Raw genomic sequence first — 113,677 nt, forward strand, 5'->3', positions numbered from 1 at the left:
CAAGCGCCCACACTTATCGGTTGTTTCGTTGTTAAAGAGCGGTACTGCCTACTGCGGTGCTGTTCTTGCAGCACAGAAACGAGATTATGAGGCCTTTCCTGCAACCTGTCAAATCAACCGCGCCTGATTTGCTGCCTGCCTGCCGCCTTCCCGCCGCCCCGGCAGCACCGCCGCCCGAACCGCGAAAGAGCGAGACTATACACGAATTCCTGGGCCGCTGCGCGCACTGCAAATAGCAGGCCTGCCATGCGTGCAGCGCTACGCGCAGGCGCTTGCCAGGCGTGCGTCACCGTTTACTATGCGAGCTGGACCACGACGCGCCAACCATGCCCATGAGCGAAGACATCCTGATCAATATCACCCCTTTTGAAACGCGGGTCGCGCTGGTCGAACAAGGCGCGGTTCAGGAGCTTCATGTCGAACGCAGCATTCAGCGCGGCCACGTCGGAAACATCTACCTGGGACGCGTGGTACGGGTACTGCCCGGCATGCAGAGCGCCTTCATCGATGTGGGGCTGGAGCGCGCCGCCTTCATCCATATTGCCGACCTGCGCGAGAACCGTAGCGAGCGCAGCCAGGGATTGACGCCTACCGCCATCGAGAAGCTGCTGTTCGAGGGCCAGACGCTGATGGTGCAAGTGATCAAGGATCCGCTGGGCACCAAGGGCGCACGACTATCGACCCAGATCAGTATCGCCGGACGCATGCTGGTTTACTTGCCGCATGATCCCCATATCGGGATCTCGCAGAAAATCGATTCGGAGTCCGAGCGTATTCAATTGCGCGAACGCCTGCAGGCGCTGATTCCGGAAGAGGAAAAAGGCGGCCTGATCGTACGTACGCAGGCCGAAGGCGCCACCGATGAAGAGCTGAGCGCCGACCTGGAATATCTGCGCAAGCTGTGGAATCGCGTACAGACGGCCGCGCGCAGCCAACCCGCGCCGGCGCTGCTGCACCAGGACCTGACCCTGGCGCAGCGCGTACTGCGCGACATGGTGGGCCTGAATACCGGCGTGATCCAGGTCGACTCGCGCACGACCACGACGGCCCTGACCGACTGGGCGCGGGTCTATACGCCCTCGGTGGCCGACCGTATCCAGCACTACAGCGGCGAACGGCCGCTGTTCGACACAGCCAATGTCGACGAAGAGATCGCGCGCGCCTTGTCGCGGCGGGTGGACCTGAAATCGGGAGGCTACCTGATCATCGACCAGACCGAGGCGCTGACTACGGTGGACGTCAACACTGGCGGGTTCGTAGGCGGCCGCAACTTCGACGACACGATTTTCAAGACCAACCTGGAAGCGGCGCAGGCGATTGCGCGGCAGCTCAGGCTGCGCAACCTGGGCGGCATCGTGATCCTGGATTTCATCGACATGGAAGACACGGAGCATCGCGATACCGTGCTGGCCGAGCTGAAGAAAGCCCTGTCGCGCGACCGCACCCGCATGACGGTCAACGGCTTCACGCAGTTGGGCCTGGTGGAAATGACGCGCAAGCGTACCCGCGATTCGCTGGCGCATCAGTTGTGCGAGCCCTGCCCCATGTGCGAGGCGCGTGGCACGGTGCGCACGGCACGCACCGTGTGCTATGAGATTTTGCGCGAGATCCTGCGCGAGGCACGCCAGTTCAATCCGCGCGAATTTCGCATTCTGGCCTCGCAGAACGTGGTTGACCTGTTCCTGGAAGAAGAAAGCCAGCATTTGGCCATGCTGGGCGATTTCGTCGGCAAGACGGTATCGCTGGAAGTAGAAACCGCTTATTCGCAGGAACAGTACGACATCATCCTGACCTGATCGCCAGGGGCCGGCCTGCCGCCGCCGGCCCCTGGCCCGCGAAGCAGAGTCAAAGAATCACAGATCGGTGTCGTCCAGCTTCCCGCGGCCCGACTGCTGGTATGCCGCCAGCCGCTTGCCGACGGCAACAACCACGAACGCGCCCGCCAGCCCCGCGGCAAGCTTGGCCACGGTATGGGGTTCGCCCAGGCGCTCGACGAAAAAGGCGTCCGTGATCAGCATGTTTCCGGCGATCCATCCCAGCAGGCCTGCGCCGAATGCGATCAGCAGCGGGAACCGGTCCATCAGCTTGAGCACCAGCGTGCTGCCCCACACGATGATGGGCACGCTGACCAGCAAGCCGAATACGACGTAGAAGACCTGGTGCCCGGCGGGGGTGTTGCCGGCCGCGCCCGCAATGGCGATGACATTGTCCAGGCTCATGGCGAAATCCGCCACGACGATGGTCTTGACTGCGCCCAGCACCGAGGCGCTGCTTTTGATGTTGCCGCGCGGGTCGTGGCCATGCTGTGGAACGAACAGCTTGATGCCGATCCACAGCAGCAGCAGGCAGCCGCCGATTTTCAGGAACGGCACATCGAGCACCGTCAGCGCAAAACTGATCAGCGCGACGCGCATCACGACTGCGCCTACCGTCCCCCAGAGTATCCCCTGCATGCGCCGGTTCGGCGGCAAGCCGCGGCAGGCCAGGGCGATGACAACCGCGTTATCGCCACCCAGCAGGATGTCGATCAGGATGATTTGAATCACGGCGCCCAGGTCGAGCGCATCGAAGAATGCAAGCATTCGCGTGTCCTGAACACGGGGGCTTTGCGCGGCCAGGCTGCGGATGCCTAGCAATGCCCTCGAGAGCCGACTGAGATATGTCGATTCTAGTTCAGCTTTTCGTCAGGTAGGCCGCCATGACCCACGGCCCTGCCTCGGCCCCGGCAAGGGCGGGCAGGCATGGGGCGGATGGGCGGTCAGTCTTCGCGGAACTGCATGTTGTACAGCGATGCGTACAGGCCTTGCGCCGCCAGCAGTTCGGTGTGCGGCCCCTGTTCGACGATCTGGCCCGCGTCGAGCACGATGATGCGGTCGGCATTCTGGACCGTGGACAGGCGATGCGCAATGACCAGGGTGGTGCGGCCGCGCATCAGTTGCTCGAGCGAGGCTTGCACTTGACGCTCGGACTCGTTGTCGAGCGCCGAGGTGGCTTCGTCCAGGATGAGGATGGGGGCATTCTTGATGAGTGCGCGGGCGATGGCCAGACGCTGCCGCTGGCCGCCCGACAAGCGTGCTGCGTTTTCGCCCACGTGGGTGTGCATGCCCTTGGGCAGCGCGTTGACGAAATCAAGCAGGTTGGCGGCAGCCAGAGCTTCGCGCACCTGGTCGTCGCTGGCCTGGCCCAGCGCGCCATAGCCGACGTTGGCGGCGATGGTGTCATCGAACAGTACGACGTCCTGGCTGACCAGCGACAGGTGCGAACGCAGGCTGCGCAATTTGAGTTCGTTGATGGGTACGTCGTCGACCAGGATGGTGCCGGAATCGGGTAGCACAAAGCGCGGCAGCATATTGACCAGGGTGGTCTTGCCGCTGCCGGAGCGGCCCACCAGAGCCACCGTCTGGCCGGGCTCCACGTGCAGTGAAATATTGCTGACGGTATCGTGCTCGGCGTCGTGGAAGCGGTGCGTGACCTGGCGGAATTCGATCTTGCCCCGCACGGGCTCGGGCAGCGTACGGGTGCCCGTATCGACCTCGGGTTCCTGGTCGACCAGCGTGAACACGCTTTCGGCGGCCACCAGCATTCTCTGCATTTTGCCCGCCAGGTTGGTCAGGCGCTTGATGGGGTCGAAGATCTGCGCCAGAGCGGCCATGAACGATGCGAAGCTGCCCACCGTGAGCGTCCCGCTATTGGCCTGGCTCAGGGCGACAGCGATGATCGCGCCCACCGAGATCGAGATGCAGACCTGCGTGAGCGGGGTCATGGCGGCGTCGGCCGTGGCGGTGCGCATGGCGAAACGCCGCAGGCGCGCATTGACGAAGGCGAAACGGCCGCGTTCGGCTTCGTAGCCGTCGAACAGCTTGATGACGCGCTGGCCATTGATGCCTTCGCTGGCCACGCGGGTCAGCTCGGCATTCATGTTGACGGTGTCGCGGTTGATGCGGCGCAGCCGCCGGATGAATACCCGGGCGATCAGGATGGACACCGGCAGCATGATCAGGATGATGAGCGTCAGCATCCAGGACATGTAGAACAGCACGCAGATCAGCGCGATGACCACCAGGGTTTCGCGCACCAGCACGGTAATGACGTCGGTCGCGTAACCGGTGACGTTGCCGGCGTCGATGGTGAAGCGGTTGAGCAGGCGCCCGGTGTCGCCGCGCTTGAAGTCGGAATCGGGCAGGCCCAGCAGGCGATCGAACATGTCGCGGCGGATGCCGAGCAGCACATTGTTGGCCACCCACGCCAGCAGATAGTCGCTGAAGAAGTTGCACACGCCGCGCAGGAAGATCAGGCCGACCACCGCCAGGGGCAGCGCCCACACGAAGTAGGGTTTGGCCCCCGTGAAGCCGTCGTCGAGCAGGGGCTTCATGATGATGGCCAGGGTGGGCTGGGTGGCGGCCGCGCCGGCCATCAGCAGGATGGCCAGCAGCAGGCCCTTCCAGTAAGAACCCACGCGGCTGTAGACGCGCTTCCAGAGATCGGCCTTGACCGGATGGGACCCGGCGGGTGCATTGCGTGCGGCAGAATTCAAGGGGCGACTCGCTTTAATACAATTGTGCTCGGAATTGTACCGTTCACTGTCCAAGAGCCCGTTACTGCCCATGCCCCAAATTTCGTGCCTGTATGTCAGATTACCCAACTGGGTGGGCGATGTCTGCATGAGCCTGCCCAGCCTGGCCTTGCTGGGAGACACTGGCTTGCCGCTGGTGGTGTGCGCCCGCCCCTGGGCGCGCGACCTGCTCGATGGCGTGGCCAAGCACGGGTTCATTCCCATGCGCGGCCGACTGTGGGACGACGCCCGCGCCGTGCGCGAGCACCGCCGTGCGCCGGGGGTCGCCGCGGGACACCCGCATGGCCTGACCCTGCCCGACTCGCTGTCGAGCGCTGCGGTGTTCCGCCTGGCGGGCGTGCCCAGCGCCGGGTACCGGGACGATGGCCGCAGCCTGCTGCTACGCTGGCCGATTGCCAAGCCTGACCCCAGCCTGCATGCCGTGCAGTCCTGGTATTACCTGACCCGCACCGCCCTGGGGCGCTGGGGCCTGCCGTGCGGGCCCGATCAACCGGGCCCCTTGCTGAACCTGCCGATGACGCCGGCGCACCGCGAAGCGGCCGAGGCCCTGCTGCGCGACGCGGGGCTGGCGGGCCAGCGCTTCGTGCTGATCGCCCCCACGGCCACCGGCCTGCACAAGGGCAGGATCAAGGTCTGGCCCGGGTTCGATGCCCTGACCCGGGCCCTGCAGGCACGAGGCCATATCGTGGTAATGTGCCCTCCTCCGGCCGAAGCCGACGAAGCCGCGCGCAACGCCCCCACTGCCCGCTTGCTGCCCGCCGTGCCGCTGGGCGCGTTCGCCGCGTTGACGGCGCGCGCCGCACTGGTGGTGTGCAATGATTCGGGGGTGTCGCACGTGGCCGCCGCCGCTGGCGCGCGACAATTGACGCTGTTCGGCGTCACGAACCCCGGCCGCACGGGGCCCTGGTCGCCCCGCGCGGTATGCGTAGGCTCGGGCCGGAACTGGCCGGACGCCGAAGAGGTCGAACGCGAAGCGTACGCCCTGCTGGAAACGGCACCGTGACCGCATTGTTTACATGACCATGACGAACTACTTGGCCAACTTGATCATTCCCCTGAATCTTTGCGTGACCCTGGTCGTACTGGGACTGGTGCTGGGCTTGTTTCGCCTGCGCCGCACCGGCGCGGCCCTGGCCGCTTTCGGGCTGGCCTGGATGCTGGCCTGGTCGCTGCCGGCCACGTCCGTATGGCTGGGCGGTTCGCTGGAGGCGCGCTACCCGCACCAGCCGGCGGCCCAACTGCCCACGGCGGATGCGATCGTGGTGCTGGGCGGCAACACTGCCAACGGCCGCGCCAACTGGTTCCTGCCCTATGACAAGGAAACCGCCATTGTGCGGGTCGATACCGCGGTGAAGCTATACCAGGCGCACCGGGCCCCCCGGGTGGTGTTGTCGGGCGGCGCGCTGGAAGGCGACATCAGCGAAGCGCGCGGCATGGCCTTCCTGATGAAGCAGCAAGGCGTGCCCGACGAGGCCCTGCTGCTTGAGAATTCCAGCCGCACGACCTACGAAAACGCCATGCTGACCGAAGAAGAGCTCAAAGAGCATGGCTACGGGAAGATTTTGCTGGTGACCTCGGCACTGCACATGCCGCGTGCCATGGCTGCATTTTCCAAACAAGGGGTGGCAGCCATTCCTGCGTCGACACCGCCTCAGATCGTGTTGCCACCCGATGGCTCGGTGTCGCCCTGGATACCGCATCGGCGCACGCTGGATGCCAGCCGCTCGATCATCAAGGAATACGCCGGCCTGCTGGTGTATTGGCTGCGGGGTTGGGTGTAGACATGGACGGCTACACTGCGCTGGCATGCCGGCCCGGATGCGGGGCCTGTTGCATCGCGCCGTCGATTACCCGGCCCCTGCCGGGCATGCCGAATGGCAAGCCTGCTGGCGTGCCCTGCGTGCAATTGATGCCCGACATGCGCTGCGCGATCTTTGGCGACCCCTCGCGGCCGGATTTTTGCGGGGGCCTGCAGCCGCAAAAGGACATGTGCGCGGGCAACCGTGACGAAGCCATCGCCTGGCTGGCCCGGCTGGAAGCCGAGACGGCGCCGGCATCCTGATGCCCATGCCGCGCACGGCCAAATTCAGGTGGCTGTCAACAGGCCAGGCACGGCCAGCAATCCCGCCAGCCTGGCCACGGCCACGTGCTCGGGCGTGACTGTCTTGGCAGTCATCAGGAAATTCACCGTACCCAGGCAGACCCCGCGCGCCACCACCGGCACGTTGATCACCGACTGCAAGCCCAGCGCCGCAATAGCGGCGTGGTCGTCGAACGCCTGGCGTATGGCCTCGGTGCCCTGCCCGATGAACAAGCGCTGCTCGAGCAAAACCTGGCGGCCCCAGGCAGTACCGGCCTTGTGTTTCATGCCCCCGGGCGGATAGGCATCGGCGTTCGAGCTGTACTGACGCACGACGGTCATGGGGCCAGGGTCATAGCGATTGATCGTGCACAGGCGCTGCCCCAGCGTCTGCTGCGCGAATGCGTCGATGGCACCGAACAACGCCTGGGGATCGTGGCTGGCGCAGCCTTGCGCCAGCGGATCGATGTGTGCCGCCAAGGCATCGGCGAATTGGCGTTGCGTCATTGCAGCGTGATCCCCAGGTCGCGTACCAGCTTGCCATACTTGTCTGCGTCGCGGGCCAGCGTGTCGGCGAACTGGGCCGGGGTGGTCTGCATGACCTCGACCCCCATATCTCCCATTTTCTTGATGACTTCGGGCTTGGCCAGCACCTGGTTGATCTCTTTGTTCAGGCGCTGGACCAGGGCCGGATCCATGCCGGCCGGGCCGAAGGCGCCATACCAGACAGCCAGCTCGTAACCCGGCAAGGTCTCGGCTACGGTGGGAACGTCGGGCAACAACGGCGAACGGCGGCTTTCGGTCACGGCCAGCAGCTTGAGCTTGCCCACCTGCACATGCGGCAAGGTCTGGGTACCGGCGCTGAACAGCAACTGGGTGCGATCGGCCACGGTATCCATGACGGCCGGCGCCCCGCCCCGGTACGGCACGTGCAGCATGCGGATGCCGGTGGCTTTTTCAAACAGCGCGGCGCTGAGATGGTTGGTAGAGCCGGCCCCCGCCGAGGCGTAGGCTATTTTCTCGGGCCGCGCCTTGGCGTATTCGATGAATTCGGCCACGTTCTTGACCGGTAGCGAAGGGTTGATGACCATGGTGTTGGTCACCAGCGCCAGCTCGGCAATGGGCGTGAAGTCTTTCACGCCATCGAAGGGCATGTTGGAGTACATGGCCTGGTTCATTGTGTGCGTGCTCATGGAGCCCACCAACAAGGTGTAGCCATCGGGTTCGGCACGCGCCACCTGGGCCGAGCCGATATTGCCCGACGCGCCGGACCGATTCTCGACCACGACGGGCTGGCCCAGCGACTGCGTCATGTGCTCGGACAGCAAGCGCGCCAGGATATCGGTAGACCCGCCCGCGGCCCAGGGAACGATGATGGTGACGGGCTTCTCGGGCCAGCCGGCATGGGCGGCTGCGGGCAGCACGGAGGCGGCCAGCGCCAATGGCGCCAGGAACTTGCGTACGGAAAATATCATGGCTTACCCCTTGTCGTGTCTTGTGCAGACTGTGGTGTGGAAAATGGTGATGCCCGAGGGCGCTCAACGCCCAACGGCGTAGCCTTGCATGCCGCGCGGGTTGGCGGCGGCGCGCAACAGCAGCCCGCCGGCGGCCGGTTCGCGGGTGCAGGCGCTGATACGGCCTTCCGACCATGCCGGGCCGACACGCGCGTCGTGACCTGCGGCCCGCAAGGCATCGACCGTTTCAACCGGAAAACGCGATTCGAGCGTCAGGCGATTCAAGATGGTGGTGCGCGGCCAGAATGAGCCCGGAAAATGGTCGATGTGCCAGGCCGGGGCGTCGATGGCTTCTTGCAGATTCATGCCCAGCGCCGCGTGGCGCATGAAGAATGCCACCGTCCACTGGTCCTGCTGGTCGCCGCCGGGTGTGCCGAACACCATGTACGGTTCGCCATCGCGCAAGGCCAGGCCGGGCGACAGCGTGGTGCATGGACGCTTGCCCGGCTGCAGGGTGCCGGGCAGGCCCTCGTCCAGCCAAGTCATTTGCAGGCGCGTGGTGATCGAAAAGCCCAGCTCGGGAACCACCGGGCTGGACGACAGCCAACCGCCGGATGGCGTGGCGGCCACCATGTTGCCGTGACGGTCGATGACATCCAGGTGGCAGGTATCGCCCACGAAAATCTCGCGGGCCGCCCATTCGTGTATGGGCGGCAATGACGCGAACGTCGGCTCGCCCACACCGTAGCGCGTGTCGGCGGCGGCCAGAGCGCGATCGGCGGCTTGCAGGTCAGGCAGCCGCGGCATGCGGCCCGCCGGGCTGCCGGGCTGCAGTTGCGTCTGGGCACCGGCACCGACAGCAACGGCGCGGGCGCGCGCATAGTCATCGCTCAGCAGTGCGGCCAGCGGCACGTCGGTATGGGCAGGGTCGCCATACCAGGCCAGGCGGTCGGCAAAAGCCAGCTTGGCGACCTCGGCCAGGCGGTGCACGAACTGTGGAGAATCGGCCTGCAGGCCCTCGATGTCCAGGTGGCGCAGCATGGCCAGTTGCTGCAGGAACACCGGTCCCTGCGACCATGGGCCGCACTTCGCAACCGTATAGCGGCCGTAGTCCAGGGTGGCCGGCTGGCCGTAAGTGGCCCGCCAATCAGCCATGTCTTCGCAGCGCAGCAGCCCGGCATTGCGCTCGCCACTGCAGTCGCGGATGCGCTGATTGCGGTAGAAGTCGTCGATCGCGTGTGCCACGAAGCCCCGGTACCAAATGTCGTGCGCGGCCTGGATGCGGCCTTCCCGGCCACCAGCGGCATCCGCCGATTCCGCCAGGATACGCCGATAGGTTTGCGCGATGGCCGGCGTACGCATGACCGATTCGGGATGCGGCAGGCGGCCATCGGGCAGCCACACGGCGGCCGACGAAGTCCATTCCGTGCGGAACAGCGACTCGACCGCGGCAATGGCCTGGACGATGCGCGGCACAAGCGGAAAGCCGTTCTCGGCGTAGGCGATGGCCGGCGCCAGCACATCTTGCAGGTCCCAGGTGCCGTAGTCGCGCAGCAGCGCCAGCCAGGCCCCGAAAGCGCCTGGCACCGTGGCGGGCAAGAGGCCGATGCCGGGTACCAGCTCGAAACCCTGCTGGCGGAAATAAGCCGGCGTGGCCAAGGCGGGCGCCGGGCCTTGCCCGCACAGTTCGCGCATGCGCCGTTCCGGTTCGCTCCAGAACAGGATGGGCACCTCGCCGCCGGGGCCATTGAGATGCGGCTCGACAACCTGCAGCATGAAGCCGCCCGCCACGGCGGCGTCAAAAGCGTTGCCGCCACGCTCAAGCACGCCCATGGCGACCTGCGATGCCAGCCAATGCGTGGATGACACGACACCGAAGGTGCCGCGGATTTCTGGGCGGGTGGTGAAAGCAGGCGTGGACACAGCGGATCGGTGGCTGCAAGTGAGGAATGATCCGAGCAGTATAGGTCCGTGAAATAACGCAATTGATTGTTTTGATAATCAATCAATAACCGTTTAGTTATAGTTCAGCATTCTTTCCCCAACGGCTCGAGCCACCATGTCGACACTGATCCGCCTGACCTCTCGCCTGAAAAGCCGCCACTTGACGCTGCTGCTGGCCATGGAACGGCATCGATCGCTGACGCGCGTGGCGCAGGAAGCCGGTGTCAGCCAACCCGCGGCCACCAAGACACTGGCCGAGATCGAAAGCATTTTCGGCGGCCCCCTGTTCGTGCGCTCGCGCCATGGGCTGCAGCCCACGCCGCTGGGGCAATTGGCATTGGTACGCGCACAGCACATGCTGCAGGATCTGGAACACTGGGCGGGTGAGATCGATGCACTGCACAGCGGGCATGCCACCCACCTGAACATCGGCGCGGTGCCGTTCGTATCGGGGCCATTGCTGACGCGCGCGATCGAATGGCTGGGCAGCCGCCACCGCATCACTGTGACGCTGCAGCGCGCCACCACCGACCACTTGTTGCGGGACCTGCGCAGCCATGAACTGGATTGCGTAATAGGCCGCGCATCGGCCATCGCCGGGGCGCGCGACGTGTGGCATGAACTGTTGTACGCGCAGCACCCTGCCCTGATCGCCAACCCGCGCCTGGCGCAGCGCATGGCCCGCCGCCAACCGGATTGGCGTGAGTTGGCCTCGATGAACTGGATCTTGCCATCGCCGGCCACGCCTATCGGCAATATGGTGACCGAGTTATTCGTGCGCGCCCAGGCCCAGCCCCCGCTGCCTATCGTGGAAACCTATTCGCTGGAAGTGATCGAGGGCCTGTTGGCCGGCAACGACGACTTGCTGTCGATCGTGCCTGAGGATATCGCTATGGAACTGTGCAAGAACCGGCGCGTGGCCCTGATTCCATGGAATTTCGACTGGGAACTGCCACCGATCAGCCTGATCCGGCGTGTACGCGACGTACCCTTGCAGGCCGAGGAACGCTTTGCCGAAATACTGCGCGAACTGTGTACGGTGCCGCGCAGCGAATAACCGGCCATGGCCGGCGCGGCCAGTTCAGGCCGCCAGTGCCTGCCGATACGCATTCAGCGTAGCCTGGGCAAAACACGCCAGGCCGAAGTGCCCGACCGCGGTGCGACGGGCCGCGGCACCCATGGCAGCCAGGCGGTCGGGGTCTTGCAGCATGCTTTGCAATACCGTGGCGATGGCTGGCACATCGCGCACCGGCATGATCCAGCCGTCGACGCCATCGGTGACATTTTCGGGCAAACCACCGGCATTGCTGACCAGCGCGGGCAAACCCAGAGACATCATTTCGCGGCAGGCATAAGACAGGGCTTCGCGATACGACAACACGAAGCCCGCGTGGCAGCATGCCAGCGCGTCGCGCACATCGTCGAGCAGCCCTGGGAACACCACTTGGCCCCGCATGCCTGCGGCGTGCACGCGCGCCAGCTTGGCCTCATTGGGCGGATCGCCCGCAACCAGGATCAGAATGCGTTCACGCTGGTTGGCAGGCAGGCTGCCGGCAGCCTCGACCAGGTCGAGCCAACCCTTATCGTAATCGGTACCCCCCGCACTGCCCAGCAGCAGCTTTCCGCGCCAGTCCACGCCAAAGTGGCGATCGCGTAAGGCATCCACGGCCTGCGGCTGCAAGGGCGCGAAGTGGGCGGTGTCGATACCGTGCCGAATCGTATCGACGGCACAGTGCCGATATGCCGAATGTTCAAGCAGCCTGCGCACATAGTCGCTGACGGCGATGACGCGGTCGGTGGCCAGGTGCGCGCGCAGCCAATGGCCCGGTGTGTCCAGGCGGAGGTCGTTATGCTTGGTGAAAACGACGCGCGGCCGCTGGCGCTGGCCGGCCAGCGCCAGCATGACCTGCTTGTGATCGGCAGAGCCATTGACGTGGATGATGTCGTAGCGCTCGCGAGCTATCAACCGACTGAGCGCGGCCCGTTCATTCAACCATGACGAGAGGCGGGTGGAAAAGCGCATGTGCACCGCCCGCACGCCAGGTACCGCGGCGGCATAGCGGAACAGCCGGCTGGTACCCGGGGAAGCCACCGTGATTTGCTGCGTATCGGCCAGCGAACGGGCCAGGCTGGTGACATACGTAGTATGCCCTCCACCGTTACGCGGATGGAAATTGGTGTAAAGAATCTTCACTTGCGAACATCGGACAGGAAACTGAGCTTGGCGTAGCGAAAGAAGCTGCCTGCCGCCGCTGTCACGGCCAGCACCAGGCCATGGCGGCCATCGAGAAAACCGCGGCGGATCAGGTAGATGCGTATGAAGGTCCAGAACCCATGGCCCAACGCGCTGAAAACAGTGGCGCGCTTGCCGCGTGCATGCATCATCGCGGCCGCATCGGAGGAATAGCGGTTGGCCTTGTTGATCAGCGCATCCAGGTCGGGATAGGGATAGTGCAGGAAATGACCTTCCAGGCGCAGCGGCTGGGCATCGGGTACGACGCGTTCGTGTACGGCGGCGTCGGTGAAACGGGCGGAGCCGCGCTTGAACAAGCGCAGCACGTAGTCGGGCCACCAGCCGCTGTGGCGGATCAGGCGGCCGCAGAAGTCGGACAACCGGGCGATCTCGTAGGCGTCAGCCTTCGGCGCGGCCAGCACGGCCTGGATCTCGCGCGCCAATTCGGGAGTAACGCGTTCGTCGGCGTCGATAGACAGGACCCAGTCGCCGGTGGCCAGGTCCAAGGCACGGTTTTTCTGCGGCCCGAACCCGGGCCAGTCGGACGTGACGTGAACCTGCGCGCCGAAGTCGCGCGCCAGCGCCACGGTGTTGTCGGTGCTGCCGGAATCGACCACGATGAACTCGTCGGCAAACGCCACGGATTCGAGGCAACCGACGATATGGGCCGCTTCGTTCTTGGCGATGATAATGACCGAAAGTGTCATGCGCGGTTCCTCATGCGCTTTTTCCAGGCTTTCCAAGCGTGATAGCGCGGCCCCCATACGGGATGGCGCGACATCCAGATGCGGCGGTTCAGCCACGAGCCACCCAGGTTGCGCACGGCGAAGCGGTAGATATGCCCGGGATCGGTGCCTGGCAAATTTTGCCCCAGCGGGTCGGTGGTATACAAATGCCGGAAACCGGCCTCGCGTGCCGCCTGCACGTAGTCGTCGTCGAAATAGCCCTGCGGCCAGCAGAGGTGGTCGCTGGCCGGCCCCAGCTGTTCTGTGAGCGCGGCCCGGGAATCGGCCAGCTCGCGCGCGATATGTTCGCGCTTGGCGGCGACGTCGGACCCGCACTGCTTGTCCCAGCGGGTGTGCGTGTGGGTATGCGAGTGGATCTCGAACGTGCCCGCGGCCAGCATGGCCTGGGCCTCGCTCCAGCGCAGGATGACCTCGTCGGTGCGGCCCGCAGCCACCAGGCGCTTGGTCTCGTGGTGGTCGGGCGATGCCGGCAAGGGCACCCCCTGGCCGGCGCACGGACGCACATCGCCCTGCCCCACCCAGCCGGTAACCAGGAACAGCACGGCCTTCATGCCGTAGCGCTGCAGTACGGGGTGGGCGTAGGTCCAGTTGTTCAGATAGCCGTCGTCGAACGTGATCAACACTGATTTTTCGGGAACGCGGCCACCGGCCAGATAGCTGGCCAGCTGGGCCGTGCCCAGCGAGGTGTAGCCGGCACGTGCCAGGCCGGCGATCTGCTGCTCGAAGACCTCGGGCGTCACGGCGATCATGCCGCCCGACGGCGTGACGTGGTGGTACATCAGCACTGGAACGTTGGGCGCGTTGTTCATGCTTGCCTTTCCGCCAGCCATTTGCGGTAGACGGCCTCGGTGTTCTCGGCAAGCCGGGCCGGCGAGAATACGCCCTCGTCCCAGACCATGCGGCGACCGGCGGCCCCCATGTCGCGGCGCAACGGCGCGTCGTCGATCAGGCGCTGCAAGGCGGCAGCTAGCGCGGGCTGGTCTTTGACCGGTACCAGGATGCCGGTGACGCCGTCGCGCATCATTTCGGGCACGCCACCTACGTTGGTGCCGATGACCGGCAGCCCGGCTGCCTGCGCCTCGACGTAGACCGTGCCGGACGCTTCCTGCTGGGTGGCCAGCGCGAAGATATCGAAGCCCGCCAGCAGGTTGGGCACGTCACGCCGGGTGCCCATCAGGTGAATGCGATCTTGCAGGCCGAGTTCTTGCACGTAGGCCTGGGTCTGCTCGAACGTGGGCGAGCCGGAACCCACGAACACCATGTGCAGCTTGGGCCGTTCGGCCATCAGCGGCCGGATGGCGTCGATGAGGTCTTTATGGCCCTTGGCGGCCCGCATCACGGCAACGCAGCCCACCACGATGTCGTCGTCGGCCAGCCCCAGCTCGCCGCGCAGCGTGGAATGCTCGACGGGCGGCGGCAACACTACCGGCGAATACAGCGCGGCGATGTGCGCGGCCGGCACGCCGCGGCTGATCAGGTAGCGGCGCACGTAGTCGCTGACGGTGGTGACCCGATGCGGCAGCCAGGTGTACGACAGCATCGAGCCCACTTTGCTGGCCAAATGGCGAGTACGCACGATCAGCGGCGTACCCGACAGGCGTCCGGCGGAGCCGGCGATCAGGGTATCGATGCGACTGTGGGTATTGACGACGTCGTAGCGGCCCTCATGCAGAATGCGCCTGACGGCGGCCACGCCTTTCAGGTAGTTGAGCAGCCCACCCATGGGCACGGTATGAACCGTGAAGCCCGCATCGCGCAACCGGGGCACCAATTGCGCCTGCGGCTGGCAAACAGCCTCGAGGTGATGGCCGCGCGCCCGCATGGCATGCATTTCTTTGAAGATGCGATGCTCTTGCCCGCCGAACGCGACGGCGGCTTCCGAATGAAGAATGCGCAAGGGCTGCATCAGTAGGTAACCTCAACGCCGTCGGGCTTGGCCCAGGCAGCCAGGTTCTCGAGCAAGGTATCGGCCATGCGCACGCGCCATTCTTCTCCGAGGCGCACGGTGCACAGGAAGTTGTCGCGCCCGTACACGATGTCGACCGGCACGCCGGGCACGCCGTTCTCGGGTTCGGCGCGAAACGGATTGAGCATCTGGCGCAGCCGGCCGGCATCGGCCTGTCCGTTGAGCCGCACGCGCAGCGACTTGGCGCGCGCTTCGCGCGCCAACTGCAAGTCGTAGAGCTGGTCGGCGACGATGCGCATGCCGCCGGAATAATCGTCGTTGCTGACCTTGCCCTGCACGATGATCAACTGGTCTTCGCGCAGGCGCGTACGGTGCTTTTCATACAGTTCATTGAAGACCGAGATTTCGAGCTGGGCGGTGCCGTCGTCGAGCACGGCGAACACCATCTTGCCGCGCCGGGTCATCATGGTGCGCACGCCGGCCAGCACGCCGCACATCCATTGCAGGTCGCGCTGCGGCTCGATGCGCGCCAGCGGCATCGGCACGATGCGGCGCACTTCGTCGCGCCAGTGATCGAACAAGTGGCCGCTGAAGTAATAGCCCAGCGCCGCCTTTTCTTCGGTAAGCCTGGTATGCAGGTTCCAGGGGGCCACCTTGCTGAGTTCGCCGGCCACCACATCGCTGCTGTCGTCGCCGAACAAGGAAACCTGGTTGGCGCTGCGGGCCGCCTGTTCGGCCGCTTCCATGGCTGTGCCTACCGAAGCCAGCATGGCCGCGCGGTTGGGCTCGATGGTATCGAAAGCGCCCGCCTTGATCAGGGCTTCGATGGTGCGTCGGTTGACGGCATGCTTGTTGATGCGCCGGCAGAAGTCGAACAGGTTGGCAAACGGGCCGTCGGCCTGGCGCGAGCGCAGGATTTCTTCGACGGCGCCCTGCCCCGTGCCCTTGACCGCGCCCAGCCCGTAGCGCATGGTGCGTGGCGGCTTGCCCTTCTGGGTGTGCTCGTCGGCCACGGGCTCGAAGCGATAGCCCGAGGCATTGACGTCGGGCGGCAGCACCAGCACGCCGTTGTCTTGCGCATCGCGGCAGAACACCTGCACCTTGTCGGTGTCGTCCATGTCCGAGGACATGGTGGCAGCCAGGAATTCGGTGGGGTGATACGCCTTCAGCCAGGCGGTCTGGTACGCGATGAGCGCATAGGCGGCCGAGTGCGACTTGTTGAAGCCGTAGCCCGCGAACTTTTCCATCAGGTCGAACAGCTTGACCGCCAGGTTGGGATCGTGGCCCTTTTCTTTGGCGCCCTGTTCGAACAGTTCGCGGTGCTTGGCCATTTCTTCGGGCTTTTTCTTGCCCATGGCGCGGCGCAGCAGGTCGGCGCCACCCAGCGAGTAGCCGCCGATGATCTGCGAGATCAGCATCACCTGTTCTTGGTAGACGATGACCCCATAGGTGCTTTTCAGGGTGCCTTCCAGGTCGGAATGGAAATAATCGACCGAGGCGCGCCCATGCTTGCGGTTGACGAAGTCGTCGACCATGCCGGATTCGAGCGGCCCCGGGCGATACAGGGCCAGCATGGCGATGATGTCTTCGAAGGTGCTGGGCCGAAGTTTCTTCAGCAGTTCTTTCATGCCGCGCGATTCAAGCTGGAACACCGCCGTGGTGTTCGCGTCGCACAGCACCTTGTAGGCGGCCTGGTCGTCCAGCGACAGCGCCATGATGTCGAAATCGCGCTTGGACTCGTTGAACTGGCGCACATAGCGCACGGCCCAATCCAGGATGGTCAGGTTGCGCAGGCCCAGGAAGTCGAACTTGACCAGGCCGGCGGCCTCGACGTCGTCTTTGTCGAACTGCGATACCGCGCTGTTTTCCTGGCCGGGCTGGCAATACAAGGGGCAGAAGTCGGTAAGCTTGCCCGGCGCGATCAGCACGCCGCCCGCGTGCATGCCGATGTTGCGGGTCAGGCCCTCGAGCGGGCGCGCCAGGTCGACCAGGGCGCGGACTTCTTCTTCTTGCTCGTAGCGTTCTTTGAAGGCCGGCTCGTCTTTCAGGGTGCGGTCGAGCGACCAGGGATCGGCCGGGTTGAACGGAATCAGCTTGGACAGCCCGTCGCAGAACAGGTAGGGCATGTCGAGCACCCGCCCGGCGTCGCGCACCACCGCCTTGGCGCCCAAGGTACCGAACGTGGCGATCTGGCTGACGGCCTCGCGGCCGTATTTCATCTTGACGTAGTCGATGACGCGTTCGCGGTTGTCCTGGCAGAAATCGATATCGAAGTCGGGCATGGAGACCCGCTCGGGATTCAGGAAGCGCTCGAACAGCAGGTCGTAGCGAATGGGATCGAGGTCGGTGATGCCCAGCGCGTACGCCACCAGAGAACCGGCCCCCGAGCCGCGCCCGGGGCCGACCGGCACGCCGTTGTTCTTGCCCCAGTTGATGAAGTCTTGAACGATGAGGAAGTAGCCGGGAAAGCCCATCTGGATGATGGTCTTGCATTCCCAGCGCAAGCGCTCGTAGTACTGCGCGCGCTTGGATTCGCGTTCGGCGGCGTCGGGAAACAGGAATTCCAGGCGCTTTTCCAGGCCTTCTTCGGACAACTGGACCAGGTAGTCGTCCAGCGATATGCCGTCCGGCGTAGGGAAGTTGGGCAGGCGCGGCTTGCCCAGCACCAGCGTCAGGTTGCAGCGCTTGGCGATTTCCAGCGTGTTGGCCAGGGCCGACGGCACGTCGGCAAAGCGCCGGGCCATTTCTTCGGTGCTGAGCAGGTATTGGTCTTTGGTGAAACGGCGTACCCGGCGCGGATCTGCCAGGATTTCGCCCTGGGCAATACATACGCGCGCTTCGTGGGCCTGGAATTCGGACTCGTCCAGGAACTGCACGGGATGGGTGGCCACGACCGGCAGGCCGGCCTCGGCGGCCAGGCGCATGGCGGCCTGGGTGTAGGCCTCGTCGCCATCGGCGCCGGTGCGCTGCAGTTCGATGTAGAACGCCCCGGGAAGCAATTGTGCCCACTGACGCGCCAGCGAGAGCGCGCTGACGGCATTGCCGGCATCGAGCGCATGGCCGATGTCGCCGGCGCGGCCACCCGACAGCACGATCAGGCCTTGCCGGCCCTGCAGCCATTCGCGGCGGATTTCCGCGCGCCCCCGGCCCTGGTTTTCCAGGAACGACTGGGTCAACAATTCACACAGGTTCAGGTAGCCCTGTTGGTTGCGTACCAGCAACAGCAATCGAAATGGCTTGTCGGGGTCGTCGTCGTTGGTCAGCCAGACATCGCAGCCGGCCAGGGGCTTCACCCCGGCCCCGCGCGCGCTTTTGTAGAACTTGATCAGGCCAAAGATATTGGAGAGATCGGTCAGCGCCACGGCGGGCTGGCCCAGCTTGGCGACGCGCTTGATCAGGTCGGAAATGCGCACAATGCCGTCCACCACCGAGAACTCGGAATGGACGCGCAAATGGACGAAGGCAGGTGTGGCTGTAACGGCTTCAGGCATGATCCGAATTGTACCCAGTCGGCCGCCCCGCCGGCGGCTTGTTCCCCCGGGCGGCAGCATTTGGCGACCAGCTATGTAACAATAGCGATTTACGCTTCAGGGCCCGCACGGGCCAGATCGGTACGATGAAATGGCTGATTCCGGGCATATGGCTGGCCTCCATACTGTTCGCGCACTTCAGAGGCCACGTCCGGCTGCGACTGTCGCGCCAACTGCTGGACCAGTCCGCCCTGCTGGCACCGGTGAACGCCCTGATGGTGCTCTGCTCACGCGTGCCCACCACGGCCTATCTGCCGACTCGCGAGATTCCCGAACTGCAGGTACTGGACGACAACTGGGAAGTGATCCGCGATGAAGCCTTGAAGATGGCCGAGCTGCGCCGCATCAAGGCGGCCGAGCGGCACGACGACATCGGCTTCAATTCGTTCTTCAAATATGGCTGGAAGCGCTTCTACCTGAAGTGGTATGACGCTCGCCACCCGTCGGCCGAAGAACTGTGCCCGCGCACCGTGGCCTTGTTGAAAGGCGTGCCCAAAGTGAAGGCCGCGATGTTCGCCGAACTGCCGCCCGGCGGCAAGCTGAACCGCCATCGCGACCCGTTTGCCGGCTCGTTGCGCTACCACCTGGGCCTGACCACACCCAACGACGATGGCTGCCACATCATCGTGGACGGCGAATCGTACAGCTGGCGCAATGGCGAAAGCGTGGTGTTCGATGAAACCTACGTGCACGAGGCCTACAACAAGACCGATGTGAATCGCATCATCTTGTTCTGCGACGTGGAACGCCCCATGAAATGGCGCTGGGTCGAGGCCTTCAACCGCTGGTTCGGCCGGGTGGTGATGTCGGCGGCCAGTTCGCCCAACGACGGCGGCGACCAGACCGGCGCCATCAACAAGCTGACGCATGCGCATTGGGTCATCGACCAGAAGCGCAAGCAGTTCAAGGCCTGGAACCGCACGGTATACAAAGCCACCAAGTGGGGGCTGATCGTGCTGGTGGTGCTGGCTTTCCTGGCCTGGTAGGCACCGCCCTGCTCCCACACCTGGCTGTCCACCAGCTATGGCCGGGGAATGAAACAGGTACGGTCAGAGCGGGGATGCCGCGGAGCCGGCTTTGCCGGTCCGCTGGCGCCCCCCCCCTTGAGGGGGATTCGCCAGCCGCGAGGTGGAAGCACGCAGCGCTTCGAGGGGTGGGCCTCACTCAGCATTCGACGATATTCACCGCCAGGCCGCCGCGGGCCGTTTCCTTGTACTTGGTCTTCATGTCGGCGCCGGTTTCGCGCATCGTCTTGATGACGGAATCCAGCGACACATAATGATGGCCGTCGCCGCGCAAAGCCATGCGGGCGGCATTGACGGCCTTGATCGAGGCCATGGCGTTGCGCTCGATACAGGGAATCTGCACCAATCCGCCCACCGGGTCGCAGGTCAGGCCCAGGTTGTGCTCCATGCCGATCTCGGCGGCGTTTTCCGCCTGCTCGATCGAGCCCCCCAGCACGGCCGCCAGTGCCCCGGCGGCCATGGAACAGGCCACCCCGACTTCGCCCTGGCAGCCGACTTCCGCGCCCGACAGCGAGGCGTTGTACTTGTACAGTAGCCCGATAGCGGCAGCGGTCAGCAGGAAGTCGCGCACGCCCGAACGGTTGGCGCCGGGCACGAAACGATCGTAGTAATGCAGCACCGCCGGTATGATGCCGGCCGCGCCATTGGTGGGCGCGGTCACCACGCGGCCGCCGGCGGCGTTTTCTTCGTTGACGGCCATGGCGTACAGGTTCACCCAATCCATCACTGACAATGGGTCGGACAGTGTCCGTTCGGCCCGTTGTGTGAGGCTGCGATACAGTTCGGGCGCGCGGCGGCGTACTTTCAGCGGGCCCGGCAGGTCGCCATCGGCTTCGGGATAGTTGATGCCGCAGCCGCGGCTGACGCAGTCTTGCATGACCTGCCAGATGCGATCCAGCGCGGCCTCGACTTCGGCCTGGCTGCGCCAGGTGAGTTCGTTCTGCATCATGAGCTGGGCCACCGTGTGCCCCCCCGCACGACACATGTCGAGCAATTCGCGGCTGGTGCGAAAAGGAAATGGCAATTGGTCGTGTGCGGCAATGACCTGGCTGTTGGACGCGCCGGCAGTCACCACAAAACCGCCCCCCACCGACAAGTAGCGGGATTCGCGCAGGCTCTGTCCCTGGGCGTCGAAGGCGTGGAATTTCATGCCGTTGGGGTGTTCGGCCAGGGCCTCGCGCCGATAGAACAAGATGTGCTCTTTTTCAATGAAGGGCACGGCGAAATGGCCCAGCAGCGGCAGCGACTTGCTGGTGCGCACGCCTTGCAGCAAGCCGGCGATGGCCGCGGGGTCGACGGTATCGGGGGCCTGGCCCATCAGGCCCAGCAGCACGCCCTTGTCGGTGCCATGGCCTTTGCCGGTAGCGCCCAGCGAACCGTAGAGCTCGACCCGCACGCCTGCCACCCGGGGCAGCAGCGCATCGCGTTCGAGACCCTGCGCGAACAGCAGGGCCGCGCGCATGGGCCCGACGGTGTGCGAACTGGACGGCCCGATGCCGATTTTGAACAGATCGAATGCAGATACAGCCACGGCCAGCCCCACGGATTCAACAACGGTCGAAACATCATACGCGGGCGCCATAGTGCTTCCAAGCCGGCCGATTTCCCCATCGGGCGCGGCCGTGCGATGATTGCTTCGTGACATGTCACTTTTTATCCTGTTGCCGGCCAAGCCGGCTAATTTGATTTCTGCCAGGCCAGTCATGTCGGGATTGATTCCTTTGCTCGATTTCGCCGGATACGTCGCCCTGCTGCTGTGGGGCGTGCACATGGTGCAGACCGGTGTGCAGCGCGCTTTCGGGGCCGCGCTGGGCGCCGCCCTGGGCCGCGCGCTGGGTACCCGGCTGCGCGCCTTCGCCACCGGCCTGGGAATTACTGCCGCGCTGCAAAGCAGCACCGCCACCGGGCTGATGATCACCGGCTTCGCCGCCGGCGGCGTGGTGGCCCTGGCCCCCGCGCTGGCCGCCATGCTGGGCGCCAACGTGGGCACCACGCTGATCGTGCAGGTGCTGTCTTTCGACCTGACATCGCTGGCCCCGATACTGATCCTGGCGGGCGTCTGGATGTTCCGCCGTTATCCGCCCGGTCGCACCCGCGACCTGGGCCGCGTGTTCATCGGCCTGGGACTGCTGCTGCTGTCGCTGCACCAACTGGTGGACCTGTTCGCGCCGCTGCAGGACGCCCCGCTGCTGGGCCTGGTGCTGACGGCCCTGGCCACCCAGCCCGTGGCGGCCGTGCTGCTGGCGGGGGCACTGACCTGGGCGGCGCATTCCAGCGTGGCCATCGTAGTGCTGGTGATGTCGCTGGCCGCCCACCATATGGTGAGCCCGGAACTGGCTTTTGCGCTGGTACTGGGCGCAAACCTGGGCACGGCGGTGAACCCCATGATCGAAGGCGTCAGCGGCGATGATCCGGCGGCACGGCGCCTGCCGCTGGGCAACTTGCTGACACGGGTCGTCGGCGTGCTGGCCGGATTGGTGCTGCTGCCCTGGCTGCCCGGCTGGATGAGCCTGCTGGGCGCCGACAGCGCGCGCACCGTCGCGAACTTCCACACCGTGTTCAATGCCGCCATTGCACTGCTGTTCCTGCCCCTGCTGGCCCCTTACGCCGCCCTGCTGACGCGCTGGCTGCCCAAGCGGACCGACCCCAACGATCCGGCTCGCCCGCAATACCTGGACGAAGCGGCCCATGACGTGCCGGCCGTGGCACTGGGAAATGCCGCGCGCGAGGCCCTGCGCATGGCCGACATGCTGCAGACGCTGTTGCTGTACGCACGCGCCGGCCTCAAGCGCGACAATCGCCATCGCCTGGTGCAGGCCCGCCAGCTCGACAACGCGCTGGACAAGATCGAAAACGCCATCACCACCTACCTGGCCTTGCTCGACCGCGAGGACATGACCCGCGCCGACATACAGCGGCTGGACGATATCCTGGCATTCGCCAGCAACATGGGCCATGCCGCCGACATCGCCCATCACGGCCTGCTGAATCATGTGGGACGCCTGCGCAAGCAGGGCTGGACGTTTTCGCCCGAGCAGCGCCAGCGCCTGGATGAAACGCTGGCGCGCCTGATCGCCAATCAACGCGAAGCGGCTGCCCTGTTCGTCAATGACGACGTGCGGCAGGCGCGCGAACTGGCCGGCGAAAAAGCACGCTTTCGCGCACTGGAAGCCGATGAAGCCGAAGCGCACCTGCACAAGATCAAGGCCGGCGAAGTCGACGCCGCCGAAGTCGGCGCGCTGTACCTGGACATCCTGCGCGACATGAAAGGCATCAACTCGCACCTGGTGGGTGCGTCGGCCTACCCCCTGCTGGCGCGCCATGGCGAACTGCTGCCCAGCCGGCTGCGCGAATCGGGCAACTAGGGCGTTTCACCCAGAATGTCCAGGCGCACTTCAGGCGGCCGGAAGGCCGGCTTAGGCAATAAAAAATAGGCGATCGTGCCGGCCACCCAGCACACTACGCCCATAACGAAACCGACGCAGCGAAACCGACGCAGCAACAGGCCGCGAACGCGCCCCTCTTCCACCGGCAGGAGACAACCATGCCATCGATCCGCTGTGCCGCATTCGCGGCCGGTATGCTGCTGTGCGCCTCGGCGCCGGCCCTGGCCGCCTGGCCCGAACGGCCGGTCACCATCATCGTGCCGGCTGCGCCCGGCGGCACCACCGATATTGCCACCCGCATCATCGCCGACAAACTGTCGAGCCGGCTGGGGCAATCCGTGGTGGTCGAGAACCGGGCCGGCGCAGCCGGCATCATCGGCTCGCAACAACTGGTACGGGCGGCCCCCGACGGCTACACGCTGATCATGGGCAATATCGGGCCCAATGCCATCAACTACAGCATGTACCCCGACCTGCCCTACAAAGCGTCGGATTTCGCGCCCATCACGCTGGTGATCTCGGTGCCCAATGTGCTGGTCGTGAACGCGCAATCGCCCGCCCATAGCGCCGGCGAACTGATCGACATGCTGCGCAAGGATGCCGGCAAGTATTCGTTCGGCTCGTCGGGCACCGGGCAGTCGCCGCACCTGTCGGGCGAACTGTTCAAGCAGCGCGCCGGCGTGCAGGCCACGCACGTGCCATACAAGGGCGCGGGGCCCGCGGTGGCCGCCCTGCTGGCCGACCAATTCACATTCATGATCGACAATCTGCCCAGTTCGATGCCGCACATCCAGGCCGGCAAGTTCCGCGCCCTGGCGGTGACCAGCGCCGAACGCGTGCCGGAATTGCCCGATGTACCCACCATGCGCGAAGCCGGTATCGACGACATGGTGGTCACTGCCTGGTTCGGCTTGATGGCGCCGGCCGGTACGCCCGCCCCGGTGATCGACCGCCTGGCGGCGGCTGCCCGCGAAGTGGTGGCCATGCCCGAAGTGCAACGGCGCTTCCGTGCCATGGGAGGCCAGGCCGGCGGCAATTCGCCCGCCGAATTCGGCGCGTTCATCGACCAGGAACGCAACCGCTGGCACGACACGGTCCAGGGCGCCGGGCTGGCGCAGAAATAAACGCACCATCCGCAGGCAGTGCCGCAAGGCGAGCCAACCGGGCGCCGCGTGGCCTGCATCACCAGGAGTAGCGTCATGCAGAAAAGCTTGTTCCGTTGGATCGCGGTGCTGTCGGGCTGCGCCGGGTTGCTGGCAGGCGTTGCAACGGCGGCAGAATCCACCTATCCCGATCGGCCCATCACCCTGCTGATTCCGTATCCGCCCGGCGGCAGTGCCGACATGCTGGGCAGGCCACTGTCGGCCGCCCTGCAAGAACGGCTGGGGCAGCCTGTGGTGCTGGAGTACAAACCCGGTGCGGGCGGCTCGATCGCCACCGCGCAACTGGCGCGCGCCAAGCCGGATGGCCACACCGTGCTGATGGTGCTGGCAGCGCATGCCATCAACCCCAGCCTGTACAAATCGCTGCCCTACGACACGCGCAAGGATTTCGCGCCCGTGTCGCTGGCGGCAACCTTGCCGATGCTGGTGGCTGCTCCCTTGTCGACCCCGGCCAACAACATTCCCGAACTGATAGCCTATGCCCGCAAGAACCCGGGCAAGCTGACGTTCGCCTCGGCCGGCCCGGGCAACACCAGCCACCTGTCGGCCGAAATGTTCAAGAAAGCCACCGGCATCGACATGCTGCACGTGCCCTACAAAGGCAGCGGCCCGGCCGTGGTGGCCCTGCTGGCCGGCGAAGTCTCGCTGATGTTCGACAGCATTTCCACATCGCTGCCTCAGGTGCAGGCGGGCAAGCTGAAAGCCCTGGCAGTGACCGGCGACACGCGCTCGCCACTGCTGCCAGACGTACCGACTGTTCAGGAATCGGGCGTGCCCGGCTTCGTGGTGAACGGCTGGTACGGCATCCTGGCGCCAGCGGGCACGCCGCCCGCGATAGTGGACAAGCTGAGCCAGGCCATTGCCGAATCGCTGCGCGAGCCGGCGCTGCAACAGCAATTGATCGGCTACGGCTATGCGCCGGTGGGCAGCACGCCAGAGGCTTTCGGCCAGCTTATCGACAGCGAGCTGCGGCGCTGGAGCCAGGCAGTGCAAGACTCGGGCGCTTCGGTGCAATAACCCCAAGGCCGGCGGCCCGTTGCCTGCTATAGCAGCGTCTGCATGTCATCGAAGATGGCATCCCATTCGGCCTGGCCGATATCCATGAAGCCGAAGAAACGCAGCATGAAAGCGCCCTCGGTGGCCAGGAAGGCCAGGCGCGCGCGCCGGCCGCCCGGGGTGGACACGTCGAGCCCGGCGATGCGCTGCCGGTACCACTGCCTGGTGCTGGCCAGATGCTCGGGCGTTTGCGCCAGGGCCGCCAGCAGGCTGGCCGATTTGGCGCTGACCTCGTCGGTGCGCCGGGTGGCCGCCACATGGGCGCGCACGGCGTCCAGCGGGTCGGTGCTGCCGGCGGCGACCTCGGCGAAGATCCGGTCGTAGGCTGCCCCCCAACGCTCGAACAGGGCATCGATCAGGGCGTCTTTATTGCCGAAACAGTACTGCACGCCGCCCTTGGTGATACCCACCGCCTTGGCCACGGCGTCGATCGTCAGCCCGGCCGCGCCCGAGGCCTCGATGATGGCTTCGGCGGCGTCCAGCAATTGCTCGCGGTCCACGGTACGGCGACGGCCCATTGTTACCTCTTTTTCAATACATACGTATGGAATGGAATTATAATCGCGGCTGCATCCTGGCACCAGGCTGGATGTCGGCCCGTCCCGCCGAGGTCGCCTTAGTGCCCGCAAGAATTTCCATGACTTTCCGGTTCCATCGCTGGCTTATCCTGGCCATTGTGTCGATCGCTCTATTCCTGATCGTGATCGATATGTCCGTACTCTACACGGCGCTGCCTCATCTTACCCAGGCCCTGGGCGCCTCGGCGTCCGAGAAGCTGTGGATAGTCAACGCATACCCGCTGGCAGTGGCCGGCCTGTTGCCCGGCATGGGCACGCTGACGGACCGATACGGCCCCAAGCGCTTGTTCACCAGCGGCCTGGCCGTGTTCGGCGTGGCCTCGCTGGCGGCGGCCTATGCAATCAGCCCGGCCTGGCTGATCGCCGCGCGCGTACTGCTGGCCGTGGGTGCGGCCATGATGATGCCGGCGACGCTGGCCATCATCCGCCACACCTTCGACGATGCGCGCGAGCGCGCGCTGGCCATCGGCATCTGGGCGGCCGTTGCCTCGGGCGGTGCCGCTTTCGGCCCCGTCGTGGGCGGCGCCTTGCTGGAACACTTCTGGTGGGGTTCGGTGTTCCTGATCAACGTGCCCATCGTGCTGGTGGTGCTGCCGTTGGCCCTGTGGATCGTGCGGCAGCACCGGGGTTCGGTTGCACGCCGCTGGGACTTGCTCGGTTCATTGCAGATCCTGGTGGGGCTGGTGGGTGTGGTGTATGCCGTCAAAGAAATCAGCCAGCGCGACCCATCGTATCTCTTGGCTGCAGGCACCGGCCTGGCGGGTGCCGCGGTGCTGGTGGTCTTTGTGCGGCGACAGTTGCACATGCCCGATCCGCTTATCGATTTCCGGCTATTCCGCAACCGCAGGTTCACCGGCGCGGTCACGGTGGCGCTGGTGGCCTCGGTGGCTTTCGCGGGCATCGAACTGATCTTCAGCCAATGGCTGCAATTGGTGCGCGGCCTGTCGCCACTGCAGGCGGGCCTGTTCATTCTGCCGGCACCGCTGGCGGCCTTCGTGGCCGGGCCCGTGGCCGGGCTGCTGCTGCCGCGCCTGGGCGAGATCCGCGGCATGTGGATGGCCACGCTGGCGGCGGGATTGGGCGCCCTGGCCCTGGTGGTGTTGTACCAGGCTGCGCCGGCTTGGCAATTTGCCAGCCTGGCGCTGATGGGATTCGGGCTGGGTGCCGCCATGACGGCCGCGTCCAGTTCTATCCTGACCGGTGCGCCCGCCGACCGAGTCGGCATGGCGGCCTCGGTGGAAGAAATGTCGTACGAAGTCGGTGCGGTGCTGGGCGTGGCGCTGATGGGTAGCCTGGCCACCGCCGCCTACGGCGCCACGCTGGTGTTGCCCGACGGCATGGCCGTACCGGAAACCGTGCGCGACAGCCTGGACGAGGCCCTGGCGGTGGCCGCCACGGCCAGCCCCGACACAGCGGCCTTGCTGGCCGGCCTGGCGCGCGCCGCATTCGACCATGCGTTCGTGGCCGTGCTGTCCGCCACCGCGATCCTGCTGTTGGCCACGTCCTGGGGGCTTAGAAGGCATGGTGCGGGAGGCCGCCCAGACATGGGCCAGCCGCTGCCGCTGGCGGCCAATCAGCCCAGGTAGCGCTGGAACCAGGCCAGCATGCGCCGCCAACCGTCACGCGCTTCGGCTTCGCAGTACATGGGGCGGTAATCCGCCAGGAAACCGTGACCGGCGTCGGGGTAGACCACGATCTCGGACGCGCGTGCCTTCGGATTGCCCTCGGCCAGCCTGGCCTTCAGCGCCTCGACGTCTTCCAGCGGAATGCTGGCGTCCTTTGCGCCGTACAGCCCCAGCACTGGGGCATGCGTCTCGGCCGCCACATCCAGCACTACTTGCTTGATCAACGGCCCATGGCCGGCGCTGAGTTTGCCGTACCAGGCCACCCCGGCCTTGATGGCGGGGTTGTGGGCCGCGTACATCCAGGCCAGGCGGCCACCCCAGCAAAAACCGGTGATGGCGGCCCGCGCGGTATCGCCACCGTGCTGCGCCGCCCAGGCCAGGCTGGCGTCCAGATCGGCATAGACCTGTTCGTCGGACACCTTGGACACGATCTCTTCGACCAGCTTGGGCACATCGGTATACGCGGACGCATCGCCTTGCCGCTGGTAGAGCTCGGCCGCGATCGCCAGGTAGCCGGCCTTGGCCAGGCGGCGGCAGACGTCTTTGATGTGTTCGTGCACACCGAAGATTTCCTGCACCACCAGCACCACCGGCAAGCCCGACTTGCCTTGTGGGGCTGCGTAATAGGCGGCGATGGTGCCATCTTGCACGGGCAGGTCGAAGTCGCCGTGGGCCAGGCCCTCGGTATCGGTGTGGATGGTGCTGGCGGCCGGTTGGCCGGCGGCGGGAGCAAAACTCATGACGGGTCTCCTGAGCGTGCGGGCCCGCGCGCGGGCCCTAGTGCGAATGAATGGCCGGCGCCGTCACCCCATGCGCCGCGTGGTCGTGCGCGGCATCGTGGGCATGATCGTGCGCGTGGCCATGGTGCATGAATGACGTAACGCCGTAGATCACAATAACGCCAGCGCCCACCAGCAGCAACTGGGGGACGGCCTCGGCCAGCGAACCGCGCTCGTGCATCTGCGGGATCAGGTCGGCCACCGATATGTAAAGGAAGCTGCTGGCGGCGATGACCAACACGTAGGGCACCCATTGCTGCGCCTGCTGCAGCACGAAGTAGCCCACCAGCCCGCCCAGCGCGGTGCACAGGCTGGTGAACAGGATCAACATGACGGCCCGGCGGCGTTCCAGCCCGGCATTGATCAGCACGACGAAGTCGCCCAGCTTGTGGGGAACTTCGTGCACGATGATGGAAGCCGCGGTCAAGACGCCCAGAATGGGATCGGCCAGGAAAGCCGCCGCCACCAGCACGCCATCGCACAGGTTGTGCAACGAACTGCCGATCAGAATGAGCACGCCGCCCCGGCCCGCTTCATGCCGATCGTGTCCCTTGTGGTGATGGTGGCCATCGCCTTCGTGATGATGGCTATGGCGCAGCAGCGCGATTTTTTCCAGTATGAAGAACCCCAGCAGCCCCGCCAGCATCAGGGCGAACAGTGTATGCGCATCGGCCGTGGCGTTCTCGAAGGCTTCGGGCAACAAGTGCAGCAGCGCCACCGACAGCAGCACCCCCACCGACAGGCTGACCATGTGGTGCAGGTATTTGCTGAAAACGCGATAAGCCAGCCAACCGGCGATGGATACGGCGATCAGGCCGCCGGCCACCGTAGCCAGCAAGATCCAGAGGAGCAACATGGAGGTACAACAGGAAGGAGCAAGAGCAATATTATATCGTTACAGCGCCAACCCGGCCCCCGGGAGCTCAGTGTGCCTGTTCCCAATTGGGCCCCACCCCCACCTCGGCCACCAGCGGCACCCGTAGCTCGGCCACGCCGCACATCAGCTCGGGCAGGCGCGCACGGACGAGGTCGAGTTCGTCATCAGGGACTTCGAGCACCAATTCATCGTGCACCTGCATGATCATGCGGGTTGCCAGGCGTTCGGCATCGAGCCAGTCTTGCACGGCCACCATGGCCAGCTTGATCAGGTCGGCCGCCGTGCCCTGCATGGGCGCGTTGATGGCAGCGCGCTCGGCGGCCTGCCGGCGCGGCCCCGAGCCGGCGCGGATGTCGGGCATCTGCAGGCGGCGGCCGAATACGGTTTCCACGTACCCTTGCTGGCGCGCCAGTTGCCGGGTGTGTTCCATGTACTGGGCCACGCCGGGATAACGGGCAAAGTAGCGGTCGATATAGGCTTGGGCGGCGTCGCGCGTGATGCCCAGGTTCGACGCCAGGCCGAATACACCCATGCCGTAGATCAGGCCGAAGTTGATGGCCTTGGCCGCACGGCGCTGCTCGCTGCCGACATCGGCCAGCGACACGCCGAAGATCTCGGCAGCCGTGGCGCGGTGGATGTCTTCGCCCGCCGCAAAAGCCTGCTGCAGATTGGCATCATCGGACACGTGCGCCATGATGCGCAGTTCAATCTGGGAATAATCGGCCGACACCAGCATGCCGCGTTCGGCGATGAACGCTTCGCGCACGCGCCGCCCGGCCTCGGTACGCACGGGGATGTTCTGCAGGTTAGGATCGGACGATGCCAGTCGTCCGGTAATGACCGCGGCTTGCGAGTAATGCGTATGGACCCGCCCGGTGCGCGCATTGATCATGCGCGGCAATTTGTCGGTGTAGGTGGATTTCAGCTTGGACAGGCCGCGATATTCGAGCAGCACTTGCGGCAGCGGGTAATCTTGCGCCAGCTTGGTCAGGACTTCTTCATCGGTGGACGGCGCGCCGCCGGCGGTCTTGCGCACCACGGGCAACTGCATGCGTCCGAACAGGATTTCGCCCAGCTGCTTGGGGGAATTCAGGTTGAAGGGCTGGCCGGCAAGCTCGTAGGCGCGCTGTTCGAGCGTGAGCATTTCCTGCCCCAGCTTGTGGCTTTGGCGCCCCAGTTCGGCGGCATCGACCTTGACGCCATTGCGCTCGATCACGGTCAGCACGCGCGACACCTGGATCTCGAGCAGATAGATGCGCTCGAGCCCGGCCTCGGCCGCCACCCGCGGGCGCAGCGCCCGATGCAGCTGCAAGGTGAAATCGGCGTCCTCGCAAGCGTAATGCCCTGCCAGATCGACAGCCACTTCATCGAAGCCGATCTGCTTGGCCCCCTTGCCGCAAAGCTCTTCATAGGTAACGCCGCCGCGCCCCAGATAGCGCTGCGCCAGGTCGTTCAAGCCCACGCCGCGGTGCGACTCCAGCACGTACGCCTGCAGCATGGTGTCTTCCTGGATGCCCGCCAGCGCAATACCTGCGTTGGCGAACACGTGCGCGTCATACTTGGCGTGATGCAGCAGCTTGGCTCGTGCCGGATCCTGCAGCCAGCCACGCATGCGCTCGAGCACTTCGTGCTTGGGCAATTGCTCGGTGCTGTCGGGGCCGCGGTGGGCCAGCGGGATATAGCAGGCCACGCCCGGCGCGATGGCCATCGAGATACCGACCAGGCTGGCCTGCATCTCGTCGAGCGAAGTGGTTTCGGTATCCACTGCCACCAAAGGCGCTTCGGCCACCTGGGCCATCCATTCATCGAAGGCAGGCCAGGTGGCAATGATCTGGTAGCGCAGTTCGGCCGGGGCGGCCGGGGCTTCGGCAATTACCCGGGCATCGCCCTGCGGCACGCGCTGGGCATCGCCGGTAAGTTCGCGCAGCCAGGTACGGAATCCGTAACGCTCGTACAGGCCCTGCAAGGTCTCGGTATCGGGCTGGCGCGGCGCCAGGTCATCGATACTGTCGACATGGCCGGCCAGGTCGCAATCGCACTTCACGGTAAGCAACTGGCGCGTCAGGGGGAACTGGCCGATGGCCTCGCGCAGGTTGCTGCCAGCCACGCCCTTGATGCCCTCGGCCTGCTCGACCAGGGACTCGATGGAGCCGAATTCGGACAGCCATTTGACCGCCGTCTTGGGCCCGACCTTGGCCACGCCGGGCACGTTGTCGACGGTATCGCCCACCAGCATCAGGTAATCGACGATGCGCTCGGGGGGCACGCCGAACTTATTGCGCACGCCGGGCTCGTCGAGCACTTCGCCGCTCATGGTGTTGACCAGCGTGACGTGCGGATCGACGAGCTGGGCGAGGTCTTTGTCGCCGGTGGAGACGATGGTGTGCACGCCTTGTTCCGACGCCTGGCGCGCCAGGGTGCCGATGATGTCGTCGGCCTCGACGCCCTCGATGGCCAATACCGGCCAGCCCAGCGCCCGCACCGCCTGGTGGATGGGCTCGATCTGGGCCGCCAGGTCTTCGGGCATGGGAGGCCGATGCGATTTATAGTCGGGATAGAGATCGTCGCGGAACGTCTTGCCGCGCGCATCGAAAATGCATGCAGCGTAGTCCGCCTTATGATCCGAGACCAGCTTGCGCAGCATGTTGACGACGCCATACAGCGCGCCCGTAGGATCACCTTGCGCATTGCGCAAATCGGGCATAGCGTGGAAGGCGCGGTACAAGTAGCTCGAACCGTCTACCAGCAATAAGGTTTTATTCATGGTTACAAAAGCAGAACTAGAAACGCCCGCCGGCAAGCAAATACCGGTGATTATGTCAGAGATACGGGCGGCGGCAGACAAACTGGCCGACATCGGCCCCGCCGTCAGCGTATTCGGCAGCGCCCGCATCAGCCGCGATTCGCCCCATTACGAAACCTGCGAAGCCATTTCGGCCGCCCTGGCCGAAGCCGGCTTCGCCGTCATCGCCGGCGGCGGGCCAGGCATCATGGAAGCCGCCAACAAAGGCGCCTTCGAGGCCGGCGGCACCAGCGTCGGGTTGAACATCAGCCTGCCCCACGAGGCCCACAATAACGAATACCAGACCATCAGCCTGTCGTTCGAATATTTCTATTCGCGCAAGGCGACGTTCTTCATGCACAGCTTTGCCTACGTGGCCCTGCCCGGCGGTTTCGGCACCATGGACGAACTGTTCGAGGCCCTGACGCTGATCCAGACCGGCAAGGTGCCGCCCGCGCCGATCATCCTGGTGGGCAGCGAATACTGGCATGGCCTGGTCGAATGGCTGGCCGACCAGATGCTGCCCAACGGCATGATTGCCGCCCACGACCTGGAACTGTTCACGGTTGAGGACGACCCTCGCAAAGTCGTGCGGCGAGTGGTGGAATTCCATGCCCAGCGGCGCCCCGAGGCCGAATACGCACCATCGCTGCCGGGCTGAGGCAGGCGGCACGGCAAGCGGCTCAGGCCAGCGCCTGGGCCACCGCCTGGCGCGCGCGCGTGACGAATTCGGTTTCCGCGCCGCGCGCCGGCAACAGGCAGAATTGCGCCTGCGGCAGCGCAGGCAGGCCCGCACCTGCCAGCCGCGCCACGCCCGGCGCCAACGCGGACTCGTTCAGGCAAGCCACGCCCAGCCCGGCAGCCAGGGCCAGTTGCAGGCCCGCCACGCCCGAGGCCACATGCGCCACCAGGTATGGCCGGCCGCGCCGCGCCAGCAAGGCCTCGGTGAACTGCCGCAAGGCGCAGGACTCGGGCAATACCAACAGGGACAGGGGCATGCCACGGGCCGGGCGCATGCCTTCGGCAGCCATCCACCACAGCGGCTCGCGGCGCAGCACGATGCCGGGCTGGCGCGCCGCACCGGGCGTACGGACATGCATGGTCAGGCCCAGGTCGTACTGGCCCCGGACATAAGCCGCTTCGACCTCGCCGCTTTTCAGGATGGCGACATGCAGCCGCACCTGCGGATATTGCTGGTTGAGGCGCCGTAGCAGCCCGGCGATATCGCGTGGGCGGAAATAATCGGTCAGGGCCAGGCGCAGTTCGCCCTGCAACGGCACGCCGTGCAGATCGCGCAACGCCTCGTCGGCAAGCGCCAGGATGCGTGTTGCATGGGCCTGCAAGCGCACCCCCGCCGGCGTGGCATGCACGCCAGCCTTGCCGCGCACCAACAACGCCTGGCCGGCGCGGTCTTCCAGTTTGCGGATCTGTTCGCTGACGGCCGATTGCGACAGATGCACCATCGGCGCCGCGGCGGTCAGGCTGCCGGCATCAAGCACGGCAGCAAAGGTGCGAAGTTGGTCGAGGTCGAACCCAGGCATTGCTTATCTATCGGTTTTTCCGTTGGATATCATCTTAAATTCCCGTTTTTAAGATGTCAAAGCAAAAGCCTAGACTGGCGGCACGGCTGATTTCCAGCCCTCTTGATACCCTACCGGAGCCGCCCTCATGCCCCACATTGTGATCCACCTGTCCGGCCAGCCCAACGTCAACCAGAGCCGCCGCGTCGTCGACAAAATCATGGCGCTGACCCAGTCGGCATTGGGCAAACAACCGGGCGTCATCGCCATTACCTGCAGTACATCGCGCCCGAAACCTGGTTCATTGGCGGACGGCCGCTGTCGGACACTGGCCACAATGCGTTTCACCTGGACATCAGCGTGACCGATGAAACCAATACCAAGCAAGAAAAGGCGCGTTTCATTGCCGCGGTTCATGCGGCGTTTCGGGAACTGCTGGGCAACCTGCACGAATGCTCGTACGTGCATGTGATAGATGCCCGCGCGGCCGCGTACGGCTACGGCGGCGCCACCCAGGAATACCGCCACCAGCAGGCGGGCGTGTAAAGAAGCCGCACGCTCGGCTTGCTGCCCCAAAGCAAAAGGCCGGCAGGCGCTGATGCGCTGCCGGCCTTGCCAGGCTTGCCAGAGGCCCTGTCAGGCGGCGCTATCGCGCGCCGCGCGGCGGCGGTCGTGTTCCTGCAGGTGGCGCTTGCGCAGGCGCATCGACTTGGGCGTGATTTCGACCAATTCATCGTCGTCGATGAATTCGACCGCATACTCGAGCGACAGCTGGATCGGCGGCACCAGGCGCACGGCTTCGTCGGTACCCGAGGCGCGCACGTTGGTCAGTTGCTTGCCCTTGATGGGGTTGACCACCAGGTCGTTGTCGCGGCTGTGGATACCGATGATCATGCCTTCGTACAGCGCTTCGCCGGGGCTGACGAACATGCGCCCACGGTCTTGCAGCTTCCAGAGCGCATAGGCCACGGCATCGCCGTTGTCCTGGCTGATGAGCACGCCGTTGCGGCGCTCGCCGATGGAGCCTTCGCGCATGGGCGCGTACTCGTGGAAAATATGGCTCATCAGGCCGGTGCCGCGCGTCAGCGTCAGGAACTCGTTCTGGAAGCCGATCAGGCCACGCGCCGGAATCAGGTATTCCAGCCGGGTACGGCCGCGGCCGTCGGGCTGCATGTCTTGCAGATCGCCTTTACGGCGGCCCAACTCTTCCATCACGCCGCCCTGATGGGCGTCTTCGACGTCGATGGTCAGGGCCTCGTAGGGCTCGCACTTGACGCCGTCGATATCCTTGAACACCACGCGCGGGCGCGACACGGCCAGTTCGTAGCCTTCGCGGCGCATGGTTTCCAGCAAGATGGTCAGGTGCAATTCACCACGGCCCGAGACTTCGAATATGGTGTCGTCGCCGGTGTCGCGTACGCGCAGCGCCACGTTGGACTTCAGTTCGCGATCCAGGCGATCGCGCAGTTGGCGGCTGGTGACGAACTTGCCTTCGCGGCCGGCCAGCGGCGATGTGTTGACCATGAAGTTCATGGTGAGCGTGGGCTCGTCGATACGCAGCATGGGAAATGGCTCGGGCCGTGCCGGATCCATCACCGTGCAGCCGATACCGAGTTCTTCGATGCCGTTGATCAGCACGATGTCGCCGGCTTCGGCTTCTGCCACCACTTCGCGTTCCAGGCCCTTGAACTTCAGCACCTGGTTGATACGGCCTTTGCCGGACGCGCCCTCAGGACCGAACTGATACGCCACTTCCATACCGGCACGGATTCGCCCGCGATTGATGCGGCCCACCCCGATCTTGCCCACGTAGCTGTTGTAGTCCAACGAGATGACCTGCATCTGCAGCGGGCCGTTGGGATCGTCGTCACGCTGCGGCACGTGCTGCAAAATGGCCTCGAACAGGGGCCGCATGTCGCCTTCGCGCACGTCAGCAGTCAGACCGGCATAACCCGACAGGCCCGAGGCGTACACCACCGGGAAATCCAGCTGCTCTTCGGTGGCGCCCAGTTTGTCGAACAGGTCGAACGTGGCGTTGATGACGAAATCGGGGCGCGCGCCCGGGCGATCGATCTTGTTGACGACCACAATGGGCTTCAAGCCCAGCGCCAGGGCCTTGCGGGTCACGAAAATGGTTTGCGGCATCGGGCCTTCGACCGCGTCGACCAGCAGCAGCACGCCGTCCACCATGGACAGCACCCGCTCGACCTCGCCGCCAAAATCGGCGTGTCCCGGGGTGTCGACGATGTTGATGTGCGTGCCTTCGTATTCGACGGCACAGTTCTTGGCCAGGATGGTAATGCCGCGTTCTTTTTCCAGGTCGTTCGAGTCCATGACCCGTTCGGAGACTGCCTGGTTCTCGCGAAAAGTGCCGGATTGGCGCAGCAGCTGGTCGACCAGGGTGGTTTTGCCGTGGTCGACGTGGGCAATGATGGCGACGTTGCGCAGGGCGCGAGTCATAGCGGGTCCTTTAGGGTCTGTTTGGCGGGCAGCAAGCCCGCCGGCAATTCGGTCAATGCAAGCAGAGCCTGCTTGGGGTCTGTCATGGCCTGCAAGGCCTCTAGCGTGACGGCGCGGTCCAGCGAAAACGGCCCGACGTGCGTGCGCCGCAGCGCCGCCAGGTGGGCATAACAGCCCAGCATCCGCCCGATGTCCTGGGCCAGCGTGCGAATATAGGTGCCCTTGCTGCAGGCCACTTCGATCTCGGCCCGGGTGCCTGCCAACGACAGCAGGTCGATGCGGTGGATCGTGATCTGGCGCGGCGGGCGCTCGAGTTCGATACCCTGGCGCGCGTACTCATACAAGGGCTTGCCGTCGCGCTTGAGCGCCGAATACATCGGCGGCACCTGCTCGATAGTGCCCTGAAAACGTGACAAGGCTGCGCGCAGCGCCGCCTCGGTAATACTGTAACCTTCGGCGGCGCGCGCCACCACATGGCCGGTCAGGTCGCCCGAGTCGGTTTCCTCGCCGAACTGCAAGGTGGCGTGATAGGCCTTGTCGGCGTCCAGCATCGCGCCGGAAATCTTGGTGGCGCGGCCCATGCAGCACACCAGCAAGCCGGTGGCGAACGGATCCAGTGTACCCGTGTGCCCCGCCTTGGCGGCATCCATGCTGCGCCGGGCGCGCTGCAAGGCGTGATTGCTGGACAAGCCCACGGGCTTATCCAGCAACAGGACACCGTCGAGCGCAAGCCCGCGTCGTTTGGCCATCGTCGAATCCGGAAAAAAGTTGCAGCAGCGACGACAGCCGGTCAGCGCTGGTCTTCAGGTTCGTCGGGCTCGTCCGCGGCCGGACCGGATCGGTTGGCGCGGTCGATGAGAGCCGACATTTCGATGCCGTGCGCGATCTGGGCGTCGTGTACGAAGCGCAGCGTGGGCACGGTATGGATGTGCAGCAGCTTGTATAGCTGCGAATGCAGCCACCCTGCCTTTTCGTTGAGCAGCGCCGTGGCGGCGTCGGGCTCGGCGCCCAATACCGTGAAATACACCTTGGCGTGTGCATAATCGGCCGACAGTTCCACGCCGGACAGCGTTATCAATCCGGCGCGAGACATGTCGATCTCGCGCTGGATGAGGCCGGCCAGATCCTTCTGGATCTGGTCGGCCAGCCGCAAATTGCGGCCGGGGATGGATTTGGACTTGTGACGGCTCATGAACAACCTGAGGATACGCCGCGTACCTTACAGGGTACGCGCGATCTCCTTGATTTCGAAGACTTCCAGTTGGTCGCCCACCTGGAGGTCATTGCTGCCGCGCAGGGTCAGGCCGCAATCGAAGCCCGACTTGACTTCCTTGACGTCGTCCTTGAAGCGGCGCAGCGAATCGAGCTGGCCGTTCCAGTGGACCACGTTGTTGCGCAGCAGGCGGACTTGCGAATCGCGGCGCACCAGGCCATCGAGCACCATGCAACCGGCAACGCTGCCGATGCGCGAGATGGAATAGACCTCGCGGACCTCGACCAGGCCAATGATCTCTTCTTTCTTCTCGGGCGCCAGCATGCCGGACATGGCGGCTTTCACTTCATCTACGGCGTCGTAGATGATGTTGTAGTAGCGCACGTCGATACCGTTGGATTCGGCCAGCTTCTTGGCACTTTGTTCGGCACGCACGTTGAAGCCGATGACGACCGCATTCGAGGCGATGGCCAGGTTGATGTCGCTTTCCGAGATACCGCCCACGGCCGCGTGCACCACCTGCACCCGGACTTCGTCGGTGGACAGCTTGGTCAGGGAAGCCACCAGGGCTTCCTGCGAACCTTGCACGTCGGTCTTGACGATGAGCGGCAGTGTCTGCGTACCCTCGCCCAGGTTGTCGAACATGGACTCGAGCTTGGCGGCCTGCTGGCGCGCCAGCTTGACGTCGCGGAACTTGCCTTGGCGGAACAGCGCGATTTCACGTGCCTTGCGTTCGTCGGCCAGGGCGATGAGCTCGTCGCCGGCAGCCGGAACTTCGGTCAGGCCCTGGATTTCGACCGGGATGGACGGGCCGGCTTCCTGGATCTGCTTGCCATTCTCGTCGACCATGGCGCGCACGCGGCCGAAACTGGCGCCTGCCAGCACGACATCGCCACGCTTGAGCGTGCCGCTTTGCACCAGGATGGTCGCCACCGGGCCGCGGCCCTTGTCGAGGCGGGCTTCGATGACCAGGCCCTTGGCCGGCGCATCGACCTGAGCCTTCAGTTCCAGGATTTCGGCCTGCAACAGCACGTTTTCGAGCAGGTCGTCGATGCCGGCGCCGGTCTTGGCGGACACGGGCACGAACGGCACGTCGCCGCCGTATTCTTCAGGCACGACCTCTTCCGCCACCAGTTCCTGCTTGACGCGGTCGGGGTTGGCTTCGGGCTTGTCGATCTTGTTGACGGCCACGACCAGCGGCACGCCGCCGGCCTTGGCATGGTGGATGGCTTCGCGGGTTTGCGGCATGACGCCGTCGTCGGCCGCCACCACCAGAATGACGATGTCGGTGGCCTTGGCACCGCGCGCACGCATGGCGGTGAACGCCTCGTGGCCCGGGGTGTCCAGGAAGGTGACCATGCCACGCCCGGTCTCGACGTGATAGGCGCCGATATGCTGCGTGATGCCGCCGGCTTCACCCGAGGCAACCTTGGCGCGGCGGATGTAGTCCAGCAGCGAGGTCTTGCCGTGGTCGACGTGGCCCATGACGGTAACCACCGGGGCACGCGGCAAGGACTCGGCTTCGCCGACGGCCGGGGACAGGTCCAGGAAGGCTTCCGGGTCGTCGAGCTTGGCGGCAATGGCTACGTGGCCCAGTTCCTCGACCACGATCATGGCGGTTTCCTGGTCCAGCACCTGGTTGATGGTGACCATCTGGCCCAACTTCATCAAGTGCTTGATGACTTCGGCGGCCTTGACGGACATCTTGTGCGCCAGGTCGGCCACGCTGATGGTTTCGGGCACATGCACTTCGCGCGCAATGAATTCTTGCGGCGCAGGCTCGTGACGACGATCAGCCTGCTGGTTGCGATTGTTGCGACCGCCCTTGCCCCCCTTGCCGCCGGCGCGCCAGCCATCGCGACTGGGCGCGGCGGGCTTGTTGTCGGCGGGCTTCTTGCGCGAGGCATCGTCGCTCCAGGTGGAGGCGACCTCAGCGGTCTTGATGGTTTTCTTGGACCCACCCGCACCCGGCTTGGCGTCTTTCTTGGCACCAGGCGCAGCCGGCTTGCCAGCCGGCTTGTGCAGCGTGCCGGACAAGGGGGCAGCCGCTTCGGGCTCGGGCGCGCGCAGCACCTTGCGCGGACGATTCAGCATTTCGCGCAGCGCGGCAGCTTCGGCCTCGGCGGCGCGACGCGCCCCTTCGCGGTCGCCGGAATCGGCGGCAGACGCGGCCAGGACCGGCGCGGCGCGGCGCCCTTCGGCGCGGCCCGACTTGGGCGCGGCGCGTGCAGGTTCGGGCTCGGGTTCGGGAGCAACGGGCTCGGGCTGGGCTGCCGCCTGGGCGGGCTCGGCAATGGGTTCGGCTACGGGCGCGGGAGCAATTTCAGTTTCAGCGTGCACAGCGGGTTCCGGCGGGGCCGATTCGGCCTCGCGCTCGGCAGCGGGCTCGGCGATGGCAGGCTCGGCCGGTTGTTCGACCGGCGACTCTGCCGGCACGGCCGCCGGTTCAGGTTGGGGCTCAGGCTCGGCCTGGGCCACGGGAACAGGCGTCGGCTCGGCGGCCGGCGGCTGGGACGACGGCTCGACGGCCGCAGGCGCCTCGTGGGCTTCGTCGGACACGGACACCGGCACGGACGGTTCGACCGCGGGCGCGGGCTCGACGGGTGCGACGGGTGCGACATCAGGCCCACCGGCCTCGGCACGGGCCTGCTCGAGGGCGATCTCGGAAGGGTCGCGCTTGACGAACACGCGCTTCTTGCGGACTTCGACCTGGATCGTGCGCGAACGGCCGGTGGCATCGGCCTGGCGGATTTCGGAGGTCTGGCGACGCGTCAAGGTGATCTTCTTGCCCTCGGTCGCGCCATGGGCGCGGCGCAGCGAGTCGAGCAGCTTCGCCTTGTCGCTGTCGGTAACCGCGTCGTCTACCGAGTTGAGGTCAACACCGGCCGAACGCAGCTGCTCGAGCAGCACGTTGGCTGGCATTTTCAGCTCGGTAGCGAACTGGGCGACAGTATTACTCGACATTAGGCTATCTTCCCTCTATATGCAGCAATTACAACAACGGTGAACGAGCGGCCTGGCCGTGAATTCACCTGGGTCGGCACCCGCCTGATTATTCTTCATTGAACCAGTGGGCCCGGGCACGCATGATCATTTCGCTGGACTGTTGCTCGTCGAGGCCGGAAATTTCCGCCAACTCGTCGGTGGCCAGCTCGGCCAGATCATCGCGCGTCAGCACTTGCCGTTCGGCCAGCTTGGCGGCCAGTTCGGGCGTCATGCCTTCGAGTTCGAGCAGGTCTTGCGCCGTTTCAAGGCGCTCTTCCTGGGCGATGGCCTCGGTCAGCAGCGCATTGCGGGCGCGGGCACGCAGCTCGTTGATGGTGTCTTCGTCAAAGGCCTCGATTTCCAGCAGTTCCTGCATGGGCACGTAGGCGATTTCCTCGATACCGGTAAACCCTTCATCGATGAGGATATCGGCGACTTCTTCGTCGACATCGAGTTTGCTCATGAACGTGCCGCGCAAGCCAGCCCGTTCGGTTTCCTGGCGGCTGAGGCTTTCTTCCGGCGTCATGATGTTGATCTGCCAGCCGGTAAGCTCGGAAGCCAGGCGCACGTTCTGACCCTTGGCACCGATGGCCTTGGGCAGGTTTTCTTCATCGACCACGACATCCATGGCGTGCTTGTCTTCGTCGACCACGATCGATTCGACATTGGCCGGAGCCAGCGCGCCGATCACGAATTGCGCCGGATCTTCGGACCACAGCACGATATCGACCTGTTCGCCGCCCAATTCGTTGCGCACGGCGGTGACACGCGAACCCCGCATGCCCACGCAGGTGCCGATGGGATCGATGCGCTTGTCATAGGCAATGACAGCGATCTTGGCACGCACGCCCGGATCGCGGGCGGCAGCCTTGATTTCAAGCAGGCCCTGCTCGATCTCGGGAACTTCGTTCTCGAACAACTGGCGGATGAATTCAGGCGACGTGCGCGACAGGATGACCTGCTGGCCGCGCGCGGCATGATCGACCCGCAGCACATACGCGCGCAGGCGGTCGCCGACGCGGAAGTTTTCTTTGGGGATCATTTCCGAACGCGGCAGGCGGGCTTCGATCTTGCCGGTTTCGACGATGATGTCGCCCTTGTCCATGCGCTTGATGGTGCCCGAGATGATGGTTTCACCCCGGTCGAGGAAGTCGTTCAGGACCTGTTCTCGCTCGGCATCGCGGATTTTCTGCAGGATGGCCTGCTTGGCAGCTTGCGCACCGATACGGCCGAACTCGATGGGCTCGAGCGCTTCTTCGATGTATTCGCCCGCCTGGATATTGGGCACCAGCTCGAGCGCGTCGGACAGCATTTCCTGCTTGTCAGGCTCTTGCAGGCCGGCCTCGTCGGGCACCACCAGCCAGCGGCGAAAGCCTTCGTGGCTACCGGTTTCGCGATCGATGGAAACGCGGATTTCGGCGTCTTCCTTGAAACGCTTTTTCATGGCCGAAGCCAGCGCGCTTTCGAGCGCTCCGAAGACCACTTCGCGCGTGACATTCTTTTCGCGCGCCAAGGCATCGACCAACAGAAGAATTTCGCGACTCATCGCTTTTTGCCCTTGAAATCCAGAACGGGATCCAGTTTGGCACGCTCGACATCGCCGAGCGTGAAGTTCAACACCTGGATGTCGTTCTTCTTTGCCTCAAATTCGAGACCGAAAACGGTCTGCTGCGTATCGGCCGCCGCGTCGCCATCGGCCGCGGGCACGGACAAGATGCCCGAGAACACCTTGCGGCCATCCAGCGGCTCGCGCAGCTTGATCTCGATGCGTTCGCCGGTGAAGCGACGCAGCTCGGCCTCGGTACGCAACGGGCGGTCAGTGCCCGGCGAACCGACTTCGAGCCGCTTGTAGTCGATGTTCTCGACTTCGTAGACGCGCGACAACTGACGCGACACCTGCTCGCAGTCTTCGATGCGCACGCCGCCGGCCTTGTCGATGGTGACACGTAACAAGCCGAGCGCGGCACGTTCGACGTCGACGAGTTCGACGTCCATGCCGGCAAGTGCCTGTTGGGTCAATGCGTATAAATCAGCCATACACTCAAAAAAAATGGGCTGCAACCCAGCCCACCGTATTGCCCGGCCCCCGGCTTGTGTTTCTGCGGATGAACCGCCTGGAAACCCAAACACCGGACCCGAGCCCAAATATTGCGACCTTGTATTCCTGCCCTAGGGGTTGGGCCGGCTGCCTGTCGGCAACCCGGGCAACCCATCCGGCCATCCTGGACCACGCGAAGCAACCTGACGGCTACCTCGACGGCCACTTATAGCCGTACCGGATACCACCTGCGCAGCGCCTGGCGCGCCAGCAGACGAATCCGCCATGTAGTGACAACGTATCCGCCAAGACACGCGCGCCATGAAAACCAACAATTTTACCAGATAACCGGGGAAATTACCTGCTATGTCGCGGGTTTACGCCGAGGGCACCGGCACGATGCCCTCGCCCCCTCCTTCCGGTAGCCCTTAGCGGCCGCCTCGCCCCCGGTTGCCGCCCATGACCCCCAGGCGCGACTCGTGAGCCGAAGCGCCCTTGGGTTGCCAATCGTCGCCGCGCGGACCGCTGCGCTGCGTACGGGCCTTGCCGCCCTGCGCCTTGGCGCCAGAACGCGCTGCCTGGCCCCCACGCGCGCCGCCACCGCCGCCACCCGCCCCAACGGGACCCGGCTTGCCGGAACGGCCCGGACCCGCCTTGCGTGGCGCCCCGCCATTGCCGACGGCACCGTCGGCGGCCGCTGCCGGCCCGCCAGCCAGGGCTGCCCCTGGCGCCTTGGGGCGGCGCGGCTTGCCATTCTTGGCGGGTTTCGCACCGCCGCCCTTGGGGCCGGCAACCTTGGGGCCGCCTGTCTTCGGGCCACCCGCCTTCGGGCTTCCTGCCTTGGGCCCGCCCGCCTTGGGACCACCGGCCCTGGCGCCAGGCTTGCCGCCCTTGCCGCGCCCGACGTCCTTGCCCAGCGGGTGGCCATTGGCATAGCCGCCGGTAAACATCAAGCCGGTACCGAAAGGATCGGACGGAGACGAGGCCACCTGCCCCGCGCTGCCCGGACCACCGCCCTGCAGCTTGCCGCGACGGCCGATGCGCGCACCATTCATGCCGTTGCGATCCATGGTGCCGAAGCCGGGAGGCAAGGCGCTGTCATGCGAACGCGGCTGACGGAGATGATGCCCGCCCTCGGCATCATCATCGTCGCGCAGCAAGCCAAGCTGCACCATCAGCGCGGTGACCAGCGTGGGATCGAGTTCGTCCCAGCGGCCGCGGCGCAGGGTGCGCGGCAGGACCACGTCACCAAAACGGGTACGGATCAGCCGGCTGACAGTGACACCCACCGACTCGAACATGCGGCGCACTTCGCGATTGCGCCCTTCTTGCAGCGTGACGCGATACCAGCGATTACTGCCGTCGCCGCCCAGATAGTCCAGCGCGCCGAAAGCGGCCTGGCCGTCTTCGAGCTCGATGCCCTCGACCAGCGACTTGCGGGTAGCCTCGTCCATTTCGCCCAACACGCGCACGGCATATTCACGCTCGGTGCCGTAGCGGGGATGCATGATGCGGTTGGCCATGTCGCCTGATGTGGTGAAAATCAACAGGCCTTCAGTATTGAGGTCGAGGCGTCCCACCGACAGCCACTTGCCGGTGCGCAGCTTGGGCAAGCGGGCAAACACGCTGGCCCGGCCGCCCGGATCGTCGTGACTGACAATCTCGCCGGCAGGCTTGTGATACAGGATGACGCGGGGCGGTTTCTTGGTGTTGGGACGGGTAATGGGCTTGCCATTGACGCGCACCTGGTCCGAAGGCGCCACGCGCTGCCCGATGTGGGCAGGTTCGCCGTTGACCGACACGCGCCCGGCGGTGATCAGTTCTTCCATTTCGCGACGCGAACCGATACCGGCATCGGCCAGCACCTTGTGCAGCTTGGGCATGGCGGCGTCGCTGTTGAGGTACTTGCCCAGACGCTGTTCGCTGCGGTCCGCCTGATCCAGATAAGACAGTGCCTGCTCGGCTTCGCGCTCGGCACTGCGGGCATCGCCTTCGGCGACTGGTGCCGCCACTTCGCCGGCAACCGCCTCGGCAGGGGCGGCCGTACCGGCCGCATCGCCGCGGCGCCGGCGAAACGGGGTGCGCAGCTTTCGGCCGCGGCCCCGGCTATTGCCGGCGTCGGTGCCCTCGCCCGCCGCGCTATCGGCGGCCGGCGCCGCGCCGGCGACCTCATTGACCTCGGGCGCGGCAGGCCCAACAGGCGCGGCCGGGGCTGCCTGATCGGAAACGGGAAAATCTTGTTCTTGCATCTTTGTATTCGTTGTCACGGAGACAGCTCCAGATTTCAAGCTTTCGCCAGCCCGCTCTTGGCGGACTGGTCATCATCGGGGGACGAAGGAACCTCGGGCGCGGGCGGCTCGACATCGGGATCGGGCAACTGCGGCTCGACCTCGGGCTCGGGCACTTGGGGCTCTATCTCGGGTTCCGGGGTGGGCGGCTCGATCTCAGGCTGCGGATCGGCCGGTGTAATTTCAGGTTCGGGTGCTACCGGCTCGATCTCGGGCTGCGTGCCCGGCTGCGGAACATGATCGGGCGGAAGCGGCGGCATATCGGGCTCGGCAGGCACATCGCCTGCCTGCAAAGGTTGGGCCTGGCCTGCAAGCGAGGCCTGGGCGGACGCTTCGGATTCCGCGGCCCCGGACTCGGTTGTTGCGCTATCGGGCGTCAGGGTGACCTCGGATCCGCCCAGGTCCAGGCCTTCGAGCGCGGCAGCAGCCTGGGCGGAATCGAGCGGAGGCAGCTCATCCAGCGCGCGCAAGCCCAGATCATCGAGGAACTGCCGCGTGGTGCCGAACAAGGCAGGCCGCCCGGGGGCATCGCGATGGCCGATGACCTCGATCCAGCCCCGGTCTTCAAGCGTCTTGACGATCTGGGAAGACACCGTCACGCCACGGATGTCTTCGATGTCGCCACGGGTCACGGGCTGGCGCCAGGCCACGATGGCCAGCGTTTCCATGACGGCTCGCGAGTACTTGGGCGGCTTTTCTGGATTGAGGCGTTCTAGATAACGCTGCATTTGCGGGCGGCTTTGGAAGCGCCAGCCGGACGCCAGCTGCACCAGGTCCATGCCGCGCTCGGTCCAGTGCCCCTGCAGTGCCTGCAACAGGGACCGCAGCCTGTCGTTGTCGAATTCCACATCATCGCCGAACAGCTTGCGCATCTCGGCCAGTTGCATTGGCTGGCTCGCGCATAGCAGCGCGGTTTCCAGCACGCATGTTGCCTCGCTATCGTTCATCGATTTTTCTGTCTGTAAAAGAGGGCTAATTTGCGCTAACTCTGAAAAAAGGATAAGATCTTTCTTCTCAGACGCGGGGTGGAGCAGTCTGGCAGCTCGTCGGGCTCATAACCCGAAGGTCGTAGGTTCAAATCCTGCCCCCGCAACCAAATTTCCCGAAGGCCCGACACATCGTCGGGCCTTTTTGCTTGGTGCCACGATTGTTGGTGCCACGGCCGGCACCCACGCAACAGGCGCCGCCCGGCCCAGCGGGCTGGAAGGTCCATGTGGTGATGCGGACTTGCGTAGTGTTCACGGCATTCCTGCAAGCACGGCATCGTGCGATATGAGCCAGCGCGTGGCGCATGGGATTCGCACAGTACCGCGCGTATCAGCGCGCAGCGCCACCAAGGCGGCATTTGCTTAAAAATGAACCTGAACCGCCTGGCACCAGGGCACAGGACGGAGACGCAGGGTACCCCTTGCCCCGGAGCAGCAACCGCTAGCAAACCAGGAACGAGCCAGGCAGGCCATGCGGCAACGCTGAGCCGACGATTCTTAGACGTATGGGACGACATGCTGCCCCCACGAACGGCCGGCGCATAGGCAGCCTGCCAACTCGCACGGCAACCACCTCGGGAAGCCTTGAAACCGCTTAGCGGCACCGGCTGCCGGGAAGCCCGCTGCGGCGATACCCGCTGCGGTGTTGCCCGCGCCCCCGCCTTTTCGGTACGGCGTTTATGCCGTGTACACCGCGACCGCCTATTGGGCAGTACCAGCTGGAGCGACGTTGGTCTTCATGAAGACAGTTCTTCGATTATACCCGCAATGCCCGGGCGGACAAAGCCTCAGGCCCAATTTAGGCAGCAAATCCTGTCACGACCAGGTATCCCAAGGCGCCGGGCCGAACCGCTCGGCCAGAAAATCGAGCATGGCCCGCAGAATCAGCGGCATCTGGCGCCGCGAGACATATACCCCATATATACCCAGCTCTTCGGGAGGCGTGCCAGGCAGCAGTGTGACCAGGCGGCCCGCGGCGATCTCGGGGCCCGCCAGGTAGGTGGGCAGCAGCGCGATCCCCCCGCCCTGCACCGCCGTGCGGGCCAGCAACAAGGCATCGTTGGCGGTGATATTGCCGCTGACCGGCACATCCACCCATGCACCTTCGCGCCGGAAGCGCCACAGGCTTTTTCCATAGTGAGAATGGGTCAGGCAATTGTGCTTGGCCAGGTCTTCGGGCCGCGCCGGCGCGCCGTGCGCATGCAAGTATGCCGGCGCGGCACACACTACCGATCGGCACGGCGCCAGTTTGCGCGCGATCAGGTTGGGGTCCAGTTCATTGGTGATGCGCACCGCCAGATCGACCCGCTCTTCCACCAGGTTGACGGTGCGATCGATCAATTGCAGGTCTACCGAGGCGCCAGGATAGCGGGCAACGAAATCAGCCACCGCACTGCCCAGCTGGGCTGCGCCGAATGACAGGCTGACGGTCAGGCGCAACTCGCCGCGCGGCTCGGACTCGGGGGTGGACACGGCTTCGTGCATGTCGCCCACCAGGTCGAGCATGCGGCGGCAGCGCGGCAGCGTGTCGGCACCGGCCGGCGTCAGGCTCAACCGGCGCGTCGTGCGGTGCAACAGGCGCACCCCCACCCATTCTTCGAGTTCGGCCAGGTAACGCGACACCATGGCGCGGGACATGTCCAGCCGCTGCGCAGCCGCGGACAGGCTGCCGCGGTCGACGACCTCGACGAACACCTGCATGGCTTTCAGGCGGTCCATGATTGTCTCTTTTTCTGGCACCAATCCATGTCTTATACCGTATTTCCCGGCGGGTGCCGACCGTCGCCGCGCCAGTTCAGCCAGGTTGGCGCAAGGCGCTGCGCACGGCGTCGGCCACGACAGCGGGATCCAGGTCGCGCAAAATGCATACCAGGCGTGACTGGCGCTCGCCATCCGGCCAGTTCGCCAGGGGCTCGAAGGGATAGAGATCGCGGTGCACGCCATGAACGGCGCAGGGCACGGTTTCGCCCTGGAACTCGACCAGACCCTTGATGCGCAGGAGCCCGCGGTGATACGTATCCTGCACCTGCGCCATGCCGGTCAGGAACACCGCGCGGCTGATCGGCGCAGGCAGGTCGACCACGGCCTGGCGCACATGCGGATGCCGCCCACCCCGGGGCGAACGGGCATACGCCCCCAGCCATTCGCCCCACGCACCGCCAGCCACGCGTGCCGGCATGGGTTCGCGCATCAGCAGCCGGCTGTCCAGCGGAGCGTCGGGGCGCTGCACGCACACCGCCGCGCCTGGGCTGACCTGCGCAACTGCCTCGAGGGCGTCCGCCAACACGTCGGCGGGTACCAAGTCGGACTTGGCGCAGACGATGATGTCGGCCAACGCGACCTGCTGGACGGCTTCGGGCTGCGCCAGCAACTGTGCCGCGACATGCCCGGCATCGACCACCGTAACCGTGCCGTGATGAACATAGCGCTCGGCGAGGAAACGCTCGTGGCGCAAGGTGAAGAGAATCGCGGCGGGCGTGGCCAGGCCCGTGGTCTCGATCAGGACGCGGCGAAATGGCTTGATCTGCCGCCGCAACGCCATCATGAACAATTCGCGCAACGTGTCGACCAAGCCGCCGTTGACCGTGCAGCAAATGCAGCCGCCTTCCAGCAGCACGATACGGGCATCGGCATGCCGCACCAGGTGGTGATCGACCCCCACCGCGCCGAACTCGTTGATGACGACCGCGGCATCGGAATAGGCCGGATCTTTTACCAGACGGTTCAACAGCGTGGTCTTGCCGCTGCCCAGGAATCCCGTGAGCACGGCGATGGCGATACGGCGATCGGCGGCGCGACCGCCAGGATGGACGGGGTTCTGCATGCGGAGCGCCGCCCGGTTTGCCGGGCAGCCGGGGCGTAATATGGTTATGGAATGCGACGTGCGGTTTTCGCGGTCTTGCTCAAGGAGTGCATATGGCGCTGCATCACGCCCAATCGGGTGAACTGATCGACATTCGCCCACTGGGGCCGGCCCTGAAGGATACGCCTTCGCGCGCGCTGGTGCGGGCCGATCAACTGGAAGTACTGCGCCTGGCCCTGCTGGCCGGACAAACGCTACCCACGCATGATATCGAGCGCAGCGCGATCACGCTGCAATGCCTGGAGGGCGCGGCTGAACTGGAGGCCCATGGCAAGACTCAACGGCTGGAAGCCGGCGTAATGGTGTACCTGGCCCCTGGCGTGCCGCATCGCGTGGTGGCTCTGCAAGACTGTGCGCTGCTGGTAACGCTGTTCCTGGACCGCGCCTAGGCAGGCCTGGCGCAACGGCGAGCACGGGCGGGGCACGCGATACGAACATCGCAGCCGCCCCGTGCATTTTGATACACACTTTCATCCAGCCTGCATCCCACCGTCACAGCGGCGTCAGCAACGGACCCAATACTCGGCAACGTTTCCTTTAACGAAATTAAGGAGTTTCCGATGTCTGTGCGCGCGCCGTTCTTTGATACTCGCCGGTTTGTTCCGCGGGTGATCTTTGCGCTGGTTCTGGCGGGTTCCCTTACGGCTTGCAGCAATAGCGATGATTCCGACGACGGCGTGGCATCGCCAGAACTGCAAGAGCGCGCGACAGCGAACCTGGCCTTGCTGTCCACCACCGACCTGCATTTCAATGTACGCAGCTATGACTACTTCAAGCTGGCCGACGATCCCACCTATGGCTTCGAACGAACCGCCACGCTGATACGCGCCGCGCGCCGGGAGTTTCCCAACACACTGCTGGTGGACAACGGCGATACCATCCAGGGCACAGCGCTGGCCGACTATGAGGCCCAGGTTTCTCCTATCCCCTGCACATCCCAATCGTCCGTGTACAAAGCGATAGCCGTGTTGCAGTACGACGCCGGCACGCTGGGCAATCATGAATTCAATTACGGCCTGCCCTTCCTCAATCAAGTGCTCGGCGGCGGCCTGGATGTCGAGGGCGTAGAGGCCAGCCTGAAGTGCGCGGGCCCGGGCTTCCCGATGACATTGGCCAACGTGACAAGTACCAAGAGCGGCAAAGAGTTGCTGCCGCCCTACGTCATCCTGGAGCGCGAGATCAGCGCCACCCAGGAAGACGGCGACCCAGTCGTCCTGCCCATCAAGATCGGCGTGGTTGGCCTGACCACGCCGGGCATCATGAACTGGGACAAGCGCTACCTGGAAGGCAAGATCACGGTAGGGGGTGGCCGCGAAGCCGCGTCGGACTATGTCGCCCAGGCGCACGCCGAGGGCGCCGACCTGGTCGTGGTGCTGTTGCATGGCGGCATGAGCGACGCCGACTATTCCCCCGACATGGAAAACCCCGGTCTTTATGTCGCACAGGTTCCCGGCATCGACGGGCTGGTGATGGGACACCAGCACAATGTGTTCCCGGATCGCGGCACGGGGCCAGCCTACAGCTATGCAGGCGTGGACAATGCGGCAGGCACGGTACATGGGGTACCCGCGGTCATGGCGAGTTCCTGGGGCAAAGGGCTGGGCGTGATCGATTACGCGCTGCAGTGGGACGGCCAAGCCTGGCATATCGAAGCGTCGCAGACCAAGACCGAGGTGCGCAGCATCCAGGCCACCGATGCCGACGGCAATACCCAGTACGTCGAGGCCGACCCGGCCGTGGCGGCATCGGTGCAATCCCAGCACGAAGCCGCTGTCGACTACGTCAAGACGCCTGTCGGCACATCGGATTTCCGCATGAGCACGCTGTTTGCCGATGTAGGGGATGCCGGCGCGATTCAACTGGTGAATCAGGCCCAGCAAGCTTATGTGAGCGACTATGTCGCGGCCAATTTGCCGCAATACGCCAGCCTGCCGGTGCTGTCCATCAGTGCGCCCTTCAAGGCGGGATTCCAGGGCGGCGGCGATTACACCGATGTGGCCGCAGGCGCCCTGGCCATCTACCACGCCGCGGATCTTTATCTGTACCCCAACACGGTGTATGCGGTGAAGGTCAGCGGCGCGGAACTCAAGCTCTGGCTGGAGAACGCGGCCCTGCGCTTTAACCGGATCGATCCCTCGGCGACGCAGGACCAGTGGCTGATCAAGGACACCAAGACCGGCCAAGTGCCCGCAGGCCAATCCGCCTTCGCCGGGTACAACTTCGACATGTTCACCAGCCCCGATCTGCAGTATGAGATCGATGTGACCCAGCCCCAGGGCAGCCGCATCAAGAACCTGGCCTATCGGGGCGAGCCAGTGGGCGGCCAGGATTTCATCGTCGCCACCAATAACTATCGCGCCGAAAGCAGCGCGCGCTACATCCTGGGCGAGGGCAAAGCCTTTGATATCGTCTATGCCTTGCCCGATGCGAACCGCGACGTGGTGATCAACTACATCAAGGACAACCCGCAGATCACCCGCAGCGCAAATGGCTCGGCCCGCAGTTGGCGCTTCACGCCGGTGAATGTTGCCGGCGCGGTGTTGTTCAAGTCAGGCAAAGGCTCGCTGAGCGTGGCGCAAGCCGCAGGCCTGACCGGAATCACGCTGGCCGCCGAGGATGATGGGTCGGGCGAAGGCCGGGCTGTCTACCGCATCGACCTGTCGCAGACGAACTAGGCTGCGAACCAGGACTGGGTAATTGACGGAAGAAATGCACAAAAAGAAAAACCGCCTTCTAAGGCGGTTTCAACTACTAAGGCGGTTTCAACCACTACGGCTTCAACCACTTGATTTTCGAGCGTTTTTGGCTCCCCGAGCAGGGCTCGAACCTGCGACCTGCGGATTAACAGTCCGTCGCTCTACCGACTGAGCTATCGGGGAACTGCTACAGAAGCGAGATTATGACGCAACTTTTTTTTTGATGCAAGTTGACTAGGCCGACGGTGTTGACACCGCCGCCGCGCGGCACCAAATGCGGGGCCCAAAAAACTCTGATATGATTTCGGTCTTTCGGCGCGGCGCGCTTTTGGCGCGAGGTGCCAGCAGAAGGCGCAATATGCGCTCTATGCAGGCCGGCATAGCTCAGTTGGTAGAGCAGCGCATTCGTAATGCGAAGGTCGGGGGTTCGACTCCTCTTGCCGGCACCAGAAACAAGCAGAAAGGGCAGCCACCGGCTGCCCTTTTCTTTTGCCACAGGGCTGCAAGCCCCCTATTCCGCGTCCGGCTGTTTGTCCGGTTCGGCCAGGTCGAAAGCCGGCAATTCGCGGCAGGCCGCATCGATGCGCAGCACCGTGGGCATGGCGGAAAGATCGCAATCGAAGCGACGTGCGTTGTACACCTGCGGCACCAGGCAAAGATCGGCCAGGCTAGGCGTATCGCCATGGCAGAAGCGGCCGGTGGCGGGTGAATTGGCCAGCATGGATTCCACCGCGGATAGCCCCAGATCGACCCAATGCCTGTACCAGTCATTCTTGGCTTCATCGCTGACCTGCAGGGTGCGCTTCAGGTACTTGAGCACGCGCAGGTTGTTCAGGGGATGCGTGTCGCAGGCGATGGACTGGGCGATGGCGCGCACCCGCGCACGGCCGGCCGGATCGGAGGGCAGCAGTGCCGGCTGCGGATGGGTTTCGTCCAGGTATTCGATGATGGCGAGCGACTGCCCGATAGCGACATCGCCGTCGACCAGCGTGGGCACCAACGCGGCGGGATTGAGCGCGCGGTAGGAATCGGACAACTGCTGCCCGCCATCTTTCAGCAGATGCACCCCCAGGTATTCGTAGGGCACGCCCTTGAAGTTCAGCGCGATGCGCACGCGATAGGCTGCCGAACTGCGGAAGTAGCTGTACAACTGCATGGGGTCTCCTTGGGAAATGACAGCGTGCGCTAGTGCTGCGCGTTGGCGTCGGACGCGGCTTTGCGCGACAGGCCCTTGGGCAGCGGGAACGCCACGTTTTCTTCCAGCCCCGGCATGGTGCGCACCGACACGGCGCCCAGTTCTTTCAGGCGCTGCACGACTTGCTGCACCAGCACTTCGGGCGCGGATGCGCCGGCGGTAATGCCGATGCGCTGGCGGCCCACCAGCCAGGCGGGATCGATGGCATGGGCGCCATCGACCAGATAGGCATCGGTGCCTATGCGCTGGGCGACTTCGCGCAGGCGGTTGGAATTGGAGCTGTTCGGGCTGCCCACGACCAGCACCAGGTCACAAGCGGGCGCCAGCACCTTGACGGCATCCTGGCGATTTTGGGTGGCGTAGCAGATATCGCTTTTCTTGGGTTCGACGATATCGGGAAACCGTGCGCGCAGCGCCGCCGATACGGCGGCCGCGTCATCGACCGACAGCGTGGTCTGGGTCACGAATGCCAGGTTGGACGGATCGCTAACCTGCAGGGTGGCGACGTCACCGGCGGTTTCGACCAGGTACATGCCGCCCTGCGCCTGACCCAGCGTGCCTTCGACTTCGGGGTGGCCCTTGTGGCCGATCATGATGATCTCGCGGCCGGCGGCGCGCATGCGCGCGACTTCGATGTGCACCTTGGTCACCAGCGGACACGTGGCGTCGAATACTTGCAGGCCACGGGATTCGGCTTCGCGGCGCACCGCCTTGGACACCCCATGTGCCGAGAACACGACGATGGCGCCGGCGGGCGCCTGGTCGAGTTCGTCGATGAAGATGGCGCCCTTGCCGCGCAAGTCTTCGACCACGTAGCGGTTGTGGACGATTTCGTGCCGCACGTAAATGGGTGCGCCATGCAGCTCGATGGCGCGCTCGACGATGTCGATGGCCCGGTCGACGCCGGCGCAGAAACCACGCGGCTGGGCCAGCACGACTTCGGCATCGGCGGCGGTGACCGGACGGTTCATTACAACACCCCCAGGATGTGGACATCGACGCGCAGCGCGGTGCCCGCCAGCGGATGATTGAAGTCGAACAGCGCCCATTCGGGTTCGATCTGCTTGAGCACGCCCGAATAGCGGGCGCCGTTGGGCGCGGTGAATTCGACCAGATCGCCGGGCTCGAAGGTGGCGTCGGGGCCGGCATGCTCGGCGAGCATCGTGCGGGTGACCTTCTGGATGAGATCAGGATTGCGGTCGCCATAGGCCTGGGCCGGCTCGAGGGTGACGCTGAAGCGCTCGCCTTCCGCATGGCCTACCAGCGCGGCCTCGAGGCCGGGCGCCCATTGGCCGATGCCCAACTGCAGCGTGCCGGGACGCCCGTCGAAGGTATCGGCAAAGACCGAGGCCCGAGCCGGACCCGAGGCCAGCGCAATGCGATAGTGCAGGGTCAGGTAGGAATTGGCCTGGACGGAAGTGGTCGCCTGGTCGGCGGCGGTGCTGCTCAAGATGGTCACCGTGAAAAAGTGGCGGTAAACCCTGATTTTAGAACGTCTTGGCGTGCGGGGGTCGAAGCCCGCCTCGATCCGCCCCCAGCGCAGACCTACGCATGGGCAAAATTGTTCACTGGCGCAGCGCGGGCGGCCTGCTTGCGGCATCGTGACGATCCGCCGTTTCCGTCACGCGTCATGAGCCTGCCCCAAGCCTTGCCCCCGCACGAACGCCCCCGCGAACGCCTGCTGCGCCACGGCCCTGCCTCGCTGCGCGATGCCGAACTGCTGGCCTTGGCGCTGCGCACCGGCACGCGTGGCCACACCGCCATCGACATGGGCAGCCAGCTTTTGCAGCGTTATGGCGGGCTGCGCGGCCTGTTCGCCGCCTCGCCCCAGGAATTGATGTCGCACCCCGGGCTGGGCGCGGCCAAGGCCGGTTCGCTGGCGGCCATCCTGGAATTGGCGCGCCGTGCCGCCGAAGAGCAACTGATGCGGCAGCAGACGCTGTCCGAGCCCGGCAGCGTCAAGCACTACTTCAGGACCGCGCTGACCCACCGCGCCATCGAGCACTGCCTGGCGCTGTACCTGGACAACCAGCTCAACCTGATCGCCAGCGGCGAACTGGCGCGCGGCACCCTGGCCCAGGCGTCGGTATACCCGCGCGAGGTCGTGCGCGAGGCCTTGCGCCATCATGCGGCCGCGCTGATCCTGGCCCACAACCATCCCTCGGGAACCGCGCAGCCCAGCCAGGCCGACCGCGATTTCAGCCGCCGCATGAAGCAGGCCCTGGCTCTCGTGGACATTCGGCTGGTCGACCACTTGATCGTGGCGGGCGATACCGTGGTGTCGATGGCCGAACTGGGCCTGCTGTAGCGTAATGGCGAGCAGCAAACCGGCGGCAATTTCGTTAGACTGGACGTCCATGCCGATCAACCCCCGCCCGACAGCCCCTCGATGAAGCGCCTGTGGGATATTTCTCCGCCGGTATCGGCCGCATCGCCGGTGTTTCCGGGCGACACGCCGTACCAACAGCACTGGAAATGGTCCCTGACGCCGGACTGTCCGGTCAACGTCAGTGAAATCCGGCTGTCGCCGCATACGGGCGCGCACGCGGACGCGCCGTTGCACTATCGCAACGGCGCGGCAGCCATCGGCGCCGTGCCGCTGGAACCCTTCCTGGGGCCCTGCCGGGTCATCCACGCCCTGGACTGCGGGCCGCTGATCCTGCCCGAACACCTGCAACATGCGGCAGCCGGGCTGCCGCCGCGGGTACTGGTGCGTACCGCCCGGCATGCCGCGCTGGACTGGTGGACCGACGACTTCACCGCCTACGCGCCGCACACCATCGAATGGCTGGCCGAGCGCGGCGTCATGCTGATCGGGCTGGATACGCCCAGCATCGACCCCGCGTCCAGCAAGACCCTGGACAGCCATCACGTCATCCTGCGGCGCGACATGCGCGTACTGGAAAACCTGCTGCTCGACGATGTGGCCGAAGGCGACTACGAACTCATCGCCCTTCCGCTGGCGCTGGCCCAGGCCGATGCCAGCCCGGTGCGCGCCATCTTGCGCGAGCTGGGCTGAACCGCCCATCCAGGGCCGCGCCACCCTAACGGCGCCGGCCCCCTACCAGGCAAGAATGTCGATGAACACCTCCGAACGCCCCGAAGACATTGTCCGCAACGAAAAGGCCCAGCTCGACTACGCCCGGGACATGACCTACAGCGACTACCTGCACCTGGATGAACTGCTGGGCGCGCAGCACCCACTATCGCCCGAGCACAATGAAATGCTGTTCATCGTGCAGCACCAGACCAGCGAACTGTGGATGAAGCTGATGCTGCACGAGCTGCGCGCCGCCATTGCCAACGTGGCGCAAGACCGGCTGCCGCCGGCCTTCAAGATGCTGGCGCGCGTCAGCAAGATCATGGAACAACTGGTGCATGCCTGGGATGTGCTGGCCACCATGACGCCGCCTGAATATTCGGCGCTGCGCCCCTACCTGGCGCACTCCAGCGGCTTCCAAAGCCACCAGTATCGCCAGATCGAGTTCCTGCTGGGCAACAAGAACGCCGCCATGCTCAAGCCGCATGCGCACCGCCCGGACCTGCTGGCGCCCGTGCAGGCCGCCTTCGAGGCGCCCTCGCTCTACGACGAGTCCCTGCGCCTGCTGGCGCGCAACGGCCTGGAACTGCCGGCCAGCCACCTGGACCGCGACTGGACCCAGCCGTACCGGGCCGACGCCGACGTCGAGGCGGCCTGGCTGGCCGTCTACCGCCAGCCCGAGCACTATTGGAACCTGTACCAGTTGGGCGAAAAGCTGACCGACCTGGAGGACGCCTTTCGCCAGTGGCGGTTCCGGCACGTCACCACCGTCGAACGGGTGATCGGCTTCAAGCGAGGCACCGGCGGCACCTCGGGCGTGGCATATCTGCGCAAGATGCTCGACGTGGTGCTGTTTCCGGAAATCTGGGCGCTGCGTACCGACCTGTAACCTGCCCATCACAGTAGAGAATCCATGCTAGAATGCGGGGTTACTTCCTGGATACGTGGCTGTCGATTACCGCCCATGAACCACCCATAAGCAAATGGGGCAAATGGCAAATCGTTCGGCTGGCGACCCGCAAACCCCCGGCCAGACCGGAAGAACCGGAATTCATCATGAAAGAAGGCATTCACCCCGAATACCGCGAAGTGGTGTTCATGGACGTGCAAACGGGCAACAAGTTCGTGACGCGCTCGACCATCCACACTCGCGAAAACGTCGAGATCGACGGCAAGACCTACCCGCTGTTCAAGTGCGACGTCACGTCCGAGTCCCATCCTTTCTACACGGGTGCGCAAACCCGTATCGTGGAAACCGGCCGCGTCGAAAAATTCCGCGCCCGCTTTGCCCGTACGGCCGGTACCGTCAAGTCCGCGTCGTAAACTTGCTCCTCGAAGAGGCGCAGCAAAGAAGCAGCCTTCGGGCTGCTTTTTTTTCCGTATCATCCCCATCCATCCCCGTTTCAGGCCCCCTGGCCCGAGCCGCTCGGTTACATTAGCCCCGTGTCTCCTATAACGCGCTCAACCCCGGCCCGACTGACCATCTCGGCCACCGCCAAATTGCCCCGTCTGGTGCTGCTGGGACTGTCGCTGGCCTATATTCTGGCCGGCCTGTTCATGCGCGACCCCTGGAAGACCGACGACGCGGTCGGCCTGGCCACCATGATCACCGCGGTGCGCGAAGGCGGCGTTACCTGGCTGCTGCCGCAGGTGGGGCAACTGGCTTTTGCCGAGGAAGGCCCGCTGGTCACCTGGGCGGGTGCGGTGTGCATGTGGCTGCTCGGGCCGCTGATCGGCGACATCCCCGCGGGCCGGTTGCCCAACCTGCTTTGGTTCGGCATCGCCACCGTCAGCGTCTGGTACGGCACTTATCTGCTGGGACGGCGTGCCGAGGCACAGCCGCTGGCCTTGCCATTCGGCGGCGAACCGTCGGCGCGCGACTACGGCCGCATGCTGGCCGACGCAGCCCTGCTGCTGCTGCTGGCCACGGTGGGCATCTTGCAGCGCACGCACGAAACCTCGGTCGTGCCGGCCATCATGGCCTGGCAGGCCCTGACGTTCTACTCGCTGGCGCGCATGCTCGACCGCCCGATCACCGGCGCCGCCACCCTGGGCGTTGCCCTGGCGGCCAGCTTCCTGACGCGTGGCTGGGTGGGTGCCCTGCCAATCATGCTGGCGGCCCTGGTGGCATTCCACCCGCGCAGCGCCCTGTGGGTGCGGCGCCGCTGGCTGCCGCTGGCAGTGGGCGTGGCCGCGGTGCTGATGCTGGCCTGGTGGATACCCGCCACGCAACACAGCGATTACTGGGTCAGCAACTGGAAGACCTGGAATGCCGCGTCGTTCGACTGGCCCAGCCTGACGGATTCGGCGCGCACGCTGCGCGACCTGCCCTGGTACTTATGGCCCACCTGGCCGCTGGCCTTGCTGGCTGTGTGGCGCTGGCGCGATTGGCTTTATGCGCCGCACATCTGGCTGCCGCTGGTGCTGGCTGCCTTCGCCGGTGCGCAATTGTTCTTCCTGACGGAACCCACCGATTCCGAGTACATTCTGCTGGTGGTGCCCTGCTCCATCCTGGCCGCATTCTCGCTGCCCACCCTGCGGCGCGGCGTGGTCAACACCCTGGACTGGTTCGCGGTGATGTGTTTTTCGCTGACCGTCGCGACGGCCTGGCTGGGTTGGGTAGCGCTGCATTTCGGCTGGCCGGCGCAAATCTCTCGCAATATCGCCCGCCAGACCGTCGGCTACGAGCCGGCGATTTCATGGATAGCGTTCACGCTGGCCGCAGTGGTTACCGCGGCTTGGGCCGTGCTGGTGGTGTGGCGCCTGCGCTCGCATCCAGCGGCACTGTGGCGCGGCACCGTGCTGTCGGCCAGCGGCCTGACGGCGACCTGGATCCTGCTGGTGCTGCTGTGGCAGCCGGCGGTGGACTACGCGCGCAGCTACCGCGTCATGTCGGGCGAACTGGCGGCCGCGCTCGAGCAATACCGCCAGCCTGGCGAATGCGTGCGCGGATTGAGCGTGGGCAGCGGCCAGCGTGCCTCGCTGCTGATCTTCGACAACCTGACGCTCAGCTACGACTCGAAATGCCCCCTGGTGCTGCAGCAGACCACCCGCGAACGCCTGCGCGCCGACGAGGCCGCCTATAGCGAGGGCGCCAAGGAATTGTGGCGCGGCGGCCGCCGCGCCGACCGCCACGAAGTGTTCCGGCTGCTGCGCATCACGCCCTCTCAATGACCCGGCCCGCTGTTTCCGCTGGCGGCTTCGGCGCCGCGATGCTGGGTATTGTGCGGCAGGCCTGGCCGGTATTGATCAGCCAATGGGCCGGCATCGCCTTCGGCGTGCTCGACACCGCCATGACCGGCCATGCCAGCGCGGCCGACCTGGCGGCGATGTCGCTGTCCATGTCCGTCTACATCACGATCTTCGTGGGACTGATGGGCGTGGTGCATGCCCTGATTCCCATCCTGGCCCAGCACTTCGGGGCCGGCCGCCTGGCCGATGTCGGACGCACCTGGGGCCAGGGTGTATGGCTGGCCCTGGGCCTGGCCGTGCTGGGCGCTGCCCTGATGATGTTTCCGGACGCCTGGCTGTCAATGTCGGGCGACGTGGCCCCCGAAGTCCGCGACCGAGTGACAGGCTACCTGCGCGCGCTGGCGCTGGCGCTGCCGGCCGCGCTGGTATTCCGTACCATCTACGCGCTGGGCACATCGGTGTCGCGGCCCAAGGTGGTCATGACCATCAACCTGGCCGGGGTCGGCTTGAAGGCCTTCTTCAACTGGCTGCTGATCTACGGCCATTTCGGCCTGCCCGCCCTGGGCGCGACGGGCGCCGGGCTGGCCACCGCCATCGTGTCGTGGCTGGGCCTGATGGTGGGCCTGTGGTTCATTACTCATGATCGCTACTTCCGCCGCTTCAACCTGACGCTGGGGCGTCCCAGCTGGCCGGCGCAGAAAGAACTGCTGCGGCTGGGCATCCCGATGGGCGGCTCGTACCTGGTGGAAGTGTCGGCCTTTACCTTCATGGCCTTGCTGGTGGCGCGCGAAGGCACCTATGTCAGCGGCGGGCACCAGATCATGTCGAACCTGGCCGCCCTGTGCTACATGATGCCGATGGCGCTGGGCGTGGCCACCGCCGCGGCCACGGCGCAGGCCATCGGCGCCGGCCAGCCAGCCGTGGCACACCGTACCGGACTGGCCGGCATGGCGCTGGGCCTGCTGGGTGCGCTATTGACGGCAGTCGTACTGCTGGTGGGCCGCCCGGCGATATTGGCGGCCTATACCGACGACGTCCAGGTGGCGGCGGTGGCCGGCGCATTGCTGGCCATGATCCCGCTGTTCCACTTGTGCGACTCGATGCAATGCATCAATTCGTACGTGCTGCGTGCCTACAAGGTGGCGGTGGTACCGCTGCTGCTGCAGATCGTGGCGCTGGCCGGCGTGGGCCTGCTGGGAGGATGGTGGCTGGGCTTTGGCCCCGGGCGCGGCGGGCTGGATTGGCTGCGCCTGCTGGTGATACCCGATTCGCCAGTCGGCGCCGGCACCATGTGGCTGATGGCCATGATGGGCCTGGCGCTATCGACCTTGCTGCTACATGCGTGGTATTGGAGGATCGTGCGCGGCTACCGTTTGCGGGCGGCCTGATCCGCTTGCGCCGCCGCTTCGGCGGGGCGCGCGGTTTCGGCGGCGGACTCATCGGCAACCGGTTCACGATCACGCGTCAGCGTATGCGCTTCGCGCTGGCCGTCGTCGTCGCGCTGGCTTGCGTAAGCCGGGGCGGAGGCCAGGCCCAGGCACAGCGCCGACGTGGAAAGAAAGGCGGCGATACGGGCGGGTGTGGTCATGTGGGTGCTCCTGTAAAACAAACCGGACAGACTGCCCGGTTTTATTGGAAAGCCCCTGGCTGATAAGGTTCACCCGCGCCGGAAAGTTTTGCCTGCGCTAACGGACCGTCATACTGGCCGGATGCGGGTCCGGAGGTCAGGCCTCGAAAATCAGCAATATCACCGTTGCGAACAGCATTGCCGCGAAGCAGGCGCGCAGCTTGCGCTCGGGCAGACGGTAGGCCAGGCGCACGCCCACAGGCACGAACAGCAGGCTGCCGGCCGCCAATGGCAGCCCCACCCACCAGTCGGCCTGGCCCGCCCAGCTATACGTAGCCAGCGCGATCGTGGAGCCCGGAATGACCATGGTAAGGGCCAGGGCCTGCGCGGAGGTCTGGGGCAGCCGGAACACCGAAGTCAGGATGGGCACCGCCATCACGGCCCCGCCGACGCCGAAGAAGCCACCCAGCGTGCCGCTGGCCACGCCCAGCAGTGCCGCGCGTCCACGCGTGAATACCGGCGCGTGGCGTGCATGGGCGGCCTGCCCGGCCGCGGCCGCGCCGGCGGCCGGCCGATGCAGGAGCTTGTAGACGTAGAACGCCGCCACGAAGAACAGGAATACCGCGAAGCTCAATCGCAGCGTGCTCGACGAGATGCCCAGCGCCAGTTGCGCGCCGACCCAGGTAAAGAGCACGGCTCCGACGGCGCCGGCCATTGCCGTAGAGCGGTCGATGCGCGCTTGCTGGTTGTATTTGCGCACCGCCATGACGATGGTGGGCAGCACCATGATCAGGGCGGTGCCTTGGGCCATTTGCTGGGACATGTCCATCAGCAGCACCAGCGCCGGAATGGCGATCATCCCGCCGCCGATGCCCAGCACGCCGCCCAGGAATCCGATCAGCGCGCCGCATGCCAGGCAGATACCCGCGACCATCCACAGGCTCATGCCCGGTGCTCCCCGGTGATGCGCATGTTCTGGAAAAGTGGCGTCGGTGTACGTCCGGCGCCGCTCATCGCAGCTTGTCCAGGGCGGCATCCAGGCGATCCACGGCCCAGATCTCCAGCCCCTCGATGGGTTGGCGCGGCGCATTGGCCTTGGGGATCAGGGCAATGCTGAAACCCAGCTTGGCGGCTTCGCGCAAGCGTTCCTGGCCGCGCGGTGCGGGGCGGATTTCGCCGGCCAGGCCGACTTCGCCGAATGCGATGAGCCCGCGCGGCAAAGGCCTGTCGCGCAGCGACGACATGATGGCCAGCAAGACCGGCAGGTCGGCCGCGGGCTCGGTGATGCGCACCCCGCCCACTGCGTTGACGAACACGTCCTGATCATAGGTGGAGACCCCGGCATGCCGGTGCAGCACGGCCAGCAGCATGGCCAGGCGGTTGCCTTCCAGGCCGACCGTCAGGCGCTTGGGATTGGGGGCATGCGAACTGTCGACCAGCGCCTGGATCTCGACCAGCAGCGGCCGCGTGCCTTCCTGGGTGGCCATGACGCACGAGCCGGACACCTGCTGCTCGTGCTGCGACAGGAACAGCGCCGACGGGTTGGCCACGCCGCGCAGGCCGCGGTCGGTCATGGCGAACACGCCCAGCTCGTTGACGGCGCCGAAGCGGTTCTTGAAGGCCCGCACCAGGCGGAACGACGAATGGGTGTCGCCCTCGAAGTACAGCACCGTGTCGACGATATGTTCGAGCACGCGCGGCCCGGCCAGCGCGCCGTCTTTGGTGACGTGGCCGATCAGCACGATGGCAATGCCGGTCTGCTTGGCCAGCCGCGTAAGCTGGGCCGCGCATTCGCGCACTTGCGAGACCGAGCCAGGCGCGGCGGTGAGTTCGCCGCTATACAGCGTCTGGATGGAATCGATGACCGCCACGGCCGGCTGCTGTTCAGACACGGCCGCCTGGATGGCTTCGAGGCGGATCTCGGCCAGCAGGTTCACGCTGCCGGTCTGCAGGCCCAGGCGGCGGGCGCGCAGCGCTACTTGTTCGGCCGATTCTTCGCCGGTGACATACAGCACGCGGCTATTGGCCGACATGGTCGCCAGCGCCTGCAACAGCAAGGTCGACTTGCCGATGCCCGGATCGCCGCCGATCAGCACGACGGCCCCCGCGACCAGACCACCGCCCAGTACGCGGTCGAACTCGTCCAGCCCGGTGGGCTGGCGCGGCGTTTCACGGGCCTCGATATCGGCCAGGCTGCGTACCGGGCTGGAACTGGCCAGCGGCGCATAGCGATGCGCGGCGGCAGCCGGGCCGCTGGCTTCGATGGTTTCTTCCAGGGTGTTCCAGGCGGCGCAATGCGGGCATTTGCCCTGCCATTTGGGACTGGTGCCGCCGCATTCGGCGCAGACATAGACGGTTCGGGGCTTGGCCATGGCGCAAGTTTACCGGCAATGGCGAGCCCGCCGCGGGCGGCACGCGCCTGGGCGACGCAGATACGTTTTCTTGCAAACCCGCCAGCCGATTTCAACCCCGCCGGACCCGCTGGCGCGTTTAACCGGAACGATCCCCAGACAAGGACCCGAACCATGAACCCGAAGAATGCCCCGGCCCGCCTGATCTGCACCGCGCTGGCCGCCGCCCTGCTGGCGGCGTGCTCGCCCCCACCGCAGGACGGCCATGCGGACGCCACCAAGGCCGCGCCCATGGCGGGCGCCGCAGCCACGCCACCCGCGCCCGTCCCGCCGGCTGCCGAGGCCCAGGCCAAGGCCGATGCAGGTGCGCCGCTGACACGTCCCGCCCCGGCCATGCGCCCGGAATACGCGCCCCAGGCGTATGTGGCCCAACGCGCCAGCACCCCCAGGCTGCAGGCGCCGGCCGGCTACTATCCGGCACCGCAGATCGAAGACCGCGAGAATTACGCGCGCTATCGCGACAACCCGGTAGTGGCCGCGCAGGAGCAATCGGTCTCGACATTCGGCGTGGACGTCGACACGGGTTCGTACACCAATGTGCGGCGGCTGCTCAACGAAGGCCGGTTGCCGCCGGCCGATGCCGTTCGGGCAGAAGAGTTCATCAATTATTTCGATTACGACTACGCCACGCCAGCCTCGCGGGCGCAGCCGTTCAGCATCGCCACCGAGATAGCCGCCGCGCCATGGAACTCCAAGCGGCAGTTGCTGAAGATCGGCATCCAGGGCTACCAGGTAGCGCCGCAGGATATTCCCGCGGCCAACCTGGTTTTCTTGATCGATACCTCGGGCTCGATGGCCGACCGCGACAAGCTGCCGCTGCTCAAGGGCGCACTGAAGCAACTGGTGGCGAAATTGCGCCCGCAAGACCGCGTGGCCATTGTCACGTATGCCGGCCAGGCGACGATGACGCTGGACTCGACGCCCGGCGACCAGAAGGCACGCATCAACGCCGCGATCGACGGCCTGAGTGCCGCCGGCTCGACCAATGGCGGCGCCGGCCTGGACCTGGCGTACGCGCAGGCCGCCAAGGGGTTCGTGAAAGACGGCGTCAATCGCATCTTGCTGGCCAGCGACGGCGATTTCAACGTGGGCGCCACCGATCTCGATGCGCTGAAAGACAAGATTGCCCGACAACGCCAGAGCGGCATCGCGCTGACCACCCTGGGCGTGGGCGGCGGCAACTTCAACGATGCGCTGGCGATGCAGCTGGCGGACGTGGGCAACGGCAGCTATCACTATCTGGATGGCCTGCGCGAAGCGCGCAAAGTATTGTCCGGCGAATTGTCGGCCACCCTGCTTACCATCGCCCGCGACGTGAAGATCCAGGTGGAATTCAACCCCGCCCTGGTGGCCGAGTACCGCTTGATCGGCTATGAAAAACGCGCCCTGGCGCGCGAGGACTTCAACAATGACCGCGTCGATGCGGGCGAGATCGGCGCGGGTGCCAATGTGACCGCCCTGTATGAGATCACGCCGGTGGGCGCGGCCGGCACCCGGCTGGATCCGTTGCGTTATGGCAAGCCCGCGGCTGCCACCGGGCCGGGCGAGGAACTGGCCTTCGTGCGCGTGCGCTACAAATTGCCCGGCGCCACGGACAGCCAGTTGATCGAGCAGCCCGTGGCGCGCGCCGGGCAGGCCGAGGCGTCGGACGGCATGCGGCGCGCCGCCGCGGCCGCGGCGTTTGCGCAGTGGCTGCGCGGCGGCAAGTACCTGGATGGCTATACGCCCGCCCAGATCGCGGCGCTGGCGCGCAGCGCACGCGGCCAGGATCCGCACGGCCTGAACGCCGAGCTGGCCGCCCTGGCCGAGCTGGCCGCCGACCTGGGCACACCCGCCGTGCCATGAACATGGCGGCCTCGCTTCCGGGTGCCGCGCCGGCACCCGGCGGATGCGCAAGCGCGGCCGAACGGATACACTCGGCCGCCATGGACATCCCGGGCGCCGACGACGAAACCCTGATGCAGGCCTATGGCGCCGGCAACCTGGCGGCGTTCGATGCGCTGTATGCGCGCCATCGCGCCGGACTGTATCGCTACATTCTGCGCAGCACCCGCAACCCGCACCAGGCCGACGACATTTTCCAGGAAACCTGGAGCCGCGTGATCGATGCCCGCGCACGCTGGCAGCCGCGCGCCAGATTCACCACCTGGCTGCTGCGGATCGCGCATAATCTGGTCATCGATACCTACCGGCGCCAGCCCTCGCAGGCCGGCCCGCAGGAAACCGAAGCCGCACTGGCCACCCTGGCGGCAGCCGAGCACGAGCAACCCGAACAGCAGTTGTCGGATTTCCAGACTCGCCGGCGCCTGCAGCTTGCCATCGAACGGCTGCCCGACGAGCAGCGCCATGCCATACTGCTGCGGCTGGAACACGATCTGAGCCTGGAAGAAATTGCCGACGTGACCGGCGCACCGCGTGAAACCGTGAAATCGCGCCTGCGCTATGCCACGCAGCGCATCCGCGAGGAATTAGGCGCATGACGGCCCACCCCCGACCCCCGCACGACGAAGACGACGACCTGGACCTGCGGGCCCTGTATCGCACACTGCCCCGCACCGAGCCCAGCCCGAGCCTGGACGCGGCGGTGCACGAGGCGGCCGCGCGCGCGGTGGCGGCCGACCGCCGCGTGCAGCGCCAGCGCCGGCTGTGGCACCCTGGCTGGGGCGTAGCGGCGTCGATCGTGCTGACTGCGTGCCTGTTCTTGCTGACCGACTTCCAGGATCCCGACATGGCTGGCCTGGCCGACGCCCCCCCAGTCGATGCCGAACTGGCCAGCCCGCCCCAGGCCATGCCGCCGCCCGCGGCGGCGCCGGAGCGGCCCGAGGCGCCAGCCGCGCTGCGCCGCTACTCACCTGCGCCCGCGGCTACACCTGCGCCGGCGCGGCAAGCCCGACCCGCCGCGCCGGCTGAATCAGAGTCAGCCGAATCGGCAACCGCCCAGCCGCCCCGCGCGCAGCAATACAGCGGCCAGCCGGATAGCGCGGGCGGCAAGACATCGGCCGGCCAGCCGGCCGTCGAACCCAACGAACCCGACGCGCGCATCGTGCACATTCGCGAGCTGCTGCAGGACGGTCGGCGCGACGCGGCCTTGCAAGCCCTGCACGACTTGCGGCGCGATGCCCCCGACCTGGCCCTGCCGCCCGACCTGCAGGCCCTGCTGCCAGTCGCTCGCTAGGCATCGGCCCATATACCTGAACCGCCTCAGGCTTCTGTACTTCTCCTACCGCCTTTATTGCCCCACATGGACATCCTGACCAATCGATTCAAGCAAGCCCTGCGTGCGCGGCATCCCCAGATCGGCCTGTGGGTCGGGCTGGCCAACGCGTATACCGCCGAGATCTGTGCCGGTGCCGGCTTCGACTGGCTGGTGATCGATGGCGAGCATTCGCCCAATACCTTGCAGACGACGCTCGCCCAGTTGCAGGCCGTGGCGGCGTATCCGGCCGTGCCGGTGGTGCGGCCGGCCTGGAACGACCCGGTGGAGATCAAGCGCATCCTGGACGCGGGCGCGCAGACCGTGCTGGTGCCGATGGTGCAGTCGGCCGCCGAGGCCGCCGCCGCGGTGGCGGCCGTACGTTACCCGCCACAAGGCATACGCGGCGTGGGCAGCGCCCTGGCGCGCGCGGCGCGCTGGAACCGCATTCCGGACTACCTGGCGCGCGCCAATGACGAAATGTGCGTGCTGGTGCAGATCGAGACGCCGCAGGGCCTGGAGGCCCTGGAAGATATTGCCGCGGTGGACGGCGTGGATGGTGTCTTCATCGGACCGGCCGACCTGTCGGCCAGCCTGGGCTACCTGACCCGGCCCGATCACCCCGATATGCTGCGCACGCTGGACGACGCCATCGCACGCATTGCGCGTACGGGCAAGGCACCCGGCATTTTGCACGGCCATCCGGATCTGGCGCGCCGCTTCTTGCAGGCCGGCGCGCTGTTCGTGGCGGTGGGCGCGGACGCCAGCGTGCTGGCGCGCGCCACCGAGCAACTGGCCGCGCAGTTCAAGAACCAGCAGCCCGCGCCAGGCACCGGCCCCTACTAGGCGGGCAGTTGCCTCAACGGCCAGCCAGGCTGCCGCCGCCGTCCACGCCCAGCACCTGGCCGGTGATGAAGCCGGCATCGTCGGACAGCAGGAAGGCGATGGCGGCCGCGACTTCGGCCGGCGTTCCCAGGCGTTTCATGGGGATGGAGGCCAATGCGCGTTTCTCGCCGTCGCTGCCGGCCGGCTGGGCCACGCGGAACAGCTCGGTTTCGATCGGGCCAGGCGCCACCGCATTGACCGTGACGCCGTATTCGGCCAGTTCGAGTGCCCACGTGCGGGTGCAGCCGATGAGTGCGCTTTTGGCGGCCGAATAGCTGGTGCGTTCGTGTCCGCCATGGATGACGCGGCTGGACACGTTGACGATGCGCCCGGTGCGCCGCACCTTCATCGATTCGACGAAGGCCTGCGTTACCTGCACCGCCACGCGCACGTTCAGGTCCATGACGTTGTAAAGCGAGGCCAGGTCGATTTCGCCCAGTGGCTGGGGCCGCACGACGCCGACATTGTTGACGATGGCGTCGACCGGGAATTTGTCGCGTATTTCGCGCAGAACCTCTTCGGTACGGCCCGCATCGGCCAGGTCGCAGGCATACAGGTAGCCCGGAAAATCGATGTGATCGGTGTTGCGAGCAATGCCCACGACATGACAGCCGAGGTCGGTCAACCGCTGGGTCAGGGCCCAACCGATGCCCTTGGTGGCGCCCGTTACCAGCACGCATTTGTCTTTCATGGGAATCCTCGCTAAAGAATGATCAGGGGTCGCGCTTGACCGGCACCCGAGGTGCCAGGGCGCACAACAATTCGTAGCCGATGGTGCCGGCGGCGGTGGCGACTTCGTCGACCGACGGGCCGTCCTGGCCCCACAGCGACACAGGTGTGCCGATGCCCGCGGCCGGGACGGGATCGAGGTCGACCATGAGCATGTCCATGGATACGCGCCCCACGAGGCGGGTGCGAACGCCGCCCACCGTGACCGGCGTGCCGGTACCCGCATGGCGCGGATAGCCATCGGCATAGCCACAGGCCACCACGCCGACCCGCATGGGGCGTTCGGCGCGGAATGTGGCGCCATACCCGACATCGGCGCCGGCGGGCAGGTCTTGCACGCCGATGATCTGCGAACGCAGCGACATGGCCGACCGCAGGCCGAACGTTGCGGCTTCGGCATCGGAGAACGGCGAGGCGCCGTACAGGCAGATGCCGGGACGCACCCAGTGTGCCTGCGCGCCATGCGCCACGGCGATCTGCGGATAGCGCAGCGTGGCTGCCGAATTGCAGACGCTGATCGGGCCGTCGCCCAGGGCCTGCGTGACGTTTTGGAATATCTGCATCTGGCCAGCCACCCCCTGCGTGCCATCGGCACACGCGAAGTGCGTCATCTTGCCGATGGCGCCCACTACCCCCTGTTCGCGCAATTGCAGGGCACGCGCGTGCGCGCTGCCATAGGCATCGGCGCTGAAACCCAGGCGGTTCATGCCGCTATTGAGCTTGAGCATGATGTCGACACGCCGCGACAGCCTGGCGTGCGCCAGCATGTCGAGCTGTTCGCGCGTGTGCACGGTGGCGCAGAGATGGTAGCGATCGACCAGGTCGAGATCGGCCGGCTGGAAGAAACCTTCGAGCAGCAGGATGGGGCCGCCCCAACCGGCCTCGCGGCAACGCACTGCTTCGGCCAGATCGAGCATGGCCAGGCCCTGCGCGGCCGAGAAACCCGCCACGGCGGCTTCGATGCCATGGCCGTAGGCATTGGCCTTGATGACGGCCCAGATGGACGGTGTCCTGCCCGAGGCCGCCTGCGCGGCCTGGTCGAGGTGGCGCCGCACCACATCCAGGTTGTGGCCAAGCGCGGCAAGCGAAATGGAAGCGTGAATGGGGCGGGGCATGAGAGCGAATCCTGTGGCGCCTAGTCTAACTGATCTGCCATGATGGCCGCCATGCCGCAGCGCAGGGCGGAAAAGGGCCATTAAAATACCGGCACGGCGGCCATGGGGCTGCTACCTGCATGATCTATGGCTGTCGACCACTACGAGAACTTCCCGGTTGCCTCGCTGCTGCTGCCTCGCCGGTTGCGCGAACCGGTAACCGATATCTACCGCTACGCGCGCGCGGCCGATGACCTTGCCGACGAGGGCGATGCCAGCGATGCCCAGCGCCTGGCCAGCCTGGCCGCGTTTCGCGCCGAATTGCACCGCATCGGCGCCGAGCCTGGCAGCGTGCCGGCGGCCGCGCCCGAGCTGGCCGGCATATTCACGCCGCTGGCGCGCACCATCGCGCGCCACCAGTTGCCCATTACCCCGTTCTTCGACCTGCTGTCGGCCTTCGAGCAAGACGTCACGGTCAAGCGCTACGACGACTACGCCACGCTGCTGGACTACTGCTCTCGTTCGGCCAACCCGGTGGGCCGCCTGATGCTGCATCTTTACGATGCCGCCACGCCCGACAACCTGGTGCAGTCCGATGCCATCTGCAGCGGACTGCAGCTCGTCAATTTCTGGCAGGACGTGCGGGTAGACTGGCGCAAGCAACGCATCTACCTGCCTCGCGCCGACATGCAGCACCATGGCGTCAGCGAAGACGACCTGGCCGCCTGCCGGCTGACCCCCGCATGGCGCGCGCTGATGGCCTTCCAGATCGAGCGCACACGGGCACTGCTACACTCTGGCGCTCCACTGGCGCGTCGCCTGCCCGGCCGTATCGGCCTGGAATTGCGCCTGGTGGTGCAAGGCGGGCTACGCATCCTGGAACGCATCGAGCGCGGTGGCTACGACGTGTTCATGAACCGCCCCGTACTGGGCGCGCGCGACTGGGCCGTCATGCTGTGGCGAACTGTATAGGCCCCACCCGGCGCGCTGCGCGCGTCCCCCTCAAGGGGGCGGCACCGACGGACCGGCAGAGCCGGATCCGTGGCGTCCCCGCTTGCGGAGCGCTGTCGTAACGCGTGGCGTGGCGCGCTGGAAAACTGATGGGATACTCACTGATTTATGACGCCTGACGATTACTGCCAGGAAAAGGCCGCCAAAAGCGGTTCCAGTTTTTATTATTCGTTCCTGTTCCTGCCACCCGACCGCCGCCGCGCCATTACCGCGCTGTATGCGTTCTGCCGCGAAGTGGACGACGTGGTCGACGAATGTTCCGATCCGTCCGTGGCGCGCATCAAGCTGGCCTGGTGGCGCACCCAGGTCGACCAGTTGTTTGCCGGCCATGCCGAACACCCGGTGACGCGCGCGCTGCAGCCTCATCTGCAGACCTGCGGCATTGCGCGCGAACGCATGCTGGCGGTGATCGACGGCATGGAAATGGACCTGGACCAGAATCGCTACCTGGATTGGCCGGGGCTGCGCAAATACTGTTGGCACGCCGCCGGCGTAGTGGGCGAACTGTCGGCCGGCGTATTCGGCTACAACGACCCGCGCACGCTGGAATACGCCGGCAAACTGGGGCTGGCCTTCCAGCTGACCAACATCATCCGCGACGTGGGCGACGACGCGCGGCGCGGCCGCATCTACCTGCCCGTGAACGAATTGCAGCAGTTCGACGTCAAGGCTGCCGAGATCCTGAACGGCACGTATTCGGATCGCTTCGCCGCGCTGATGCAGTTCCAGGCCGAACGCGCGCGCCAGTTGTACCGCGAAGCCATGGCCAGCCTGCCCGAGACCGACCGGCGCGCGCAGCGCCCAGGCCTGATGATGGCGGCCATCTATCACGCGCTGCTCGATGAGATCGAGCGCGACAACTGGCAGGTGCTGCACCAGCGCATTTCGCTGACCCCTTTGCGCAAGCTGTGGCTGGCCTGGAAAACCTGGGTGGGCGGCGGGCGCGGCCTGGTACGCCGCCTGGCCCGATGAAGGTCGCGATCATCGGTGCCGGCTGGGCAGGCCTGGCGGCCTGCGCGGCGCTGCGCGAAGCAGGCGCGCAAGTCACGGTGTTCGAAGCCGGCCGTACCCCGGGCGGCCGCGCCCGGCGCGTCGTGCATCCCGAATTCGGCGCCCAGCTCGACAATGGCCAGCACATCATGCTGGGTGCCTACGACCAGACCCTGGCGCTGATGCGCCGTGTGGGCCGCAATCCGGCCGCGCTGCTGATGCGGCGGTCGTTGCGGCTGGCCAGCCTGGACGGGCAGTTCCGCCTGTCGGCCCCGCCCTTGCCGGCCCCCTGGCACGCCGCGGCCGCGCTGATCGCCGCGCGCGGGCTGTCGTGGCGCGACCGCCTGGACGCCTTGCGGCTGATGCGCGGGCTGAAGAAAATGGCGTGGCAACCGCCGCGCGACTGGACGGTATCGCAGTTGCTGGCCCACTATCGCCAGCCGGACATCCTGGCCCGCCTGATCTGGGATCCCCTGTGCCTGGCGGCGCTGAATACCCCGCCCGCCGAAGCCAGCGCGGTCCTGTATGCGCGCATTTTGCGCGACAGCCTGGCCGGCCGCCGCCATGACAGCGACTTGCTGCTGCCCTGCGTCGACCTGTCGGCGCTGTGGCCTGACGCCGTGGCCCTGCAGGCCACCATGCGCTACGGTGCCACCGTGCGGCAACTGGCGCCGTCGTCACGTGGAGTGGATGTCAATCGTGAACGCTTCGACGCGGCCGTGCTGGCGGTGCCGCCCTCGGTGGCCGCGCGCCTGCTGGGCACGGCCCTGCGCGAAGCCGGCACGCCTGGCTTGCTCAGGGCCTTGCAGGCCTTCGACTACGAACCCATCGGCACCTTGAACCTGCGCCTGGAGGCTGCGTGGCCCCTGCCCGAGCCCATGATGCTGCTGCGCGAAGACGCCGCCCGCGGTCATGTGGGCCAATGGGTATTCGACCGTTCGCGCCTGACTGGCCGCGGCCCGGGCGCCGAGCTGGCCGTCGTGACCAGTGCCGCGCGCAGCCTGGCCGAAACCGACCGCGCCACCGCCATGGCCGCCCTGACGGCCCAGGTGGCCGAACAGGCTGCCCGCCACCCGGCGCGGCTGGCGCCCATGCCGGCCGTGCAGGCCGCCGAACTGTTCATCGAGAAACGCGCCACATTCGCCGCCGTGCCCGGCTTGGTGCGGCCCCTGAACACGACGCCGTGGCCTACCCTGGCGCTGGCCGGCGACTGGACCGACACCGGCTACCCAGGCGTGCTGGAAGGCGCCGTGCGCAGCGGCCTGCAGGCTGCGCGCGTCTTGCTGGCACGCTAGGCCTGCAATGACGCTTCAGCGCAATGCCTGCGCGCTGGCCAGGCCCAATGCGGTCAGCGCCAGCGACCCGGCCAGGCTGGCTGCGGTATAGCCCAGCGCGCTGGCATAGGCGCCGCGCTCGAGCATGCCGACCGTTTCCGCCGAGAAAGTCGAGAACGTGGTCAGCCCGCCCAGAAAGCCGGTAACGGCGGCCAGGCGTATCCATTGCGGCCATTCGGGGTGCGCCAGCAACACGGCCAGCGCCACCCCGATCAGGTAGCCCCCGACCAGGTTCACGACCAGCGTGCCCCAGGGCCATGCCGACGTGTTCAGCCATATCCCCAGCAGCCAGCGGACACAAGCACCCAGCGCGGCACCGATGGCGACGGCCAGGAAGTGGAGCGGGATCAGTGTCTGTGTCATGATATTTTGAGACTCATTCTCATTTAAATGATAGAATCCGCGGCCTTGAACCGTAATGTCTCATGGACGGCAAACTTTCCTCGCGTCGACGAGCCTATTGGCTCAAGACACTGCATCAATGGCACTGGATCAGTTCGGCATTATGCCTGCTGGGCATGCTGCTGTTTGCCGTTACGGGCCTGACCCTGAACAACGCCTCGCTGATCGACGCAAGCCCCACGATCACGACGCGCCAGGCACAACTGCCGCCCCCCCTGCTGGACCAACTGAAGGCGGCCAACGCGCGCGGCGGGCATGCCCCGGTGCCACCGCCGATCGCGCAATGGCTCGACAGCGAACTGCACGCGCAGGTGTCGGGCAGCCGGCCTGAGTGGTCGCCCGACGAACTCTATGTCTCGCTGCCGCGGGCCGGCGGCGATGCCTGGCTATCCATCGACCTGGGCGATGGCGCCATCGAATACGAGCGCACCGACCGCGGCTGGATCGCCTACCTGAACGACCTGCACAAGGGGCGCCACACGGGCACGGCCTGGAGCTGGTTCCTGGACGTATTCGCGGCGGCCTGTCTGGTGTTTTCGCTGACGGGCCTGGTGCTGCTGCAACTGCACGCCGGCCAGCGCGCCGCCACTTGGCCCATGGTTGGGCTGGGCGTGCTGATTCCGCTGGTGCTGGCCCTGCTTTTCATCCATTGAAGATCGCAAGCCTGGAGACTTTATGCGCAAGCTGTTGCTGTCGGCCCTGCTGGCCGGCCTGATCGCCCGAACGGCCCAGGCCGCCGACCTGGGCATCACTATCGAGATCCCGCGCCTGGACGTGGCCGAGTACCACCGCCCCTACGTGGCCATCTGGCTCGAGACCCCCGACCAGAACGTCGCGGCCGACCTGGCCGTCTGGTACGACGTAGCCAAGAAAAACAACGAAGGCGCCGAGTGGCTGAAAGACATGCGCCAATGGTGGCGCCGCAGCGGCCGCAACCAGCAGTTCCCGGTCGATGGCGTCAGCGGTGCCACGCGCCCCGCGGGCCAGCATGCCCTGGCATTGGCCGGCGCCGGCAAGCCGCTGGCCGACCTGAAACCCGGCCGCTATGCGGTGGTCGTGGAAGCCGCCCGCGAAGTGGGTGGACGCGAACTGGTGCGCGTGCCTTTCGATTGGCCGCCCAGCAAGGCCGAGCAATTGTCGGCCCGCGGCGAGCACGAGCTGGGCACCATCGCCTTGAACCTGAAACCCTGATTGCCACCGATCTTCCGGAGTCCCGATGAAAACTGCTGTTCGAATCGCCGCCGCGCTGGCGCTTGCCCTGCCCGCCGCGGCCCATGCCCATGATCTATGGGTGCTGCCCTCGTCCACCGTGTTGTCCGGCACCGGCAACTGGATCACCGTGGATGCCGCCGTCAGCAACGACAAGTTCTATTTCAACCACGCCCCGCTGCGCCTGGACAACCTGGCGATCCTGGCACCCGACGGCAAGCCGGCCGAGGCGCAAAACCTCAACCGCGGCAAGCTGCGCAGCACCTTCGACCTGCAACTCGGCGAAGCCGGCACCTACCGCATCGCGGTCGTCAACGACGGCGTATTCGCCCGCTGGAAACAAGACGGCCAGCCCAAGCGCTATTTCGGCAAGGCCGATGGCCTGGCTGCCGCGCTGCCCGCGCAGGCGCAAGACGTGGAAATCTCGGAAAGCGTGGGCCGCGTGGAAACCTTCGTCACGGCGGGCAAGCCCAGCGCGCTCAAGCCCGTGGGCAAGGGCCTGGAACTGGTGCCGGTCACCCACCCCAATGACCTGTACACGGGCGAGACCGCCACGTTCCAGATGATGCTCGACGGCAAGCCGGCGGCGGACCTGGCCATGACCATCGTGCCCGGCGGCAGCCACTACCGCGACAAGGTCGGTGAAATCGAAGTGAAAACCGGCCAGGACGGCAAGTTCCAGGTGCAGTGGCCGCAACCCGGCCTGTACTGGGTGGAAGCGCGCACCGAGGATGACAAGACCAGCGTGCCGAAGGCAAGCAAGCGCCGCCTGTCGTACGTGGCCACGCTGGAAGTGCTGCAGCCGTAACTGCCATGCCATCGTACGCGCCCGCCGGACCGGGGCCGGCTTCGATTCCGCGCCCGGCCGCCCGGGTGCCGGCCGGCTACGGTGCCGTCCCCCCAGTATCCGTGGCCGTGCCTGCGGCCAGCCCCGCCGCGCTAGCCGGCGCCACGATGGGCACCACCTGGTCGGCCCGGCTGGCCTTGCCGCCGGGCGTAACCGCCCAGGCGGCGCAGGCAGCCATCCAGCAGGCCCTGGGCGAGGTGGTGGCCCAGATGAGCACCTGGGACGATACGTCCGACCTGTCACGCTACAACCGCGCCGAACCGGGCTGGCAAGCCCTGCCCGTCGACTGCTTCCATGTGCTGCGGCATGCCCTGGCACTGGCCGCCGACACGGGCGGCGCCTATGACCCTACGGTGGGGCCACTGGTCAACGCCTGGGGCTTCGGCCCGCCGCCGTACGCCAGCGAGCCACCCCAGGCCGCCACGCTGCAGGCCGCGCGCCAGCGTTGCGGCTGGCAACGCATCCGGCTGGACGAGAGCGCCCGCCGCGCGTGGCAACCCGGCGGCACCTACCTGGACCTGTCTGCCATCGCCAAGGGCTACGCCGTAGACCACGCGGCGCGTGCACTGGACCGCCTGGGCCTGGCCCATTACCTGGTCGAGGCAGGCGGCGAATTGCGCGCCCGCGGCCACCGGCCCGATGGCGAACCCTGGCGGGTGGCCATCGAAGTGCCCGATGGCAGCGATGACCATGCACTGGCCTTGCCCTTGCAGGACCGCAGCATCGCCACTTCGGGCGACTACCGCCGCTACCGGCACGGCGCCGCCGGCCGCTACGCGCACACGGTGGACCCGCGCACCGGACACCCTGTCGACAACGGCGTGGCCTCGGTCACCATCGTGCACAAAAGCTGCATGCAGGCAGATGCGCTGGCCACCGCGCTGACCGTGCTGGGCGCGCGCGACGGGCTGGCCTACGCGCATCGCCATGGCCTGGCCGCGCTTTTCATTGTGCGCGCCGGGCAGCAATTGCGGCTGGCCGCCAGCGACGCCTTCGCCGCTATCGCCAGCACCTGAGCGCAGTCGATGCCCCCCCGCCTGACCGCCGCTTGCTGTGCCATCGCGTCATGGCTGCTGTTGTGCCTGTGGGCCTGGCGCCGGGCACGCCGGCGCCAGGCCCTGCAAGCCCAGGCCGCGCGCGACTTGTACGCTCCCGCCGACGCGCAGGCAATCCTGGTCGCTTACGCCAGCCAGACCGGCCAGGCCGAGACGCTGGCCCGGCAAACGGCCGAATCGCTACGGCTGGGCGGCCTGCAGGCCCGCGTGGCGGCGCTCGGCCAACTGGACCTGGCCGCATTGCGCAGCTATCCACGGCTATTGGTCGTCGCCAGCACCTATGGCGAAGGCGATCCGCCCGATAACGCCGCCGCCTTTGCCGACACACTGGTGGCCCTGGAGGGCGCCGGCGCGGCCACCCTGGACAGCCTGGCCTATGCCGTCCTGGCGCTGGGCGACAGCGGCTACCGCCACTTCTGCGGGTTCGGCCGCCGGCTCGATGCCTGGCTGCGCGGACGCGGCGCAACACCGTTGTTCGACCGCGTCGAGGCCGACAAGGCCGACCCGGCGGCCTTGCGGCACTGGCAGCATCACCTGGGCCTGCTGGCCGGCCGCAGCGACCTGCCCGATTGGGAAACGCCCGCCTACCAACCGTGGCGGCTGGCGCAGCGCACCCTGCTGAACCCCGGCAGCCAGGGCGGCCCCTGCTTTCACCTGGTACTGACCGCGCCCGATGGCATCGGACTCGATTGGCAGGCCGGCGACATCGCCGAGATCGGCCCCCGCGACAGGCGCGGCGCCTTGCTGCCGCATCGCGAATACTCGGTCGCTTCCTTGCCGGCCGATGGCGCCGTGCACTTGCTGGTGCGGCAAATGCGCGGCCCCGATGGCCGGCTGGGCCTGGGCAGCGGCTGGCTGACCCACGCGGCGCAAGTGGGCGACATCATCGACCTGCGCCTGCGACCGAACCCCAACTTTCATCCGCCTGCGGATGCGCGGCCGCTGCTGCTGGTCGGCAACGGCACCGGGCTGGCCGGGCTGCGCGCCCTGCTGAAGGCACGTGTCCAGGCGGGCCACCATCGCAACTGGCTGGTGTTCGGCGAACGCCAGGCCGCGCGCGACTGGTTGCTGCGCACCGAAACCGAAGCCTGGCTTCAGCAAGGCTGCCTGCAGCGCCTGGATGCGGTGTTCTCGCGCGACACGCCCACGCGCCGCTATGTGCAGCATGCCCTGCTGGACACGGCCGACACAGTGCGCGCCTGGGTCGCCGAAGGAGCCGTCATCTACGTCTGCGGCAGCCTGCAAGGCATGGCGCAGGGCGTGGATGACGCGTTGGCGCGGATACTGGGCCCCGATGCCCTGGCCGCGTTGCGGCGCGACAACCGCTACCGGCGCGACGTCTACTGAGCACCGCCACGCGTGGCGCACCTGCATGAAAAAGCGCCCCGGCCACGCGATGCGGGCCGGGGCGCCGGACGGTCGCGCAGGCTGCGCGCTTACTCGCTTACTGCAAGGTACGGGTGAACACGAACTTGCCGTCGACCCAGTCCACCGGCACCACGTCGCGCGGCCCGAACTCGCCTTCCAGGATCAGCTTGGCGACCGGATTCTCGATCTGCTGCTGGATGGCGCGCTTCAGGGGCCGTGCGCCAAACACCGGGTCGAACCCTGCGCGAGCCAGCTCGGCCAGCGCCGCATCGGACACTTCCAGGCGCATTTCCTGGCGTTCCAGCCGTTCGGCCAGGCGCTTGACCTGGATGCGCGCGATCGATTCGATGTGCTGCGTTTCCAGTCCGTGGAACACCACGACCTCGTCGATGCGGTTCAGGAATTCGGGGCGCAACGTCTGCTTCAGTTCGTCCCACACTACTTCCTTGATCACTTCGTACGGTTGGCCCGCCATGCTCTGGATGTGCTGCGATCCCAGGTTGGACGTCATTACGATGACCGTGTTGCGGAAGTCCACCGTGCGACCCTGCCCGTCGGTAAGGCGACCGTCGTCCAGCACTTGCAGCAGCACGTTGAACACGTCGGGATGGGCTTTCTCGACTTCATCGAGCAGCACCACGCTGTACGGCTTGCGCCGCACCGCTTCGGTCAGGTAGCCGCCCTCTTCGTAGCCCACGTACCCGGGCGGCGCGCCGATCAGGCGGGCCACCGAATGCTTCTCCATGAATTCGCTCATGTCGATGCGGATCATGTGCTCTTCGGAGTCGAACAAGAACTCGGCCAGCGCCCGCGTCAGTTCGGTCTTGCCCACGCCGGTGGGGCCCAGGAACAGGAACGACCCGTACGGCCGCGACGGATCGGCCAACCCGGCACGCGAGCGTCGGATGGCATCGGACACCAGCCCCACGGCCTCGTCCTGGCCCACCACGCGCTTGTGCAGGTAGTCTTCCATTTGCAGCAGTTTCTCGCGCTCGCCCTGCATCATCTTGGCCACCGGAATACCCGTGGCGCGCGACACGACTTCAGCGATTTCCTCGGCGCCGACCTGGGTGCGCAGCAGCCGCGGCTTGCCGTCGGCCGCCTCGCCCTGCTGCTCGGCCGTGTCGGCGGCCTGAAGGCGGGCTTCCAGTTCGGGCAGCTTGCCATATTGCAGTTCGGCCAGCTTGTCGAACTGACCCTTGCGCTGCAATTCAGCCATTTCGGCACGCACGCGGTCGATTTCTTCCTTGATGGCCTGGGTGCCCTGCACCGCGGCCTTCTCGGCCTTCCATATTTCCTCGTAGTCGTTGTATTCGCGTTGCAGTTTTTCGAGCTCTTCCTCGATGACGGCCAGGCGGCGCTTGGATGCGTCGTCGGCTTCCTTGCGCACGGCCTCGCGCTCGATCTTGAGCTGGATGATGCGCCGATCCAGGCGGTCCATGACCTCGGGCTTGGAATCGATTTCCATGCGGATGCGCGCGCCGGCCTCGTCGATCAGGTCGATGGCCTTGTCGGGCAGGAAGCGATCGGTGATGTAGCGATGCGACAGTTCGGCCGCCGCCACGATGGCCGGATCGGTGATCTCGACGCCGTGGTGGATTTCATAGCGCTCTTGCAGCCCGCGCAGGATGGCGATGGTGGACTCGACGTCGGGCTCGTTGACCAGCACTTTCTGGAAGCGGCGCTCGAGCGCCGCGTCTTTCTCGATGTACTTGCGATATTCGTCGAGCGTGGTGGCGCCGATGCAATGCAGTTCGCCGCGCGCCAGCGCCGGCTTGAGCATATTGCCGGCATCCATCGCGCCTTCGGCCTTGCCCGCGCCCACCATGGTGTGCAGCTCGTCGATGAAGACGACGTTCTGTCCATCGTCTTGCGCCAGCTCTTTCAGCACGGCCTTCAGGCGTTCTTCGAATTCGCCGCGGAACTTGGCGCCGGCCAGCAACGCGGCCAAGTCGAGCGACAGTACGCGCTTGCCGCGCAGGGTCTCGGGGACTTCGTCGTTGACGATGCGCTGGGCCAGGCCTTCCACGATAGCCGTCTTGCCCACGCCGGGTTCGCCGATGAGCACCGGGTTGTTCTTGGTGCGACGCTGCAGGATCTGGATGGTGCGGCGGATTTCGTCATCGCGGCCGATGACGGGATCGAGCTTGCCCTGGCGGGCGCGCTCGGTCAGATCGAGCGTGTATTTCGACAGGGCTTCGCGATTGGATTCGCCCTCGGCGCCCGAGACGTTCTCGCCTCCGCGCACGGCATCGATGGCCGCTTCCAGGGCTTTTTTCTGCAGGCCCGCATCGCGCAGGATGGTGCCGACCGGGCCCTTGTCATCGGCCAGCGCCAGCAGGAACAGTTCGCTGGCGATATAGGTGTCGCCGCGGCGCGCGGCTTCTTTGTCGGTGCGGGCAAGCACGGCCTGGAGGTCGCGGCCCACCTGGACGTTGTCATTGCCCTGTACCTGCGGCAACCCCTTAAGGGTGGTATCGAGCGCGCCCGCGACGCGGTTCACGGCCACGCCGGCGCGCGCCAGCAGGCTGGGTGCGCCGCTGTCCGGATCGGACAGCAGCGCCGCCAGCACGTGAGCGGGCTCGATATAGGGGTGGTCATTGCGGCTGGCCAGGCTTTGCGCGTCAGCCAGGGCCTGCTGGAATTTGGTGGTGAGTTTGTCGAATCGCATAGTGGTCGTTAGGCTTGATGGGGAGCCTGACCGGCGATATTCGCGGCTGGCTCGATGACCTGCATGTGCGGGCGCAACATGACTTTTTCAAGACCTTGCCGCGACCAGGAAGATGCGTGGCGCGCAGGCAACACTTGAGCGCGGTGGAACACGGCAAGGCCTGTCCAGGCAGCATAGACTGTTCGTGCCGGCACGGCTACCACAAACCCCGCCCGAGCGGGGGCAGCGTGTCCGCGCGCTGCTTCCGGCAAGGAATACAATAGGGATTCATCATCATTTGCCGCCAAGCACTGGCTCGCGTATGGGCTTGAGCAGCATCAAGGTCAATCATGCAGAAACGTGTCCCTTTACCACCTGAATCTACAAACTGTTCGACATGCATGCTTGGCCATGTGTGTATCCCCGTAGGCATGGCCGCGGCCGATGTCGAACAACTCGACGAGCTCGTGCAAGAGCGCGTCCGGGTCGAAAAGGGCAAGCCGCTGTATACCCTGCAAGACCCGCTCGATGCGGTCTACAGCGTGCGTTTCGGCAGCATGAAAACGCAGATCGAAGACGCCGCCGGCCATGTGCAGATCACTGGTTTTCACCTGTCGGGCGAAGTCGTGGGCCTGGACGGCATGCTCGAAGGCAAGCACGTCTCGACCGCCCTGGCGATGGAAGATTCTGAAGTGTGCGTCATACGCCTGTCGCAAATCGACCAGGTCGCCAGCCACCTGCCCTCGCTGCAGCACCAGATGCGCCGCCTGATGAGCCGTGAGCTGGGCCGCTCTTACCAAATGCTGGCCTCGCTGGGCGGCATGCGCTCCGAGCAGCGCCTGGCCGCTTTCCTGCTGAACCTGTCGCAGCGCTACGCGGCGCTGGGCTATTCATCCACCGAATTCGTGCTACGCATGAGCCGCGAGGAAATCGGCAACTATCTGGGCCTGACGCTCGAAACCGCCAGCCGGCTATTTTCGCGTTTTGCACGCGAAGGTTTGATCCGCATCAATCAACGCGAAGTTCGTTTGCTCGATGTACCGGCCCTGAAACAGTTGCTGGGCCAAGAAAACTGCTGAGCGCCACGCCGTCCATGCCCTTGCGCCCCTGCCGCCTGCGCCCGCACACCTGCGCCGCAGCGGGCCTGGTGTTGATGCTGGGCCTGTCAGCCGCGGGCGCATGGGCGCAAACGCCACTGCCGCCCGCTTACGACTACGACGAACCGCTGCCCGAGGCGCCCCGCGCGCCGCCGCCCTGGCAAGACCTTGCCCTGGGCGAGGCCAAGCATGCGTATCGCATGCCGGTGTACGCCAACCGCAAGCTCAGCGGCAATCTGCACGACATCCAGCGCGTCATCGTGATGCTGCACGGCGCGCGGCGCGATGCCAGCCGCTATTACCAGGACATCGAAACCCTGGTGCAGCGCGATCCCGCCCGCCGTGCCGATACCCTGATCCTGGCGCTGGAATTTCCCACGCCCATCGATGCGGCTTACGCGGGCCGGCCCGCGTGGCGCAAGGCCAGTTGGGAAACCGGCGCCAAGAGCGTGCAGGCCGCCGGCCGCCCCGCGCCGATCAGCGCCTTCCAGGTACTGGACGACGTGCTGCGCAAGCTGGCCGACCGCAAGCGCCTGCCGGCACTGACCAACATCGTGCTGGCCGGCCATTCCGGCGGCGCGCAACTGCTGCAGCGCTATGCGGTGCTTAACGACGTGGATGGCGCCATACGGCGCAACGGGCTGGCGTTGCGCTATGTCGTCGCCAATGCCGCGTCGTACCTGTACCTGACCAACGAGCGGCCGCGTCGTGGCGGCACCGGCTTCGAGCCCTACGAACGCGGCATCTGCCCGACCTATAACCAGTATCCGTACGGGCCCCAGAACCTGCCCAGGTACAGCGCCGATTCAGACGCGGCCAGCCTGTACGTGCGCTACGCCGCGCGCGATGTGGTCTACCTGCTGGGCAGCGCCGACAACAACCCCGAAGACCATGGGCTGGACAAGCGCTGCGGCGCCGAAGCCCAGGGCGCCACGCGGCTGTCGCGCGGCCTGGGCTACCTGCGCTACGACCGGCTGCTGGCCAGCCGCGGCGCCCGGCCGGTGGCCCTGCACCATGAGCACCAGCAAGTCATGGGGGTGGGCCACGAGTCGGCCGCCATGTTCGGTTCGCTGTGCGGCACGCGCGCCCTGCTGGGCGATCACGCCACCATCGCGAGCAACGCCGCGGCCTGCCAGCCCATCGATCAGAAATGACGCCCGCCCCCGGAAGCGCTGCGCGCTTCCTTCTCAAGGGGGTGACGCTGGCTGGCCGCCTTGACGCAAGGGTTGCAGCAGGCCGGCCAACCCGTTGTGGTCGAGTTCGTGCATCAGCGCCAGCAGCCGGCCGATCTCGCCGGGTGGAAAACCCTTGCGGGCAAACCAGGCCAGATAAGGCCCGGGCAGGTCGGCAATCAGGCGCCCTTGGTATTTGCCGAAAGGCATCTCGCGCGTGACCAGGCGTTCAAGGTCTTGCGGGTTCATCCTGGCCCTGCCAATCCAATGCCCAATGGCCGGCCAGCACGTTCTGCAGCCACAAGGTGCAGGTCAGCGTCTTGGCATCGGTGACCTCGCCGCTGCGGCAGGCCAGCGCCAGTTCCTGGGGCGTGGCGCTGCACACTTCCAGGAATTCGTCCGGATCGAGCTGGGCAGCCCCCGCGACAAGCTGGCGGGCAAAGAAAATATGGATGATCTCGGTCGAGTAGGCGATAGCCAGGTGCATGCCGCCGGCATAGGCCCACTGCCCGGCCGTATAGCCGGTTTCTTCGAGCAGTTCGCGGCGCGCGCAGGCCAGCGGGTCTTCGCCGGGGTCGAGCTTGCCGGCGGGGAATTCGGTCATGACGCGCCCGACCGGATAGCGGAACTGGCGCTCGAGCAGCACGCGCCCGTCGTCGAGCAGCCCGATGATCACGACCGCCCCCGGGTGCACGATGTACTCGCGCCTGGCCTGGCGGCCATCGGGCAGGCGCACGGTGTCGCAACGCGCCTTCAGGAAGCTGCCATCGCATAGCGTCCGGCTGTCGAGCAGGGTTTCGGTCAGGTGGGCATCGTCGGAAGAATTCATGGGCTGCGGCCGGCGGATGGAAGAGCCAGGCAGCTTACCATCCACCGATGACACGTCACCTGGCGCGGCGCGCCTCGAGCGCCTGCAGGCAGGCAACCACGCCGGCCTGCAATTGCGCGTTGTTGATGGCCTCGCGATCGACCTGGTTGCGGCACCGCTGGTACTGCGACACGCTTTCCGGCGTGTCGCGGATCTCGCTCGACGGCGCGGCCTCGCCCGGCTGCTGCTGCTCGGTGATGCGCAGCGTGGATGGCGGCGACTTGCTGCCATCTTGCGACGGAAAGCTGTATTCGCTTGGCTGCGCCTGCGCCGTGCCCAATGCACCCAGCAGGCACGCCACGGCGGCCAGGCCCGAAATCGCGATCGTCTTCATGGTGATGGATCCTTACAGGGTTGGCGACGGACGGCCGGACGGGCCGCCCGCAAGCGGTTATCGTAACGTTGCCCGTGGGACTGCGGCGCGCCGCCATGGTTCCAAACAGCAACAAAGGCTACCATCCGGCCTGCCGCGGCGCCAGCTTCGGCCCGCTCCCAAGGACTGCCATGATCTTGCTGGACACCACGCTGGAACGCACCCTGGACGCCTGGGAACGCCAATACAGCGGCCCCGCCTGGCGCGGCGCGACCCTGGAAGGCTGGCTGTTCGAGGGCCGGCCGGCGCGCCAGGCAGCCCAGGCGCGCCTGGCGCGCGCGGGCATTGCTGCCCAACTGCGCAGCGCCTACAAGCCCCTGCTGCATTTCTTCCTGGAAGAGGCCGACCTGGACGGCCTGGCGGCGGTCACCGTGCACTACCCGGTGCACCCGCTGGCGCGCCCCAATCGCTACACGCTGGAAGCCCATCCGCTAGCCGACCTGCTGGGCGCAGCGTCGCTGCAATTCGTGACGGGTACGGCCGACCTGCACTACCAGGTACACCTGCGCTATGCCGATGGCCGGCAGCGCCATGCCCGGGTATACGCGCCCAATGCGGCGGCGGATGCCGATGACGGCACGCCGCTGCTGTCGCCCACCGGCTGGCTGCGCGTGCACGATGCCGCGGGCGCAGTGGTGGCCGACGCGGCCTGCGGCACAGAGTACCGGGCGGCGTTCGACGCGGCCGTCGATGCGGTGCGCCAACACCCCTGGGGCACCCAGGCACCGCATTTCGAGCGGCTGGACATCCGTATCGACCTGCCCGGCGTCGAATTCGACGCCGGCGGCGATGCGGGCCTGGTCAGCACCTGCGAAGCGCTGCACGAAGACCTGTACTTCACCCTGATCGAGTTCTTCCAGCGCCAGGCCGGCCTGCCGCCGGGCGATCGCCGCCTGCAGCCCGGCCAGATCGTGCCCGATATACGCCTTGCCGACGGGCCGGCACGCGTGCACGTGGCAACCCGGGCATTCGATCCGCCTGAACCGGTACCAGCCGAGCCCTGCCAGCCCTTGGAACATGCCGGCGCGCCCCTGTCGCCGGCCCAGATCGCCGCCCACCTGGCCGCCCTGGGCGGCGAGGCCCTGCAGGCGACCTCCCGCCAGGGCAGGCCCGTGCCGGGCACCTACCTGGCCGGGCCGGGGCCGGCCGTGTTCATTTCGGGCGGACAGCACGCCAATGAAACCTCGGGCATCGTGGGCGCCCTGCGCGCAGCGCACATCTTGCGCGCCACGGGCACCGCGCACTTTGCGCTGGTGGCGGCCGAGAACCCCGACGGCTATGCGCTGCACCGCGAACTGTGCGCCCATCATCCCCGCCATATGCACCATGCCGCGCGCTACAGCGCATTGGGCGACGACGTGGCCTATCGGGCAAGCGAGCCCCTGCTGGAGCAGCATGCCCGGCGCGCCGCCCTGGCCCGCAGCGGCGCGCGGCTGCACATCAACCTGCATGGCTATCCCGCCCACGAATGGACCCGCCCTTTGTCGGGGTACCTGCCGCGGCAGTTCGAGTCCTGGACTTTGCCCAAGGGATTCTTCCTGCTGCTGCGCCACCACACGGGCTGGGGCGAGGTGGCCGAACAACTGATGAACGGCGTCTGCGCCCGCCTGGCGCGCGTGCCGGGCCTGGTGGCGTTCAACGCGCGGCAAGCCGCGCGCTACGAAGCGCATGCCATGGAAAAAGGCTTCGACACCCGCCACGGCATTGCCTGCGTGGTGGCCGAGACCGAACAGGAAATGGCCCCGCTGTCCCTGATCTCGGAATTTCCCGACGAAACCGTGTATGGCGACGCATTCCGCTACGCGCACACGGTGCAGATGGAAACCGTGCTGGCCGCCACGGCCGTCTTTCAAGACGTGGCGCGGCTATGCCCCGATCGGGCCGGATGGCGCGGCCTGGATGGCGGGCGGGCCGCGTAGGCGCGTACGCCCGGTAACAACTCTGCTGCGCCTATCGCGCTATCTTCAAAGGCTTTCACGCCTTCCGGAGCCCGCATGAAAGCCGCCGCGCCGATTTGCCTCTTGACCGCCGCCCTGCTGGCCGGCTGCGCCGCGACCGAGCCCGCTGCGCAGTCGCCCGCAACGTCTCCCGCGCCAGCGGGCCCGGCCTTGGTCGATGGCCATAATGCACGTAATTCGCTGGACTGGGCCGGTGTCTACGAAGGCACGCTGCCCTGCGCCGACTGCCCGGGTATCCAGACCCGCCTGATGCTGGCCGAACACGGCGCATACGAACTGCAGACCCAGTATCTGGACCGGCAGCCGCATCCCAATGTTGTGCGCGGCACCTTCCAATGGCAACCCGACGGCACCACCATCCGCCTGGACAAGGCCGGCGACGAACAGCGGTTTTTCGTGGCCGAGGGCCGGCTGATCCAGCTATACCAGGATGGCAGCCGGCCCACCGGGCCGCTGGCGTCCCACTATGAACTGACCCAGGTACGCTGAGGCCGGCTCACGCAGTTCATGCCGGCGAGCCATGACGCGCCCTCCAGGCGCGCAATTGTTCGCGATAGCGGTCCATGGCATCGTCGTACAGGTCGTACACGCATGGAATGCAGCCGCTTTGGCAGCAGTCGCCAGGTGCCGGCGCCTGGGGCGGCACAGGCTCGGGGTCGTGCACGGGCTTGGCGGGCGATGGATTGGAAGGTTTTTTCGAAGCAGCCATTGCCGCTATTATCGCGCCGCCGCGCCAGTGGTAATCTGGCTGCCGGGTCCCAAGCACCAGCCATCATGTCCGACACCCAGTTCTGGCGCGACGCGCAACTGCCCTACGCGGAAAGCCGGCGCGCCGTACACAGCCGCGCCTGCTATGTGGCGCACACGCACGACACCGTATCGATCGGCGCGGTCGACGCCGGCGGCAGTATCTTCACCAGCGGCGATCAGCGCCACAGCCTGCGCCCCGGCAGCCTGGTGATGGTGCCGGCGCATTGCGCGCATGCGTGCAATCCGAATGCCGATGCCTGGAGCTACCAGATGCTGCACCTGGATGCCGACTGGACCGCCGCCCTGCTGCGCGAGTCGGACCCCGGTGCGCCGCTGCCCCGGCAGGCCTGCATCGGCGATGCGCCATCGGCCTACCGCCGCTTTTGCCAATTGAACGAGCTACTGTTCTCTGATGCCGCCTGCGCCGACAAAGAGGCCGCGCTGGTGCTGTACGTCGGCGGCCGCTCGTGGCTGGGCCGGCCACCGCGCGCGGTGGCGCCGCGGCTGCCGGCAGCCCGCCTGCAACGCGTCGTGGCGCTATTGCGCCAGGCCAGCAACCAGGCCTTGCCGCTGGCCGAACTGGCGGCCATGGCCGGCATGAGCCGTTATCAGTTCATTCGCGCCTTCCGGGGTGCCACCGGCATGACCCCGCATGCCTATCAACTGGACTTGCGCATCGTGCAGGCGCGCCGCCTGCTGCGCGACGGCCACAGCCTGAGCCGTATCGCCCACGACCTGGGCTTTGCCGACCAAAGCCATTTCCAGCGCGCGTTCAAGCAGCGCGTGGCGGCTACGCCGGGCATGTACCGGCGCGCCGGCGCCTGACGCGCGCTCGTCTTCATCGGCAACTGCGGCATGAGCGCAGCATCACGAGCCGCACTTTTCTTCAATACACGCCGGCCGCACGCCGCCAGAATCGTCCCGGACATCAAGGGGACGGCATGGCATTTTCCTGGCAGCAATTCATCCTGGTGGCGGGCGCGCATTTTCTGGCGCTGCTCAGCCCCGGCCCGGATTTCTTCTTGATCGTGCGCGGCGCTTTGCTGCATGGCTGGCGCAAGGCAGCCGCCCTGTGCCTGGGCATTGCCACCGCCAATGGCGTGTTCATCGTGCTGGCCATCGGCGGCTTTTCGGCATTGCGCCCGCACAGCCCGCTGTTCTATGCGCTGCAAGCCGGCGGCTGCCTGTACCTGGCCTATCTGGGTGGGTTGCTGATCCGCCACGCGCGCCCGGCAGGCACGATGCTGCATACGGCGGGGCGGCCCGGCGCCGCCGCGCCGCCGCCGTGGCTGCGGCGTTTTGCCACCGGTTTCGCCTCGGGCATCCTGAACCCCAAGAATGCCCTGTTCTACGCCAGCCTGTTCGCATTGCTGGCAGGCGACCATATACATGGCGGCGTGCAGCTTGCCTATGGCCTGTGGATGTTCGGCGCAGTGTTGGCGTGGGACCTGGCAGTCGCGGCCAGCATCGGGCACCCCGCCATCATGGCCTGCTTTGCGCGCTACAACGCCGCCATCGAACGCGTCACCGGCGCCGTGTTGTTGCTGATCGCGGCCGGCGGGCTGTGGCTGCTGGCCAACGCCGTCGCGCCTGCATGGACCGCATCCGCCGCCCAATAACCGCTGATCAGCGCCACGGGCGGCACGCTGGCGCTGACCCGCGCCGACACCTCCCAGGCATCCATGCGCACGCGCAGGCCGGCGTACACCCCATGGCCTGGTCCCGCCACGATGCGCCCGCCGGACTCGATGCCCTCGCCCACGCGGATCGCGCCATCCGCGATGACGTCGCCGCCCGCCTTGATGCCCCAGCCCGCTTCCAGGTGATCGCCGCACACGATGTCTCCGGCCGCCTGGATGCCGCGTGCCACCACGATCTCGGTCTGCGCGCGCAGGTCGCCTTCGGTCTTGATGCCTTGGCCGCCATGCAGGGCGCCGCCGACATCCAGGCCCTGCACGGCCAGCACGGTGCCAGCGGCGTGCAAATCCTGGCCGGTGCGGATATCCCACGCGGCGCGCAGCACGCCGGCGCAGTCCAGGCGCGTGCCGGCGCTGATGCCCCAGCCGGCCTGGATATCGCCGCCGGCACGGATGGCGCCCTCACTGACGATGCTGCCCTGCGCCTCGATGTTGTCGCCCGCCACGATGGCCGCGCCGGCCCGCACGCCCGCGCCGCTGACGATGCGCCCGCCCGCGCGCACCACGGTATCGACGCAAATGCCGCGGCGCGCCACCAGGGTGCCGGCGAACACGAGGGCCGTGGCGTCGATCGATTCGACATCGAGCACGCAGTCGGTGGGGCCGAACTGGTCGAGCAGCCAGCAGGCATCGTCGACGCGGCCGTCGGCCACCAGGGCATCCAGCACGGCCTGGTAGTCGCCCTGGCCGTCGTGGTCCCGCAGGAACCATTTGTAGCCGCTGGCGCAGGGATTCTTGGCTTTGACGAAGTTCTTGGTAAGTTGCATGGCACTACGCATGGAAAAAAACTGCGGCTCTGCGCACCGCCGGCCAGGCCGGGCGGCAGCGTGATCAGGCCCGCATGCGCGTGGCGTGCGGGCCGGATGAACCGGAAACAGGGGGAATCGAGGCGAAGCGGCCCGTGAGGGGCCGTGCCGATCAGCCGGGTTTGGCGCGTGCGTAGGCCGAGCGCACGGCCACGTCGTGCGAGCCCACCGGGGTGGGACGATGCGTGGCAATGCCCGCGCGCAGGGCGAAGGGGGAAGAGGTTGACCGGGTCATGACGGGGGCATCCTACCATTCGGGAGGGGCGCGTCAAGGGGGGCGTCGTTTTGGAATCTCGTTGTTCGATGGGGTGGCTGGTTCTTGCGGCGGCGCGCCGGTGTTGGCTAGGCAAGCAGCCAGCGAAAGGCCCGGCGTAGCTCTGCTGTGCCGTTGTCGGTGTACCAGCGGCCGTGCGCAAGGATGATGCGGTAAGGGTCCCAGGCGATCATCTGGTGCACGGCGGCGCGCAGGGCATTGCGCTGCCGGGCGAAGGTCAGGCGCATGTCGCGCGGCATCTGGCCGTCGGGGTCCTGGGTGGCGCCCAGCCGGGTCAGCCAGCGGGTAAAGGCCGAATCGAGCCTGGCGGGTTCGAAATTCTCGATCAGGTCGGTCAGGATCAGGGTGTGGCTGCGGTAGTGGAAGAACTCCACCTCGGTCAGGTAGCTGCCGGCAATAGGCAGCGTGGCTACCTCGGCGTCCCAGGGGTAGCCGGCAGGCCCGTCCAGGGGTTGCGTGGGAAAGTCGATACGGCCGGCGGCCTGTTCGCGTACGCGCGGCGCCACATATACCGCTGCCTGGCCGTAGGCCCGGTGCCAGTCGGGCACCCACCAGTAGTGGATGCGGCTGGGTGCCACGATCCAGCGCGGCGTGCCCAGCCGCGCGATGGCCTGCTGCAGTTCAGGGGTCAGTTCGGTGGGCGAATGAACGAATAAATCGTCGTGTTCCAGCCGCAGCACTGTCATGCGTGTAGGAAAACGCATCTTGGGCCAGGGCGGCCCGTAGCGGATGGCGGGGCCATCGACGATCCAGACGTCATCGTCCACCGGCTTGAGCGTATTGACCGGGGCGTACAGCAGGCGGTCATCGTCCATGGGCGGCTCCGTGCCACCCGCCTGGCAGGCCATGGCTCGCCAGGCGGGCGCGGGGGCTTACACCACCGTCAGGGTCACATCGATGTTGTTGCGCGTGGCGTTCGAGTACGGGCACACGATATGCGCGCGCTGGACCAGGTCTTCGGCCTGTTCGCGGGCCATGCCCGGCAGCGAGATCTTCAACTCGACTTCGATGCCGAACCCATTGGGAATGGGGCCGATACCCACCGAACCGTCGATCGATACATCAGACGGAATGGCGATCTTGTCGCGGTTGGCCACGAACTTCATGGCGCCCAGGAAGCATGCCGAATAGCCGGCGGCAAACAGTTGTTCGGGGTTGGTGCCCTCGCCGCCGGCGCCACCCATTTCACGGGGGGTGGTCAGCTTGACGTCCAGCACGTTGTCGGACGATACGGCACGGCCGTCGCGGCCGCCGGTGGCCTTGGCATGAGCACGGTATACGACTTTTTCAAGAGACATGGCAGTTTCCTTTCAAGAGAAGTTCAGGGACAACGGCGATTCCACCAACATACGGCTCGCCGGGGCCGGATACAAGTTGCTAACGATTAAATCGTGCACTACTTTTTTGACAAAAAAACGCGATACGGCAAAGCATCTTTCATCCATTGGCCATCAGGCGGTCGCGCAGATGGTCCAGTTGCGACTTCAGCGCGACCAATTCGTCGGGCGCGCATTCGGTGGCGCACAGCACCGACACCGGCACTTGCGTGGCCTTTTGTTTCAGCTCGCGCCCGGCCCGGGTCAAGCCCACGATGACCTGCCGCTCGTCTTGCCGGGCACGCAGCCGCGTAAGCAGCCCGGCGGCTTCCATGCGCTTGAGCAGGGGCGTCAGCGTGGCCGAATCCAGGAACAGGCGGCGCCCGATGTCCGACAGCGTGAGCTGGTCTTGTTCCCACAGCACCATCATCACCAGGTATTGCGGATACGTCAGGCCCAGCGCACGCAGCAGCTTGCGGTACACCTTGTTCATGGCCAGCACCGTGGAATGCAGGGCGAAGCAGAGCTGTTCGTCGAGCAGCAGCGACGGGGCGGTGTTGGGTGCGGGGCGGCGGCGAGTCATGATGGAATGAATAATACATAGCGCACGATTTAATCGCAAGTTATTTTTATCGCGCCGGCGTTGCGGCCCGGGCAACGCACTTCAGGCCGGCGGCGTGTCGAACGCTGTGTGGTACTGCACCGTGCCTTGCGCGCGGCCGTGCCAGGCCTGTGCCATGAAATATTCCGCGGGCATGTCCGGCAGCACCAGGCCGGCGTCAGGACGAAAACCAAAGCGGCGGTAATAGTGCGGTTCGCCCAGCACCACGCAGCCGGCCGCACCGCGTCCGCGCAGCCGGGCCAGGCCCTCTATTACCAGCATGGAACCCACGCCCTGCCCCTGCATGGCCGGCGCCACCGCAATAGGCCCCAGCCCATACCAGCCCACAGTGACCCCGCCAGGCCCGGCGATGCTGACCGGCGAGAACGCCACATGCCCCACCACCTGGCCATCTTGTTCGGCCACCAGCGACAGGGCCAGCGCACCGGCGGCACGCAGCGCATCGATGACGGGGCCTTCGGTGTGTTCGCTGTGGGGCTGGTCGCGGAATGCGTCCTGCGTGACGGTAAAGATGGCAGCAATGTCCGTATCGGTTTCGGGGCGCAGCAACATGGCAGGAAACTCAGGGTGGCATGGCAGTCCGTAGAATAGACGGATCTTTCATTCATAACAGGCACTGCATGGAAACCGAACTCGATGGCCGCCTGCTGGCCCTGCGGCAAACCGTGGCGCTGGCGCTGGCCCTGTCCACCCGCAGCAACCCGCAAGCCACCGAACTGGCACTGGACATCCTGGCCGACATGAAGGCCAGTGTCGAACGCAAGCCCGCCGACAGTCCGTTTGAAACGCCGCCCTGGGCAACCGCCGCACAAGAAGAACTGGACGGTATCGCGCGGCTGGTGCGCTCTTTTACCCAGCAACCCGACGACGCATCAGGCCAGTAGCGCGTCGCGCGCGGCGCGGCGCAGGGCCTGCGGCGGCTGTCCGTAGCGCCTGACGAATGCGCGGCGCATGCGCTCGGCATCGGCAAAGCCGGTGACGCGGGCCACGGCGTCTATCGTCATATTGCCCGCTTCCACATGCGTGCGCGCCGCCTCGGCGCGAATGCGCTCGACTGCCTTGGCCGGCGTCTGGCCGGTTTCGGACTTGAAGCTGCGCATGAACTGGCGCGGGCTCAGGCAAGCCGCCGTGGCGAGTTCTTCGATGCTAAGCGGCGCGGTCAGGTGCTGGCCGATATAGCCCAGCACGCGACGCATGCGCTCGCTGCGCGGAGCCAGGTCTTGCAACGCCGAAAACTGCGACTGCCCGCCCGCGCGCCGGTGATACACCACCATATCGCGCGCGGCCTGATGCGCCACCTGCGCCCCCAGGTCTTCTTCCACCATGGCCAGCGCCAGGTCGATGCCGGCGGTAATACCGGCCGATGTCCAGACTTGCCCGTCGCGCAGATAGATCTTGTCGCTGTCGACCTTGATACCAGGATAGCGGCGCTGCAAGTCAGCCGCATGGCGCCAATGCGTGGTAGCGCGCCGGCCTTCCAGCAAGCCGGCCGACGCCAGCACGAATGCCCCGGTGCACACGCTGGCCAGCCGCGCGCCGCGCGCCTGCGCAGCGTGCAAGAAGGCGCACGCGGCCGGCGTGGCGCCCGCCTGGCGCGGGCCTTCGCCGCCCGGCACCAGCACGACATCGGGGTGCACGTCGCGCCACGGGCGCGTGGCCACTTCGACACCGGCCGAACTCGCTAGCCGTCCGCCGCGCACCGACACCAGGTGCAGCGCATAGGCCGGGCCTTGCGGGCCTGCCACGGCTTCGCCGGCCGTCTGGAACACCGACAGCGGGCCGGCCATATCCAGTAACTGGAAACCGGGAATCATCAGGAAAGCGATGTTGATAGGCATGGCAATTTTCAAGGGAAATATGTCATCTACGCCATAGCTTCACCCGCTAGAGTGAGGCCTGTCAACTGCAGCCCGCCCCTTCGCGCCATGACCTTCCCCGCCCATCCGCACGCCGGCCGCCGCAATGCCCGCATCCTGGCCGTCTGCCAGGGCCTGTACATTGCCGCCATTTCCATCGACCTGACCCTGACGGCGCTGACCGGCCACATGCTGGCGCCCAACAAGGCACTGGCAACCCTGCCTTTCGCCCTGATCACCGTGGCGGGCGCGGCCGTTACCTGGTTCGCCTCGCTGCTGATGCAGCGCATTGGCCGCCGGGCCGGCTTCGCCCTGGGGGGATTGGCCGGCACGCTGGGTGGCCTGCTGTCGGTCTGGGCCGTGTTCCATGCCGATTTCTGGCTGTTCTGCGCCGGCACGGCGCTGGTGGGCGTGTTCCAGGCCTTTGCCCAGTACTACCGCCTGGCCGCGGCCGACGCGGTGGAAGCAGTGGCCAAGGCGCGCGCCATTGCCGTGGTGATGGCCGGCGGCGTGATCGCCGCGGTGGCCGGCCCCGCGCTAGCGGCATGGAGCCGCGACCTGTTCCCGCTGGCGACCTTCGCCGGCGCCTACCTGATGGTGGCCTTGCTGGGCGCCGCCACGGTGGCGCTGCTGCTGGCCGCCTACCGCGACGTGCCCGACGTGCCGGCCGACCCCGGCCCGCAAGAGGCCGACGCGCCCGCGCGCCCCTTGCGCGTGGTGGCGCGCCAGCCGATCTTCGTCGCGGCGCTGGCCAACAACGTGGTGGGTTCGGTCTCGATGATGTTTGTCATGACGGCGGCACCGCTGGCCGCCGTGGCGTGCCATCACACCATCGACGACGGAGCCAACATCATGCAATGGCACCTGATTGGCATGTACGGTCCGGCCTTCTTTGCCGGCGCCCTGATCAAACGCTGGGGACTGCCCACCATGCTGGGCCTGGGCATGGCCGTGAACCTGGTCTCGGCCATCGTCGCCATCAGCTCGACCAGCCTGCCGGCCTTCTACGCTGCGCTGTTCTGCCTGGGCGTGGGCTGGAATTTCATGTTCGTGGGCGGCACCACGCTGCTGGCGCAGTCGTACCGGCCGGCCGAACGCGGCCGTGCCCAGGGTGCCGCCGAAATGCTGCGCTACGCCGCCACGGCGCTGGCTACCCTGGCCGCGGGGCCTGCCCTGGACCTGTACGGTTGGCAGGCCGTCAACATCGCCATGCTGCCGGTGGTGGCCCTGGCCGCGGTCATGACCGCCTGGTGGGTACGCAGTGGCCGGCGGGGTGCTGGCGACGATACGGCCCGAGCCACTGCCTGAAGCAATGCGACGAAGCGCCCCCTGCAGTGCGTAGTTTAGAATTGCAACATCATGCGCTCGTCCGCCGCCGCCTCTACGCTGATACGCCATCGCGCCGCCATCTGGCTGGCGCTGTGCGTATTCGCACTGAAGGCGCTGGTGCCGCAGGGCTTCATGCCCGGCAGCGATCCGGGCACCACGCTGATCCAGCTGTGCTCGGCGGCCGGCCCGGTATGGGTGGAAGGTCCGCACAAAGCCGGCCACCAACAGGATGCCCAGCACGCCGAACAGTCGGCGGTCTGCTCCGTAGGCGTGGCGCTGGCGGCGTTGCCTTTGTCGTCGATGCCCGCAGCCGTCGTGCCGCTGGCCACCGTTACCCTGCGCATTGCCGCGCGCGCCCCGCCCGCGCCGGCTACCCAGGCCTCGCCAGGCGCCCCGCTCGGGGCGCGTGCCCCACCCTTCCTGCTCGGTTAGCACCAGCCTGCCCGTCGCCTTCCGGCGACGGCCTTGCCTTTTCCAACCGAGACCTTCCATGCCTTTCCTTCCCGCCAGGACACCCGTCCTGCCGCGGCGCACGGCCATTGCCGCCGCGCTCGCGATGCTGGCGGCGCCGCCCGGCTTGCACGCCCAGGACGCGGGCAACGCCCCCGTGGCCACCCTGCCCGCCATTTCCGTATCCGGCGACACGCCGCTGCCCACCCTGCAGGAAACCGCGGCCACTGGTTCGTTCCTGCAACTGACGCCGTTCGAGACACCGGCCAGCCTGGACATCATTACCAACGAGCAATTGCGCCAGCGCGGCGACGTCACGGTAATGGACGCCATCACGCAGGCACCCGGCATCAGTGCGTTCCGCCACCCCGGCAACGGCGGCTCGTCGCTGTCGTCGCGCGGCTTCACCGATTCGAACTCGGTGGCCATCCTGTACGACGGTCTGCGGCAGTACGGCGGCCTGGGCCAGACCTTCGTGTACGACCCCTGGTCGGTGGACCGCATCGAAGTGCTGCGCGGACCGGCATCGGTCCTGGATGGCGAAGGTGCCATCGGCGGCGTGGTCAATGTCATTCCCAAGAAGCCCACGCGCGGGCCCATCGAGAACGAGATCCAGGCCACCGTGGGCACGCACGACACGCAGCGCCTGGGCCTGGGCAGCGGCGGCGCGCTGGACGATCGCTGGTCGTACCGGCTGGACGTCAGCGGCAACCGCAGCAATGCCGACATGAGCCTGGGCGACTCGCAGAACGCCGCCGTCACCGCCGCGCTGCGGCTGGACGTATCGCCCGAACTGAACTTCACGCTGACGCAGGCCTACGCCTGGCAAAAACCGACCCGCTATTTCGGCACGCCGCTGATCGATGGACAGATCGATTACTCGCTGCGCCACCAGAACTACAACGTGGCCGACAGCAAGATCATCTACCGCGACAGCCGCAGCGAACTGCAGGCCGAATGGACGCCCAACGCCGCCACCACGGTACGCGGCCGCGTGTACTACATCGGCAGCGACCGCGACTACCGCAACGCCGAGAACTACACCTGGCAAGCCGACAGCGGCCTGATCGAACGTAGCGCCTACACGGCCATCCAGCACGACCAATCGCAGGTGGGCGCGCGCGCCGATGCCGCTTTTCGCGGCCACTTGTTCGGCCTGCTCAACCAGGTTGCGGTAGGCGCCGAGGTAAACCGCAGCAGGCTCAAGCACACCAATAACTCGCCCTATGGCGGCACGTCGCTGCTGGACCCGTACGACTTCGAGCACGGCCAGTTCATCAACGAGGCCGGCACCACGCCGCGCTATCGCAACATCGCCACGCAATACGCCTTGTTCGCCGAAAACCGCCTGATGCTGACAGACCGCTGGTCGGTGCTGGGCGGCATACGCTACGACCACATCGACCTGCAGCGCGAAGACCTGGTAGCCAATACCACGGCCTACCGCAGCACCTACACCAACGTGGGCTGGCGCGTGGGCACGGTATACGACGTGTTGCCCACGCTGGCCGTGTATGGCCAGTACTCCGAGGCGGCCGATCCGGTCGGCAGCCTGCTGCTGCTGTCGCCGGCCAATAAAGACTTCGAACTGTCGCAAGCCCGGCAGGTCGAAGTCGGGGTCAAGCAGACCTTCTGGGACGACAAGGGCGAATGGACGCTGGCGGCCTACCACATCCGCAAGAAAGACCTGGTCACGCGCGACCCCAACGACCCGTCGCTGCGCGTGCAAGTGGGCAGCCAGTCCAGCCGTGGGCTGGAACTGACGGTAGGCGTCGAGCTGGCGCGCGACTGGCGCGTGGATTTCAACGGCGCCATCCTGGACGCCCGCTACGACGACTACACCGATACCTCCGGCGGGGCGGCCGTATCGCGCCGGGGCAATGTGCCGCCCGATGTGCCCGAACGTCTGGCGAACTTGTGGCTTAGCTGGAAGTTCGCGCCTCGCTGGACTGCCAGCGCCGGCCTGCGCTACGTGGGCAAGCGCTACGCGGACAGCGCCAACGACCTGGAAATGGCGGCCTACACCACCACCAACCTGGCCCTGCAATGGGAACCCCGGCGCGACCTGAGCCTGGCCCTGCGCGCATACAACGTCTTCGACAAGCAATACGCCGAAACCGCCTACTACAACCAGACCCAATGGCTGCTGGGCGCGGGGCGGCGCGTGGAACTGTCCGCCAACTACCGGTTCTGAAGGCCGGCCCGCAACGATCAACGACATCATGACCAACGACTACGCTTCCGAACCCGACACCGTGCGCCGTGCCGATGTGTACCGTGCCGTATGGCGCTGGCACTTCTATGCCGGCCTGCTGGTATTGCCCTTCATGATCCTGCTGGCCGTCACCGGCGGCCTGTACCTGTTCCACAACGAAATCGAGAACACCTGGTACCGCGACCTGCGATACGTGCAGCCGGCCGGCACGCCTGCGCTGGCGCCCTCGGCACTGACCGATGCCGCGCTGCGCGCCCACCCCGGCACGCTGGCCAAGTACGTACCGCCGGCCGCGCCCGACGCGGCCGCGCAGGCGGTGATCAAGCCGGCCGGCGGCGACAGCCTGAGCGTGTACGTCAATCCGTACAGCGGCCAGGTGCTGGGTGCGTTGCCCGAGCGCGGCACACTGATGTGGACGATCCGCCGGCTGCATAGCCTGGACTACTTCGGCCCCATTGCCAACGGCGCCATCGAGATCGCCGCGGGCTGGTCCATCTTGCTGGTGCTTACCGGTATCTACCTGTGGTGGCCGCGCGGGCGCAAGCAAGGCGTGGTCAGCGTACGCGGCACGCCGCGCAAACGCGTGTTCTGGCGCGACATCCATGCCGTGACGGGGGCCGCCGTGGGACTCTTCATCCTGTTCCTGGCGTTCACGGGCATGCCGTGGTCCATCGTATGGGGCGGCAAAGTCAACCAATGGGCCAATGGCAACAATTTCGGCTACCCGGCCGGCGTGCGCGTGGCCGTGCCGATGTCCGACGAGCACCTGGCCCACATGGGCCACACCACCTGGTCGCTGGAACAGGCACGCATGCCCGAATCGTCGCCCGTCCACGGCATGGGCAAGCCCATCGGGCTGGACACGGCGGTAGCCCGCTTCGATAGTCTTGGCATGGCGCCGGGCTATGCGATCAACGTGCCGCACGGCGCCTCCGGCGTCTACACCGCGTCGGCGTATCCCGACGACCTGTCGCGCCAGCGCGTGGTGCACCTGGACCAGTACAGCGGCAAGCCGCTGCTGGACATGAGCTACGCCGACTACGGCCCGCTGGGCAAGACGCTGGAATGGGGCATCAACGTGCACATGGGCCAGGAATTCGGGCTGGCCAACCAGCTGATACTGCTGGCCGCCTGCCTGGGCATCGTGCTGCTCAGCGTGGCGGGCGGGCTCATGTGGTGGAAGCGGCGCCCCGAGGGCGGGCTGGGCATCCCGCCCATGCCGGCGGCGCGCGGCGCGCTGCGCGGCGTGCTGGCCCTGATGATCGTGGGCGGCATCATCTTCCCGCTGGTAGGCGCCTCGCTGCTGGTCATGCTGGTGCTGGACCTGCTTGTACAGCGCCGTGCGCGCGTTGACACGCAGCCCTACCGCGTGTAATTTCTACGCCTATCATGCACCGACGCGCACCTGCCCTTACCCGCCATCGTGTTCCGGCCCTTGCCGGCGCACCGCGCGCGTCGCGTCTCATCGCCACCCCCGTCGCCCCGCCATCGGGCGTCGTCGCGGGCCGGGCGGCACCGCCGCCTCCCGCCACCGCCCTGGGCTGATCCCAGCCCTACCTGGCGGCTCCAGCACATCCCTGATGTCCATGCCGTCCGGCGCGCAGTGCGCCGGCCGCGGTCGCTGGTGCCTGTGCGTTTCCCTGACGGGTGAATTCGATGAGCAATACAAGAACGGCCTATGCGGCCCATGGCGCCACGGCGCTTTTCGTGCTGTTGTGGAGCAGCGGCGCGATTTTCTCGAAATGGGGCCTGGCCCATGCCACGCCTTTCGCTTTCCTGGTGCTGCGCTTCATGCTGGCGCTGGCCGCGCTACTGGTGCTGGCCCGCGCGGCACGGCAGCCCTGCCTGCCGCCGCGCGGCACGCGCGCGCGTGTCATGGCCACCGGCCTGACCATGATAGGCGGCTACTCGATCTGCTACTTCCTGGCGCTGGACCACGGCATCACGCCGGGCGTGCTGGCCACCACCCTGGGGGCCCAGCCCCTGTTGACGCTGGTGCTGCTGGAACGCCGCTTTGCGCTGCCGCGCGTATCGGGGCTGGCGCTGGCGCTGGCCGGCCTGGCGCTGGTGGTGTGGGAAAGCATCGGCCTGGCACGCTATTCGGCGCTGGGCATGCTGTACGCGCTGGGCGCGCTGCTGTGCATGACCGGCGGCGCCATCCTGCAAAAAAGCCTGCGGCAAGCGCCTTTGCGCGTCCTGCCCCTGCAATATGCCGTGGGCCTGCTGCTATGCCTGGCCTGCGTGCCCCTGCAGCCCTGGCACCTTGCGGACGGCCCGGGCCTGTGGGTGCCGCTGCTGTGGCTGGGCCTGGTGATTTCGGTGGGCGCCACGCTGCTGCTGTATCGGTTGATCCAGGCTGGCAACCTGGTCAACGTCACCAGCTTGTTCTACCTGGTGCCCGGCGTGACCGCCTTGCTGGACTACCTGCTGCTGGGCAACCGGCTGGCGCCGCTCAGCCTGGCGGGCATGGCTGCCATCCTGGCGGGACTGGCCCTGGTGTTCCGGGCTGCCCCGCGCAGCTAGGCTAGGCGCGCGCCACGCCAAGCAATTGCAGGAAGATATCCGACAAGGGCCCGGCCAGCGCCGCGCCATCGTGCTCGCCGCGCGCGATGGCGTCGTCCACCGCACCGTGCATGCCATGGAACAGCACGATGGCGGTCAGGCGCGGCGCAGCCAGCGTCCAGTGGCCACCCTGCGCGCCATCGGCCAGAACCTGCTCCAACTGGTTCAGCACTTCGGTTTTCTCGCGCGCGCCGCGATCGCCATGGCGGGCGTCGTGGAACACTACATCGTGCAGCCGATAGTTGGCCAGGTAGGCCGCGACGCCAGCCTGCGTCCAGGCGTAAATGCGGGCGGGGCCATCGCCGCGCGGGCAAGCCTGCACCGCCGCATCCACCTGCGCCAGGAAACCCTGCGAGAACTTGGCGCGCAGGGCCTGCAGCATCTCGTGCTTGGAAGCGAAGTAGTGGTAGAACGTGCCCTTGGCCACCCCGGCCGTCTCGACAATATCGTTCACCGTGGTGGCCTCGATACCCTTGGCAATGAACAACTGCTCTGCTGCCGCCATCAGTTCGTCCAGGCGCACTTCGGCCGGCTTGGTGCGCGGCGGCCGGGAAGATGCGACGAGGGCGGAAGCGGGCGGGCGTCGGGCCGAAGGCATGGCAGGCAGGGGCAAGGGCTGAAAGCCCGAGTGTAAAAGATGGGGCGCCGCGAGTTGCGGCGCCCCGCACATCGCCTGCGGCGTGGCGCCTCGTTGCCGGGCCCTTGCCTGGCTGTTTGATTCGCCGTTTATATAAAAATGATTCTCGATCACATTGACCGACGGTCGGTCAATGTCTAAAATGGACGCCTTCCCCCCAGGCCTCCACCATGCCCATCCGGCAAATCGCCCTGGTTGCCGCCGTATGCCTAGGCACCTTCATCACCGTGCTGGACATCAGCATCGTCAATGTCGCCCTGCCCACCCTGCAGACTGCGCTGAATATCGACATGGCCGGCCTGCAGTGGGTGGTGGACATCTACGCGCTGTGCCTGTCGGCCTTCATGCTGTCGGCGGGGCCGCTGGGCGACCGCTATGGCCGCCGGCGCGCGTGGCTGGGCGGCGTCGTGCTATTCGTGCTGGGCTCGGCCGTGTGCGCGGCGGCGGCCGGGCTGCCCGTGCTGCTGGCCGGCCGCGCCGTGCAAGGGGTAGCGGGCGCATTGCTGATCCCGGGGTGGGCGTGCTGGCCATCGGCCTGGGCCTGTGGAGCATTCCCGAAAGCGCCCATCCAGACCATGCCGCGTTCGACCCCGCCGGGCAGGCGCTCAGCATCGGCTGGCTGGGCGCCCTGACCTATGGGCTGATCGCCGCCGGCGAACACGGCTGGCGCCATCCCGGCACCGGCTGGGCGCTGGTGCTGGCGGCCGTGGGCTTTTGCGCCTTCATCGCGGTGGAACGGCGCGTGGCCCGGCCAGTACTGCCGCTGGCGCTATTCCGGCACAGCGGCTTTGCCGTCAACAACTTCGCCTCGTTCGTGCTGGGTTTCTCGGGCTACAGCAGCCTGTTCTTTTTTTCACTGTTCCTGCAGCAGGTACAAGGGTTGTCGCCCATGGCCACCGGGTGGCAACTGGCGCCGCAATTCGTAGCCATGGGGGCCATGGCCGTGCTGTTCGGGCGCCTTAGCGCACGCATCGCGCTACCGCGCCTGATGATTGCGGGCTATGCCCTGATGGGCATGGCCATGCTGGGCATGACCGCTTTCACGCCGCACAGCCACCCGGCCCTGGTCAGCGCCCTGATGGCGCTGCTGGGCATCGGCATGGGCCTGGGCGTGCCGGCCACCAGCATGGCCGTCATGGGCTCGGTGGCGCGCGAGCGCTCCGGCATGGCCTCGGCCACCATGAACGCGCTGCGGCAAACCGGGATGGCCGTGGGCATCGCGCTGATGGGCGCGCTGATGAGCGCGCGCGCGGTGCAATCCTTGTCCCTGCGCCTGGCGCAATCCGGCATCGCCGATGCCGCCGGCGTGGCGCGAGCCGCCATCACCCAGCATGTCTTGGCACCCGGGCTGCGCGGCCCGTATGCCTGCGCGATGAGCAGCGGCTTCCATGTCGCCATGAGCGTGGCCGGCGGCGCCGCCTTGCTGGCGGCCGGACTGCTCGCGCGGGAATACGCGCCTGCCCGGAAAGCCGAAGCTGCCCAGAAAACAAGACAACTCTGACAACAAATAATGCGCTTATTAAGCGGCCTGTACGCCGTAATGCTCTACCATACCCCTACAGAATAACGCCGCGGGCCTTGACAGGCCCGCGGCGTTATTTCTTGTTCCCCTCAACCCAACGGAGATCCCACCCATGAAAAAGACGCTACTCGCCGCTGCCCTGCTGGCAGGTTTCGCAGGCGCCGCTCAGGCCGAGACGTCGGTCACCCTCTATGGTGTCATCGACACGGGCATCGGCTACAACAAAATCAAGGGCGATGGCTACGACGGCAGCCGCATCGGCATGATCAACGGCATCCAGGCCGGCTCGCGCTGGGGCCTGCGCGGCACCGAAGACCTGGGCGACGGCCTGCGCGCGGTATTCCAGCTGGAAAGCGGCTTTGATTCCGGCAACGGCAACCGTTCCCAGGGCGACCGCCTGTTCGGCCGGCAAGCCACCATCGGCCTGGCCAACGATAGCTGGGGTATCCTGGAATTCGGCCGCCAGACCAACATGGCGTCGAAGTACCTGGCCGATATCGACCCGTTCTACACCAGCTACACGCAGGCCAACCTGGGCCTGGGCGCAAGCTCCGCCAACACCACCCGTTGGGACAACATGGTGATGTACCGCACGCCTTCGGTAAGCGGCTTCGAATTCGGTGTGGGCTATTCATTCAACGTCGACGACAACAATGGCGACCAGACCGGCTTTCGCACCGCCGACAACACGCGCGGCATCACTGCCGGCCTGCGCTACCTGAACGGCCCGCTGAACGTCACGCTGACCTACGACCAACTGAACGGCAGCAACAGCAGCACCCAAATCGACAACGACGCCACGCCCCGCCAATATGCGGTCGGCCTGTCGTATGACTTCGAAGTCGTGAAGCTGGCTGCCGCCTACGCCCGCACCACCGACGGCTGGTTCACCGGCCAGGACCTGCCCGCCGGCACCCCGTTCAGCGACGAGCTGGGCACCAACCGCTTCGTCGACGGCTTCAAGGCCAATGCCTACATGGTGGGCGGCACGGTGCCCATCGGCGGCGCCAGCAGTGTGTTCGCTTCGTGGCAGCGCGTCGACCCGTCCAACGATCGCCTGACCGGCGACGACGCCACCATGAACGTCTGGAGCCTGGGCTACACCTACGACCTGTCCAAGCGCACCAACCTGTACGCCTACGGTTCGTACGGCAAAGACTACGCTTTCATCGACGGCCTGAAGAGCACGGCCGCCGGCGTGGGTATCCGTCACCGCTTCTGAAGCGGCGCACCTTGCGGTGCCCTGGCGGCGGGCCGCGTCCGCCGCCAGGGCCTGCGTAGCCACCGCGCAACGGATGCTGGTATTCGGCCAGCACGAGTTGTATGCTGGCTCGATGGCCAGCGGCATTCATGCCCTTGACACTGGCCGGCGCAGCCAGCTCACTGCTGGTTTTGCAGACATCAAGCGCATTCGCGACCAGGCTTCCCCGGCCTGAAATTGCCCCGAAAGACAGGATTCAACCCGACTGACAGGAAGGCTGGCAATTTGCATCACCTGTCCCATTCCATTGCGGCATCAGCCTGACCTCCCCGGCTTGTGCAAGCCTGGGCGTCCAGTCTGTGTTCTTTGACCCAACGGAGGCACCCATGAAGAAATCGCTGCTCACGGCCGCCCTACTGGCCAGCTTTGCAGGGGGAGCTCAGGCCGAGACCTCGGTCACGCTCTATGGCTTGATCGACACGGGTATCGGCTACAACAAGGTTGACGGGCCGGGCTACGACGGCAGCCGCATCGGCATGATCAACGGTTTCCAGTCCGGTTCGCGCTGGGGCCTGCGCGGCACCGAAGACCTGGGCGACGGCCTGCGCGCGATATTCCAGCTGGAAAGCGGCTTCGATTCCGGCAACGGCAACCGTTTCCAGGGCGGCCGCCTGTTCGGCCGGCAAGCCACCATCGGCCTGGCCAACGATAGCTGGGGCATCCTGGAATTCGGCCGCCAGACCAACATGGCGTCGAAGTACCTGCCCGACATCGACCCGTTCTACACCAGCTTCCTGCAAGCCAACATGGGCGTGGGCGCAAGCGCGGGCAACACCACCCGCTGGGACAACATGGTGATGTACCGCACGCCTTCGGTAAGCGGCTTCGAATTCGGCGTGGGCTATTCGTTCAGCGTCGACGACAACAATGGCGACCAGACCGGCTTTCGCACCGCCGACAACACGCGCGGCATCACTGCCGGCTTGCGCTACCTGAACGGTCCGCTGAACATCACGCTGACCTACGACCAGCTGAACGGCAGCAACAGCAGCGCCACGGTCGACACCGATGCCACGCCGCGCCAGTACACCGTGGGCCTGGCGTACGATTTCAGCGTCGTGAAGCTGGCGGCGTCTTACGCCCGCACCACCGACGGCTGGTTCACCGGCGAAGACCTGCCCGCCGGCACCCCATTCAGCAACGAACTGGGTACCAATCGCTTTGTCGACGGTTTCCGGGCCAATGCCTACATGGTGGGCGGCACGGTGCCCATCGGCGGCGCCAGCAGTGTGTTCGCTTCGTGGCAGCGTATCGACCCGTCCAACGACCGCCTGACCGGCGACGACGCCACCACCAATATCTGGAGCCTGGGCTACACCTACGACCTGTCCAAGCGCACCGACATGTATGTCTTTGGCTCGTATGCCAAAGACTATGCCTTCATCGACGACCTGAAAAGTACCTCTGGCGGCATAGGCCTGCGCCACCGCTTCTGAGACCGGGCGGCAGGCCCGCAAAGGCCCGCCGCCGTGGGGAGCGCTGCCATAGGCATCCCTATTATTGACAATGTTATTGACGATGGCGACGACGCAGGCGTAATCTCGCCCACATAATTCAATGACAAAGCGATTGCCCATGACGCAGCCCCCGAGCTCCCCGCCCGTCGACCATGCACTTTGCCTGGGCCCCCTGCCCGATGTGGCCCCGGCCAGTTTCGGCATACCGCGCGGCGCGTGCGATACGCATGCACATGTCATCGGCGACGGCGTGCGCTACCCGTATGTGGAAAATCGCAGCTACACGCCCCCGCCCGCCCCCGAAGACAAATACCTGGCCATGCTGGCCGCCTGCGGCATGAGGCGCGGCGTGCTGGTGCAGGTCAGCGTGCACGGCACCGACAACCGCTACATGCTGGACGTGCTGGGCCGCCACCCCGACACCTTGCGGGGCGTGGCGGTGGTGAACGCCGATATCAGCGATCGCGAACTGGAAGCCATGCATGGCGCCGGCGTGCGCGGCGTCCGCTTCAATGTCTTGTTCGGCGGCGGCGTCGGCCTGGATGCGCTGGACCGTCTGGCCCCGCGCATCGCCCGGCTGGGCTGGCATGCGCAGTTCCTGATGGACGTGCGCCACCTGCCCGATGCGATGCCTCGCCTGGCCAGGCTGCCGGTGCCTTGCGTGTTCGACCATATGGGCCACATGCCGGTATCCGATGGCATGCAGCACCCTGGTTTCCAGGCCCTGCTGCATGGCGTCAAGGAATACGGCTGGTGGGCCAAGCTGTCGGGCGCCTATCGCATCAGCGACCAATTCGACCATTACGACGATGTCACCCCCTGGGCGCAGGCGCTGATCCAGGCCGCTCCCGACCGCATGGTGTGGGGCAGCGACTGGCCGCACGTAGCCATCCCGCGCATGCCGGACACCGGCGTCTTGCGCAACCTGCTACCCAAATGGGCGCCCACCGACAGCCTGCGCCGCCGCATATTGGTAGACAACCCGCAAGCCCTGTACGACTTTCCCGCGCTGGATTGAAGCGCGCACCTGGTCAACGGCAATACCCCTCACGGAGACACGACATGGGTTGGTTTGGCGAACTCTCTCCTAGCGGCAAACGCACGTTCTACGCATCGTTCCTGGGCTGGACGATCGATGCGCTGGACTACATGGTGTTCACGTTCGTGATATCCACCCTGGTGACGCTATGGGGTATCGACCGGGGCCAGGCCGGCTTGCTGGGCACCGTGACGCTGCTGTTCTCGGCCATCGGCGGCTGGGGCGCGGGCATCCTGGCCGACCGCTATGGCCGTGTGCGCATCCTGCAAATCACCATCCTGTGGTTCTCGGTGTGCACGGTGGGCATCGGCTTCACCCAGAACTTCGAGCAGATCTTCATCCTGCGCGCGCTGCAGGGCCTGGGCTTCGGCGGCGAATGGGCGGTGGGTTCGGTGCTGATGGGCGAGATCATCAAGTCCCAGCATCGCGCCCGCGCCGTGGGCACGGTGCAAAGCGGCTGGGCGGTGGGCTGGGGCATCGCCGCCTTGCTGTACACCATTGCCTTCTCGGTGCTGCCCGAAGAATGGGCCTGGCGCAGCCTGTTCTGGGTAGGCGTGCTGCCGGCCCTGCTGGTGCTGTATATCCGCAAGCATGTCCCCGAGCCCGAGATCTTCGAACAAGGGCGCCAACAAAAGCAAGAGCGTCCCAAGGTATCGCCCTGGCTGATTTTTTCGCCCGCGCTGCTCAAGACCACGCTGCTGTCGGCCTTGCTGTGCACCGGCATCCAGGGTGGCTACTACGCGGTGACCACCTGGCTGCCCACCTACCTGAAAGTGGAACGGCACCTGTCGGTGCTGAACACCGGCGGCTACCTGCTGGTGATCATCGTGGGCTCGTTCTGCGGCTATATCGCCGGCGCGCACATGGCCGACCGCCTGGGCCGCCGCATCAACTTCATCATTTATTCGGTGCTGTCGGGCGTATGCGTGTACTTCTATACCCAGGTGCCGCTGACCGATAGCCAGATGCTGTTCCTGGGCTTTCCGCTGGGCTTTGCCGCATCCGGCATTTTCGGCGGGCTGGGCGCCTACCTGACCGAACTGTTTCCGTCAGAGATACGCGCCAACGGCCAGGGCTTCGCCTATAACTTCGGGCGCGGCATCGGCGCGCTGTTTCCCAGCCTGGTGGGCTACCTGAGCAACAGCATGGGGCTGGCCATGGCCATCGGCATTTTTGCCGGCGGCGCCTATGCCGTGGTGCTGGTCGCCACCCTGCTGCTACCCGAGACGCGGGGCCGCGAGCTGTCGAGCCTGCGCACGGCAAACTAGGGCCTGCCCCCGGCTCGCGCGGCCTCTCAGCCGCGCGGATACAGATGGCGATTCAGGGCCAGGTAGGCATCGCGCGAAGGCGCCAGGTGCTCGCGGCACAGGCGGATCAGGTCGTCGCGCCGCCCTTCTTGCAGGGCGGCGATCATGGCCCAGTGTTCCTGGCGCGCGCGCTCGCGATACGAGGCATCCACCAAAGAGCTGAAACGGATGGCGTGCGTCTGGCGCGCGTATTCCTGGATAGCCTTCTGCAGCACGCCGTTGTCGCAAAAGCCGAACAGCGTCTGGTGAAAAAGCTGGTTGGTATGGAACACCGCGCGCGGGTCTTCGGCTGTCACCGCGCGGTCGTGTTCGCGCTGGATGTCGGTCAGCTGGCGCAGCGCCGGTGCCGGCAATGGGCAAGGCAGGGTACGGGCCGCCTCGGCTTCGAGCAGTTCCCGCAGGTGGTAGAGCTCGGCCACTTCCTGCGGCGCGAACGCCCGGACTTCGCAGCCGAAATTCTTGCGCCGCTCGACCAGCCCGCGCCGTGCCAGCTCGGCCAGCACTTCGCGCGCCGCATGGCGCTTGAAGCCGAAACGGCGGATCAGGTCGTCTTCAATCAAGCGTTCGCGCGGATGCAGGCTGCCCAGCACGATGTCTTCTTCGAGCACCCGCACGGCATCCGAAATACTGGATGCTTCGGTGGGCGCGGCAGGCGGCAAGTCGGAAGAAACCTGGGACATCGAGAGCAAACGCGGTGGCTGGCCCGGGGTGGGCGGGGATAGCCACTATATCAACAATCGATTCAGCGTTGGACCAGCGCCGCGGTGCCCGGCACCGGCACGGCGGCGCGGTCGTCGATCGGGAAATGCAGCAGCGCCGCCACCAGGCCCGCCAGCGCCGTGGCCGCCCATACCGGCGTATACGAGCCCGTCAGGTCGAACACCAGTCCGCCCAGCCAGGCTCCCAGGAACGACCCCACCTGGTGGCTGAGAAAGCACACGCCGAACAGCGTGCCCAAGTGCCGCGTGCCGAACACCTTGGCCACCAGCCCGCTGGTCAGCGGCACGGTACCCAGCCAGGTCAGCCCCATCACCGCCGCGAACAGCACCACCGACAGCGTGCTCTTGGGCAGCAGGAAGAATGCCGCGATGGCCGCGCCGCGTATCAAATACAACCAGCCCAGCACATGCTGCTGGCGATAGCGTCCGCCCAGCCAGCCGCAAGCCCAGCTGCCCGCCATGTTGAACAGGCCGATCAGCGCCAGCGCGGTGGCACCCAGTCCGATGGGCATATGGCACAGCACCAGGTAGCCCGGCAAATGCGTGGCAATGAAGGCAAGCTGGAAGCCGCAGGTGAAAAATCCCAGCGTCAGCAGGCAATAGCCGCGATGCCGGCAGGCATGCCGCACCGCCTGCTTCAAGGGCATGGCCGGCTCTTGCGCGGCCGCCGCGGCCTCGCCCGGCGCGCGGCGGTCCAGCAGCAAGCCCAGTGGCGCCGCCAGCAGCATCAGCACCGCCAGCCCCCACAGCGAGGCCGACACGCCCGCACTTTCCCGCAGTATCTGCGCGAACGGCACCAGCACCACCTGCCCCACCGACCCGCCAGCGCTCGCCAGCCCCAGCGCCATGCTGCGCCGCTGCGGCGTGGCCGCCCGCCCCACCGCGGCCAGCACCACGCCAAAGCTGGTGCAACTGATACCGATGCCCACCAGCACGCCCATGCCCAATATCAGCATCACGGGCGAATGTGCTGCCGTGGCCAGCGCCAGGCCGGCCGCCACCGCTGCCGCCCCGAATGCCACCACCGGTGCCGACCCATAGCGGTCGGCCGCCGCTCCGGCGAACGGCTGCGCCACGCCCCACACCAGGTTGTGCACGGCAATGGCGAACGCGATCTGCGTCACCGGCAGGCCGCGGTCGAACGAGAAAGGATTGATGAACAGGCCAAACGTCTGCCGTATGCCCATGGCGGCGCTGAGAATCAGCGCCGCCGCCACCACGACCCAGATGGCCGGATTGCCGGACAGCGGGCGTGCAGTCTGTGCGGTTTGCATGATGAGGCGATCTCCTTGCCGGCATGGTGGCAGCGCCTGGTGACGCCGGCAAAGGAAAAGATTTCGACGGCGGGTGAAGGATTTTCACTCGCCCGCCGGCACGCAGCGTCGAGGTGTCTGGCTCCCGAAGGGTGCCTGACCCCATTGTGTGGCAAGACTGTCTCAGTCGTAGGGTGTCAGGCACCTGCGGAGCCTGACACCTGCGAATATCCTAGGCACTGACATGCTCTATCGCCAGGGGTCTGGCTCCCATCAGGGTGCCTGACCCCGTACGATCGAGACAGTCCTGACAACTGCGGATAGCCTGCTTAGGCAGCGAAATCGTGGGCTTGCGCAACCAGCCAGTCGCGGAACGCCAGCAATTCGCTGCGCCGCTCGACGCCTTCGGCGCTGACCAGCCAATATGCCGTTTCGGCCTGCAGCACCGGCAGGTTCAAGGCCACCAGCACGCCGTCCGCCAAGTCGCGATCGACCAGCGGCCGGCGGCCCAGCACCACGCCCAGGCCGGCCGCCGCGGCCTCGAACGCCAGTTGGATGGTGTCCAGGCGCAAGCCGGCCGCCAGGTCGATATCGTCCGGCATGGCGTCGCCCACCTGTTCCCGCCAGGCCTGCCAGTCTTCGCTGGCCAGGGTCACGTGGATCAGGGCGGCGCGCGCCCAATCGACCCGCCCTTGCGCATCGAGCAAGGTGTCCCGGTACGCCGGCGCGCACACCGGCACCAATTGCTCGCCAAACAATCGCCGCCAAGAGGCCACCGCAACGTGGCTGCGGCCCATGCGTATGGCGAAGTCGAAGCCATCGACCGGAAAGCCCACGTGCCGCTGCGAAGTGTCGATGATGATCCGCACATCCGGCCATTGCGCACGAAAACCGTGCAGGCGCGGCAACAGCCAGCGCGAGGCCAGGGTCGGGGCGCAGCTGATGGCGATGCCGCGCCCGCCCTGCGCGGCGGGCAAGCGCTGCGTGGCCGTGGCGATCAGCGTCAGGGCTTCGGACACATACAGCAAGTAGTCGGCGCCTTCCGGCGTCAGCGACAGGCCGCGCGGCCCGCGCACGAACAAATCGACACCCAGCGCCTGTTCCAGCCCGACGATGCCATGGCTGACGGCGCTGGGCGTCACGTTCAGCTCGGCCGCGGCCAGCTTGAAACTGCACAGCCGGCCGGCGGACTCGAAGACGCGCAGGGAGGATAGCGGAGGCAGGCGGCGCGGCATGAATAGTGTCCTTCATAGGCAAAACCGGCGGCGCTGCCCCGGCGATGGCGCCAACTGTAACGGACTGGAGCCAGCCATGCCTAGCACCACGCGAAGTCCACAGGACGACAACCGAGAACGTATCAATGGGTTTCAGTCCGGAACCCAACGCAGCCGTGGTGTCACTGAATGGCCAAGCTCGGATAGCCCGCCCCCCGCCGATCAGGAGACTCAGTCATGCCTTTGGAGCTTCATCACTTTCGCACGCTCAGTACTGGCACAGCAAGTCTGGATCGCGAGATCACGCTGCAGTCAGCAGGTGAACAACAGAAAGTCGCCCACGGGGAAGTTCGCCTGGCCGGCCGCCTGCTGCGCTGGACCGCGGAACAACTCGGGGTGACACGGCACGACCGCGAAGAAGTCCAGCAGGCCCGGGGGCTCGTCAAGCAGGCTTTCTTCGATGTTCTGGCGCGGACCGAGGGCCGCAAGGCGGCAAAAATGGCGCTGCAGGCCGCCGGTCTGCCCAAAGACTGGCGCGCCAACGACCGGCCATTGACCTCTTGCACGATTTCCGAAGTCTTGGACCACGCTCAGCAGCGTCGCGCCGCGGCGATCAAGAAAAATGAAGTCACGCTGCAGGCGCAACTACCACCTGCCTCTGACACTGCCCGCCGTGATGAACGATCTGCCATTCTTGCCGCAGTTCGCGGCCACCCCGACTACGGCTGCAAGCCGATGTCAGGAATCGCCATTCAGCACATTGCCGATCAAGCCCGAGACAGCGCATACGCCAAACAAGCAGCGCATTGCGCCGCGCGCTATCCCGGCTTGACTGCTCTGGCGACAGCGCTAAGGCTCGATCCACATGCCCTGACGATCGTCGATCAGATCAAGGCAACGCTCAACGGCATCGAGCTCGACAAACCAACCCTCGACGCGTTCGGGTTTCTGGACCGTTCCGCAACGCTCTTGCACGCGACAGCCTGGAACCAGACGGACATGGGCCGCCTGGAAGACGATCTGACACAGTGCCGAGAGGAACTGAACGCTGTCCTTGCCAAGCTGGATGATAGATACCTCGATCCGGCAGTCACGCAAGCGAAAGAACCGCGGCAAGAAAAGAAGAAAGAGGAAGAGAAAGAAAAAGAGGTAGAGACGAAGCCGGACAAAGGAAAGGAACGGCTGTATGGCAACTTGCCGGATGCGCAAGATACAACCGAAGTCGTGACGGTCCATTTATCCGGTAGCCAGCACGACGACTTGGACGCCGATAGCGTAGCCGGCGGAATACCTACGCCGAGCGGACTGGAGAAGGCCCTGCGGCTGGACATTGAATGCCAGCGAGTATTGATCGAAAGCAAGCTTGCTTATCTTCAGGAATTACGCCTGAACGACCCCTTGTCGGAACGGGCGGTGGCGCACAGCAACTTGATCTGGGCCCAGGCCGGCATGCAAATCATTGCCGGCATAGAAAAAAAAGCAATCGACAAAGGAATCTTGCCACCGGATGAGCAGCTGCGCACGGTGCGCGCGTCGTGGCAGCGAGTTGTCGATGACGCCGCGCGCGCGCACATGGACACAGGATTCCGCAACCCTTCCGTACCCGCACCGGGCGAAATAAAGCAGTCGGTGCATCCGGCCACACAGGGCAAGAGGCGCATCGTCCAGGAACTGCAGGACATGCTTGTAAAGGCCGGTGCGGAAAAAGATACGGTCGAGAAATGGACTGGCAAGGCCGAGCTGCACAAGGCGCAGCTCGCTGCCTTGTCGACCTCGGACGCATGGCTGCCCTTATCGCGGACGATGCTTGTTGTGCGTGACGGTGCGGTCAGTCAGTACACCAGCAAGATCACGCCCGCCCAGCATTGGAACGCGGACTTCCAGGCCAGGTACACCGAAGATGGAGAGTTGCGGGGCGTACCCTCTGCCGATGCGGGCAATATCGATCATGCGCGCAACCTGAAGGTCAGCGAACTGCGGGATAGCAGTGGCCGCACACTGGCCACCGTGGTGGGCCATGGCGTACTGGACATGTGGGACATTCATGACCCCTTCGAGCGGGCGCTGGCCGACGCGCGGGGTGCCAAGGAAGTCATCGATTTGGCCGTGGCGAGCAACCCCCGCTTGCGCCAGCACGCCAGCAATATCGCCATCGAACCCGCGCGCGACGGAAAAGGCGAAGGCGAAAGTTCTCGTCAACCAGGTCCGAGGACGATGCGAGTAACGCATGTCAGCGTCAACCTGATCTCGCCCGACACGATACGGAATGCCGCTTTTGATACGACGAATCTACTTTCCGGGGGCTACATGGCAGTGGCCAGAGAGTTCGCCGAGAAAGACTTCACGCTCAATCAATTCCGGGCCTTCAAAGCCAATTCGGGACCTGCCAGAACAATACAGATGGTCGACGCCGACGAGCGGATCGTGCAACGCCGCTTCGATATCGACACCATCACATTTTCGTTCGGCATCAATGGCTGGGCTACCTCGGGCAACCAGTCCCGCGCGGCAGGCGTATGGAGCAACGTGCACGAGCACAACACCGAAAACATGATCAAGCTGGTGGGAGACCTGGGCGCTGGCAAGGATGGCGCCGCCGGCGCACGTCCTGGCGGGTTTATCGGGCAAGTCTACGACAGGGTCAAGGCAGGCATCGACAATGCTGCCACCCCAGAAAGCAGGCAACGCCTGATGAGCCTGAACAGGCAACTTCAGGTACAGACCGACGTAGTGCGCCACGTGTTCACTACCGAAGCCTTTGCGAAGGGTGGCGACGATCCCGCCAAGATGGGCCGCGAGATCCTGGCCCTGCAGGTGCTGGCCGAGCGCAGCCTGTCTGCCCTGCAGGAACTGGAACTGGGTGGCGAAGACATGGCGGCCACCCTGTCCAAAGGCTGCAAAAGCGACAAGGACCGGGGCGGCGTCACCGACGTGGAGCTGAAATCCAAGTTGATCCTGCAGGACATGGGTGGCGACATGGAACCCGATACACGCCTGGTGGGCGACGACCAGGAACTGTATTACACGGTCAGCGCCAGTTCCGGCCAGTTGGAAAACCAGCGCTGGAACACCGGCCTGGGCGGCAGCAAAGAAGCCGGCAAGCTGAAAGAACGCATTCCCCAACTGCAAGTCCGGCGATACCTGGCCGGCCTGGGCAAGTTCGCCGAAGCCTGATCCCCCGCCCCCACCTTGGAACCAACCCGCCGCAGCCGTTACTCAGGAATCAAGTGTGGGCAACCAGCGCCCACCGCCCACGGAGATTTCCGCCATGCCCCTCGAATTGCATGATTTCCGGCCTCTCGGTACCGACAAAGGCACCAACTACGAGATCAATTTGCAGCAGAACGGCCAGGGGCAACAAACCGTTGCCCATGGCGAATCGCGCCTATCGGGGCGATTACATCACTGGAAGATGGGCGAAGATCTCGACCGGCAGCAGTTGATAGCCGACCGCCGGCCCGCCAAGATGGCATTTGTCAATGCCCTGGCCCAGGCAGAAGGCCCGGGCGCGGTGCGCGCCCTGCGGGCGGCTGGCCTGGACGACGGTTGGATAGACTCCGACAGGCCGCTGAGCTCCCGGGTGATCACCAAAGTACTGGATAAGGCGCAAGAATTCCGGGCCGCCGCCGTCAGGCAGAATGAATCGGCGATGCAGGCTTTGCTGCCGCCGGCCTACGACCTGGCCAGCCGCGACGAGAGATCCGCCATCATCGCTGCCGTGCGCGGCCATTCGGAATACGGTTCCCAAACCATGTCGGCCAACACCCTGCAGGGTATCGTCCAGACTGCCCAGGACCAGGTACGCGCCAAAGCAGAAGCGCAGTGCGCCCAGCGTTTTCCGGGCCTGAGCGCGCTGGCGGCGCTGCAGAATCCGCAAGCACCGCGGCATGCCCTGACGCTGGTCAGCCAGATGCGTGCCCGGATGCCGGATGCGATTCCCCACGACAGCAGCGTGCGCGTGGGTACCCGGCAACTGAACCGGGCCACCGAGCTGCTGGGCCGCGCCGCATGGGACCAGACGTCCATGGCTCAGCTGGACACGGCACTGGCGGATCTCCACCTTCAAATGGATATCACCCAGTTGGCGATGCTGTTCGAGAAAACCGATCTGCAGGCCCAGAAAGACAAAGCCGCCACCGACCTGGCAGATGCCCGGGTCACGCTGCGGGCACGCATCGAGCAAAGGTCCAGCGCGGGGTTGATTGCCGATGCCCAGGGCTCGGTCGATAAGCTCGCCGCGCATGTCACGCGCCTGGATAGCCAGCTCGACCTGCTTGGCGCCCTGGAGCAAGATCTTCCCCACCAACAGGAACTGATCGAAAGCAAGCGGACCTATCTGCAAGAGCTGCGTAGCAACGACCCGCTGTCGCAACGAGCTGTCGCGCATGGCACCCTGATCTACGCCCAAGCCGGCGACCATGTCATCGAGAAGCTGGCACAAGGGCTTGCCGACGGCAGCATTACCCAGTCTGGCCAGCAACCCAATATCGCCGCATTGCAGACCGCATGGCAGGATGTCGTTGCCCAGTTGGCCTGGGATTATGTCCAGAGCGACAACCAGAACCAATCGGTGCCCGCGCCCACTGCCGAGAACAAGAGCACCCATCCAGTCAAGATAGGACAGCAGGCCGTTCTTGTCGCCTTGAGGCATGAGTTGAAGACAGCGCATGTATCGGACGCTATCATCAAGGCGCTGACCCAGGACAAACCGATGCGCGAAGCACAACGCATGGCACTGTCCACCTCAGACCTCTGGCAGCCTGTCGATCGCAAGATGCTGATCATGCGCGATGGCGCCGCTACCGAATACACCAGCAAGATTACCCCCGCCCAGCATTGGAATGCCGACTTCAAGGCAAGGTATACCCATGGCGGCCAACTGCGGGGCGTGACCGCCGCCGACGCGGGCAATGCCGATCACGCGCGCAACCTGAAGGTCAGCGAACTGATGCAAGGCAACACCCG

At 66.1% G+C, this 113,677-nt stretch carries 102 protein-coding genes, 3 tRNA genes and 1 pseudogene (1 of these 106 cut by a window edge); 54 read left to right on the top strand and 52 right to left on the bottom strand.

Annotation, left to right across the window (positions count from 1 at the left end):
* The first annotated feature begins 332 nt into the window (after positions 1-332).
* Positions 333-1,796, top strand: coding sequence for a ribonuclease G (gene rng, locus KW845_RS27375; RefSeq protein WP_218372821.1), 1,464 nt, complete (start codon positions 333-335; stop codon positions 1,794-1,796).
* Positions 1,797-1,853: 57 nt separating this feature from the next.
* On the opposite strand, the gene KW845_RS27380 is transcribed toward rng, so the two are convergent.
* Entirely contained in the window at positions 1,854-2,582 is a 729-nt protein-coding gene (locus KW845_RS27380; RefSeq protein WP_218372574.1) for a TerC family protein, read from the bottom strand.
* A gap of 176 nt (positions 2,583-2,758) precedes the next feature.
* Positions 2,759-4,534, bottom strand: coding sequence for a lipid A export permease/ATP-binding protein MsbA (msbA, locus tag KW845_RS27385; RefSeq protein WP_218372575.1), 1,776 nt, complete (start codon positions 4,532-4,534; stop codon positions 2,759-2,761).
* A 70-nt stretch (positions 4,535-4,604) separates the two neighbouring features.
* On the opposite strand from msbA, the gene KW845_RS27390 reads away from it, so the two are divergent.
* The 3 genes from KW845_RS27390 to KW845_RS27400 are packed head-to-tail and all read left to right on the top strand — an operon-like array spanning position 4,605 to position 6,635.
* Complete coding sequence (locus KW845_RS27390) at positions 4,605-5,576, top strand: glycosyltransferase family 9 protein (RefSeq protein ID WP_218372576.1); 972 nt, start codon at positions 4,605-4,607, stop codon at positions 5,574-5,576.
* Between the two features lie 13 nt (positions 5,577-5,589).
* Positions 5,590-6,354 carry a YdcF family protein gene (locus tag KW845_RS27395; protein WP_218372577.1) on the top strand — a complete coding sequence of 255 codons (765 nt, stop codon included), beginning with the start codon at positions 5,590-5,592 and terminating at the stop codon, positions 6,352-6,354.
* 2 nt (positions 6,355-6,356) lie between these two features.
* The gene (locus KW845_RS27400; RefSeq protein WP_218372578.1) at positions 6,357-6,635 is read left to right on the top strand and encodes a YkgJ family cysteine cluster protein; all 279 of its coding nucleotides are present in this window, start codon (positions 6,357-6,359) and stop codon (positions 6,633-6,635) included.
* Between the two features lie 24 nt (positions 6,636-6,659).
* Here the strand turns inward: KW845_RS27400 and KW845_RS27405 are convergent, their stop codons facing one another.
* The 3 genes from KW845_RS27405 to KW845_RS27415 form a co-directional block, all read right to left on the bottom strand.
* Positions 6,660-7,160 (bottom strand): GAF domain-containing protein, encoded by a 501-nt coding sequence (locus tag KW845_RS27405; protein WP_218372579.1) that lies wholly within the window; start codon positions 7,158-7,160, stop codon positions 6,660-6,662.
* Positions 7,157-8,128 carry a tripartite tricarboxylate transporter substrate binding protein gene (locus tag KW845_RS27410; protein ID WP_218372580.1) on the bottom strand — a complete coding sequence of 324 codons (972 nt, stop codon included), beginning with the start codon at positions 8,126-8,128 and terminating at the stop codon, positions 7,157-7,159. The genes KW845_RS27405 and KW845_RS27410 overlap by 4 nt, the downstream gene beginning before the upstream one ends.
* 63 nt (positions 8,129-8,191) lie before the next feature.
* Positions 8,192-10,030 carry a gamma-glutamyltransferase family protein gene (locus KW845_RS27415; protein WP_370628304.1) on the bottom strand — a complete coding sequence of 613 codons (1,839 nt, stop codon included), beginning with the start codon at positions 10,028-10,030 and terminating at the stop codon, positions 8,192-8,194.
* Positions 10,031-10,166: 136 nt separating this feature from the next.
* Between KW845_RS27415 and KW845_RS27420 the strand changes: the two genes are divergently transcribed.
* A complete protein-coding gene (locus KW845_RS27420; protein WP_218372581.1) occupies positions 10,167-11,108 on the top strand; it encodes a LysR substrate-binding domain-containing protein in 942 nt (313 codons plus the stop codon).
* 24 nt (positions 11,109-11,132) lie between these two features.
* On the opposite strand, the gene KW845_RS27425 is transcribed toward KW845_RS27420, so the two are convergent.
* From KW845_RS27425 to dnaE, 5 genes are read right to left on the bottom strand one after another with little or no spacing between them, the layout of a single operon-like run.
* On the bottom strand, positions 11,133-12,245 hold the full coding sequence (locus tag KW845_RS27425) for a glycosyltransferase family 4 protein (RefSeq protein WP_218372582.1): 1,113 nt from the start codon (positions 12,243-12,245) through the stop codon (positions 11,133-11,135).
* A complete protein-coding gene (locus KW845_RS27430) occupies positions 12,242-12,991 on the bottom strand; it encodes a glycosyltransferase family 2 protein (RefSeq protein ID WP_218372583.1) in 750 nt (249 codons plus the stop codon). Before KW845_RS27430 ends, KW845_RS27425 begins: the two co-directional genes overlap by 4 nt.
* Positions 12,988-13,839, bottom strand: a complete 852-nt coding sequence (locus KW845_RS27435; protein ID WP_218372584.1) for a polysaccharide deacetylase family protein — start codon at positions 13,837-13,839, stop codon at positions 12,988-12,990. Before KW845_RS27435 ends, KW845_RS27430 begins: the two co-directional genes overlap by 4 nt.
* Positions 13,836-14,936, bottom strand: coding sequence for a glycosyltransferase family 4 protein (locus KW845_RS27440; protein ID WP_218372585.1), 1,101 nt, complete (start codon positions 14,934-14,936; stop codon positions 13,836-13,838). The genes KW845_RS27435 and KW845_RS27440 overlap by 4 nt, the downstream gene beginning before the upstream one ends.
* Positions 14,936-18,427 (bottom strand): DNA polymerase III subunit alpha, encoded by a 3,492-nt coding sequence (dnaE, locus tag KW845_RS27445; RefSeq protein WP_218372586.1) that lies wholly within the window; start codon positions 18,425-18,427, stop codon positions 14,936-14,938. The genes KW845_RS27440 and dnaE overlap by 1 nt, the downstream gene beginning before the upstream one ends.
* A 125-nt stretch (positions 18,428-18,552) precedes the next feature.
* Between dnaE and lpxO the strand changes: the two genes are divergently transcribed.
* Positions 18,553-19,452: a lipid A hydroxylase LpxO gene (gene lpxO, locus KW845_RS27450; RefSeq protein ID WP_218372587.1), complete on the top strand. Its 900-nt coding sequence runs from the start codon at positions 18,553-18,555 to the stop codon at positions 19,450-19,452.
* A gap of 178 nt (positions 19,453-19,630) precedes the next feature.
* On the opposite strand, the gene KW845_RS27455 is transcribed toward lpxO, so the two are convergent.
* A complete protein-coding gene (locus KW845_RS27455; RefSeq protein WP_218372588.1) occupies positions 19,631-21,022 on the bottom strand; it encodes an L-serine ammonia-lyase in 1,392 nt (463 codons plus the stop codon).
* A 172-nt stretch (positions 21,023-21,194) separates the two neighbouring features.
* Between KW845_RS27455 and KW845_RS27460 the strand changes: the two genes are divergently transcribed.
* From KW845_RS27460 to KW845_RS27470, 3 genes are all read left to right on the top strand, one after another.
* Positions 21,195-22,856, top strand: coding sequence for a Na/Pi cotransporter family protein (locus tag KW845_RS27460; protein ID WP_218372589.1), 1,662 nt, complete (start codon positions 21,195-21,197; stop codon positions 22,854-22,856).
* A 179-nt stretch (positions 22,857-23,035) separates the two neighbouring features.
* Complete coding sequence (locus tag KW845_RS27465; RefSeq protein ID WP_218372590.1) at positions 23,036-24,001, top strand: tripartite tricarboxylate transporter substrate binding protein; 966 nt, start codon at positions 23,036-23,038, stop codon at positions 23,999-24,001.
* 75 nt (positions 24,002-24,076) lie between these two features.
* On the top strand, positions 24,077-25,057 hold the full coding sequence (locus KW845_RS27470) for a tripartite tricarboxylate transporter substrate binding protein (protein ID WP_218372591.1): 981 nt from the start codon (positions 24,077-24,079) through the stop codon (positions 25,055-25,057).
* Between the two features lie 26 nt (positions 25,058-25,083).
* Here KW845_RS27470 and KW845_RS27475 read toward each other — a convergent pair whose 3' ends face one another.
* Complete coding sequence (locus tag KW845_RS27475) at positions 25,084-25,614, bottom strand: TetR/AcrR family transcriptional regulator (RefSeq protein ID WP_218372592.1); 531 nt, start codon at positions 25,612-25,614, stop codon at positions 25,084-25,086.
* A gap of 119 nt (positions 25,615-25,733) precedes the next feature.
* Between KW845_RS27475 and KW845_RS27480 the strand changes: the two genes are divergently transcribed.
* Complete coding sequence (locus KW845_RS27480) at positions 25,734-27,260, top strand: MFS transporter (RefSeq protein WP_218372593.1); 1,527 nt, start codon at positions 25,734-25,736, stop codon at positions 27,258-27,260.
* On the opposite strand, the gene KW845_RS27485 is transcribed toward KW845_RS27480, so the two are convergent.
* The 3 genes from KW845_RS27485 to polA all read right to left on the bottom strand — a co-directional run bounded on the left by KW845_RS27485 (position 27,248) and on the right by polA (position 31,719).
* Entirely contained in the window at positions 27,248-28,039 is a 792-nt protein-coding gene (locus KW845_RS27485; protein ID WP_218372594.1) for a dienelactone hydrolase family protein, read from the bottom strand. The genes KW845_RS27480 and KW845_RS27485 overlap by 13 nt on opposite strands.
* Before the next feature lie 37 nt (positions 28,040-28,076).
* Positions 28,077-28,934, bottom strand: coding sequence for a ZIP family metal transporter (locus KW845_RS27490; RefSeq protein WP_218372595.1), 858 nt, complete (start codon positions 28,932-28,934; stop codon positions 28,077-28,079).
* Positions 28,935-29,001: 67 nt separating this feature from the next.
* Entirely contained in the window at positions 29,002-31,719 is a 2,718-nt protein-coding gene (polA, locus tag KW845_RS27495; RefSeq protein ID WP_218372596.1) for a DNA polymerase I, read from the bottom strand.
* A gap of 52 nt (positions 31,720-31,771) precedes the next feature.
* Here polA and KW845_RS27500 point away from each other — a divergent pair, with 52 nt between their 5' ends.
* Positions 31,772-32,398, top strand: a complete 627-nt coding sequence (locus KW845_RS27500; protein WP_218372823.1) for a TIGR00730 family Rossman fold protein — start codon at positions 31,772-31,774, stop codon at positions 32,396-32,398.
* Between the two features lie 22 nt (positions 32,399-32,420).
* Here the strand turns inward: KW845_RS27500 and KW845_RS27505 are convergent, their stop codons facing one another.
* Positions 32,421-33,278 (bottom strand): LysR family transcriptional regulator, encoded by an 858-nt coding sequence (locus KW845_RS27505; protein ID WP_218372597.1) that lies wholly within the window; start codon positions 33,276-33,278, stop codon positions 32,421-32,423.
* A gap of 127 nt (positions 33,279-33,405) precedes the next feature.
* Between KW845_RS27505 and KW845_RS27510 the strand changes: the two are divergent.
* Positions 33,406-33,803: pseudogene (locus tag KW845_RS27510) on the top strand (4-oxalocrotonate tautomerase family protein).
* A gap of 90 nt (positions 33,804-33,893) precedes the next feature.
* Here the strand turns inward: KW845_RS27510 and typA are convergent.
* From typA to scpB, 8 genes are all read right to left on the bottom strand, one after another.
* On the bottom strand, positions 33,894-35,717 hold the full coding sequence (typA, locus tag KW845_RS27515) for a translational GTPase TypA (protein ID WP_218372598.1): 1,824 nt from the start codon (positions 35,715-35,717) through the stop codon (positions 33,894-33,896).
* On the bottom strand, positions 35,714-36,466 hold the full coding sequence (gene truB / locus KW845_RS27520) for a tRNA pseudouridine(55) synthase TruB (RefSeq protein WP_218372599.1): 753 nt from the start codon (positions 36,464-36,466) through the stop codon (positions 35,714-35,716). The genes typA and truB overlap by 4 nt, the downstream gene beginning before the upstream one ends.
* 41 nt (positions 36,467-36,507) lie before the next feature.
* Entirely contained in the window at positions 36,508-36,909 is a 402-nt protein-coding gene (gene rbfA / locus KW845_RS27525) for a 30S ribosome-binding factor RbfA (RefSeq protein ID WP_218372600.1), read from the bottom strand.
* A 27-nt stretch (positions 36,910-36,936) separates the two neighbouring features.
* Positions 36,937-39,894: a translation initiation factor IF-2 gene (gene infB / locus KW845_RS27530; RefSeq protein ID WP_218372601.1), complete on the bottom strand. Its 2,958-nt coding sequence runs from the start codon at positions 39,892-39,894 to the stop codon at positions 36,937-36,939.
* Between the two features lie 88 nt (positions 39,895-39,982).
* Entirely contained in the window at positions 39,983-41,461 is a 1,479-nt protein-coding gene (gene nusA / locus KW845_RS27535; RefSeq protein ID WP_218372602.1) for a transcription termination factor NusA, read from the bottom strand.
* Positions 41,458-41,952, bottom strand: a complete 495-nt coding sequence (gene rimP, locus KW845_RS27540) for a ribosome maturation factor RimP (protein ID WP_218372603.1) — start codon at positions 41,950-41,952, stop codon at positions 41,458-41,460. Before rimP ends, nusA begins: the two co-directional genes overlap by 4 nt.
* Positions 41,953-42,381: 429 nt before the next feature.
* Entirely contained in the window at positions 42,382-44,202 is a 1,821-nt protein-coding gene (gene rluB / locus KW845_RS27545) for a 23S rRNA pseudouridine(2605) synthase RluB (protein ID WP_218372824.1), read from the bottom strand.
* Positions 44,203-44,237: 35 nt separating this feature from the next.
* Positions 44,238-45,188 (bottom strand): SMC-Scp complex subunit ScpB, encoded by a 951-nt coding sequence (gene scpB, locus KW845_RS27550; RefSeq protein WP_218372604.1) that lies wholly within the window; start codon positions 45,186-45,188, stop codon positions 44,238-44,240.
* Between the two features lie 72 nt (positions 45,189-45,260).
* Between scpB and KW845_RS27555 the strand changes: the two genes are divergently transcribed.
* Positions 45,261-45,337: transfer RNA gene (locus KW845_RS27555), tRNA-Met, on the top strand.
* Positions 45,338-46,043: 706 nt separating this feature from the next.
* On the opposite strand, the gene KW845_RS27560 is transcribed toward KW845_RS27555, so the two are convergent.
* Positions 46,044-46,946: a LysR family transcriptional regulator gene (locus KW845_RS27560; protein ID WP_218372605.1), complete on the bottom strand. Its 903-nt coding sequence runs from the start codon at positions 46,944-46,946 to the stop codon at positions 46,044-46,046.
* Positions 46,947-47,022: 76 nt separating this feature from the next.
* The gene (locus tag KW845_RS27565) at positions 47,023-48,051 is read right to left on the bottom strand and encodes a GTP-binding protein (RefSeq protein ID WP_218372606.1); all 1,029 of its coding nucleotides are present in this window, start codon (positions 48,049-48,051) and stop codon (positions 47,023-47,025) included.
* 92 nt (positions 48,052-48,143) lie between these two features.
* On the opposite strand from KW845_RS27565, the gene KW845_RS27570 reads away from it, so the two are divergent.
* Positions 48,144-48,479, top strand: coding sequence for a cupin domain-containing protein (locus KW845_RS27570; RefSeq protein WP_218372607.1), 336 nt, complete (start codon positions 48,144-48,146; stop codon positions 48,477-48,479).
* 171 nt (positions 48,480-48,650) lie between these two features.
* Positions 48,651-50,765 carry a bifunctional 2',3'-cyclic-nucleotide 2'-phosphodiesterase/3'-nucleotidase gene (locus KW845_RS27575; protein ID WP_218372608.1) on the top strand — a complete coding sequence of 705 codons (2,115 nt, stop codon included), beginning with the start codon at positions 48,651-48,653 and terminating at the stop codon, positions 50,763-50,765.
* A gap of 128 nt (positions 50,766-50,893) precedes the next feature.
* Here the strand turns inward: KW845_RS27575 and KW845_RS27580 are convergent.
* Positions 50,894-50,969: transfer RNA gene (locus tag KW845_RS27580), tRNA-Asn, on the bottom strand.
* A 190-nt stretch (positions 50,970-51,159) separates the two neighbouring features.
* Here KW845_RS27580 and KW845_RS27585 point away from each other — a divergent pair.
* Positions 51,160-51,235 (top strand) — tRNA-Thr (locus tag KW845_RS27585).
* A gap of 62 nt (positions 51,236-51,297) precedes the next feature.
* Here the strand turns inward: KW845_RS27585 and maiA are convergent.
* Genes maiA through KW845_RS27600 form a run of 3 tightly spaced genes read right to left on the bottom strand, consistent with a single transcriptional unit; the run spans position 51,298 to position 53,431 of the window.
* Positions 51,298-51,942: a maleylacetoacetate isomerase gene (gene maiA / locus KW845_RS27590; RefSeq protein WP_218372609.1), complete on the bottom strand. Its 645-nt coding sequence runs from the start codon at positions 51,940-51,942 to the stop codon at positions 51,298-51,300.
* A gap of 29 nt (positions 51,943-51,971) precedes the next feature.
* Positions 51,972-52,952 (bottom strand): 4-hydroxy-3-methylbut-2-enyl diphosphate reductase, encoded by a 981-nt coding sequence (gene ispH, locus KW845_RS27595; RefSeq protein WP_218372610.1) that lies wholly within the window; start codon positions 52,950-52,952, stop codon positions 51,972-51,974.
* The gene (locus tag KW845_RS27600; protein WP_218372611.1) at positions 52,952-53,431 is read right to left on the bottom strand and encodes a peptidylprolyl isomerase; all 480 of its coding nucleotides are present in this window, start codon (positions 53,429-53,431) and stop codon (positions 52,952-52,954) included. The genes ispH and KW845_RS27600 overlap by 1 nt, the downstream gene beginning before the upstream one ends.
* A gap of 180 nt (positions 53,432-53,611) precedes the next feature.
* Here KW845_RS27600 and radC point away from each other — a divergent pair, with 180 nt between their 5' ends.
* The 6 genes from radC (at position 53,612) to KW845_RS27630 (ending at position 59,601) form a co-directional block, all read left to right on the top strand.
* Complete coding sequence (gene radC, locus KW845_RS27605; RefSeq protein ID WP_218372612.1) at positions 53,612-54,289, top strand: DNA repair protein RadC; 678 nt, start codon at positions 53,612-53,614, stop codon at positions 54,287-54,289.
* Between the two features lie 81 nt (positions 54,290-54,370).
* Positions 54,371-55,000 carry an arylformamidase gene (gene kynB / locus KW845_RS27610; RefSeq protein WP_218372613.1) on the top strand — a complete coding sequence of 210 codons (630 nt, stop codon included), beginning with the start codon at positions 54,371-54,373 and terminating at the stop codon, positions 54,998-55,000.
* A gap of 61 nt (positions 55,001-55,061) precedes the next feature.
* Entirely contained in the window at positions 55,062-55,910 is an 849-nt protein-coding gene (gene kynA, locus KW845_RS27615) for a tryptophan 2,3-dioxygenase (RefSeq protein ID WP_218372614.1), read from the top strand.
* Between the two features lie 167 nt (positions 55,911-56,077).
* A complete protein-coding gene (locus tag KW845_RS27620; RefSeq protein ID WP_218372615.1) occupies positions 56,078-56,344 on the top strand; it encodes a type B 50S ribosomal protein L31 in 267 nt (88 codons plus the stop codon).
* 120 nt (positions 56,345-56,464) lie between these two features.
* The gene (locus KW845_RS27625; protein WP_218372616.1) at positions 56,465-58,195 is read left to right on the top strand and encodes a glycosyltransferase; all 1,731 of its coding nucleotides are present in this window, start codon (positions 56,465-56,467) and stop codon (positions 58,193-58,195) included.
* Positions 58,192-59,601: an MATE family efflux transporter gene (locus KW845_RS27630; RefSeq protein ID WP_218372617.1), complete on the top strand. Its 1,410-nt coding sequence runs from the start codon at positions 58,192-58,194 to the stop codon at positions 59,599-59,601. Before KW845_RS27625 ends, KW845_RS27630 begins: the two co-directional genes overlap by 4 nt.
* Here KW845_RS27630 and KW845_RS27635 read toward each other — a convergent pair.
* The 3 genes from KW845_RS27635 to radA all read right to left on the bottom strand — a co-directional run bounded on the left by KW845_RS27635 (position 59,580) and on the right by radA (position 62,152).
* Entirely contained in the window at positions 59,580-59,801 is a 222-nt protein-coding gene (locus KW845_RS27635; protein ID WP_218372835.1) for a hypothetical protein, read from the bottom strand. The genes KW845_RS27630 and KW845_RS27635 overlap by 22 nt on opposite strands.
* Before the next feature lie 136 nt (positions 59,802-59,937).
* The gene (locus KW845_RS27640) at positions 59,938-60,726 is read right to left on the bottom strand and encodes a sulfite exporter TauE/SafE family protein (RefSeq protein WP_218372618.1); all 789 of its coding nucleotides are present in this window, start codon (positions 60,724-60,726) and stop codon (positions 59,938-59,940) included.
* 64 nt (positions 60,727-60,790) lie between these two features.
* Positions 60,791-62,152, bottom strand: coding sequence for a DNA repair protein RadA (gene radA, locus KW845_RS27645; RefSeq protein WP_218372619.1), 1,362 nt, complete (start codon positions 62,150-62,152; stop codon positions 60,791-60,793).
* A gap of 153 nt (positions 62,153-62,305) precedes the next feature.
* On the opposite strand from radA, the gene KW845_RS27650 reads away from it, so the two are divergent.
* The 4 genes from KW845_RS27650 to hpaI all read left to right on the top strand — a co-directional run bounded on the left by KW845_RS27650 (position 62,306) and on the right by hpaI (position 66,230).
* The gene (locus KW845_RS27650) at positions 62,306-64,036 is read left to right on the top strand and encodes a VWA domain-containing protein (RefSeq protein ID WP_218372620.1); all 1,731 of its coding nucleotides are present in this window, start codon (positions 62,306-62,308) and stop codon (positions 64,034-64,036) included.
* 80 nt (positions 64,037-64,116) lie between these two features.
* Positions 64,117-64,671 carry an RNA polymerase sigma factor gene (locus KW845_RS27655; protein ID WP_218372621.1) on the top strand — a complete coding sequence of 185 codons (555 nt, stop codon included), beginning with the start codon at positions 64,117-64,119 and terminating at the stop codon, positions 64,669-64,671.
* Entirely contained in the window at positions 64,668-65,366 is a 699-nt protein-coding gene (locus KW845_RS27660; RefSeq protein WP_218372622.1) for a hypothetical protein, read from the top strand. Before KW845_RS27655 ends, KW845_RS27660 begins: the two co-directional genes overlap by 4 nt.
* Before the next feature lie 66 nt (positions 65,367-65,432).
* Positions 65,433-66,230 (top strand): 4-hydroxy-2-oxoheptanedioate aldolase, encoded by a 798-nt coding sequence (gene hpaI, locus KW845_RS27665; protein ID WP_218372623.1) that lies wholly within the window; start codon positions 65,433-65,435, stop codon positions 66,228-66,230.
* Between the two features lie 13 nt (positions 66,231-66,243).
* Here the strand turns inward: hpaI and KW845_RS27670 are convergent, their stop codons facing one another.
* Together KW845_RS27670 and alr are read right to left on the bottom strand one after the other, a co-directional pair.
* Positions 66,244-66,960: an SDR family oxidoreductase gene (locus KW845_RS27670; protein ID WP_218372624.1), complete on the bottom strand. Its 717-nt coding sequence runs from the start codon at positions 66,958-66,960 to the stop codon at positions 66,244-66,246.
* A 22-nt stretch (positions 66,961-66,982) separates the two neighbouring features.
* Complete coding sequence (alr, locus tag KW845_RS27675; RefSeq protein WP_218372625.1) at positions 66,983-68,113, bottom strand: alanine racemase; 1,131 nt, start codon at positions 68,111-68,113, stop codon at positions 66,983-66,985.
* 126 nt (positions 68,114-68,239) lie between these two features.
* Between alr and hpnC the strand changes: the two genes are divergently transcribed.
* From hpnC to hpnE, 3 genes are all read left to right on the top strand, one after another.
* Entirely contained in the window at positions 68,240-69,064 is an 825-nt protein-coding gene (gene hpnC / locus KW845_RS27680) for a squalene synthase HpnC (protein WP_218372626.1), read from the top strand.
* 147 nt (positions 69,065-69,211) lie between these two features.
* Positions 69,212-70,075, top strand: coding sequence for a presqualene diphosphate synthase HpnD (gene hpnD, locus KW845_RS27685; protein ID WP_218372627.1), 864 nt, complete (start codon positions 69,212-69,214; stop codon positions 70,073-70,075).
* Complete coding sequence (gene hpnE, locus KW845_RS27690) at positions 70,072-71,388, top strand: hydroxysqualene dehydroxylase HpnE (protein ID WP_218372628.1); 1,317 nt, start codon at positions 70,072-70,074, stop codon at positions 71,386-71,388. The genes hpnD and hpnE overlap by 4 nt, the downstream gene beginning before the upstream one ends.
* Positions 71,389-71,403: 15 nt before the next feature.
* Here the strand turns inward: hpnE and crcB are convergent, their stop codons facing one another.
* Positions 71,404-71,790 carry a fluoride efflux transporter CrcB gene (crcB, locus tag KW845_RS27695; protein WP_218372629.1) on the bottom strand — a complete coding sequence of 129 codons (387 nt, stop codon included), beginning with the start codon at positions 71,788-71,790 and terminating at the stop codon, positions 71,404-71,406.
* Positions 71,791-71,852: 62 nt separating this feature from the next.
* On the opposite strand from crcB, the gene KW845_RS27700 reads away from it, so the two are divergent.
* Genes KW845_RS27700 through KW845_RS27720 form a run of 5 tightly spaced genes read left to right on the top strand, consistent with a single transcriptional unit; the run spans position 71,853 to position 76,287 of the window.
* Positions 71,853-72,482: a PepSY-associated TM helix domain-containing protein gene (locus tag KW845_RS27700; RefSeq protein WP_218372630.1), complete on the top strand. Its 630-nt coding sequence runs from the start codon at positions 71,853-71,855 to the stop codon at positions 72,480-72,482.
* A 22-nt stretch (positions 72,483-72,504) separates the two neighbouring features.
* Complete coding sequence (locus KW845_RS27705) at positions 72,505-73,020, top strand: DUF2271 domain-containing protein (RefSeq protein WP_218372631.1); 516 nt, start codon at positions 72,505-72,507, stop codon at positions 73,018-73,020.
* A gap of 25 nt (positions 73,021-73,045) precedes the next feature.
* Positions 73,046-73,846, top strand: a complete 801-nt coding sequence (locus KW845_RS27710) for a DUF4198 domain-containing protein (protein ID WP_218372632.1) — start codon at positions 73,046-73,048, stop codon at positions 73,844-73,846.
* Positions 73,847-73,851: 5 nt separating this feature from the next.
* Positions 73,852-74,901: an FAD:protein FMN transferase gene (locus KW845_RS27715; protein ID WP_218372633.1), complete on the top strand. Its 1,050-nt coding sequence runs from the start codon at positions 73,852-73,854 to the stop codon at positions 74,899-74,901.
* Between the two features lie 9 nt (positions 74,902-74,910).
* A complete protein-coding gene (locus KW845_RS27720; RefSeq protein WP_218372634.1) occupies positions 74,911-76,287 on the top strand; it encodes a sulfite reductase subunit alpha in 1,377 nt (458 codons plus the stop codon).
* A 97-nt stretch (positions 76,288-76,384) separates the two neighbouring features.
* Here the strand turns inward: KW845_RS27720 and clpB are convergent, their stop codons facing one another.
* Entirely contained in the window at positions 76,385-78,979 is a 2,595-nt protein-coding gene (clpB, locus tag KW845_RS27725; protein WP_218372635.1) for an ATP-dependent chaperone ClpB, read from the bottom strand.
* A 329-nt stretch (positions 78,980-79,308) separates the two neighbouring features.
* Here clpB and KW845_RS27730 point away from each other — a divergent pair, with 329 nt between their 5' ends.
* Entirely contained in the window at positions 79,309-80,037 is a 729-nt protein-coding gene (locus tag KW845_RS27730; protein WP_218372636.1) for a helix-turn-helix domain-containing protein, read from the top strand.
* A gap of 14 nt (positions 80,038-80,051) precedes the next feature.
* Positions 80,052-81,209 carry a hypothetical protein gene (locus KW845_RS27735; RefSeq protein ID WP_218372637.1) on the top strand — a complete coding sequence of 386 codons (1,158 nt, stop codon included), beginning with the start codon at positions 80,052-80,054 and terminating at the stop codon, positions 81,207-81,209.
* A gap of 33 nt (positions 81,210-81,242) precedes the next feature.
* On the opposite strand, the gene KW845_RS27740 is transcribed toward KW845_RS27735, so the two are convergent.
* Genes KW845_RS27740 through KW845_RS27750 form a run of 3 tightly spaced genes read right to left on the bottom strand, consistent with a single transcriptional unit; the run spans position 81,243 to position 82,429 of the window.
* Positions 81,243-81,476: a DUF3820 family protein gene (locus KW845_RS27740; protein ID WP_218372638.1), complete on the bottom strand. Its 234-nt coding sequence runs from the start codon at positions 81,474-81,476 to the stop codon at positions 81,243-81,245.
* Positions 81,457-82,056, bottom strand: a complete 600-nt coding sequence (locus KW845_RS27745) for an NUDIX domain-containing protein (RefSeq protein WP_218372639.1) — start codon at positions 82,054-82,056, stop codon at positions 81,457-81,459. Before KW845_RS27745 ends, KW845_RS27740 begins: the two co-directional genes overlap by 20 nt.
* A gap of 55 nt (positions 82,057-82,111) precedes the next feature.
* The gene (locus KW845_RS27750) at positions 82,112-82,429 is read right to left on the bottom strand and encodes a hypothetical protein (protein WP_218372640.1); all 318 of its coding nucleotides are present in this window, start codon (positions 82,427-82,429) and stop codon (positions 82,112-82,114) included.
* A gap of 170 nt (positions 82,430-82,599) precedes the next feature.
* On the opposite strand from KW845_RS27750, the gene KW845_RS27755 reads away from it, so the two are divergent.
* Together KW845_RS27755 and KW845_RS27760 are read left to right on the top strand one after the other, a co-directional pair.
* Entirely contained in the window at positions 82,600-84,387 is a 1,788-nt protein-coding gene (locus KW845_RS27755) for a peptidase M14 (RefSeq protein ID WP_218372641.1), read from the top strand.
* Positions 84,388-84,462: 75 nt separating this feature from the next.
* Positions 84,463-84,915, top strand: coding sequence for a copper resistance protein NlpE (locus KW845_RS27760; protein WP_218372642.1), 453 nt, complete (start codon positions 84,463-84,465; stop codon positions 84,913-84,915).
* A gap of 16 nt (positions 84,916-84,931) precedes the next feature.
* Here KW845_RS27760 and KW845_RS27765 read toward each other — a convergent pair whose 3' ends face one another.
* Positions 84,932-85,135 (bottom strand): oxidoreductase-like domain-containing protein, encoded by a 204-nt coding sequence (locus KW845_RS27765; protein WP_218372643.1) that lies wholly within the window; start codon positions 85,133-85,135, stop codon positions 84,932-84,934.
* Between the two features lie 65 nt (positions 85,136-85,200).
* Between KW845_RS27765 and KW845_RS27770 the strand changes: the two genes are divergently transcribed.
* Positions 85,201-86,001 (top strand): AraC family transcriptional regulator, encoded by an 801-nt coding sequence (locus KW845_RS27770; RefSeq protein WP_218372644.1) that lies wholly within the window; start codon positions 85,201-85,203, stop codon positions 85,999-86,001.
* A gap of 116 nt (positions 86,002-86,117) precedes the next feature.
* Complete coding sequence (locus KW845_RS27775) at positions 86,118-86,795, top strand: LysE family translocator (RefSeq protein ID WP_218372645.1); 678 nt, start codon at positions 86,118-86,120, stop codon at positions 86,793-86,795.
* Here the strand turns inward: KW845_RS27775 and KW845_RS27780 are convergent.
* The 6 genes from KW845_RS27780 to KW845_RS27800 all read right to left on the bottom strand — a co-directional run bounded on the left by KW845_RS27780 (position 86,678) and on the right by KW845_RS27800 (position 90,443).
* Positions 86,678-87,640 (bottom strand): FapA family protein, encoded by a 963-nt coding sequence (locus KW845_RS27780; protein WP_218372646.1) that lies wholly within the window; start codon positions 87,638-87,640, stop codon positions 86,678-86,680. The genes KW845_RS27775 and KW845_RS27780 overlap by 118 nt on opposite strands.
* A 151-nt stretch (positions 87,641-87,791) precedes the next feature.
* A complete protein-coding gene (locus tag KW845_RS29575) occupies positions 87,792-87,914 on the bottom strand; it encodes a hypothetical protein (protein ID WP_255593000.1) in 123 nt (40 codons plus the stop codon).
* A 107-nt stretch (positions 87,915-88,021) separates the two neighbouring features.
* Positions 88,022-88,768 carry a DUF4336 domain-containing protein gene (locus KW845_RS27785; RefSeq protein ID WP_218372647.1) on the bottom strand — a complete coding sequence of 249 codons (747 nt, stop codon included), beginning with the start codon at positions 88,766-88,768 and terminating at the stop codon, positions 88,022-88,024.
* Between the two features lie 57 nt (positions 88,769-88,825).
* Positions 88,826-89,251, bottom strand: coding sequence for an organic hydroperoxide resistance protein (locus KW845_RS27790; protein WP_218372648.1), 426 nt, complete (start codon positions 89,249-89,251; stop codon positions 88,826-88,828).
* 139 nt (positions 89,252-89,390) lie between these two features.
* Complete coding sequence (locus KW845_RS27795) at positions 89,391-89,852, bottom strand: MarR family winged helix-turn-helix transcriptional regulator (RefSeq protein ID WP_218372649.1); 462 nt, start codon at positions 89,850-89,852, stop codon at positions 89,391-89,393.
* Positions 89,853-89,933: 81 nt separating this feature from the next.
* Positions 89,934-90,443, bottom strand: coding sequence for a GNAT family N-acetyltransferase (locus KW845_RS27800; protein ID WP_218372650.1), 510 nt, complete (start codon positions 90,441-90,443; stop codon positions 89,934-89,936).
* Positions 90,444-90,511: 68 nt separating this feature from the next.
* Between KW845_RS27800 and KW845_RS27805 the strand changes: the two genes are divergently transcribed.
* Positions 90,512-90,775 carry a hypothetical protein gene (locus KW845_RS27805; RefSeq protein WP_218372651.1) on the top strand — a complete coding sequence of 88 codons (264 nt, stop codon included), beginning with the start codon at positions 90,512-90,514 and terminating at the stop codon, positions 90,773-90,775.
* On the opposite strand, the gene KW845_RS27810 is transcribed toward KW845_RS27805, so the two are convergent.
* Complete coding sequence (locus KW845_RS27810; protein ID WP_218372652.1) at positions 90,764-91,729, bottom strand: GlxA family transcriptional regulator; 966 nt, start codon at positions 91,727-91,729, stop codon at positions 90,764-90,766. The two genes, KW845_RS27805 and KW845_RS27810, sit on opposite strands and share 12 nt — an antisense overlap.
* A gap of 87 nt (positions 91,730-91,816) precedes the next feature.
* Here KW845_RS27810 and KW845_RS27815 point away from each other — a divergent pair, with 87 nt between their 5' ends.
* The 5 genes from KW845_RS27815 to KW845_RS27835 all read left to right on the top strand — a co-directional run bounded on the left by KW845_RS27815 (position 91,817) and on the right by KW845_RS27835 (position 98,264).
* Positions 91,817-93,055: an MFS transporter gene (locus KW845_RS27815; RefSeq protein WP_218372653.1), complete on the top strand. Its 1,239-nt coding sequence runs from the start codon at positions 91,817-91,819 to the stop codon at positions 93,053-93,055.
* A 51-nt stretch (positions 93,056-93,106) separates the two neighbouring features.
* Entirely contained in the window at positions 93,107-93,508 is a 402-nt protein-coding gene (locus KW845_RS27820) for a DUF2946 family protein (protein ID WP_218372654.1), read from the top strand.
* A 58-nt stretch (positions 93,509-93,566) separates the two neighbouring features.
* Positions 93,567-95,720 carry a TonB-dependent siderophore receptor gene (locus tag KW845_RS27825; RefSeq protein ID WP_218372655.1) on the top strand — a complete coding sequence of 718 codons (2,154 nt, stop codon included), beginning with the start codon at positions 93,567-93,569 and terminating at the stop codon, positions 95,718-95,720.
* A 28-nt stretch (positions 95,721-95,748) separates the two neighbouring features.
* Entirely contained in the window at positions 95,749-97,116 is a 1,368-nt protein-coding gene (locus tag KW845_RS27830; RefSeq protein WP_218372656.1) for a PepSY domain-containing protein, read from the top strand.
* Between the two features lie 281 nt (positions 97,117-97,397).
* Positions 97,398-98,264, top strand: coding sequence for a DMT family transporter (locus KW845_RS27835; RefSeq protein ID WP_218372657.1), 867 nt, complete (start codon positions 97,398-97,400; stop codon positions 98,262-98,264).
* Between the two features lies 1 nt (position 98,265).
* Here KW845_RS27835 and KW845_RS27840 read toward each other — a convergent pair whose 3' ends face one another.
* Positions 98,266-98,901: a TetR/AcrR family transcriptional regulator gene (locus KW845_RS27840; protein ID WP_218372658.1), complete on the bottom strand. Its 636-nt coding sequence runs from the start codon at positions 98,899-98,901 to the stop codon at positions 98,266-98,268.
* 209 nt (positions 98,902-99,110) lie between these two features.
* On the opposite strand from KW845_RS27840, the gene KW845_RS29580 reads away from it, so the two are divergent.
* From KW845_RS29580 to KW845_RS27865, 6 genes are all read left to right on the top strand, one after another.
* On the top strand, positions 99,111-99,572 hold the full coding sequence (locus tag KW845_RS29580) for an MFS transporter (RefSeq protein WP_255593003.1): 462 nt from the start codon (positions 99,111-99,113) through the stop codon (positions 99,570-99,572).
* Positions 99,461-100,441 (top strand): MFS transporter, encoded by a 981-nt coding sequence (locus KW845_RS27845; RefSeq protein WP_370628307.1) that lies wholly within the window; start codon positions 99,461-99,463, stop codon positions 100,439-100,441. The genes KW845_RS29580 and KW845_RS27845 overlap by 112 nt, the downstream gene beginning before the upstream one ends.
* Positions 100,442-100,574: 133 nt before the next feature.
* Entirely contained in the window at positions 100,575-101,684 is a 1,110-nt protein-coding gene (locus KW845_RS27850; RefSeq protein ID WP_218372659.1) for a porin, read from the top strand.
* Positions 101,685-102,049: 365 nt separating this feature from the next.
* On the top strand, positions 102,050-103,159 hold the full coding sequence (locus KW845_RS27855; RefSeq protein WP_218372660.1) for a porin: 1,110 nt from the start codon (positions 102,050-102,052) through the stop codon (positions 103,157-103,159).
* Between the two features lie 139 nt (positions 103,160-103,298).
* The gene (locus KW845_RS27860) at positions 103,299-104,198 is read left to right on the top strand and encodes an amidohydrolase (protein WP_218372661.1); all 900 of its coding nucleotides are present in this window, start codon (positions 103,299-103,301) and stop codon (positions 104,196-104,198) included.
* 44 nt (positions 104,199-104,242) lie between these two features.
* Positions 104,243-105,487, top strand: a complete 1,245-nt coding sequence (locus tag KW845_RS27865; RefSeq protein ID WP_218372662.1) for an MFS transporter — start codon at positions 104,243-104,245, stop codon at positions 105,485-105,487.
* 26 nt (positions 105,488-105,513) lie between these two features.
* Here KW845_RS27865 and KW845_RS27870 read toward each other — a convergent pair whose 3' ends face one another.
* From KW845_RS27870 to KW845_RS27880, 3 genes are all read right to left on the bottom strand, one after another.
* The gene (locus KW845_RS27870; RefSeq protein ID WP_218372663.1) at positions 105,514-106,206 is read right to left on the bottom strand and encodes a GntR family transcriptional regulator; all 693 of its coding nucleotides are present in this window, start codon (positions 106,204-106,206) and stop codon (positions 105,514-105,516) included.
* 62 nt (positions 106,207-106,268) lie between these two features.
* Positions 106,269-107,519, bottom strand: a complete 1,251-nt coding sequence (locus KW845_RS27875; protein ID WP_218372664.1) for an MFS transporter — start codon at positions 107,517-107,519, stop codon at positions 106,269-106,271.
* A gap of 308 nt (positions 107,520-107,827) precedes the next feature.
* Positions 107,828-108,733 (bottom strand): LysR substrate-binding domain-containing protein, encoded by a 906-nt coding sequence (locus KW845_RS27880; protein WP_218372665.1) that lies wholly within the window; start codon positions 108,731-108,733, stop codon positions 107,828-107,830.
* A gap of 216 nt (positions 108,734-108,949) precedes the next feature.
* Between KW845_RS27880 and KW845_RS27885 the strand changes: the two genes are divergently transcribed.
* The gene (locus tag KW845_RS27885) at positions 108,950-111,886 is read left to right on the top strand and encodes an inositol phosphate phosphatase SopB (protein ID WP_218372666.1); all 2,937 of its coding nucleotides are present in this window, start codon (positions 108,950-108,952) and stop codon (positions 111,884-111,886) included.
* 94 nt (positions 111,887-111,980) lie between these two features.
* On the top strand, positions 111,981-113,677 hold the 5' portion of the coding sequence (locus tag KW845_RS27890) for an inositol phosphate phosphatase SopB (RefSeq protein WP_218372667.1). Its footprint extends 1,090 nt past the window's final position; only the first 1,697 of its 2,787 coding nucleotides appear in the window; its start codon is at positions 111,981-111,983; its stop codon lies beyond the right edge, outside the window.

It is taken from the genome of Bordetella sp. BOR01 (assembly GCF_019218885.1).
Taxonomy (GTDB): Bacteria; Pseudomonadota; Gammaproteobacteria; order Burkholderiales; family Burkholderiaceae_B; genus Bordetella_A.

Excerpts from the sequence above, each read along its gene's own strand:
- KW845_RS27775 (WP_218372645.1), top strand. The coding sequence starts at position 86,118 with ATGGCATTTTCCTGGCAGCAATTCATCCTGGTGGCGGGCGCGCATTTT.
- KW845_RS27785 (WP_218372647.1), bottom strand. The coding sequence starts at position 88,768 with ATGGACGATGACCGCCTGCTGTACGCCCCGGTCAATACGCTCAAGCCG.
- KW845_RS27640 (WP_218372618.1), bottom strand. The coding sequence starts at position 60,726 with ATGAGCCTGTGGATGGTCGCGGGTATCTGCCTGGCATGCGGCGCGCTG.
- KW845_RS29580 (WP_255593003.1), top strand. The coding sequence starts at position 99,111 with ATGCCCATCCGGCAAATCGCCCTGGTTGCCGCCGTATGCCTAGGCACC.
- KW845_RS27870 (WP_218372663.1), bottom strand. The coding sequence starts at position 106,206 with ATGTCCCAGGTTTCTTCCGACTTGCCGCCTGCCGCGCCCACCGAAGCA.
- KW845_RS27575 (WP_218372608.1), top strand. The coding sequence starts at position 48,651 with ATGTCTGTGCGCGCGCCGTTCTTTGATACTCGCCGGTTTGTTCCGCGG.
- KW845_RS27565 (WP_218372606.1), bottom strand. The coding sequence starts at position 48,051 with ATGCAGAACCCCGTCCATCCTGGCGGTCGCGCCGCCGATCGCCGTATC.
- KW845_RS27435 (WP_218372584.1), bottom strand. The coding sequence starts at position 13,839 with ATGAACAACGCGCCCAACGTTCCAGTGCTGATGTACCACCACGTCACG.
- hpnC (WP_218372626.1), top strand. The coding sequence starts at position 68,240 with ATGGCTGTCGACCACTACGAGAACTTCCCGGTTGCCTCGCTGCTGCTG.
- truB (WP_218372599.1), bottom strand. The coding sequence starts at position 36,466 with ATGGCCAAACGACGCGGGCTTGCGCTCGACGGTGTCCTGTTGCTGGAT.
- KW845_RS27405 (WP_218372579.1), bottom strand. The coding sequence starts at position 7,160 with ATGACGCAACGCCAATTCGCCGATGCCTTGGCGGCACACATCGATCCG.
- KW845_RS27880 (WP_218372665.1), bottom strand. The coding sequence starts at position 108,733 with ATGCCGCGCCGCCTGCCTCCGCTATCCTCCCTGCGCGTCTTCGAGTCC.
- KW845_RS27835 (WP_218372657.1), top strand. The coding sequence starts at position 97,398 with ATGAGCAATACAAGAACGGCCTATGCGGCCCATGGCGCCACGGCGCTT.
- typA (WP_218372598.1), bottom strand. The coding sequence starts at position 35,717 with ATGACTCGCGCCCTGCGCAACGTCGCCATCATTGCCCACGTCGACCAC.
- rimP (WP_218372603.1), bottom strand. The coding sequence starts at position 41,952 with ATGGCTGATTTATACGCATTGACCCAACAGGCACTTGCCGGCATGGAC.
- hpnE (WP_218372628.1), top strand. The coding sequence starts at position 70,072 with ATGAAGGTCGCGATCATCGGTGCCGGCTGGGCAGGCCTGGCGGCCTGC.
- KW845_RS27860 (WP_218372661.1), top strand. The coding sequence starts at position 103,299 with ATGACGCAGCCCCCGAGCTCCCCGCCCGTCGACCATGCACTTTGCCTG.
- KW845_RS27750 (WP_218372640.1), bottom strand. The coding sequence starts at position 82,429 with ATGAAGACGATCGCGATTTCGGGCCTGGCCGCCGTGGCGTGCCTGCTG.
- KW845_RS27700 (WP_218372630.1), top strand. The coding sequence starts at position 71,853 with ATGGACGGCAAACTTTCCTCGCGTCGACGAGCCTATTGGCTCAAGACA.
- KW845_RS27840 (WP_218372658.1), bottom strand. The coding sequence starts at position 98,901 with ATGCCTTCGGCCCGACGCCCGCCCGCTTCCGCCCTCGTCGCATCTTCC.
- KW845_RS27395 (WP_218372577.1), top strand. The coding sequence starts at position 5,590 with ATGACCATGACGAACTACTTGGCCAACTTGATCATTCCCCTGAATCTT.
- KW845_RS27730 (WP_218372636.1), top strand. The coding sequence starts at position 79,309 with ATGCAGAAACGTGTCCCTTTACCACCTGAATCTACAAACTGTTCGACA.
- rluB (WP_218372824.1), bottom strand. The coding sequence starts at position 44,202 with ATGCAAGAACAAGATTTTCCCGTTTCCGATCAGGCAGCCCCGGCCGCG.
- dnaE (WP_218372586.1), bottom strand. The coding sequence starts at position 18,427 with ATGCCTGAAGCCGTTACAGCCACACCTGCCTTCGTCCATTTGCGCGTC.
- KW845_RS27820 (WP_218372654.1), top strand. The coding sequence starts at position 93,107 with ATGCGCTCGTCCGCCGCCGCCTCTACGCTGATACGCCATCGCGCCGCC.
- KW845_RS27460 (WP_218372589.1), top strand. The coding sequence starts at position 21,195 with ATGTCGGGATTGATTCCTTTGCTCGATTTCGCCGGATACGTCGCCCTG.
- KW845_RS27705 (WP_218372631.1), top strand. The coding sequence starts at position 72,505 with ATGCGCAAGCTGTTGCTGTCGGCCCTGCTGGCCGGCCTGATCGCCCGA.
- KW845_RS27500 (WP_218372823.1), top strand. The coding sequence starts at position 31,772 with ATGTCAGAGATACGGGCGGCGGCAGACAAACTGGCCGACATCGGCCCC.
- KW845_RS29575 (WP_255593000.1), bottom strand. The coding sequence starts at position 87,914 with ATGACCCGGTCAACCTCTTCCCCCTTCGCCCTGCGCGCGGGCATTGCC.
- KW845_RS27865 (WP_218372662.1), top strand. The coding sequence starts at position 104,243 with ATGGGTTGGTTTGGCGAACTCTCTCCTAGCGGCAAACGCACGTTCTAC.
- KW845_RS27420 (WP_218372581.1), top strand. The coding sequence starts at position 10,167 with ATGTCGACACTGATCCGCCTGACCTCTCGCCTGAAAAGCCGCCACTTG.
- KW845_RS27765 (WP_218372643.1), bottom strand. The coding sequence starts at position 85,135 with ATGGCTGCTTCGAAAAAACCTTCCAATCCATCGCCCGCCAAGCCCGTG.
- KW845_RS27670 (WP_218372624.1), bottom strand. The coding sequence starts at position 66,960 with ATGAAAGACAAATGCGTGCTGGTAACGGGCGCCACCAAGGGCATCGGT.
- KW845_RS27790 (WP_218372648.1), bottom strand. The coding sequence starts at position 89,251 with ATGTCTCTTGAAAAAGTCGTATACCGTGCTCATGCCAAGGCCACCGGC.
- KW845_RS27430 (WP_218372583.1), bottom strand. The coding sequence starts at position 12,991 with ATGACACTTTCGGTCATTATCATCGCCAAGAACGAAGCGGCCCATATC.
- KW845_RS27795 (WP_218372649.1), bottom strand. The coding sequence starts at position 89,852 with ATGACTCGCCGCCGCCCCGCACCCAACACCGCCCCGTCGCTGCTGCTC.
- radC (WP_218372612.1), top strand. The coding sequence starts at position 53,612 with ATGAGCCTGCCCCAAGCCTTGCCCCCGCACGAACGCCCCCGCGAACGC.
- KW845_RS27465 (WP_218372590.1), top strand. The coding sequence starts at position 23,036 with ATGCCATCGATCCGCTGTGCCGCATTCGCGGCCGGTATGCTGCTGTGC.
- ispH (WP_218372610.1), bottom strand. The coding sequence starts at position 52,952 with ATGAACCGTCCGGTCACCGCCGCCGATGCCGAAGTCGTGCTGGCCCAG.
- KW845_RS27570 (WP_218372607.1), top strand. The coding sequence starts at position 48,144 with ATGGCGCTGCATCACGCCCAATCGGGTGAACTGATCGACATTCGCCCA.
- KW845_RS27740 (WP_218372638.1), bottom strand. The coding sequence starts at position 81,476 with ATGAACCCGCAAGACCTTGAACGCCTGGTCACGCGCGAGATGCCTTTC.
- infB (WP_218372601.1), bottom strand. The coding sequence starts at position 39,894 with ATGTCGAGTAATACTGTCGCCCAGTTCGCTACCGAGCTGAAAATGCCA.
- KW845_RS27655 (WP_218372621.1), top strand. The coding sequence starts at position 64,117 with ATGGACATCCCGGGCGCCGACGACGAAACCCTGATGCAGGCCTATGGC.
- rng (WP_218372821.1), top strand. The coding sequence starts at position 333 with ATGAGCGAAGACATCCTGATCAATATCACCCCTTTTGAAACGCGGGTC.
- KW845_RS27505 (WP_218372597.1), bottom strand. The coding sequence starts at position 33,278 with ATGCCTGGGTTCGACCTCGACCAACTTCGCACCTTTGCTGCCGTGCTT.
- KW845_RS27470 (WP_218372591.1), top strand. The coding sequence starts at position 24,077 with ATGCAGAAAAGCTTGTTCCGTTGGATCGCGGTGCTGTCGGGCTGCGCC.
- KW845_RS27380 (WP_218372574.1), bottom strand. The coding sequence starts at position 2,582 with ATGCTTGCATTCTTCGATGCGCTCGACCTGGGCGCCGTGATTCAAATC.
- KW845_RS27720 (WP_218372634.1), top strand. The coding sequence starts at position 74,911 with ATGCCCCCCCGCCTGACCGCCGCTTGCTGTGCCATCGCGTCATGGCTG.
- KW845_RS27780 (WP_218372646.1), bottom strand. The coding sequence starts at position 87,640 with ATGCAACTTACCAAGAACTTCGTCAAAGCCAAGAATCCCTGCGCCAGC.
- KW845_RS27735 (WP_218372637.1), top strand. The coding sequence starts at position 80,052 with ATGCCCTTGCGCCCCTGCCGCCTGCGCCCGCACACCTGCGCCGCAGCG.
- nusA (WP_218372602.1), bottom strand. The coding sequence starts at position 41,461 with ATGAGTCGCGAAATTCTTCTGTTGGTCGATGCCTTGGCGCGCGAAAAG.
- KW845_RS27805 (WP_218372651.1), top strand. The coding sequence starts at position 90,512 with ATGGAAACCGAACTCGATGGCCGCCTGCTGGCCCTGCGGCAAACCGTG.
- KW845_RS27485 (WP_218372594.1), bottom strand. The coding sequence starts at position 28,039 with ATGAGTTTTGCTCCCGCCGCCGGCCAACCGGCCGCCAGCACCATCCAC.
- hpnD (WP_218372627.1), top strand. The coding sequence starts at position 69,212 with ATGACGCCTGACGATTACTGCCAGGAAAAGGCCGCCAAAAGCGGTTCC.
- KW845_RS27660 (WP_218372622.1), top strand. The coding sequence starts at position 64,668 with ATGACGGCCCACCCCCGACCCCCGCACGACGAAGACGACGACCTGGAC.
- KW845_RS27480 (WP_218372593.1), top strand. The coding sequence starts at position 25,734 with ATGACTTTCCGGTTCCATCGCTGGCTTATCCTGGCCATTGTGTCGATC.
- hpaI (WP_218372623.1), top strand. The coding sequence starts at position 65,433 with ATGGACATCCTGACCAATCGATTCAAGCAAGCCCTGCGTGCGCGGCAT.
- lpxO (WP_218372587.1), top strand. The coding sequence starts at position 18,553 with ATGAAATGGCTGATTCCGGGCATATGGCTGGCCTCCATACTGTTCGCG.
- KW845_RS27830 (WP_218372656.1), top strand. The coding sequence starts at position 95,749 with ATGACCAACGACTACGCTTCCGAACCCGACACCGTGCGCCGTGCCGAT.
- KW845_RS27800 (WP_218372650.1), bottom strand. The coding sequence starts at position 90,443 with ATGTTGCTGCGCCCCGAAACCGATACGGACATTGCTGCCATCTTTACC.
- KW845_RS27715 (WP_218372633.1), top strand. The coding sequence starts at position 73,852 with ATGCCATCGTACGCGCCCGCCGGACCGGGGCCGGCTTCGATTCCGCGC.
- kynA (WP_218372614.1), top strand. The coding sequence starts at position 55,062 with ATGAACACCTCCGAACGCCCCGAAGACATTGTCCGCAACGAAAAGGCC.
- KW845_RS27810 (WP_218372652.1), bottom strand. The coding sequence starts at position 91,729 with ATGCCTATCAACATCGCTTTCCTGATGATTCCCGGTTTCCAGTTACTG.
- KW845_RS27440 (WP_218372585.1), bottom strand. The coding sequence starts at position 14,936 with ATGCAGCCCTTGCGCATTCTTCATTCGGAAGCCGCCGTCGCGTTCGGC.
- kynB (WP_218372613.1), top strand. The coding sequence starts at position 54,371 with ATGAAGCGCCTGTGGGATATTTCTCCGCCGGTATCGGCCGCATCGCCG.
- KW845_RS27560 (WP_218372605.1), bottom strand. The coding sequence starts at position 46,946 with ATGGACCGCCTGAAAGCCATGCAGGTGTTCGTCGAGGTCGTCGACCGC.
- KW845_RS27650 (WP_218372620.1), top strand. The coding sequence starts at position 62,306 with ATGAACCCGAAGAATGCCCCGGCCCGCCTGATCTGCACCGCGCTGGCC.
- KW845_RS27850 (WP_218372659.1), top strand. The coding sequence starts at position 100,575 with ATGAAAAAGACGCTACTCGCCGCTGCCCTGCTGGCAGGTTTCGCAGGC.
- KW845_RS27770 (WP_218372644.1), top strand. The coding sequence starts at position 85,201 with ATGTCCGACACCCAGTTCTGGCGCGACGCGCAACTGCCCTACGCGGAA.
- KW845_RS27885 (WP_218372666.1), top strand. The coding sequence starts at position 108,950 with ATGCCTTTGGAGCTTCATCACTTTCGCACGCTCAGTACTGGCACAGCA.
- KW845_RS27855 (WP_218372660.1), top strand. The coding sequence starts at position 102,050 with ATGAAGAAATCGCTGCTCACGGCCGCCCTACTGGCCAGCTTTGCAGGG.
- KW845_RS27875 (WP_218372664.1), bottom strand. The coding sequence starts at position 107,519 with ATGCAAACCGCACAGACTGCACGCCCGCTGTCCGGCAATCCGGCCATC.
- maiA (WP_218372609.1), bottom strand. The coding sequence starts at position 51,942 with ATGCAGTTGTACAGCTACTTCCGCAGTTCGGCAGCCTATCGCGTGCGC.
- KW845_RS27710 (WP_218372632.1), top strand. The coding sequence starts at position 73,046 with ATGAAAACTGCTGTTCGAATCGCCGCCGCGCTGGCGCTTGCCCTGCCC.
- scpB (WP_218372604.1), bottom strand. The coding sequence starts at position 45,188 with ATGAACGATAGCGAGGCAACATGCGTGCTGGAAACCGCGCTGCTATGC.
- KW845_RS27825 (WP_218372655.1), top strand. The coding sequence starts at position 93,567 with ATGCCTTTCCTTCCCGCCAGGACACCCGTCCTGCCGCGGCGCACGGCC.
- KW845_RS27410 (WP_218372580.1), bottom strand. The coding sequence starts at position 8,128 with ATGATATTTTCCGTACGCAAGTTCCTGGCGCCATTGGCGCTGGCCGCC.
- KW845_RS27620 (WP_218372615.1), top strand. The coding sequence starts at position 56,078 with ATGAAAGAAGGCATTCACCCCGAATACCGCGAAGTGGTGTTCATGGAC.
- KW845_RS27815 (WP_218372653.1), top strand. The coding sequence starts at position 91,817 with ATGACCTTCCCCGCCCATCCGCACGCCGGCCGCCGCAATGCCCGCATC.
- KW845_RS27760 (WP_218372642.1), top strand. The coding sequence starts at position 84,463 with ATGAAAGCCGCCGCGCCGATTTGCCTCTTGACCGCCGCCCTGCTGGCC.
- KW845_RS27745 (WP_218372639.1), bottom strand. The coding sequence starts at position 82,056 with ATGAATTCTTCCGACGATGCCCACCTGACCGAAACCCTGCTCGACAGC.
- KW845_RS27630 (WP_218372617.1), top strand. The coding sequence starts at position 58,192 with ATGACCCGGCCCGCTGTTTCCGCTGGCGGCTTCGGCGCCGCGATGCTG.
- rbfA (WP_218372600.1), bottom strand. The coding sequence starts at position 36,909 with ATGAGCCGTCACAAGTCCAAATCCATCCCCGGCCGCAATTTGCGGCTG.
- KW845_RS27400 (WP_218372578.1), top strand. The coding sequence starts at position 6,357 with ATGGACGGCTACACTGCGCTGGCATGCCGGCCCGGATGCGGGGCCTGT.
- KW845_RS27755 (WP_218372641.1), top strand. The coding sequence starts at position 82,600 with ATGATCTTGCTGGACACCACGCTGGAACGCACCCTGGACGCCTGGGAA.
- clpB (WP_218372635.1), bottom strand. The coding sequence starts at position 78,979 with ATGCGATTCGACAAACTCACCACCAAATTCCAGCAGGCCCTGGCTGAC.
- KW845_RS27490 (WP_218372595.1), bottom strand. The coding sequence starts at position 28,934 with ATGTTGCTCCTCTGGATCTTGCTGGCTACGGTGGCCGGCGGCCTGATC.
- KW845_RS27635 (WP_218372835.1), bottom strand. The coding sequence starts at position 59,801 with ATGACCACACCCGCCCGTATCGCCGCCTTTCTTTCCACGTCGGCGCTG.
- radA (WP_218372619.1), bottom strand. The coding sequence starts at position 62,152 with ATGGCCAAGCCCCGAACCGTCTATGTCTGCGCCGAATGCGGCGGCACC.
- crcB (WP_218372629.1), bottom strand. The coding sequence starts at position 71,790 with ATGACACAGACACTGATCCCGCTCCACTTCCTGGCCGTCGCCATCGGT.
- alr (WP_218372625.1), bottom strand. The coding sequence starts at position 68,113 with ATGCCCCGCCCCATTCACGCTTCCATTTCGCTTGCCGCGCTTGGCCAC.
- KW845_RS27390 (WP_218372576.1), top strand. The coding sequence starts at position 4,605 with ATGCCCCAAATTTCGTGCCTGTATGTCAGATTACCCAACTGGGTGGGC.
- polA (WP_218372596.1), bottom strand. The coding sequence starts at position 31,719 with ATGAATAAAACCTTATTGCTGGTAGACGGTTCGAGCTACTTGTACCGC.
- KW845_RS27475 (WP_218372592.1), bottom strand. The coding sequence starts at position 25,614 with ATGGGCCGTCGCCGTACCGTGGACCGCGAGCAATTGCTGGACGCCGCC.